This is a genomic window from Mitsuaria chitosanitabida ATCC BAA-476 = NBRC 102408, assembly GCF_001598255.1.
In the GTDB taxonomy this organism is placed as follows: Bacteria; Pseudomonadota; Gammaproteobacteria; order Burkholderiales; family Burkholderiaceae_C; genus Roseateles; species Roseateles chitosanitabidus.
The window spans coordinates 57,247-171,359 of sequence record NZ_BCYP01000006.1 but is presented as its reverse complement, the minus strand read 5'-3'; the positions used below and the strand labels follow the sequence as shown (position 1 = coordinate 171,359).

Sequence of the window (114,113 nt, the reverse complement as noted above, 5' to 3'; positions counted from 1 at the left end):
GGCGGCCCGCTTGACCAGGGATTCGAAGAGATCGCCGACGACGCTCATCGCCGACAGGAAGACCAGCGCCAGGATCGCGACGATTCCCAGGCGCTGGACCAGCACCGTGTACATCGAGGCCGAGTCCACCGCCACGCGCGCGTCGATGACGTGCACCCAGACGAAGCCCAGCACGATCACGCCGACCAGGCCGCCGATGGCACCTTCCCAGCTCTTGCCGGGACTGATCGCCGGGGCCAGCTTGCGGCGGCCGAAGGCCTTGCCGGCGAAGTAGGCGGCGATGTCGGCCATCCAGACCAGGCACATCGCCGACAGCAGGAAATTGATGCCCCGCTGCTTGGCGACGACCAGCGCCAGCCAGGCCGCCCACAGCAGCACCGCGCCGAGCACGAGCCGCAGCGTCCGGTCCAGCCTGGGCCAGCCCGCCACGCCCGCCGCGAGCGCGCGCACGCCGCCGAGCACCCACAGGCCGCCCGCGAGCCACCAGCACCAGGCGGGCACCGCGAAGCCCAGCAGGTACAGCGTGGCCGCGCAGGCCGCCGCGAGCACCGCGCCAAAGCCGATCGCGAAGGCGCCGGGCTTGCCGTTCAGACGCGACCATTCCCAGCCGGCCGCGGCGATCATCGCCAGCGTGAGCAGCGCGAACCACATCGGGTTCGACGCGAACAGCGCGGGCAGCAGGATCGCCAGCAGGACGACCGCGGTGATGACGCGTTGCAGCAGCATCTCAGGCCTCCTGGGGCACGCCGGGAACGTTCACGCCGCCGAAGCGGCGATCGCGGGCGCGGAACGCGGCGATCGCCTCGTCCAGTTGCGCCTCGCCGAACTCCGGCCACAGGCAGTCGGAGAAGACGAACTCGGTGTAAGCCGTCTGCCAGAGCATGAAGTTGCTGATGCGCAGTTCGCCGCCGGTGCGGATGAACAGGTCCGGATCGGGCGCGTAGCTCATCGCCATGAACTCGGACAGCTTGGCTTCCGTCAGTTCATGGGCGGGCACGCCCGCCTCCATCGCCTTGCGGCAGGCCTGGACGATGTCCCAGCGGCCGCCGTAGTTGAACGCGACGTTCAGCGTCAGCTTGCTGTTGTGGGCGGTGGAGCCCTCGGCTTCCGCCCAGGCCGCGCGCAGCTTGTCGGAGACCGCCTCGCGGTCGCCCACGATGCGGATGCGCACGCCCATCGCGCCCATGCGGGCCAGGTAGCGCGACACCGCGGCGAGCACCAGGCCCATCAGGCCGGACACCTCGTCGCTGGGGCGCTTCCAGTTCTCGCTGGAGAAGGCGAAGACGGTCAGGTACTCGATCTCGCGGTCGATGCAGGCCTGCACGACGCGCACCAGCGCGTCCACACCCTGCTTGTGGCCGAAGAAGCGCGGGAGGAACCGCTTCTTGGCCCAGCGGCCATTGCCATCCATGACGATGGCGACATGGCGGGGCACTCCCGCCTTGCTGTCTGCGCTCACGAGGCCGTGCCGCTCAGACGGCCATGATCTCGGCTTCCTTGGCCGAGAGCAGCTTGTCGATCTCGTTGACCACGCGGTCGGTCAGCTTCTGGACTTCGTCCTGGCTGCGGCGCTCGTCGTCCTCGGTGATGACCTTGTCCTTGGCCATCTTCTTCGCCTGTTCGTTGGCGTCGCGACGCAGGTTGCGCACGGCGACCTTCGCGTCCTCGGCGGCGCCTTTGGCCACCTTCACCAGATCACGGCGACGCTCTTCCGACAGGGGGGGCATCGGCACGCGGATCAGGTCGCCCATCGAGGACGGATTCAGGCCCAGGTCCGACTCGCGGATGGCCTTCTCGATCTTCTGGCTCATGCCCTTCTCCCAGGGCTGCACGCTGACCGTGCGCGCGTCCAGCAGCGTGACGTTCGCGACCTGGGAGATGGGGACCATCGAGCCGTAGTAGTCCACGTGCACCTGGTCCAGCAGGCCCGGGTGGGCGCGACCGGTACGGATCTTCTGCAGTTCGTTCTTGAAGGCCTCGATGGACTTGGCCATCTTGGCTTCGACGTTCTTCTTGATGTCGGCGATGCTCATGTTCTTTTCCTCAATCGAAGTCTGGCGACGGGGCGGCTGCTACAACGCGCCGCGACGCTCAGACGTGCACCAGCGTGCCCTCGTCCTCGCCCATCACGACGCGCTTGAGCGCGCCCGGCTTGAAGATCGAGAACACCTTGATCGGGAGCTTCTGGTCGCGGCACAGCGCGAACGCGGTCGCGTCCAGCACCTGCAGGTTCTTGCTGATCGCCTCGTCGAAGCTGATGCGCGCATAGCGCGTGGCGGTCGGATCCTTCTTCGGATCGGCGGTGTAGACGCCGTCGACCTTGGTCGCCTTCAGCACGATCTCGGCGCCGATCTCGGCGCCGCGCAGCGCGGCGGCGGTGTCGGTCGTGAAGAAGGGATTGCCGGTACCGGCGGCGAAGACGACGACCTTGCCCTCTTCCAGGTACTGCAGCGCCTTGGGGCGAACGTAGGGCTCGACGACCTGCTCGATCGCGATGGCGGACATCACGCGGGCGGTCATGCCTTCCTGGCGCATCGTGTCGGCCAGGGCCAGCGAGTTCATCACCGTGGCCAGCATGCCCATGTAGTCCGCGGTCGCGCGGTCCATGCCCACCGAGCCGCCCGCCACGCCGCGGAAGATGTTGCCGCCGCCGATCACGACCGCGACCTCGACACCCAGCTTCGTCACTTCCTGGACTTCCTGCACCATGCGGACGATGGTCGCGCGGTTGATGCCGTAGGAGTCGTCGCCCATCAGGGCTTCGCCGGAGAGCTTGAGCAGGATGCGTTTGTGCGCGGGCATTGTTACCTCGTCAATACAGCCAAAAGAGAGTTGCGCCTGCGAGCGCAGGGCACAAGTGTAAAGGGCGCCAGAGGCGCCCTTTTTGAGTTGCAGAGCTTACTGCTGCTTGCTTGCGGCGGCCACCTGGGCAGCCACTTCGGCGGCGAAGTCGTCCACCTTCTTCTCGATGCCTTCGCCGACCACGTACAGGGTGAAGGACTTCACCGTGGTGGCCTTGTCCTTCAGCATCTGGGCGACGGTCTGCTTGCCATCGGCGGCCTTCACGAAGACCTGGTCCAGCAGCGAGACTTCCTTCAGGAACTTCTGCACCGAGCCTTCGACCATCTTGGCGACGATCTCGGCCGGCTTGCCGGATTCGGCGGCCTTCTCGGTGGCGATCTTGCGTTCCTTCTCGACCAGCTCGGCCGAGACTTCGGCGGACGACAGGGCGGCCGGCTTCATCGCGGCGACGTGCATGGCGACGTCCTTGGCGGCGACATCGTCACCGTCGAACTCGACCACGACGCCGATGCGCGTGCCGTGCAGGTACGAGGCCAGCTTCGCGGCGCCTTCATAGCGCTTGAAGCGGCGGATGGTCATGTTCTCGCCGATCTTGCCGATCAGGCCCTTGCGCACGTCCTCGACCGTCGGGCCGAAGCCTTCCTGCGACAGCGGCAGGGCGGACAGGGCGGCGATGTCGGCGGGGTTGGCATCGACGATCAGGCCGGCCACGGCGTTGACGAAGGCCAGGAAGGCGTCGTTCTTCGAGACGAAGTCGGTCTCGCAGTTGACTTCGACGATGGCGCCGACGTTGCCCTTGACGGCAGCGGCGACGATGCCTTCGGCGGTGACGCGCGAGGCGGCCTTGCCGGCCTTGTTGCCCAGCTTGACGCGCAGGATCTCTTCCGCGCGCTCCATGTCGCCTTCGGCTTCGGTCAGCGCCTTCTTGCACTCCATCATGGGAGCGTCGGTACGGGCGCGCAGCTCGGCGACCATGCTTGCGGTAATTGCTGCCATTTCAATCTCCGTGTGTCGCGATGCCGGAACGCCCCGGCACCGCTGAAATCTGAATCTGATTGGACGAAGGGGGCTGAATCAGCCCCCTTGTCTAAACCCGTCGAGGGTCAGGGCCTGGATCAGGCGCCTTCGTTCACTTCCACGAACTCGTCGCCTTCGGCGGCGACAGCCGCGACGACGTCGTTCGAGGCGTTGGCACGGCCTTCCAGCACGGCGTCGGCGACAGCCTTGGCGTACAGGGCGACAGCCTTGGCCGAGTCGTCGTTACCGGGGATGACGTAGTCGATGCCTTCGGGCGAGTGGTTGGTGTCGACCACGCCGATGACCGGGATGCCCAGCTTCTTGGCTTCGGCGACGGCGATCTTGTGGTAGCCGACGTCGATGACGAACAGCGCGTCCGGCAGGGCAGCCATGTCCTGGATGCCGCCGATGTTCTTCTCGAGCTTGTTGATGTCGCGGGCGAACATCAGGGCTTCCTTCTTGATCGCGGGCTGGGTGCCGGCGTCGATCTGGGCCTGCATGTCCTTCAGCTTCTTCAGCGAGGTCTTGACCGTCTTGAAGTTGGTCAGCGTGCCACCCAGCCAACGCTGGTTCACGCTCGGGACGCCAGCGCGCTCGGCTTCGGCGGCGACGATGTCGCGGGCCTGGCGCTTGGTGCCGACCATCAGGATCGTGCCGCGCTTGGACGACAGCTGACGCACGAACTTCAGGGCTTCCTCGAACGCGGGCAGCGTCTTCTCGAGGTTGATGATGTGGATCTTGTTGCGATGGCCGTAGATATACGGGGCCATCTTGGGGTTCCAGAAGCGGGTTTGGTGACCAAAGTGGACGCCTGCTTCCAGCATCTCGCGCATCGTGACGGACATGAGTAACTCCGAAGGTTGGTTCTAGAATCCGGCGCGAATCGCAACAGCTGCTTGCCGTTGCAACACCTTTGATCGCCGGACTCGCGAATTTGCGAAGTGGGTCAAGCGGACAGACCGCCTGCATCACCCCGCGTTCCCGCCAGACTCCAGCCCCTTTGGCTGGCTTATCCGGCAAAAACCCGACGAGTATAACCCGTTTCCGCATGCCGATCGACCTCATCGAGGCCCTCACCCTGTTGCGCACCGGCCGCCGCGACGCCCGAACCCTGTTGGAAGAGAGCCTGGCCCAGGCCGACGGCCCGGCGTGCGCGCACGTCTTCCTGCGCCGCTTCGACGATGAGGCGCGCGCCGCCGCGCAAGCCAGCGACGCCCTGGCGACCCGCGGCGAGACGCGCCCGCCGCTCGGGGGACTGGCGGTGTCGGTGAAGGATCTGTTCGACGTCGCCGGCCAGCCGACCACGGCCGCCTCGGCCGCGATGGCCGACGCACCGCCCGCCACGCGGGACGCCCCCACCGTCGCGCGACTGCGCGCCGCGGGTGCCGCGCTGATCGGCCACACCCACCTGAGCGAGTTCGCCTTCTCCGGCGTAGGCATCAACCCGCATCACGGCACGCCCCGGAATCCAGTGACACGCGCGATCGACGGCCGGGATCGCATTCCCGGCGGCTCGACGTCCGGCGGCGCGGTCAGCGTCGCGACCGGCGCGGCCTGGGCGGCGCTGGGCTCGGACACGGGCGGCTCGCTGCGCATTCCCGCCGCGCTGCAAGGCCTGGTCGGCTTCAAGAGCACCGCCCGCCTCGTCCCGCTGGACGGGGCGATCCCGCTGTCGCGCTCGCTGGACACGGCCGGCGCGATCACGCGCTCGGTGCGCGATGCCGCGCTGATGCACGAGGTGCTGAGCGGCGCGCCGCTCGCGCTCGCGCATCGCCCCCTCGGCGACTGGCGCTTCGCCGTCACGCCGACCTTCATGCAGGACGAACTCGAGCCCGCGGTCGCGACGGCCTTCGAACGCGCGCTCGCCGCGTTGCGCGCGGCCGGCGCCTCGATCGAGGAACGCGCGCTGCCCGCCCTGCCCCGTGTGGCGGAACTGCAAACCCAGGGCGGCATCACCGCGGCGGAGGCCTGGGCGTGGCACCATGCGCGCCTCGCCGAACGCGGCGACCGCTACGACCCGCGCGTCGCGCTGCGCATCCGCCGCGGCGAAGCCATCACGCCGGCGGCCTATCAGGCCCTGCTCGACGCCCGCGCCCGCTGGATCCACGAGATGACCGCATCGATGCAAGGCATCGATGCCTTCCTCAGCCCGACCGTTCCCCTCCAAGCCCCGGAGATCGCCCCTTTGCTGCACAGCGACGACCTGTTCTTTGCCACCAACGCGCGCCTGCTGCGCAACACCGCCGTCGTGAACCTGCTCGACGGCTGCGCGATCTCGATCCCTTGCGAGCACCCCGGCGAGCTGCCGGTCGGCCTGATGCTGTGGGCGCCCGCGATGCAGGACGCAACGCTGCTTGCCGCGGCCGGCGCGACCGAGGCGGCGCTCGCCCGATCGGCGGGAGCGCGCTGATGCGGGTCGCGATCATCGGAGCCGGCCTGGCCGGCGTGACCTGCGCGTACGAACTCGCCCTGCAGGGCCATGAGGTCCACGTCTTCGAGCGCGACACCAGCGTCGCCACGGGCGCGAGCTTCGCGCCGCCGGGACTGATCGCGCCGGGCCTCATGGCCGCGCGCCCGCAGTGGCCCCTGGCCTGGCGCAACAGGCCGTCGCAGCTGGGATGGAAGCTGGCGCACTGGCGCGCTCGCCGCGCGCGCGGCCAGCAAGCGCTGCCCGAGGCCCTGCACGGCCTGGCGCAGCGCGGCCAGGCCGTGATGGCGGTGTGGCGTCGCGAGCTGCAGATGGACGTCGAGCGCGAGGCCGGCGTGCTGCTGCTGTGGCGCACCGCCAAGGACTACAAGACGGCCGCGACCATCCTGGCGCGACTGCAGGAACGGCAGGTGCCGCACCGCGAGCTCGACGCCGAGGGCTGCCGCGCGCACGAGCCCGGCCTCAACGCCGAATCGCCGCTGCACGGCGGCATCCTGCTGACGCAAGACGAGGCCGCGAACGCGCGCCAGTTCAGCCAGGCGCTCAAGCAGGAAGCACAGCGGCTGGGCGTGCGCTGGAACTTCAACACCGAAGTGCTCCGCATCGAGCCCGGCGCGCAGCCCGCGGTGCATGTCGCCGCCGGCGAGCCGCTGCGCGCGGACGCGGTGATCGTCTGCGCCGGCAAGGGCGCGGCGGCGCTGCTCGCCGCGCAGGGCCTGAAGCTCCCCTGGGGCACGACGCACACCCACACGCTGACCGCGCCACTGCGGCAGCTGGAGGCGCATCCGGATCTCGGTCCGCGCGCGACCGTGATCGACATGAGCCTGGGCGTCAGCCTGACGCGACTGGGCCAGCGCGTGCGAGTGGGCGGCGGCAACGAGCTGGGCGGCTCGTCGACACAACCGGACGGGCAGTCGATGGGCGCGCTGCATCAGGCGGCGCACGACTGGTTCCCCGGTGCGCTGCTCGCGGCAGGCCAGCAGCGCTGGAAGACGGCGCGGCTGATGCTGGCCGACGAGCTGCCGCTGATCGGCGAATCCGGCCTGCCCGGCGTGTGGCTGAACATCGGCCACGGCGAACATGGCTGGACCATGGCCGGCGGCGCCGCGCAGCTGCTGTCGGCGCGACTGGCGAAGAAGGATCCCGGCATCGACGCCGCTCTGCTGGAGCCGGGTCGACTGCGGTGAGCCCAGCGCCGGACCCGGCGCTCCACCCTCAGTGCAGTGATCGCTGAATGCCAAGCGGCGTCCAGCATTCGGCATTCGGCATTCGGCATTCGGCATTCGGCGTCCGGCATTCCGCATCCTGCAAGCTGCAAGCTGTGAGCTGTGAGCTGTGAGCTGTGAGCTGTGAGCTGTGAGCGGCGAGGCCCGAGCGGATAGAGTCGACGGCATGCTGCCGGTACTGCCCCTCACTCACGACTGGTCCCTCCATGACGCGCCTTCGAGCCGGCGCATCGAAGCGGCGGCGCTCGCGCGCCATCCGCCTCACACCCTGATCGAGTGCGCCGGCCTCGCTGTCGCTCGACTGGCGCTCGCGCTGAAGCCATCGGGCAAGGCGGCACTCGTCGTCGCCGGCCCCGGCAACAACGGGGGCGACGGCCTGATCGCCGCCCGCCAACTCGCGGCGCGCGGGTGGTCGGTCGAGATCCTCCTCATCGGCACCGAGCCCGCCACCGGGACCGATGCCGCGCACGCGCTCGCCACGGCGCGCCAAGCCGGGCTTGCGATCCACCGCGGCCTGCCGACGAGGACTCGCCCCGCGGATCTCGTGATCGACGCCCTCCTCGGTCTCGGCGCGAGCCGCGCGCCCGAGGGCGAGTTCGCCGACGCGATCCGGGCCATCAACGAAGGCCGAGGCGCCGGTGCGACCGTCCTCGCCGTCGACCTGCCCAGCGGGCTGGACGTCCGCACGGGTCAGCCACTGGGGACCGACGCGGTCCGGGCCGATCACACGATCACCTTCCTCACCTTGAAGACCGGTCTCTTCACCGGTGAAGGCCGCGCGCTCGCGGGCCGGATCTGGTTCGACGAGCTCGGCGCTCCGGTCGGCGAGAACGGCATCGCCAAGCTCGTCGGCGCCCCGCACATCGGCCTCTGGCAGCGGGCGCACGAGCGCTCCGCCACCAGCCACAAGGGGCGGCACGGCGACGTGGTCGTGCTCGGTGGCGCGCCGACGATGCGCGGCGCGGCCTGGCTCGCGGCAAGCGCCGCGTTGAGCGCCGGCGCAGGCCGCGTCTACGCGGCCCTCCCCGACGACGACGGCCAACCCTGGCCCGCCAGGCCCGAGCTGATGCACTGGGACTTCGCGCGCTGGCATGCACCGAGCGCCGAATGGCGCGAGGTGGTCGCCGTGTGCGGCTGCGGTGGTGGGGCCGCGATCGCGGCCGCACTGTCGACCGTGCTGCACGCGGCCACGCGCGTCGTGCTGGACGCCGATGCGCTGAACCTGATCGCGGGCGACGAGTCGCTCCAGGAAGCGACCCGCAAGCGCGCCGCGCATGGCTGGGAGACCATCCTCACGCCCCACCCGCTGGAGGCCGCCCGGCTGCTGGGCGAAGCCTCGGCCACATCGGTTCAGGCGGACCGCCTCGAGGCCGCGCGGCAACTGGCCGCGCGCTTCCAGGCGACGGTCGTGCTCAAGGGCTCGGGCAGCGTGGTCGCGACGCCGGGCCGTCGCCCCGCGATCAACAGCACCGGATCGTCCGCGCTGGCGACGGCGGGCAGCGGCGACGTCCTCGCCGGATGGATCGGCGGTCTCTGGGCGCAATCACCCGGGATCTCCCCCCATCAGCTGGCCATGACGGCCGTCGCCTGGCACGGCGCCGCCGCCGAAGGGCATGCCGGCCCCCTGCTGGCGGCGGATCTGATCGAGTCGATGAAGGCCCTGCACGCCCCATCGCGCTGACGCGCCCTCTCCTCTCCCCGCCCGAACGGGCGAAGCGCGAATCAAACCGCTGTCGAGTTTTTTGACAGTTTTGTTAACGCGCCCCGTACGACATCTTCACGAGCGCCGCTAAGCCCTTGCCTCCCCTAGAACTAGGGAGTCCTGGCATGTTGTTTGCAAATGTGTCGCCGGTCGCGGCCTTGCCACTCGTCGCGACTCGTGACTGCAAAACGAACAACAGAGAGGGAACCCCATGTTCAAGTCGATCAAAGCCATCGCCACCCTGGCGCTGGTCCTGCTGGCGGGCGCCAGCCAAGCCGCCCCGGTCCTGCTGGGCTCGGTCACCCACAACTACGGCAACGCGGCCGGCCAGTCCAAGGGCGGCTACACCAACAACAGCTGCGTCAAGTCCGGCTACGTGATCGTCAAGGACACCTCGAACGGTTGCGGCAACTCGCGCTTCGCCGACACCTTCGACTTCTCGTCGCTGAACATCGGCACCGTCACCAGCCTGTCGCTGAGCCTGACCTTCGCCGCCACCAACGACGTGACCGCCTTCTTCTTCCCGGAGGACTGGCGCGTGCGCCCGGCCAGCGGCACCACCGGCAGCAACAGCCTGTTCGACATGACGCGCACGGGCAGCGCCATCACCCAGACCTTCACCTTCACCGCCGACAACCTGGACGTGTTCGCCAGCATCGTCAGCAACCGCAACTTCGGCCTGTGGTTCTCGGAGGAGTCGCTCTTCTCGCAGCAGTTCAACCTGCTGTCGGCGACGCTGAACGTCAACGGCGCCGCCCCCGCCCCCGCCGTCGCCGTGCCGGAGCCCACCGCCCTGGCCCTGGCCTCGCTGGCGCTGCTGGCCCTGGGCTTCATCCGCCGTCGCGGCGCGCGCTGAGTCGCGATTGCTGATCGGCCCGCCTCGCCCGAGGCGGCGCCGCAAGGAACAAGGGCCTGGCGACACCGCCAGGCCCTTGTTGCTTATGGGGATCGCGGACCCTTGACCGCGATCGATCCGACCGATTCAGATCCCGCCGATCAGTTGGCCCCGCCGCGCTTGCGACGCGTGGTCTTGGCGGCGGCGCCGGCACTGCTCTTGGCGACGACCGACTTGGCCGGGCCGCGCGCCGTGCGCTTGGCCGCCTTCACGGGATGCGTGTTGGACGACTTGGTCGCGCGAGCCGTCTTGCGACGCTCCGCCTGCAGCACGCGGTCGGCCTGCTCGATGCGCTCCAGCGCATCGACCGCCGTCGGCGCGTCGGGCGTCGGCAGCGGCATGGGTTCGACGGCCGCAGGCGGGGCCGACTTCGCGGCGCTCGCGGCATCGCGGCGAGCCCGCTTGTCGGCGCGCTTGTCGAAGCGCTTGCCGTCACCCCCGTGCTTGTCGCCGAACTTGTCACGATGCGCGCCGCGCAGCAGTCGGGCCTCGTCGCCATCCCGCACCAGGCGGAAATCGATCTTGCGCCCGTCCAGGTCGACACGACTGACCTGCACCTGCACCCGCGCGCCGGTGGCGTAACGGATGCCGGTGCGCTCGCCGCGCAGCTCCTGGCGCACCTCGTCGAAGCGGAAGTACTCGCCGCCCAGTTCGGTGATGTGGATCAGGCCTTCGACGTACATCGCGTCCAGCTGCACGAACAGCCCGAAGCTGGTCACCGCGCTGACGGTGCCGGCGAACTCCTCGCCCAGGTGGTCGCGCATGTAGCGGCACTTGAGCCAGGCCTCGACGTCGCGCGAGGCCTCGTCGGCGCGGCGCTCGTTGGCGCTGCAATGCGCGCCGACGACTTCCCAGCGCTCGGCCTCGGTCGACGCGGAGGCCGCCGTGGGCGCGGCCTTCGCGGCCTGCTTCCCGGGCCGCTTGGGCATCGGGTTGGCGGCCTCCATCTTGTGGGCGTCGAGCGCGTACTTCTTCGCGCCGAGCAGCGCCTTGATCACGCGATGGACCAGGAGGTCCGGGTAGCGCCGGATCGGGCTCGTGAAGTGCGTGTAGGCCTGATACGCGAGACCGAAGTGACCCGAGTTGAAGGGGGTGTAGATCGCCTGCTGCATCGAGCGCAGCAGCATGGTGTGGATCTGCTGCGCGTCGGGCCGGTCCTTGGTCGCCTGCGCGATGGCCTGGAACTCGCCCGGCGTGGGGTCGTCGCTGATCCCCATGCCGATGCCCAGCGCGCGCAGATAGGCCTGCAGCGTGCCGCGCTTCTCGGGCGTCGGGCCCTCGTGGACGCGGAACAGGGACGCATGCTTGCCACCGGCGATGAAGTCGGCCGCGCAGACGTTGGCGGCGAGCATCGCCTCCTCGATCAGACGGTGCGCCTCGTTGCGGGTGCGGGGCACGATCTTCTCGATGCGGCCGTTGTCGTCGCAGACGATCTGGGTCTCGGTCGTCTCGAAGTCGACCGCGCCTCGCTTCGCCCGCTGGGACAGCAGCGCGCGATAGACCTCGTGCAGATGCAGCAGGTGCGGCACCAGCGCCTTGCGCTTGTGCGCCTCCGGGCCATGCGTGTTGCCCAGGATGGCCGCGACCTCGGTGTAGGTGAAGCGGGCATGCGAGTTGATGACGGCCGGATAGAACTGGTACGCGTGGAGCTCGCCCTCCTCCGTGACCAGCATGTCGCAGACCATGGACAGACGATCCTGTTCCGGGTTCAGCGAGCACAGGCCGTTGGAGAGCTTCTCCGGCAGCATCGGGATCACGCGGCGCGGGAAGTAGACCGAGGTCGCACGCTCGTAGGCATCGCGGTCCAGGGGCTCGCCCGGTTTCACGTAATGGCTGACGTCGGCGATCGCGACCAGCAGGCGCCAGCCCTTGAAGGCCGTCTTTCCTCGGCCCTGCTTGTGGGGCTCGCAATAGACCGCATCGTCGAAGTCGCGCGCGTCCTCGCCGTCGATCGTGACCAGCGCGACGTCGCGCAGGTCGATGCGGTTCTTCATGTCCGCCGCGCGGACCCGGTCGGGCAGCTTCGCGGCCTGGGCGAGCGTGTCGGCGCTGAAGGCGTGCGGCACCTCGTACTTGCGGACCGCGATCTCGATCTCCATGCCGGGATCGTCGATCTCGCCGAGCACCTCGGTCACGCGACCGACGGGCTGCGAGTACAGCGACGGGGGTTCGGTCAGCTCGACCGCGACGATCTGGCCCGCGGTCGCATTGGCGATCGCGTTCTTCGGGACCAGGATGTCCTGGCCGTAGCGCTTGTCCTCGGGGGCGACGAGCCAGATGCCCGATTCCAGCAACAGGCGGCCGATGATGGGCTTCTTGCGACGCTCGAGGATCTCGAGGACGCGCCCCTCGGGGCGACCGCGCTTGTCCAGGCGCACGACGCGGACGCGGAGACGATCGCCATGCATGACGGCGTGCATCTCTTGCGAGGACAGGTAGACATCGGGCTGGCCGTCATCGGGCATCAGGAAGCCGTGCCCATCGCGATGACCTTGAACCGTGCCCTCGACTTCGCCCATCAGCGAATTGTTTTGCTGGGGGCTTGCGTTCTTGAAGTTTTTGATAGTAGAATCCTTGTCTTTCCTGAAACGCAAAAGCTTTTTAAAGCGTTTCGAGAAACTGAAGGCTCAAGAATACTTCAAAGTAGCTTGAGCGAGTTTTTCGGAGCGTTGGCTTTTGAACCTTGCCCAGGTGGCGGAATTGGTAGACGCACTAGTTTCAGGTACTAGCGGGTAACTCCGTGGAGGTTCGAGTCCTCTCCTGGGCACCAATTCTGAAAAGCCGGCTTCAAGCCGGCTTTTCTCATTCTGACGCCCAGGAAGTGATGCCCGGTGGACATCACGAGAGGACTCGAATGGTTGGGACCGGGAGGTCCAAACCGGGGTCGCGCTTGCGTGACCGAGTCCTCTCCTGCGATGGCAGCGAGCACCACCTCCCGCGCCAAGAAAAAAGGGCTGACATTCGTCAGCCCTTTCGTTCATCAGATCGCGAACTTCTTCGCCAGCGCGTCGGGGCGCAGCGAGTCGTAGTCCTCGAACGGCTGATGGATCCACGGGCTGGTCTCCAGCATCTCGACGTAGTAATCCGGGGTGTACTCCGAGACGCTCTTCGTCCAGATCACCGCCGAGCGCAGCTCGCTGATCGAGGGCATGCCGCGCAGACGTTCCACCACCGCCTTCAGCGTGACACCCGAATCCGCCAGGTCGTCGACCAGCAGCACGCGGCCGGCCAGCTCGCCCTTGGGCATGGTGATGTACTTGGCGATGTCCAGGCGACCCTGGATCGTGCCGGCCTCGGCGCGGTACGAGCTCGTCGACATGATGCCCAGCGGCTTGTCGAACACGCGCGACAGCACGTCGCCCGGACGCATGCCGCCACGGGCCAGGCACAGGATCTGGTCGAACTGCCAGCCGGAGGCATGCACCTTCAGCGCCAGACGTTCGATCAGCAAGTGATATTCGTCCCAGGACACGTACAGGTGTTTGCCGTCATCGGTCAACATGGGGAGGGCTCCTCAGCGAAATAGGGTCAAGTCGGAATGAAAGCCTGGCGGACGGCTCAGGCCTGGAACGGGTGCTGCAGCAGGATGGTGTGCTCGCGGTCGGGACCGGTCGACACCATCGCGATCGGCGCGCCGATCACTTCCTCGACGCGCTTCAGGTACTTGCGCGCGTTCTCGGGCAGTTGCTCCCAGCGGGTGATGCCGAAGGTCGATTCGGTCCACCCCGGGAAGACTTCGTAGATCGGCTTGCAGGCGGCGATCTCGTCGCCATCCAGCGGCAGGATGTCGATGGTCTTGCCGTCCAGCTCGTAGCCGACGCACATGTTGATCTCGGGCAGACCGTCCAGCACGTCCAGCTTGGTCAGGCACAGGCCGGTGATGCCGTTGATGATGGTCGAACGCTTCAACGCGGCGGCGTCGATCCAGCCGCAACGACGCGCGCGACCGGTGACGGTGCCGCGCTCCTGGCCCACCGTCGACAGGTGGTGGCCGACGGTACCGGGGGTCTCCCAGTCCAGCTCGGTCGGGAACGGGCCCGAACCCACGCGCGTCGCATAGGCCTTCGTGATGCCCAGCATGTAATGGAGCATCTGCGGACCGACGCCCGCGCCCGCGGCGGCGTTGCCGGCGACGCAGTTGCTGGAGGTCACGTAGGGGTAGGTGCCGTGGTCGATGTCCAGCAGCGTGCCCTGCGCGCCTTCGAACAGGATGTTGTCGCCGCGCAGATGCGCCTTGTGCAGCATGTAGCCGACGTCGGCCATCATCGGCTTGATCTGGTCGGCCAGCGACATCGCGTGGTCGAACACCGGCTGGAACTCCAGCGGCTTCGACTTCAGGTAGCCCGACAGCGCCACGTTGTGCAGCTCGATCAGTTCCTTGAGCTTCTTGGCGAAGCGCTCGGGGTGCTTCAGGTCCTGCACGCGCAGCGCGCGGCGGGCGACCTTGTCCTCATAGGCGGGGCCGATGCCCTTGCCGGTCGTGCCGATCTTGCCGGTGCCGCTGCTCTCGCGCAGCGCTTCGCGGGCACGGTCCACCTCGACGTGGAATGGGAGGATCAGCGGGCAGGACTCGCTGATGTACAGGCGCGAGCGCACTTCCACGCCGGCCTTCTCCAGACGCTCGATCTCGGACAGCAGGTGGGTCGGGTCCAGCACCACGCCGTTGCCGATGTAGCAGGCCACGCCGTCGCGCATGATGCCCGACGGGATCAGCTGCAGCGCCGTCTTCACGCCCTTGATGACCAGCGTGTGGCCGGCGTTGTGACCGCCCTGGAAACGCACCACGCCCTGGGCGTGATCGGTCAGCCAGTCCACGACCTTGCCCTTGCCCTCGTCACCCCACTGGGTGCCGACGACCACCACGTTGCGGCCGCGCGCGATCTCACTGCTTTGCATGTTGTTCATCCGATGATTGGGTTGGATTACGGGTGGGTGCCTGAGGCGTCGCTCACAGCGATCGCAGCACCCACTGACCGCCGGACTGAACCAGCTCGCGGTCGCATTCGAACTCGTCGTTCTCTTGTTCGTGGCCCGGCAGGACGCAGACCACGGTTTCACCCTGCTCGCGCAGACGGCGGACCGCCGCGCGCAGATCAGGGTCCTCGCCCCACGGCGCGCGCACCGCGGCCCGCAGGGACGTCGATGGGATCAGCCCCACCAGCGTCTTGAGATCCAGACTGAAGCCGACCGCCGGACGGCGGCGGCCGAAGACGGCGCCGACCTCGTCATAGCGGCCGCCACGCACGACCGCATCGCTGCAGCCCTCGGCGTAGAGCGCGAAGCGTGCGCCGCTGTAGTAGCCGAAGCCAGGCAGGTCCGCCAGGTCCACGCCGATGCGGACGTCCGGATAGGCCGCCGTCAGGTGGTGGATCAGCCATTCCAGATCGTTCAGCGCGGCGCCGACCAGCGGGTTCGCCGGCAGCGCGCGGCGCGCGTCGTCCAGCACCTCGACACCGCCATAGAGCTTGAGCAGCACCTGCAGCGAGGCGACGACCTCGGCCGGCAACTCGCGGGCGAAGGCGGCGACGCCCGCGGCGTCCTTGGCCGCCATCGCGGCGACCAGCGCGCTCAGACGATCCTCGCTCAGCGCGTGATCGCCCAGCACGCCGCGCACCAGACGGGCGTCGCCCAGGTCCAGCACCAGACGCGTCAGGCCGGCACGCTGCATCGCGTCGATGGCCAGCTCCTGCGCTTCCAGGTCGGCTTCCAGGCCGGCGTGGCCGTAGATCTCGACGCCGAACTGCAGCGGCTCGCGCGTCGCGGTCAGGCCTTCGGCGCGGGTGTGCAGCACGGGGCCGCAGTAGCACAGGCGGGTCACGCCAGCGCGATTCAGCAGATGGGCGTCGATGCGGGCGACCTGCGGCGTCGTGTCGGCGCGCAGGCCCAGCGAACGGCCGGACAACTGATCGACGAGCTTGAAGGTCTTGAGATCCAGCGCCTGGCCGGTGCCGGAAAGCAGCGAGTCGAGATGCTCCAGCATGGGGGGCATCACCAGCTCGCAACCATAGGTCCGTGCCATGTCCAGCAACTCGCGGCGCAGTTCTTCGATGCGGCGGGCCTGGGAAGGCAGGACGTCAGCAATGTGCTCGGGCAGCAGCCAAGCAGAGGCCATGACGTTCAGGAGGGGGTTAAAAACGGCATTGTACCGGGGTCGTGACGAACCCCGGCATGCCCGACCCGCACGCGGGGGTCGCGCGGCATGCCCTCACGGCCTGGTTGCCGTGAAAAAACCACGGGACGCCGCTCGTCGCCCCGCCCCGGTCGGCCGCTTCACCCTTCCCCTCCCCGGAGGGCAGGACAAGCCAGCGAGCCGGATGCGAAAGAGCCGCCCGAAGGCGGCTCCTTTCCTCTGGCGCTTACTTGCGCGGCGCCGCCGCGGCGGGGGCGCCCGCACCGGGGCCACCGGTGCGCATCGTGTTGAAGAAGGTGCTGTTGGGGTCCAGGACCATCACGTCGCTCTTGCTCTTGAAGCTGCGCTGGTAGGCATCCAGCGAGCGGTAGAACTGGGCGAACGCGGGGTCGCGGCCGAAGGCTTCGGAATACAGCGCGGAAGCCTTCGCGTCGCCCTCACCCATGATCTTCTGCGCGTCGCGATAAGCCTCGGCAGTGATGATCTCGCTCTGCTTGTCGGCGTCGGCCTTGATCTTCTCGCCCTCGGCGGCACCGGTCGAGCGAAGCTCGTTGGCGACGCGCGCACGCTCCGACTTCATCCGGTTGTAGACCGACTCGGTGATGCTGGACGAGAAGTCCACGCGCTTGACGCGCACGTCGACGATCTCGATGCCGAATTGCTTGGCCTCTTCCTCGAGACGCTTGCGCACGTCCTGCATGACCTTCTCGCGCTCGGTCGCCAGCACGGCGCGCACGGTGCGCTTGGTCACTTCCTCGTTCAGCGCGGCCTGCACGATCGGGCTCAGGCGCGATTCCAGGTTGCGCAGGTTGGTGCCGCTGTTGCGGATGTACTGGCGCGAATCGACGATGCGCCACTTCACCAGCCAATCGATGACCAGGGACTTCTTCTCGGCCGTGAAGATCGGACGCGAGTCGGGACTGTCCAGGGTCTGCACGCGGCGGTCCAGGAAGACCACGTTCTGCAGGGGCGGAGGCAGCTTGAACTTCAGGCCGGGTTCGGTGATCACTTCCTTGATCTCACCCAGCGAATAGACGACCGCGAACTGGCGCTGGTCGACGACGAAGAGCGTCGAGCTGGCGACCATGAACAGGATCAGCAGGCCCAGGACGACGGAGACGATGCGATTCATTGTGGTGGGCTCCTGTCGTTCAACGGCCGTCGCGGTCGCGGCTGCGCATGCTGTCGCGCGAGCGCGGATCGGTGCTCATCGTGCCGGCGGTCGAGGACGCGTCCGGCGCGGTGATCGCGGGCGTCGGCGTCGTCGTGGTGACGGTGCCCGGCGCCTGCTGCTGCATCAGCTTGTCCAGCGGGAGGTACAGCAGGTTGGAGCCGCTGCGCGCGTCGACCATCACCTTCGTGATGCGCGAGTAGACCTGCTGCATCGTGTCGATGTAGAGGCGGTCACGCGTGACCTGAGGGGCCTTCTTGTACTCGTCCAGCACGCTCTTGAAGCGCTGCGCGTCACCGTCGGCGAAGGACACGACGCGGGCACGGTAGGCCTCGGCGTCCTCACGCAGACGGGCGGCCTTGCCCTGGGCGCGCGGGACCACGTCGTTGGCGTAGGCCTCGCCCTCGTTCTTCAGACGCTCGCGGTCCGCGGTCGCGCGGAAGGCGTCGTCGAAGGCGGCCTGCACCTGCTCGGGCGGCTGCACGTTGCCGACGTTGACGTTGACGATCTGGATGCCGGTCTTCAGACGGTCCAGCTGCGCCTGGATGGACTTGGCCAGATCGCTGGCGATCAGGTCGCGCTGCTCGTACAGCACCGAGTCCATGTTGCTGCGGCCGACGATCTCGCGCACCGCCGATTCGGCGGCCTGCGTCACCGCGTCATCGGTGTTGGCGTTCTCGAACAGGTAGTCGCGCGCATCCTTCAGCCGGTACTGCACGGTGAAGCGGATGTCGACGATGTTCTCGTCCTGCGTCAGCATGGACGAGTCGCGCAAGCCCGAGGCCTGGCCCACCGAGCTGCGGCCGACCTCGACCGACTGCAGCTGGGTGAAGGACACGATCTCGTGCGCCTGGAACGGGTACGGGAGGCGGTAGCCGAGGCCCGCGTCCACCGTGCGGCTGTACTTGCCGAAGGACGTGATCACGCCCTGCTGGCCTTCCTGCACGATGAACACGCCGCTGCCCAGCCAGCCCAGCACCACGACGCCGACCACCAGGCCGATGCCGATGCCGGCGCCCTTCATGTCGGGCTGGTAGTTGCCGCCACCGCCGTTGCCGGAGTTGCCGCCATCGTTGTTGCCGCCGCGGCCACCACCGAACAGGCGGGACAGCTTGCGGTTGAAGTCGCGCCAGAGCTCGTCGAGATCCGGGGGGCCTTCGTTGCGGCCGTTGCTCATCCAGAGCCCCACCCGGCGAAGCAGGCCCGTGGCTCCCTGAGGGTCACGTCCACGGCCTGCGATGGACATGCGATCGTCTTGATTCATACGCATCCTGATGAGGAAGTCTTGTTGCAAGTATCGGGCATCGCGAGGGGGTCACCGCACGCTGTCAGCCTGTGCGCCCCTGCGGATGATCCTGGGCCTGTCGTCGATCTTGGGGCAGGTCTTGCCCGTTCAAGTCGGCATCACCGTCGTCCGGCTCAGGCCGCCCCTCACCCGATTTCTCGTCCGAGACGTCATCCGCCGCCTCGTGCGAGCCCTCGGCATCGTCCATGCCCGCGTATTCGGGGACCGGCGCGGCCTGCATGAGCGAGGCGATCATCGCGCGCAGTTCGTCCAGCCCCTCGCCGCCGACCGCGCTGACGAAGATGCGCGGCAGCCGCTGGCCGCCGTGCTCGCCGCCGATGCGCGTGAGCCAGTCCTGCAGCGCGCGCGGGCGCTGGGTCGGCTCGAGCAGGTCGAGCTTGTTGTAGACGAGGATCTGCGGGATGTACTCCGCGCCGATCTCGGCGAGCACGCGCTCGACCTCCTCCATCTGCTCGGTCAGCACCGGGCTGGCCGCGTCGACGACGTGGAGCAGCAGGTCGGCGTCGGCCGCTTCCTGCAGCGTCGCCTTGAAGGCCTCGACCAGCTTGTGCGGAAGGTCCCGGATGAAGCCCACCGTGTCGGACAGCGACACGCTGGTGCCCGCCTCCTCCAGGTAGAGCGAGCGCGTGGTCGTGTCCAGCGTCGCGAAGAGCTGGTTGGCCGCATAGGCCTTGGCCTTGGTCAGCGCGTTGAACAGCGTGCTCTTGCCCGCGTTGGTGTAGCCCACCAGCGAGACGCGGAACACGCCGTTGCGGGCCCGCGCGCGGCGCTGCGTGGCGCGCTGCTTCTGGACCTTCTTGAGCCGTTCCTTGATCGACTTGATGCGGTCGTCGATCATCCGACGGTCCAGCTCGATCTGGCGTTCGCCCGGACCACCGCGCATGCCGATGCCGCCGCTCTGACGTTCCAGATGGCTCCAGCGGCGCACGAGGCGCGTGGCGAGGTATTGCAGCCGCGCGAGCTCGACCTGCAGCTTGCCCTCGAAGCTCTGCGCGCGGGCGGCGAAGATCTCCAGGATCAGCGCCGTGCGGTCGGCCACGGGGACGCCGAGGTGGCGCTCCAGGTTGCGCTGCTGCGCGGGGGAGATGGCCTGGTCGAACAGCACGGTGTGCGCGCCCAGGGCCTGCACCATCAGCTTGATCTCGTCGGCCTTGCCGGAGCCGATGAACAGCGCGGCGTCAGGCGCCTTGCGCCTGGCCACCACGCGGGCGACCGGCGTGTCGCCGGCCGATTCCGCGAGCAGCGCGAGTTCGTCGAGGGTCGGGTCGAAGGGCTCGCCGCGGCCCAGGTCGACACCCACCAGAATGGCGCGCGCCGCCTCGGGGGGCGGCGTCGAATGGGAGGGATCTTGCGTTGTCAAGATTCTGTCGGGGGGCGAGCCGGATCGCGGCCCGCGTCATGCGCCCTGATCATCGCGCGGGCATCGACATCGATGCGCGCGCGAAGAACATCAGTTGGTGGCGTCGTTGGACTCGCCGGGATGGAAGTTCACCGCGCGAGTGGGCACCACCGTGGAGATGGCGTGCTTGTAGACCATCTGCGTGACCGTGTTGCGCAGGAGGACCACATACTGGTCAAAGGACTCGATGTGGCCCTGCAGCTTGATGCCGTTCACCAGGTAGATGCTCACGGGAACATGCTCCTTGCGCAGCTGGTTCAGGAAGGGGTCTTGCAAGAGTTGTCCTTTGTTGCTCACGATATGCTCCGTGTTGTGAGAGAGAGGTGTTGGAACCCCGCACCTTATCACAGCACCGGGTTTCCCCGGGCTGGCCGCGAATCAGGTTTCGGCGAACGGATTCTTGGACGAGCGCAGCTCGATCTTCAGGGGCGTGCCGACCAGCTTGTAGTGATCCCGGATGCGGCCTTCCAGGTAGCGTTTGTAGACGTCGCTCACCCCTTCCAGCGCATTCCCGTGGATCACGACGATCGGCGGATTCATGCCGCCCTGGTGAGCGTAGCGCAGCTTGGGCCGGGAAATCCCCGCCCGCTGCGGCTGCTGATGCTGCACGGCCTCTTGGATCAGGCGCGTCAGCACCGGCGTGGTCATCTTGCGGTAGGCCGACGAGTACGCGTCCGCCAGCGCCTTCCACAGCGGCCCCAGGCCCTGGCGCTTGAGCGCCGAGATCTTGAGGATCGGGGCGAAGCGCAGGAAGGCCAGACGCGTCAGGATCTGGCGCTCGATGGTCTCGCGCTGGTAGCTGTCGATGGCGTCCCACTTGTTGATCGCCACGACCACCGCCCGGCCACTGTCCAGCGCGTAGCCGGCGATGTGGGCGTCCTGGTCGGTCACGCCCTGGGTGGCGTCGATCAGCAGCAGCACCACGTTGGCGTCCGAGATCGCCTGCAGCGTCTTCACGACCGAGAACTTCTCGATCGCCTCGAAGACCTTGCCCTTGCGGCGCAGGCCGGCGGTGTCGATCAGCTTGAACTTCTGGCCGTTGCGCTCGAAGTCGACGCTGATGGCGTCGCGCGTCGTGCCCGGCATGTCGAAGGCGACCAGGCGCTCCTCGCCCAGCCAGGTGTTGATCAGCGTGCTCTTGCCGACGTTGGGACGGCCGGCGACGGCCAGGCGGATCGCGCGCTCGTCGTCGGGGCCCGCGCCCTCGGCGAGCGCCTCGTCCTCCTCCTCGACCGGCGCCTCGAAGCTGTCGAGCACGGCCTCCAGCAGCGAGCGGATGCCCTGCCCGTGCGCGGCCGAGACCGGATGCGGCTCGCCCATGCCCAGTTCATGGAACTCGGCCAGCAGCGGGCTGTCGCTCATGCCCTCGGCCTTGTTCACGGCGACGAAGACGCGCTTGTTGCACTGGCGCAGGTAGCGCCCGATGTCCTGGTCCTGGCCGGCCAGCCCGGTGCGCACGTCCAGCACGAAGATGACGGCGTCCGCCTCGGCCACGGCCTGGCGGGTCTGCTTGGCCATCTCCTTGACGATGCCGGTCGAGCTGTCCGGCTCGAAGCCGCCGGTGTCGATGACGATGAACTCGCGATCGCCCAGGCGACCGTCGCCGTAGTGGCGGTCGCGCGTGAGGCCGGCGAAGTCCGCGACGATGGCGTCGCGGCTCTTCGTCATCCGGTTGAACAGCGTGGACTTGCCCACGTTGGGGCGGCCCACCAGGGCGATCACAGGTTTCATGTCAGTCTTGGCGCAGCGCGAACAGCCGTCCGCCGCGGGTGGCGATCAGCACGGTGTCGCCGAGTTGCACCGGCGGCGCGGCGATGCCCGAGCTGTCGGTGGAGAGTCGTTGAATGGTCTGGCCCTTGTCGCGCGACAGGAAGTGCACATAGCCTTCCGAATCGCCGACGATGACGGACTTGGCCGTCACCAGCGGGGCGCTGAGCTTGCGGTTCTGGAACTGGTCCGCGGTCCAGATCACGTCACCGGTGCGGGTGCCCCAGGCGGTCAGGCGATCGGAACCGTCGCCGCCCACGACCAGCGTCGCGTCGGTGCCCAGGCCCGTGCTGCCGCCGACGTTGCGGCTCCAGATCGAGTTGCCGCGATCGGCGTTGACGCAGGCCACGGCGGACTGGAAGGCGCGGGCGCAGAACACGTCCTTGTCGCGGCCCATCGGGGCGACCAGGTCGGCCAGGCGCTCGACCTCGTTGGTGCCGCGCGGGTTGGACACGGTGGCCTCCCACATCAGCAGGCCACGGTTCGGGTCGATGCCGGCCAGGCGCGGGCCCTGCCCCACCAGCAGCGTGTTCTGGTAGGCGCCGATCACGCCGGCCTGCTGCAGGGTCAGCGGCTCGCCCGGACGGCGCAGTTCCCACAGACGGCGGCCGTCGGCGGCATCGAAGGCCAGCACGGCACGGTCCAGCGTCAGCACGAAGACGCGCTCACCCGCGACGAACGGGGCCGTCACCACCGGGGTCGTCAGCGACTTGCGCCACAGGATCTTGTCGCCCTCGGTGACGACGAGCTCGTTCTCGCGCGTGACGGCGGCGGCGAATCGGCCGTCGCTGCCGACGCCGGCGCTCAGGCCCTTGCCGATCTCGGTGCGCCACAGCGTCGTGCCGTCCTTGGCGGACAGCGCGCTGATGACGCCGTCGGAACCACCGACGACGAAGCGGTCATTGACCGCCGTGATCGACAGCGGGAACTTCACGCTGTCCACGCGCGCTTCCCAGACCACGCGGGCCTGCAGCGACGGGGTGATGTTCTCGAGCGGCGCCGGCTTGGCTTCCTTCGAGCTGTTGAACAGCGAGCAGGCGCTCAGCGCCATCGCCATGCCGCCCAGCGCCAGGGCGCGGACCAGGATTCGGCGGTCGATGCGGGCGGTCATTGCGCGGCTCCCGGGGTGTCTTCCTCGGCGACGGCCACGCCCAGCGTGGCCAGCTTGGCTTCCAGCAGGCGGCGGTAGTCCAGCTGCTTGTACATGCCGTCGTAGGCCTTCTTGAACTGGGTACGCGCCTCGTCGGGCTTGTTCTGCAGCAGGGCCAGGTCGCCGCGACGATCCGCGACGAGCGGGCCGAAGTCGGCGCTCTTCACGGCGTCCAGGGTCTTGGCGGCCTCGGCGTACTGCTTGCCGTCCATCTGCAGCGCCGCCAGGCGCAGGCGAGCCAGGTCGCGGTAGGGGTCGCTGCCGGCGCTGTCGGCCGCCCAGGTCAGCGTGGCGCGGGCCTCGTCGCCCTTGCCCTTGTCCAGCTGCAGCTTGGCGGCCATCAGCGCGGCCTGCGCGGTGTAGCCGGTCGAGGCGAAGTCCGCCTTCAGGGTGTTGAAGATGGTCGTGCCCTTGGCGACGTCGCCGGCCTGCACCGCGCGTTCCAGTTCACCGAACATCGCGCCGGCCTTGGCGGCCTGGTTGCGCTGCCAGTAGTTCCAGCCGGTCCAGCCGGCGTAGCACAGCAGCGCCAGCGTCAGCAGCCAGGTGATCGCATTGCCCCAGCGCTTCCAGAACGCCTTGAGCTGCTCCAGCTGTTCCTGTTCTTCGAGATCGAGATGAGACGCCATGTGCGTGAAACGGTCCGTCGGTTAATGGATCAGGCCGGGGCCGACCTCTCGGTCGGTCCGGCGAAGGCGCGATTATGCGGTGCGCAGGTCGGCCGCCCAGGTTGCCACCGCGTGAAGCGGACGACTCACCTGCTCGCCCTCGCCGCGCAGCGGCTTGACCGCCACCTCGCCGCGAGCCAGCTCGTCGGTGCCGAACACCAGGGCCCAGCGGGCGCCCGAGGCGTCCGCCTTCTTGAATTGCGACTTGAACGAGCCGCCGCCCGCATGCATCTGCACCGCCACACCGGCCGCGCGCAGCGCCTCCAGCGCCGGCATGGCCTGCGGCAGCGCCGCGGCGTCGGGCAGGATGGCGTAGACGTCGGGGGCCGAGGACGGCACGGCCAGGCCCAGCTCGTCGATCAGCAGCAGCAGGCGCTCCACGCCCAGGCCGAAGCCCACGGCCGGTGTCGGCTTGCCGCCGAGCTGCTCGAACAGACCGTCATAGCGGCCGCCGCCGCAGACCGTGCCCTGCGAGCCGAGCTGGTCGGTGACCCATTCGAAGACGGTCAGGTTGTAATAGTCCATGCCGCGCACCAGGCGCGTGTTGACGCGGTACTCGAGACCGGCCGCGTCCAGGATGGCCCGCACGGCATTGAAGTGCGCCAGGCTGGCCTCGCCCAGGAAGTCCATCAGGTGCGGGGCGGCCTCGACCATCGCCTGCATCGCCGGGTTCTTGGTGTCCAGGATGCGCAGCGGATTGGTGTGCAGACGGCGCTTGGCGTCCTCGTCCAACTGGTCCGCGTGCGCCTCGAAATGGGCGATCAACGCGGCGCGGTGGGCGGCGCGCTCATCGGGTTGCCCCAGCGAGTTGATCTCCAGCCGCACGTGCTGGCCGACCACCAGACCCAGTTCCTCCCACAGGCGGCGGACCATCAGGATGATCTCGGCGTCCACGTCCGGACCGGCGAAGCCCAGGGCCTCGACGTCCAGCTGGTTGAACTGGCGGTAGCGGCCCTTCTGCGGGCGCTCGTGGCGGAACATCGGACCCATCGTCCACAGACGCAGCGGGCCGTTGTACAGGGCGTTGTGCTCGACCATCGCGCGCACGATGCCGGCGGTGGCTTCCGGGCGCAGCGTGAGCTGGTCGCCGTTCATGCTGTCGGTGAAGGAGTACATCTCCTTCTCGACGATGTCCGTCACCTCGCCCAGGCCGCGCACGAACAGCGCGGTCGGCTCGACGATGGGGGTCAGCATGTACTGGTAGCCGTAGCGCTGCAGCACGCCGCGCAGCGTGGTCTCGAACCAGCTCCACAGCTGGCTGCTCGGCAGCTTGTCCTTGCGGTCGACGCTCGCCGGGAGGATGTCGTTCATCCCCTTCACGGCCTGGATGTTCTTGCTCATGCGGTGGTGGTGCTCGCGCCGAAGCGCTTCTCGATGTAGTCCTCGACCAGGGCGTGGAACTCCGTGGCGATGTTCTCGCCGCGCAGCGTGAGCGCCTTCTGGCCGTCGATGAAGACAGGGGCCGCCGGGGCTTCGCCGGTGCCGGGCAGGCTGATGCCGATGTCGGCATGCTTGCTCTCGCCGGGGCCGTTGACGATGCAGCCCATCACGGCGACCTTCATGTTTTCGACGCCGGGATACTTGCCGCGCCAGATCGGCATCTGCGCGCGCAGGAAGTCGTCGATCTGCTTGGCCAGTTCCTGGAACGTGGTGCTGGTCGTGCGGCCACAGCCGGGGCAGGCCGTGACGCTGGGGTTGAAGGCGCGCAGACCCAGCGACTGCAGGATCTCCAGCGCGACCACGACTTCCTGCGTGCGCGACTCGCCGGGTTGCGGGGTCAGCGAGACGCGGATCGTGTCGCCGATGCCCTCCTGCAGCAGCACCGACAGCGCCGCGGCCGAGGCCACCGTGCCCTTGGTGCCCATGCCGGCCTCGGTCAGGCCCAGGTGCAGCGCGTAGTCGCAGCGCTTGCTCAGCGCGCGGTAGACCGAGATCAGGTCCTGCACGCCGCTGACCTTGCAGCTGATGATGATGTTGTCCGGGTTCATGCCCAGCTCGCGGGCATAGGACGCCGAGGACAGCGCCGACTGGATCAGCGCCTGGTACATGACCTGCTTGCCGTCCCACGGCGTCGCGCGCCTGGCGTTGTCGTCCATCATCTGGGCGAGCAGCTCCTGGTCCAGGCTGCCCCAGTTCACGCCGATGCGCACGACCTTGTCGTACTGGATCGCGGCCTCGATCATCTGGGCGAACTGGCGGTCCTTCTTGTCGCCCTTGCCGACGTTGCCCGGATTGATCCGGTACTTGGACAGCGCTTGCGCCATGGCCGGATGCTCGGTCAGCAGACGGTGGCCGTTGTAGTGGAAGTCGCCCACCAGCGGCACGTCGATGCCCATGCGGTCGAGCTGCTCGCGGATGTGGGGGACGGCGTCGGCGGCCTCGGGCGTGTTGACCGTGATGCGGACCAGCTCGGAGCCGGCGATCGCCAGTTCCTTGATCTGGATGGCGGTCTCGATGACATCGACGGTGTCGGTGTTGGTCATCGACTGCACGCGCACCGGGGCGTCGCCACCGATGGTGACCACGCGGTCACCCCAGCGCACCTGCGCCTGGCGCGAACGGCGCGCGGCGGGGGCGGCGGCGGAGATCAGGTCCGCGAGGTCGGAGTCGGGGACTCCGGCGGCGAGATCGGGAGAGGCTTGCTTGTCCATCATGCGGCGCTCTTGCGAACTGGCGATAAATAGGGATGCGGCTGTGCGGCGCCGGGGCTGCGCGCTCAGTTCAGCTCGAGACGCGCGACGTTGTCGCGCGACCGGGCGGCGAGGTCCACGGGCTGGCCGCGGAACACCAGTTCCGTGCCCGACACGTTGCCCACGCGCAGCTTGAGCGGCGCGACGCCATTGACGTCGACCTGGTCGCCGGCGCGCATCAGCTTGGAGAGCAGCACCTGGCCCTTGGCGTCGACCACCTCGACCCAGGACTCCGCGCTGGCCTTGACGACCAACGGGGACGAGCCGGGCGGCGGCGCCACCGGGGCGGTCGCGGCGGGCGTCGCCGGGGCGGTCGGTGCCGGCGCGGCGGCGGTGTTCGTGGCCGTCGGCGAGACGATCGACGGCGAGGTCGCGGCGGGCGCGCCGCCCACCGGGGTCGTCGCCACGGTCGTCGTCGGGGCCGGCAGCGTCGTCGCGCTGGCGGCTGGCGCGGTGGTCAAGGGGGCCTCGGATGCGGCGGCCAGCGGGACCTCGGTCGTCGTGGCGGGCGCCTCGGCGGTCGAGGTCGTGTCGGTCGTGCCCGGCGCCGTCGCGGCGGCGGTGTCCGTGCCGCGCAGGCGCTGCGTCAGTTGCTCGACCCAGGTCGAAGGGACGGCGTAGACGGCGATCGCCGCCACCAGCAGCGCGCCCGCGCCCAGCACCACGGGGCGCTTGAGCAGCTCGGTCGACAGCATCGGGTCCTGGCTCATCGCCCGCTCGCGGAAGGGCTGGTTCAGGCCCGGCGTGACGCGGTCCAGCGAGGCCTCGGCGCCCGCGCTCGGCAGCATCTTGAGCACCGGTTCGGCCTCGATCTTCAGCACCCGGCACATCGAGCGCGCCAGCGCGCGCGCGAAGGTCGCGTCGGGCAGATCCTGATAGCGATCGGACTCCAGCGCCTCCAGCTTGGATTGCGGCACCTTGAGCGTCGCGGCCAGCGCGGCGATGTGCAGGCCGCGGGCCTCGCGCGCGCGGCGCAGCGCGGCACCGGCCGTGGCCGCCGCGGAAGCAGCCGGTGCGGCTGCGGTGGTCGCCTCGTCGGCCGCCGTCGGAGTCATGCGATGTCCCTCATTCATCGAATCGACCACTGTTCAAGGCTTGCGTCTCGGTCGCCTGCGGGTACTTGCGCCGCAGCTGCTGAGCGAGATCGTCCATGTTGGACATGTTGCCCATGCGGCGCTCGATGCGCAGTTCCAGCCAGAGGCTCGACGCGTTCGCCTGCTCCACATTCGCGTTGACGCGACGCGCATAGAAGCGCGCGCGCTCGTATTCGCCCTGGCGGTACAGCACCTCGCCCAGGTTGAGCGCCACGGTCGGATTGCCCGGGTCGAGCTCGAAGGCCTTGGACAGGTGGCTCTGCGCCGGGATCAGCCGTCCCTCGCGCGCCTCGCAGGCGCCCCAGGCCAGCCAGGTTCGGGCGGGGGTGCGGTAGGTCGGGATGGCCAGCGCGGTCTCGAACTGCTGGTAGGCGTCGGCCCAGCGCTGACGCTGGCACAGGAACCAGCCGTAGTTGTGCAGCGTGTCGGCGTTGCGCGGATCGCGGGCGATCAGCTGCTTGAAGCCGTCCTCGGCCAGCGCGTACTCGCCCATGGCCGCGAAGATCAGGCTGCGCAGGTTGATCGCCTCCGGCATGTCCGGCTTGGCGGCCAGCGCCTGCTTGACCTCGTCCAGCGCGGTCTCGTACTGACCGCGGCCGAAGTAGCCGCCGGCCAGTTCCAGACGCACGGCGGCGCGCCGGTCGTTGTCGGTCTGGTCACTGGCGGTGCGCGGCTGCTGCGGGTTGCCGGGGTTCGCGCAGCCCGCCAGCATCGCGGCGATCAACAACGCGGCGGCAAGGGGCCGGGAGGAACGACGCGGTACAGCAACGACGGGCGACGGAACGGTCATGGACGTGGGCCTGGGTTGGGGGTCGGAACTGGCGACTGCGCCGGTTCGGTGGAACCGGTCGATGCGGCGCCGCGCTGTACCACCACGGGCGCGCGCACCATGCGCAGATGGACCCGCGTCCGATCCTGCACCTCGCCGGCGAGCTGTCCGCAGGCGGCGTCGATGTCGTCGCCGCGCGTCTTGCGCACGGTGGTGACGATACCGGCCTGGATCAGCAGGTCGGCGAAGGCCTTGACGCGTTCGTTCGAACTGCGTTTCAGGCCCGACGCGGGGAAGGGATTGAACGGGATCAGGTTGATCTTGCAGGGGACCTTGCCCTTGAGCAGCGCGATCAGCTCGCGGGCCTGCTCGGGGCTGTCGTTCACCTGGTCGAGCATGCAGTACTCGAAGGTGATGAAGTCGCGGGGCGCCTTCTCCAGATAGCGGTTGCAGCTCTCGAGCAGCTCGGCGATCGGGTACTTGCGGTTGAGCGGGACCAGTTGGTCGCGCAGCGGATCGGTGGGCGCGTGCAGCGACACGGCCAGCGCCACGGGGACGTCCTCGCGCAGGCGGTCGATCATCGGGACCACGCCCGAGGTCGAGACCGTCACGCGGCGGCGCGACATGCCGTAGCCGTGGTCGTCCAGCATCATGCGCAGGGCCGGCACCAGCGCGCCGTAGTTCTGCAGCGGCTCGCCCATGCCCATCATCACGACGTTGGAGATGATGCGCTCGTCCTTGTTGAGGCGCTGGCGCAGCGAGTGCTCGGCATACCAGAGCTGGGCGATGATTTCCCAGGTCTCCAGGTTGCGGCTGAAGCCTTGATGGCCGGTCGAGCAGAAGCGGCAACCCACGGCGCAACCGGCCTGGCTGGAGATGCACAGCGTGGCCCGGTCGTCCTCGGGGATGTAGACCGCCTCGACGGCGTTGCCCTGCCCGACGTCGAACAACCACTTGATGGTGCCGTCGGCAGAGACATGTTCGGAGATCACCGGCAGCGCGGTGATGTGGGCGCGCCCGGCCAGTTTGTCGCGCAGCGACTTGGCCAGATCGGACATCGCGCTGAAGTCCGACGCGCCCTTCTGATGGATCCAGCGGAACAGCTGTGTCGCGCGGAAGCGCTTCTCCCCCAGCTGCTCGCAGTACGCGGCCAGGCCTTGCAGATCGAATCCGAGCAGGTTGACCGCGTCCATCTTGCGTTCCTCTTTGTCTAGGGCCTCGTGGCCCCAGGGGTCAGAGGCATTGCCCAGCTTAGCGGGCGTTGATTTCCAGGCCGGAGAAGAAGAAGGCCACTTCCACGGCGGCGGTCTCGGGAGCGTCCGAGCCGTGCACGGCGTTGGCGTCGATGCTGTCGGCGAAGTCGGCGCGGATGGTGCCCTTCTCGGCCTTCTTCGGATCGGTGGCGCCCATCAGGTCGCGGTTCTTCAGGATGGCGCCTTCGCCTTCCAGGACCTGGATCTGGACCGGGCCGGAGATCATGAACGACACCAGGTCGTTGAAGAACGGACGGGCCTTGTGCACGGCGTAGAAGGCTTCGGCTTCGGCGCGCGACAGCTGCTTCTGCTTCGAGGCGATGATCTTCAGGCCGGCGCCTTCAAAGCGCGAGTAGATCTGGCCGATGACGTTCTTGGCCACGGCATCGGGCTTGATGATGGAGAGGGTGCGTTCGACGGCCATGTTTATTCCTTGAAAATCTTGGGCTTGGCAAAGCCCGGCATTGTACTGCGTGAAGTCAAGCCCCCGATGACATCTCGTTGTCAACCGGGGCCACCCGGATCATTCGGATACAAGGTCCCGCATCGCGAAAGTCCGGATCCTGCGTTCAGCTCGGGCGCCTCACGAGGCGCCCGGCGTTCTCAGCGACGGCCGCGGCCGCCACCACCACCGCCGCCACCCTGTCCACCACCGCCGCCGCCGCGACGGCCGCCGCGGTTGCCCCGGTTGATGAAGGCGTCGGCGCCGATGTAGCCCATGGAGGTCTTCATCGGGTCCGGCTGGCGCTCGCCGCCCGGGCCGCGCTTGTTGCCGCCGCCCTGGTTCTGGTTGTGGCTCGGGTCGCTGCCGCCACGGCCGAAGCCCTGCGGAATGCGCTTGCTGCCGGTGGCGAAGCGACGGTCGAAGGTCTGCTCCAGCGGATTGATGTGCTTCGGGATGAAGTCGTCATCATCGTCGTCGCGGCGACGATCGCGTTCACGATCCTGCTGCTGACGCGGCTGATGCTGTTGCTGCTGAACGCGCTGGTCGTTGCGCTCCTGGCGGTCGCCACGGTCGTTACGGTCGCCGCGAGCGGGACGCTCGTTGCGGTCACCACGCTCCGGACGGTCACCGTGCTCGAAACGCTCACCGCGCTGCTCGTTGCGCGACGGTTCCGGACGGCTCGGACGCGGGCCGCCGCTGTTGCCGCGACGGCGCTGCTTGTCGCGCTCGTTGCGGTTGTTGCGGTCGGCGCGCTGCTCACGCGGCTCGTTGCCGGCCAGCTGACGGATGACGCGGACGTCCGCGTCGCCCAGTTCGATGTAGACGCCACGGCGCAGGCCTCGCGGCAGCACGACGGTGCCGTAGCGGATGCGGATCAGGCGGCTGACGGCCAGGCCGACGGTCTCGAACAGCTTGCGGACCTCGCGGTTGCGGCCTTCGGTGATGACGACGCGGTACCAGCGGTTCACGCCTTCGCCGCCGCCGTCCACGATGCTCTTGAAGCTCGCCTGCTGGCCTTCGACGTCGACGCCGGTCAGCAGCTTGTCCTTCTGCTCCTTGCTCAGCGAACCCAGGACGCGGACCGCGTACTCGCGCTCCACGCCGAAGCGCGGATGCATCAGCTGGTTGGCCAGTTCGCCGGAGTTGGTGAACAGCAGCAGACCTTCGGTATTCAGGTCCAGACGGCCCACCGACTGCCACTTGCCCTGAGGCAGGCGCGGCAAGTTGCGGAACACCGTCGGACGACCTTCCGGATCATTGAAGGTCACGACCTCGCCGACGGGCTTGTGATAAGCCAGGATGCGCGGCGCCACCGGGGCGATGCGGACCTTGATCGGCTTGCCGGCCACCGCCACGCGGTCGCCGTAGGAGATACGCTGACCGACATGGGCGACCTCACCGTTCACAGTGATCTGACCCTTGGCGATCATGTCCTCGATGTCGCGGCGCGAGCCGACGCCGGCCTGGGCCAGCACCTTCTGCAGCTTCGGCGCATCGGCATCGGGGGCGAGCACGCGCTTGGCGGGCTGATCGGACGCCTCGGCATCCTCCTCGGCCACGTCCTCGTCGGCGCCGTCGGCCGCGTCGATCGTGGCGGCGGCCTCGCCATCCACATCGGCGTCGAATTCGCCGGAGATCAGCGCGTCGAAGCGCTCCTGCGCGTCGGCCTGCAGCTGGGCGTCATCACCCTGAGCGCCATCGGACTCGCCCGACGGCTGGCGAGCCTGCTGGCCCTGCTGACCTTGCTGATCCGCCTGACCCTCACGCGGCTCGCGGCCGTCGCGGCCCCGGCGGCGGCGATTGCGACCGCGACCTTCGCGCTCGCCTTCGGCGGCGCCGTCGCCCTCGCCCATCGCAGGACCGGCCTCGGCGGGCGCCTCATGGGCGACCAGCTCGCCGACAGCCTCGGCCACCGGCGACACCGGCGCGGGCGAGACCTCGACCTGGGCGACCGGCAGGTGCGCGGCAGCGTCGGTCGGCGCGGCATCCGCGTCGGCGGCCTTGGCGCGCGTGGTGCGGCGCTTGGGCTTGGCCGGCGCCTCCGCGGCGTCGGCCGGAGCCTCGGCGGCCTCCACCGGCGCCTCGGCGGCGGCCGTCTTGCGGCGCGCGCGCGGCTTGGGCGCGGCCTCGGCCGGCGCCTCCGCGGAGGCCTCGGTCACGGGCTCGGCCGCCGCGGCGGCCTTGCGGGTGCGCTTGGGCTTGGCGGGTGCCTCGGACGGAGCGTCGGGCGCGGAAGCCGTCAGCGTGTCGGGCTTGGAATCGTCGATATCGTTGGAATTCATGTGTCGGCTTGCACCTTGTCAGCGGTGGACACGGCCCCTTCCCGGGGCGCTTATGTGGACTCGGGGTTGACAGCCCCAGCCTGTGGTTCGTTGCCCGGCTCGCGCTTGGCGGCCGGCTTGTCGGTCTCACGATCGCTGCCGTCGTCGGCATCGATCACGGTGTCGTCGGTCGCGGCATGCGCGGCCTGGGTGCCGGTTACTGTTCCGGCGCCCTCGGGGGCGCTGGACTCGGTACCGGCAGCGGCGTCTCCTTCGGACTCGGCCTCAGTGGCGGCCGCGTCGGGTCGTGCAGCCTCGTCGGCGGCAGCGATCGTCACGCCCGAACCGACGGTCTCGTCCTCGGCGCCAGATTCGTCGTTCGCTTCGGCATCCTGCCTCACCGGCAGATCGGATGCCTGGACGTCCGCGACCACCTCGGCCGGCGCTTCCACCCCCTCCGTCGTCGCGACGCCCTCGGTCGTCGTCGGCTCGACCTCGACCACCACGTCGCCCGGAGGTTCGTCCAGCAGCGAGGCCTGGAGCGCGCCCGGGATCTGGGTCGGATCGCCGCCCTGGATCAGTGCCGGCAGTTGTTCCAGCGAATGCAGCCCCAGGTCGTCCAGGAACTGCTTCGTCGTCGCGAACAGCGCCGGCCGGCCCGGTGCCTCGCGATGCCCGATGACCTCAATCCAGTTGCGGTCCTCGAGCTGCTTGATGATGGGCGTCGCCACCACCACGCCGCGGATGTCCTCGATGTCACCCCGGGTCACCGGTTGACGGTAGGCGATGATCGCCAGCGTCTCCAGCACCGCCCGCGAATACTTGGGCGGCTTCTCCGGATTGAGCCGATCGAGCTGCTCGCGCATCTCCGGCCGGCTCTGGAAGCGCCAGCCCGAGGACAGCGCCACCAGTTCGATCCCGCGCCCTTCCCACTCCCGCAGCAGCTCGTCGAGCAGCGACCGCAGGCTGTCCGCGTTGACCTCGTCCGCGAACAGCGCCCGCATGTCGCGCAGCGTCAGCGGCGCCTGGGCGCACAGCAAGGCGGTCTCCAGGACCCGCTTGGCCTCCTGCGTGTTCATGGGCTCAGCTCATGAAGCCGGCCTCGGGGCCGGTCAAATCGGTGTGTGTCGCCATGTCGAGCCGGCGGCGGCAACGGGCCGCGCCGAACGGATTCGATCTGCTTGCTTGGAGCGTTCGGTGCCGCCGGCGGCCGCGTCGCGCGGGCCCTGCCGGAGGGACGGGAGCCGCGGACGGTCGACGACACGGACCTCGGCTCGAGGCGCTGCGCGCGGGATCTGGACTGCTCCCCCGACGCGTCTTCGCGCAAAACTGGGTCGCATTGTAGCGCGACCGGCGACCGTCTCCTCAGAAGGCCGGATCGGGCAAACCCGCGACGCCCCAACCCGCCGCCAGCTCGGCCGGCAACGGGGCCTCGAAACGCACCGGCGCGCCAGTGATCGGATGCTCGAACGACAGCCTCGCCGCATGCAAGGCCTGGCGAGGAACGCCCAACGCCTCGGCGCCGCCGTAGAGCGCGTCCGACACCAGCGGATGCCCGCGATGCGCGGCGTGGACGCGGATCTGGTGGGTCCGCCCCGAGTGCAGGACGCAGTGCAGCGCCGTCACGGTGCGGACCAGGTCGCGCGCGTCCTGCCACTGCCCCTCGGCCAGCTTGTAGAAGTCGGTCCGGGCCGGCTTGCCGCCGCCCACCACCGCCATCCGGGTGCGCGACTGCGGGTCGCGGCCGATGGGCGCGTCGACTGTCCATTCGTCGGGCGTTCGGCCGTGCGCCAGGGCCAGGTACTCCCGATGGACCTCGCGTGCCGCGATCAGGCGCACCAGCGCCGTCACCGCCGGCAAGGTCTTGCCGACCACCATCAGGCCCGAGGTGTCCTTGTCCAGCCGGTGCACGATGCCCGCGCGCGGCAGGGTCGCGGCGGCCGCGTGGTGCGCGAGCAAGCCGTTCATCAGCGTGCCCGACCAATTGCCCGCCGCGGGATGGACCACCAGGCCGGCGGGCTTGTTCACCACCAGCAGATGGTCATCCTCGAACACGATGTCCAGATCCAGCGGCTCGGGCCGGAAGGCGAGCGCCTCCTCGGTGGGCACCAGCTCGATGACCAGACGCTGCCCGAGCTTCGGCTTGCGGGAGGCATGGGTCGCGACCTGGCCGTCCAGCGTCACGCAGCCGCGCTCGATCAGGCCCTGCAGGTGGCTGCGCGAGAACTCGGGCGCCAGCTGCACCAGCCACTTGTCCAGACGCAGGGCGATCTCGCCGGGCCCGGCCTCGGCCTCGCGGCGCTCGGGCGCGTCGCCGCCGACGTCCTGGGCGTCCTCGCCGGGCAGTTCGCCCGAGGGCTCGCCGGGGTCCCCCTGGCTACCCGGGTAAAGCCCGTCTTCGGGCACCGGGGTGGGGCTGACCTGAACCATATAATCGCCGCTCCAATTTCTGATGCGGGCCGCTGTCGCGCGAGCCCTGTGGACCATGATCGAGACTTGGGTGTTGCGCCGCCGGACCGGCCTGTCGGCTGAAGCTTCGCGTGAAGCGTCCGGATCCTGGCGCTCCGCTTGGCGTGCCGTGGCGCTGAGCGCCGCGTCGGCCGCGGTGCTGGGACTGGCGGCCTGTTCGTCCGCTCCCAAGGACGACCCGAATTCCCAGGCCAACCTGGAGAAATTGTACGCAGAGGCCAAGGAGGACATGCTCTCCGGCTCGTACGACCGGGCGATCAAGTCGCTGGAACGCATCGAGGGCCGCGCCGCGGGCACGACGCTGGGCCAGCAGGCGCAGCTGGACCTGGCCTGGGCCAACTACAAGAGCGGCGAGCGCGTGCAGGCCGTGACGGTGCTGGACCGCTTCATCAAGCTCAACCCGTCCAGCCCGGCGCTGGACTATGCGCTGTACATGAAGGGCCTGGTCAACTTCAACGACGACCTGGGTCTGTTCGGCCGCATCGCCCGCCAGGACATCAGCGAGCGCGACCAGCAGGCCGCGCGCGACTCGATGCAGGCGTTCAAGCAGCTGGTGGAGCAGTTCCCCGAGTCGAAGTACTCGGACGACGCCCGCATCCGCATCGACTACATCACCAACAGCCTGGCCGCCTACGAAGTGCATGTGGCGCGCTACTACTACAACCGTGGCGCCTATCTGGCCGCGGCGAACCGCGCGCAGTCCGCGCTTCTGGAGTTCCAGCATGCGCCGGCCCTGGAGGAAGCGCTGTTCCTGATGACGCAGAGCTACGACAAGCTGGGCATGGAACAGCTGCGCGACGACTCGCGTCGCGTGCTTGCCGCGAGCTTCCCGGACAGCTCGTATTTGACGACGGGCAAGGCCAAGCCCAAAGACCGCGCCTGGTGGCAAATCTGGTGAATCTGGTGCGCGGAGAGCTCGCCAGACGTCGTTGATCGGGGCCTTGCATAGCGCTGCTATGCGGCGGCCCCTCTCGCCTAGTCTGGCAAGCTCTCCGCACACCAGATTTCATCGACGGAAGAATCTCGGAGCCCGCCTTGTGCGGGCTTTTTCATGGGCGGTCGACGGGGGGGCTCAGGCGTCGTGCGCCGTCTTGAGCTCGGTGAGCCACGCGTGCGCGGTGGCTTCGTCGGGCACCTGGGTCATCGGGGGCAGCGCCTCGCGCAGGCGCTTGCCGTAGTGCGAGCCGGCAAGGCGCGGGTCGCAGACGACCAGCAGGCCGCGGTCGCTCTCGGTGCGGATCAGACGACCGGCGCCTTGCTTCAGCGCGATCGCGGCCTCGGCGACGAAGTACTCCATGAAGGGATTGCGGCCCTCGGACTCCAGCCGCGCGACGCGCGCCTCGACCAGCGGGTCGTTCGGCGGCGGGAAGGGCAGCTTGTCGATGACCACGCATTGCAGCGCGTCACCCGGCACGTCGATGCCCTCCCAGAAGCTGGCCGATCCGACCAGCACCGAGGCCGGCTGCTCGACGAACTGCTGCAGCAGCTGCCGCTTGGGCATCGAGCCCTGCACCAGCACCTCGATGCGGTGCCCACCCTCCTCGAAGCGTTGACGCAGCACGTCGGAAACGACCTGCAGCTGGCGCAGCGTCGTCGTCAGGATGAAGGTCCGGCCACCCAGCTTGGCCGCGAGGCGCGCGCCCAGCCAGCCGACCGACTCGCCATGGTCGGGCTCCGAGGGCTTGGGGAAATGCTTGGGCACGTACAGGCGCGCATGCGCCGGGTAGTCGAAGGGACTGCCGACGCGCAGGGTGCGCGCGTCGCCGAGACCGGCGGGCTCGGTGAACCAGCCCAGGTCCTCGCCCTCCCCCAGCGTCGCCGAGGTGAACACCCAGGCCTTGGGCGTGCTGGCACGCGCCTCCTGCATGGCCTCGCGGATGTCGAGCGGCGATTCGATCAGCCGCACCTGGTGCGTGCCGACATCGACCCAGCGCACCGCGCCGGCATCGGGATCCCGCGCGAACAGCAGCGCGGACTTGTAGAGCTCGACGGCGCGCTCGTGCAGCCGGGCCAGGTCGGGGCCGACCTCCATCACGGTGGCGAGCGCGTCGACCGCCAGCTCCAGCGCCTGCGCGACCTGGCCGAGTGCCGCGTCGAAATCGGTCCTGCCGGCGCATTCGTTCCAGCGCAGCTTGAGCACACCGCGCAGGTCGCGGCCACCGGCGCAGGCCAGCCGCAAGGTGCGCGCGCCGCGCTCGACGCCGCCAGCTACCTCCTGCCACTCCTGCATGCCGCGGGCGTGCGCCAGCCCTTGCGCGAGCAGGTCTCGCGCGAAGTCGAACATCTGCGCGCTGCCCAGGGTCCGGCCGAGGAAGTTCAGGCCAGCCTCGGGCAGTTGATGCGCCTCGTCGAAGATCGCGACCTCGACGCTGGGCAGCAGTTCGGCGACGCCGCTGTCCCGCAGCACCAGATCGGCGAAGAACAGATGGTGGTTGACGACGACCAGATCCGCCTCCATCGCCTCGCGCCGCGCCTTGACGACGTGGCATTCGCGATAGCTCGGGCAGTCGGTGCCCAGGCAGTTGTCGCGGGTCGAGCTGACGATCGGGATGATGGGCGAGCGCTCGTCCAGGCCGTCGATCTCGGAGAAATCGCCGGTGTGCGTGCCCATGGCCCAGCGCTCGATGCGCGCGAGTTGCGCGACGGCGCGGCGATCGGGCAGCTCGGCGCTGTGGCGGGCCTGCTCCAGGCGATGCAGGCACAGGTAGCTCCCCCGCCCCTTCAGCAGCGCCGCGCGCAGCGGCAGCGAGAAGGTGTCCAGCAGGCGCGGCAGGTCGCGCATGAAGAGCTGGTCCTGCAGGCTCTTGGTCGCGGTGCTGATCAGGGTCCGGCCACCCGCCAGCAAGGCGGGCACGAGGTAGGCGAAGGTCTTGCCGACGCCGGTGCCGGCCTCGACGACCAGCGTGTCGCGGCCGGCGATCGCCTGGGCGACGGCCAGCGCCATGCGCTGCTGGGGCTCTCTCGGCGCATAGCCGGGGTCATGGCGGGACAACGGACCGCCGGTGTCGAAGGCGGCGACGACGGATTGCTCGAGCTCGCCGGGACGCAGCGCCTCGGCCGCGGCGCGGGCGCGCGAGGCGGCCAGCGGCGATGCGGACGCGCCCTCGGCACCGTCGGGCGCCGCCCAGGGCGCGTCGGCCATCAGCGACGCGGCGTCGTCCGCCTCGTCGGCGTCCTCGACGAGGACGCCGGTCGGGTCATCGACGGCGGCGCCATCGCGGCCATCGACGCGGGAGGCATCGGGAACAGGGGCGGTGGCGTCGGGGTCGAGGGAAGGGTCGCGATCAGGCCGGCTCATCGGGGTCGCTGGCCCGCTCCAGCCGCGCGATCTCGTCGCGCAGGGCCAGGCGCTGCTTCTTGAGGCGGCGCAGCGTCAGGTCGTCGCTGGCCTGGTCGGTGACCGGCACGGCGAGCGCGTCGATGCGGCCATCCAACTCGGCATGCGCGATGCGCAATTCGATCAGACGCCGGGCTGGAGAGTGAAGTTGTTCATCCATGGATGGGGAACCACTCGACCGGGAGGCCGAGCCGCGCGATTATAGTTTTGGGATGAGTCGCAACACCCCGGCCTTTCGCCTGAGCGCCGCCACCGGCATCCATCGTGGCGATCGCCTGTACCAGCAGGACCAGGTCCAGATCATCGCCCACCCGCGTCAGAGCGGCTGCGTGCTCGGCATCGTCGCCGACGGCATGGGCGGCAAGAGCGGCGGACGCAAGGCCGCCGACCAGGTCATCCTGACGGCCCAGCAGCTGTTCGAGCGCTTCGTCCCCGGCGAGGAGGACGAGGCCGAGCTGCTGCGGCAGATCGTCTCCGAGGCCCACTTGATGATCCGCCTGACGGCGATCTCCGCCGAGGAGGAGCCCCACAGCACGCTCGCGGCCTATCTGCTGACCTCGGACCGCCGCTGCTTCTGGATCCACACCGGGGACTCGCGGCTGTACCACTTTCGCGGCCCCAACATGGTCGGCCGCTCGCTGGACCAGTCCTACGTGCAGCGCCTGGTCGACGAAGGCCAGATCACCGAGGACGAGGCCCTGGTCCATCCGCAGTCCAACCTGCTGACCGCCTGCCTGGGCACGGTGCAGGAGCCCACCCCGGTGGAATCCGTCATCGACCAGGTCGAGCACGGCGACAGCCTGATGGCCTGCAGCGACGGCCTGTGGCACTACTTCACCGCGGCCGAGCTGGGCACGGTGATGCACAGCCTGCCGCCGCGCGACGGCGCCGAGCTGCTGGTGAACAAGGCGCGTCAGCGCGCCAAGGGCTCGGGCGACAACCTGTCGATCGCGATCGTGCGGCTCGACCACATCGACTGAATCCACGGACCGGGAGACGCGGGGCCAGGTCTTGCCCCCCTCCCCTCCCGAATGACGAACGCCGGTCCTCGAGACCGGTGTTTGCGTTTGGGGGCGCGCGACGGACGCGCGGGCGGTCAGCGCTTGGGCAGCGACTGGATGTCGGAGGCGGAAGGCGTGGGCAGATGGACCGGCGCCGGCTTCGGCGTCTTCAGGCCGCCGGGCGACACCGCGGAGGCGGCCGAGGCCTGCTTCTCGGCGCGCTTGAGCTGCACCTCGTGTGCCTTGCGCTGGCGGTCGGAGGCCTCCTTGCGGCGATCGGCGGCGGCCTCGCGGCGCTTGGCGGCTTCGGCCTGGGCCGCGGCCTCCTGCTGGGCCTGACGCCGTTGATGCAGCTCGGGGTTCGCGCGGGGGGTGTGGGAGGCCGGCTGCTGGGGCACGGTCACCGGCTGCTCGGCGGCGCGCACCGACTCGGTCTTGCGCCGAGCCTCGTCGGCGGCGGCCTCGCGCTCCTTCTCCTCCACCCGCTCGCGGGCGGCGGCCCCCTTGCGCAGGCGCTCCTCGGCATTCACCTGGTGCTCGGCACGATCCAGCGGACGCAGCAGGCGGATGCGCTCGTCGCGGGCGTCTTCCAGGCAGCTGGTGACGACGAAGCGCTGACGGCACTCCTTCACCTTGTCGGCGTAGTCCTTCTCGACCCGGGCGCGGGCGGCGTCCAGCTCCTTCTTCGACATCCCCGGGGCGGCGTCGCTCGCCGCCGACTCATCGGCCGCACGGGCCGGGCCGGAAGCGCAGGTCAGGGTCGCGCACAGCGCCAGGGGAGCGAGAACGAAAACGGAGCGGTTCATGCCCGCGATCATCGCATCCGTCGGACATGACTTTGGGGACAGCCCGACCGGATGTTCCCTGATCCTGATGATTCCGGCGAGCCGGCGCCGGGCTCACGTCAAGGACGTGTCAACGTCGCGGCGCTCGAGCTCCAGGTACTCCTTGGACTGCATCTCCTGCAGGCGGGACACCGTGCGAGGGAACTCGTGCGCGAGCGGCCCCTCGGTGTAGAGCTGCTCGGCCGGCACCGCCGCCGAGATGATCAGCTTGCAGCGGCGGTCGTAGAGCACGTCCACCAGCAGCGTGAAGCGGCGCGCCTCGCTGGCCAGCTTGGGCGGCATGGCCGGCACGTTGGACAGGATCACCGTGTGGAACTGGGTGGCCAGCTCCAGGTAGTCGTTCTGGGAACGCGGCCCGCCGCACAGCACCGAGAAGTCGAACCAGACCACGCCGCCGGCGCGACGGCGCGAGCGGATCTCGCGATGCTCGATGTGCAGCACCGGATCCTCGTCACGGGCCTCGGCCAGGGAATCGAACGCCTCGGTCAGCGCCTGCTCGGTGCCCTCGTTCAACGGCGTGTGATACAGCTCGACGTGCTCCAGCGAGCGCTGGCGATAGTCCGTGCCGTTGTCGACGTTGATGACCTCGAGGTTGGCCTTGAGCAGCTCGATCGCCGGCAGGATGCGGTCACGGTGCAGCCCGTTGGGATACAGCCCGTCGGGATGGAAGTTGGACGTGGTCACGATGGACACGCGGTTCCGGAACATCGCGTCCAGCAGGCGGTGCAGGATCATCGCGTCGGTGACGTCGGCGACGTGGAACTCGTCGAAGCAGATCAGCCGGAAGCGGCGCGCGATGCGCTTGCCCAGTTCCTCCAGCGGATCCTGGATGCCCTTGAGCTCCTGCAATTCGCGGTGCACCTCGCGCATGAACTCGTGGAAGTGCAGCCGGGTCTTGCGTGTCAGCGGCACGGCCTGGAAGAAGCAGTCCATCAGGAAGCTCTTGCCGCGACCCACGCCGCCGAACATGTAGACGCCGCGCGGCAGTGGCGGCCGCACCAGGAACTTGGTGACCGCGTTGGACCGACGCGCCTTGTAGTCGGCCCACTCGTCCTGGCAGCGCTGCAGCGCGGCGACGGCGCGCAGCTGCGCCGGGTCGGCCTGGTAGCCGCGTTCGGCCAGGGTCTGCTGATAGAGCTCGGTGACGGAAGTCATTCCACGGATCGCAGGTCGGGGCGGCGCCGGACAGCCGACGCCGCATCAAGAAAAAAAGGGGCGACTCGTCGCCGCCCCTTTGCTGTGCGCTTGCCGCGCGCTTCGAGCCCTCAGGCTCAGAAGTTCAGCGTGCGCTTGTCGACGGCCAGGGCCGCTTCCTTGGTCGCCTCGCTCAGCGAGGGGTGCGCATGGCAGATGCGGGCGATGTCCTCGGCCGAGGCCTTGAACTCCATCGCCACCACGGCTTCGGAGATCAGCTCCGAGGCCATCGGGCCGATGATGTGCACGCCCAGGATCTCGTCGGTCTTGGCGTCGGCCAGGAACTTGACGAAGCCGGTCGTGTCGCCCAGCGCGCGCGCGCGGCCGTTGGCCAGGAACGGGAACTGACCGGCCTTGTACGCCACGCCGTCCGCCTTGAGCTGCTGCTCGGTGCGGCCGACCCAGGCGATCTCGGGGCTGGTGTAGATGACCCAGGGGATGGTGTTGAAGTTGACGTGGCCGTGCTGGCCGGCGATGCGCTCGGCCACCGCGACGCCCTCTTCTTCCGCCTTGTGGGCCAGCATCGGGCCGCGCACGACGTCACCCACCGCCCAGACGTTGGGCAGGTTGGTCTTGCACTCGTCGTCGACGACGATGGCGCCGCGCTCGTCCAGCTTCAGGCCGACGGCTTCCGGGTTCAGGCCGATGGTGTTGGCGACGCGGCCGATCGAGACGATCAGCTTGTCCACCGCCAGGGTCTGCTCGGCGCCCTTCGCGTCCGTGTACTTCACGGTCACGCCGGACTTGCCGTTCTCGACGCTGGAGAGCTTCACGCCCAGCTCGATGTTCAGGCCCTGCTTCTTGAAGACCTTGGCGGCTTCCTTGGCGACGGACTCGTCGGCGGCGCCCAGGAACGCGGGCAGCGCTTCCAGGATCGTCACTTCCGCGCCCAGACGACGCCACACCGAGCCCATTTCCAGGCCGATGACGCCGGAGCCGATCACGCCCAGCTTCTTGGGAACGGCCGGGATGCGCAGCGCGCCGTCGTTCGACAGGATGTTGGTCTCGTCGAACGGGGCACCCGGCAGCTGACGGGCGTTGGAGCCGGTGGCGACGATCACGTGCTTGGCGGTGATGGTCTCCTCGGCGGCGCCGGCGACCTTCAGCTCGTAGCCGCCGTCCTTCGCCGCCACGAACGAGCCGCGGCCATGGAAGAACGTGACCTTGTTCTTCTTGAACAGGTACAGGATGCCGTCGTTGTTCTGCTTCACGACGGTGTCCTTGCGACCGACCATCTTGGCGATGTCGATCTTCAGGTCGTTCATCGAGATGCCGTGGTCGGCGAAGCCGTGGCCGGCATGCTCGAAGTGCTCGCTGGACTGCAGCAGGGCCTTGGACGGGATGCAGCCGACGTTGGTGCAGGTGCCGCCAGGAGCGGGACCGCCCTTGTCGTTCTTCCACTCGTCGATGCAGGCCGTGTTGAAGCCCAGCTGGGCCGCGCGGATCGCCGCGATGTAGCCGCCGGGGCCGCCGCCGATGACGACGACGTCGAATTGCTTGCTCATCAAAATCTCCAATCTCATTCAACGCTCTGTCGGAGCGTAGCGAGCGGGGTCAGGGCTAGGCGCGGGTGCCGAGCCACCGGAACGTAGCAGCGCTACGTGAGGATGGCGAGGCGGGCCCCGCAACGACGCCCTGGCGCCGCGCAGTAGCTCCGACTTAGATGTCGAACAGGAGGCGCGACGGGTCTTCGAGCGCATCCTTCATCGCGACCAGGCCCAGCACGGCTTCACGACCGTCGATGATGCGGTGGTCATAGGACATCGCCAGGTAGTTGATCGGACGGATCACGATCTGGCCGTTCTCGACGACGGCGCGGTCCTTGGTCGCGTGCACGCCCAGGATGGCCGATTGCGGCGGGTTGATGATCGGGGTCGACAGCATGGAGCCGAAGGTGCCGCCGTTGGAGATGGAGAAGGTGCCGCCGGTCATCTCTTCGATGCCCAGCTTGCCTTCCTGGGCCTTCTTGCCGAACTCGGCGATCTTCTTCTCGATGTCGGCGAAGCTCATCTGGTCCGCATTGCGCAGGATGGGCACCACCAGGCCGCGCGGCGAGCCGACGGCGATACCGATGTCGAAGTAGCCGTGGTAGACGATGTCGTTGCCGTCGACCGAGGCGTTCAGCACCGGGTACTTCTTCAGCGCGTGGACCGCGGCCTTGACGAAGAAGCTCATGAAGCCCAGCTTGGTGCCGTGCTCCTTGGTGAAGCTGTCCTGGAACTTCTTGCGCAGCTCCATGACCGGGGCCATGTTCACTTCGTTGAAGGTGGTCAGGATGGCGTTGGTCGACTGCGATTGCAGCAGGCGCTCGGCGATGCGGGCGCGCAGGCGGCTCATCGGGACGCGCTGCTCCGGGCGGTCGCCCAGGTTGGCGGCGGTCGGAGCGGCCACGGCCGGCAGCGGCTTGGCGGCGGGAGCCGTCGGCGCGGCCACGGGCGCGGGGATCGCGACCTTGGCGCCACCTTCGATCGCGCCCAGGACGTCGCCCTTGGTCACGCGGCCATCCTTGCCCGTACCGGCGACGGAGCCGGCGGGCAGGTTGTTGTCGGCCATGATCTTGGCGGCGGCCGGCATCGCGACGCCGGCCTTGCTGTCCGACGAGGCGGCAGCGGCGGCGGGCGCGGCGGCAGCGGCGGCCGGTGCCGGCGCGGCGGCGGCAGGCGCGGCGGCGCCGGCCTTGCCTTCGCTGTCGATCTTGGCGATGACCTGATCCGAGGTGACCGTGCCGCCGTCGGCGACGACCAGCTCGGCCAGCACGCCGGCGGACGGGGCCGGCACTTCCAGCACGACCTTGTCGGTCTCGATCTCGATCAGGATTTCATCGATCGCCACGGCTTCGCCGGGCTTCTTCTTCCACGTGAGCAGGGTCGCTTCCGCGACCGATTCGGACAGCTGGGGGACTTTGACTTCAACGATTGCCATGATGTTTGTTCTCTCGGTTTTTCAGTAAACCGGAGCCTTGCGCCTGCCGGTCGCCGGGGAGCTTGTTGTGCCCGTCCCCGGCGCCGGTGTCATTGCGGCGCGCGGCGTCCGCAATGACTCACTTGGTCAGCACGAAACCCTTGAGCTTGCCGAAGGCCTGCTCCAGCAGCGCCTTCTGCTGCTCCTGGTGCAGGTGCGCATAGCCCACGGCCGGCGAGGCCGAGGCCGGGCGGCCGGCGTAGCCGAGCTTCTGGCCGTCGGCCATGTTCTCGTGGATGTAATGCTGGACGAAGAACCAGGCGCCCTGGTTCTGCGGCTCGTCCTGGCACCACACGATCTCGGCGAGGTTCGGGTACTTCTTGAGCTCGGCGGCGAAAGCCTTGTGCGGGAACGGGTACAGCTGTTCCACGCGGACGATCGCGACGTCCTTCTTGTCGCCGCGGGCCTTCATCAGGTCGTAGGCGACCTTGCCCGAGCAGGCGATCACGCGCTTGACCTTGCTGGCGTCGATCTCGGCGTTCACTTCGCCGATCACGGTGCGGAACTCGCCCTTGGTGAACTCGCTCACCGGGGAGGTGGCGTCCTTGGCGCGCAGCAGCGACTTGGGGGTCAGGATGACCAGCGGCTTGCGGAACATGCGCAGCATCTGGCGACGCAGCAGATGGAAGATCTGCGACGCGCTCGTCGGCTGGACGATCTGCATGTTGTTGTCGGCGGCCAGCTGCATGAAGCGCTCCAGGCGGGCCGAGCTGTGCTCGGGGCCCTGGCCTTCGTAGCCGTGCGGCAGCATCATCGTCAGGCCGTTGGCACGGCCCCACTTCACTTCGCCCGAGGCGATGAACTGGTCGATGACGACCTGCGCGCCGTTCACGAAGTCGCCGAACTGCGCTTCCCAGATGGTCAGCGTGTGCGGGTCGGCGGCGGCGTAGCCGTACTCGAAGCCCAGCACCGCCTCTTCCGACAGGATCGAGTCGATCACGACGAAGGGGGCCTGGCCTTCCGCGACGTTCTGCAGCGGGATGTAGGTGCCGACGTCGAAGCGCTCGCGGTTCTGGTCGTGCAGCACGGCGTGGCGGTGCGTGAACGTGCCACGGCCGCAGTCCTCGCCGGACAGGCGCACCGGGTAGCCCGAGGCCACCAGCGACGCGAAGGCCATGTGCTCGCCCATGCCCCAGTCGACGTTGATGTCGCCGCGACCCATGGCCGCGCGGTCGGCGATGACCTTCTCCACCAGCGTGTGGGCCTTGAAGTCGGCCGGCAGCGTCGTGACCTTCTCGGCCAGGCGCTTCCACTCGGCCACCGGCAGCGCGGTGTCGCAGCTGTCGGTCCACTTCTTGCCGAGGAACGGGGTCCAGTCGGTAGCGTACTTGCTCTTGAAGTTGGTCAGCACCGGATCGACGGTGTGACGGCCCTCGTCCATGGCGGCGCGGAAGGCCTTGACCATGCCGTCCGGACCTTCGGCGTCCAGGACGCCCTGGGCCACCAGCTTGTCGCCGTACAGGCGGCGGGTGCCGGGGTGCTTGGCGATGGTCTTGTACATCAGCGGCTGCGTCAGCGCGGGCGTGTCCTGCTCGTTGTGGCCCAGCTTGCGGAAGCAGACGATGTCGACGACGACGTCCTTCTTGAACTGCTGACGGTACTCCAGGGCCAGTTGGGTGCACAGCACCACGGCTTCCGGATCGTCGCCGTTCACGTGCAGCACCGGGGCCTCGATCATCTTGACGACGTCGGAGCAGTACAGCGTCGAGCGGGTGTCGCGCGGGTCGCTGGTGGTGAAGCCGATCTGGTTGTTGATGACGATGTGGACCGTGCCGCCGGTGTAGTAACCGCGCGTCTGGGCCAGCGCCAGCGTTTCCATCACGACGCCCTGGCCGGCGAAGGCCGCGTCGCCGTGCACCAGCACGGGCAGCACCTGCTCGCCGGTCTTGTCGCCGCGGCGGTCCATGCGGGCCTTGACCGAGCCCTCGACCACCGGGTTCACGATTTCCAGGTGGGAGGGGTTGAAGGCCAGGCTCAGGTGGACGGGGCCGCCAGGGGTGGACACGTCGCTGGAGAAGCCCTGGTGGTACTTGACGTCACCGGAGGGCAGGTCTTCGGGCGCGGTGTGGTCGAACTCGGCGAACAGATCCTTGGGCATCTTGCCCAGGGTGTTGACCAGCACGTTCAGGCGGCCGCGGTGGGCCATGCCGATCACGATCTCCTGCACGCCCTTGACGCCGGCGCACTTGACCAGCTCGTCCATCGAGACGATGAAGCTTTCGCCGCCTTCCAGCGAGAAACGCTTCTGGCCGACGTACTTCGTGTGCAGGTAGCGCTCCAGGCCTTCGGCGGCCGTCAGGCGCTCCAGGATCTGCTGCTTCTTCTCGGCCGTGTAGGTCGGCTTGCTGCGGATCGCCTCCAGGCGCTCCTGCCACCAGCGCTTCTCGGTCGGCTCGGTGACGTGCATGAACTCGGCGCCGACGGAGCCGCAGTAGGTGTCACGCAGGGCCTGCACGATCTCGCGCAGGGTCATGCGCTCGGCCTTGGTGAAATAGGTGTTGGTCGCGCTGAAGGTGCGATCCATGTCGGTCTCGGTCAGACCGTAGGACGCGGGGTCCAGTTCCAGGATCTTCGGGCGCTCGGTCCGCTTGAGCGGATCCAGGTCGGCCCATCGCGAGCCCAGCGTGCGATACGCGGCGATCAGCGACTGGACATGCACCTGCTTGCCGGCCACTTCGAGCTCGGCGGAGGAGACCTGGTTGTTGAAGGCGTTGGCCTTGGCGCGCTGCGCGAAGGACTCGATCACCGGGGCGTGGGCAACGTCGCGCTTGTCGCTGCCGTCCACCGCGGGGACGTGCTGCAGCGCGTCGAAGTAGGCGCGCCAGTTGTCGGGCACGGCGCCCGGGTTGTCGAGGTACTGCTCGTACATCTCCTCGACGTAGGGAGCATTGCCCCCGAACAGATAGGAGTTCGAGCTGTATTGCTGCATCATCTTTCGCTCACCTCTGCCCTGGCTTCCAGGGCTATCGGCTGGTTAACAAACCTTCCGCGACACGGCTTGACCGGTTGGCGGATTGCGACCCGCCTTTGCTGTTGCCAGAAAAGGGGACGGGAAGGACCTGTAGTCACAAGCGCCGCACTGTAGCACCAGGCCGGAAAGGGCGCTGTTGTGGGTTCGCACGATTTTTGGGCAGGGTGTCCATGATGTCGATCAAGCGAACACCCGTCCACGGCATCCAAACGTTTGCGGGTCACTGGCTCAAAGCAGTAGACTGCCGGCCGGCGGTACCGCCCCGAGATTGAATGGCGGGCTGCGAGGGACAAGGAGATCCCCATGCAAGTTCGAGTCGTCGACTACCAGGCCGCGGACGCGGCCGAGCAATTCACCCGTTCCCTGCACGAGACCGGTTTCGGCGTGCTGGTGAACCACCCGCTCCCGCAGGAACTGGTCGAGAAGATCTACGCCGACTGGCTCGGCTACTTCAACGGGACCGAGAAGCACGAGCTGGCGTTCTCCAAGGAGACGCAGGACGGCTACTTCTCGACGGAGATCTCGGAGACCGCCAAGGGTCACACGCAGAAGGACATCAAGGAGTACTTCCACATCTATCCGTGGGGCCGGATCCCGGCGTCGCTGAAGGATGACGCGATGCGCTACTACCGCATCGCCAACGACCTGGCGGCCGAGCTGCTGTCCTGGGTCGAGAAGCACACCCCGGCCGAGATCGCGAAGAACTACCGCGAGCCGCTGTCCAACATGATCCAGGACAGCCGCCTGACCCTGCTGCGCGTGCTGCGCTATCCGCCCCTGACGGGGAACGAGCCGGCCGGCTCGCTGCGCGCCGCGGCGCACGGCGACATCAACCTGCTGACCATCCTGCCGGCGGCCAACGAGCCCGGCCTGCAGGTGCAGGCGCAGGACGGCCAGTGGGTGGACGTGCCCGGCGACTTCGGCATGCTGATCATCAACATCGGCGACATGCTGCAGGAAGCCTCGCAAGGCTATTACCCGTCGACGCAGCACCGCGTGGTCAACCCCACCGGCGAAGGCGCGACCAAGAGCCGGGTGTCGCTGCCGCTGTTCCTGCATCCGCGCGAGGACGTCGTCCTCTCGGACCGCTACACCGCCCACGAGTACCTGGAAGAGCGTCTGCGCGAGCTGGGCGTCAAGACCTGACCCTGCTCGTCATTTCACCGCCGCCGGCCTGAATCCGGCGCGGACCGACGACCTTCGGGCCATGCGCGGCTACAGTGGCGCATGGCCCGATCTCATTCCGGCGGCCCATCCGGGAACGTCCCCAGGGACGTCATCTGGATCCACGCGGAAGCCCCCTCCAAACCCGCGCTCGGCGCGCCCTGCAACGGCTGCGGCGTCTGCTGCCTGGCCGAGCCCTGCCCGCTGGGCATGGTGGTGAGCCTCAAGCGCCACGGCGCCTGCCGGGCGCTGGTCTGGTCCGACGAGCACCGCCAGTACCGCTGCGGCATGCTGGTGCATCCGACGCGCTATGTGGGCTTGCGCACTTTGCGGCCCGATGGGCTGCTCAACCGCCTGATCCGCCGCTACGCGCGCCGCATGATCGCCGCCGGCATCGGCTGCGACGCCGACATCGAGCCGCAGACCGGGGAGCGGGCCGCGCCGTCGTCTCCCTCCCCCGCCGCGCCGCCTCCGGAGAAGCGCTAAGCAATGCCCGACCCTCGCCGGTCTAGCATGGGCTTCGCATCGCCTGATCAAGGCTTCAACGGAGTCATGCCCATGTCCCGCTCCACGAGAGGTTCCCGGTTCTCCCCTGCCCGTCCGATCACGCGCCTGGCGCTGTCGGCGGCCCTGGCCTTCGGCGCCGTCGCCGCCGCGCACGCGGTGCCCTTGCGATGGGCGGCGCAGAACGACGTGCTCACGCTGGATCCGCATTCGCAGGACCACACGACCACCAGCGCCATCCTCCAGCACGCCTACGAAGGCCTGACCCGCTACAGCGAGCGCTGGGAGATCGAACCCTGCCTCGCGACCAAGTGGACGCAGACGACGCCGACCAGCTGGCGCTTCGAGTTGCGCAAGGGCGTGAAGTTCCATGACGGCTCGCCCTTCACCGCCGACGACGTGGTGTTCAGTTTCGGCCGCATCCGCCAGCCGCAGGGCACGATGCAGATCTACGTCACCGGGATCAAGGAGATCAAGAAGGTCGACGACTACACCGTCGACCTGATCCTGGATTCGCCGCAGCCCATCCTGCTGCGCAACCTGGTCGACTTCCGGATCATGAGCAAGACCTGGTCCGAAAAGAACAAGGCGACGCAGATGGCCGATTACAAGGCCAAGGACGAGAACTTCGCCAGCCGCCACGCCGCCGGCACGGGCCCCTACGAGATCACCTCGTGGCAGCCGGACCAGAAGGTCTCGATGGTGATCAACAAGGCCTGGTGGGACAAGAACAAGGGCAACGTGACCGAGGTCAGCTACATCCCGATCAAGTCGGATCCGACGCGCGTCGCGGCGCTGACCTCGGGCGACGTGGACCTGCTCACCGACGTGCCCACCCAGGACGTCGGCGCGCTCAAGGCCGACGCCAAGCTCAAGTCGATCGACGGCCCCGAGACCCGCACCATCTTTTTCGCGATGGACCTGGGCAGCGACGAGCTGCGCGGCTCATCGGTCAAGGGCAAGAACCCGTTCAAGGACGTCCGCGTGCGCGAGGCGCTGAACATCGCCATCGACCGCGAGGCGATCAAGCGCAGCATCATGCGCGGCCTGTCGGTGCCCGCCGCGATCATGGTGCCGCCGGGGGTGAACGGCTACTCGACCGAGCTCGACAAGGTCCACGCGCCCGACCTCGCCAAGGCCAAGAAGCTGCTGGTCGAGGCCGGCTATCCGAACGGCTTCGAGATCCCGCTGAACTGCCCCAACAACCGCTACGTCAACGACGAGAAGATCTGCCTGGCGGTGGTCTCGATGTGGAGCCGCATCGGCATCACCGCGCGGCTGACGGCGCAGCCGATGTCGCAGCACAGCCAGCTGTTCCAGCGCTTCGAGGCGCCGCTGTACATGCTGGGCTGGGGCGTGTCGACGATGGACGCGCTGTACTCGCTGCAGGCGCTGGCCCGCACCCGCAGCGGCGGCGCGGACGGCAGCTTCAACTTCTCCAAGGTCAGCGACCCGGAGCTGGACAAGCTGATCGACGCCGCCAAGAGCGAGATGGACCTGGCCAAGCGCGACGCGATCCTGCACGACGCGCTGGTCCGGGTGCGCGACCAGTACCTGTTCATCCCGCTGCACCACCAGGTCCGCCCCTGGGCGATGCGCGCGAACGTGCAGACCCTGCATCGCTCCAACGACCGGCCCGAAGCGCGCTTCACGACCCTCAAGTGATCGGAGGCGGGCGACGCGTGATCCCGCGATCACGCGTTCTCCTCATTTCCTTGCGCGCCTGACGAGTTTCCCGGCGCCGTCCGAGGGCAATCCCCGAGGCCGGCCCGGGTCACACGCGGGGCGCGCGCGGCTAGCATCCCGGCGACTTCACGTGTTCTTAACGAACGTTGCCAGAGGAGCATCCGCTCATGTCGAGGACGATTCCGGGATCCCTGCGATCCACCCTGCTGTGCGCCGCGCTCGCGGCCGCGGCGCTGACCACCGCCCTGCCCGCCCAGTCCGCCACGCTCAAGTGGGCCGCGCAGAACGACGTGCTGACGCTGGATCCGCATTCGCAGAACCACAGCACCACCAACGCCATCGCGCAGCACGCCTACGAGGGCCTGACCCGCTACGACAAGACCTACCAGGTCGAGCCCGCGCTCGCGACCAAATGGACCCAGACGGGCCCGACCACCTGGCGCTTCGAGCTGCGCAAGGGCGTGAAGTTCCATGACGGCTCGCCGTTCACCGCGGACGATGTGGTGTTCTCCTTCCACCGCATCAAGCAGCCGGTGGGGACCATGCACCCGTTCGTGGCGGGCGTGGCCGACATCAAGAAGGTCGACGCCCACACGGTGGACGTGATCCTGGCGGCGCCCAACCCCATCCTGCTGCGCCAGTTCGTCGACTTCCGGATCATGAGCAAGACCTGGGCGGAGAAGAACAAGGCGATCAACCTGCCGGACTTCAAGGCCAAGGAAGAGACCTACGCGACGCGCAACGCCAACGGCACGGGCCCGTACCGCATCACCGGGTGGCAGCCCGACCAGCGCATCACCATGGTCCAGAACAAGGACTGGTGGGACGCGAGGAACGCGACCAACGTGGACGAGCTGATCTACACCCCGATCAAGTCGGACCCGACGCGGGTCGCGGCGCTGCTGTCGGGCGACGTGGACCTGCTGTCGGACATCCCGACGCAGGACGTCGCGCGGCTGAAGGCCGATGCGAAGCTGACGGTGCTGGAGGGCAGCGAGACGCGCACCATCTTCCTGGGCATGGACCAGGGCAGCGAGCAGCTCAAGGGCAGCAACGTCACGGGCAAGAACCCGTTCAAGGACAAGCGCGTGCGCGAGGCGCTGTCGGTCGCCATCGACCGCGAGGCGATCAAGCGCGCGACGATGCGCGGGCTGTCGGTGCCCGCCGGGATCATGGTCGCGCCGGGCGTGAACGGGAACGCGCCGGACATCGACGTCCCGACCAAGGCCGACCCCGAGCGCGCCCGCAAGCTGCTGGCGGAGGCTGGTTATCCGAACGGCTTCGAAGTCCCGCTGAATTGCCCCAACAACCGCTACGTCAACGACGAGGAGATCTGTCTGGCGGTGGTCTCGATGTGGAGCAAGGTGGGCGTGAAGGCGCGCCTGCAGGCGGAGTCCTTCAGCACCTTCAGCCCCAAGCTGCAGGCCTTCGAGTACCCGTTGTTCCTGTATGGCTGGGGCGTGCCGACCTATGACGCGCTGTACACGCTGCAGTCGCTGGCGCGCACGCGCCAGGGCGGCGCGGACGGCAGCGGCAACTACTTCCGCCTCAGCGACGCGAAGCTGGATCAGATCATCGACGCGGCCAAGGTCGAGGGCGACGTGGCCAAGCGCAACGCGCTGCTGAAGGAAGGTCTGGTGCGGGTACGCGACGAGGTGTTCTTCATCCCGCTGCACCACCAGGTGCGGCCCTGGGCGATGAAGAAGGCGGTGCAGACCCAGCACCGTTCGGACGACCGGCCGGAGGCGCGGTTCACGACGGTGAAGTGACGCGCGCACCCGGCGCCACCGGCGCCGGGTGCGCCGCGGCGTCCTGTCGGCGCCAATGGAAAGGCCACCTCACGGTGGCCTTTCTCGTTCAGCGGTGGCGCCCTGCGCGGCACCGGGGTACCGGCGCGACGAACCCGGCTGGCAGGCTCACGCCAGCGACAGACGACGGCGTGCCGCCTCGTACTCGCGGCCGAAGCGCGCGACCAGATCGCCGGCCGGCAGCACCTCGCGGATCGCGCCGATGCCCTGACCGCTGCCCCACACGTCCTTCCACGCCTTGGCGCCATTGCCGCCGAAGTTCATCTTGGACGGATCGCTCTCGGGCAGGTTCTCCGGGTCCAGACCCGACTTCACGATCGAGCCCTTCAGGTAGTTGCCGTGCACGCCCGTGAACAGGTTGCTGTACACGATGTCGTCGCTGTTGCTCTCGACGATCATCTGCTTGTACTCCTCCTGCGCGCGCGCCTCCTCGGTGGCGATGAAGGCCGAGCCGATGTACGCGAGGTCCGCGCCCATCGCCTGCGCCGCCAGGATCGCGTCGCCGCTGGCCATCGAGCCCGACAGCGCCAGCGGACCCTGGAACCACTCGCGGATCTCCTGGATCAGCGCGAACGGGCTCTTCACGCCCGCATGGCCGCCCGCGCCCGCCGCGACGGCGATCAGGCCGTCGGCGCCCTTCTCGATCGCCTTCCTCGCGAACTTGTTGTTGATGACGTCGTGCATCACGATGCCGCCCCAGGCGTGCACCGCGGCGTTCACGTCCTCGCGCGCGCCCAGCGAGGTGATCACGATGGGCACCTTGTACTTGGCGCACAGCGCCATGTCGTGATCGAGCCGGTCATTGCTCTTGTGCACGATCTGGTTGATCGCGAACGGAGCGGCCGGCGCCTCGGGATGCGCGCGGTCGTGCGCCGCCAGCGTCTCGGTGATCTCGGCCAGCCACTCTTCCAGCAGCTCGGCCGGACGGGCATTCAGCGCGGGCATCGAGCCGACGATGCCGGCCTTGCATTGCGCGATCACCAGCTTGGGATTGCTGATGATGAACAGCGGCGAGCCGATCACCGGCAGGCGCAGCTTGTCGAACAACGGGGGAAGTGCCACCTCGAGGTCTCCTCTGGTCAATGTCGTCGGATGATCGCCCCGCCGCGCCGGATCAGGCGTCGCGCGCGGGACGCGTCTTGCTCGTCGATTCCGCGCGACTCGGCGAGGGCCGAACCGCTCCGGAGCGTCGATTCAGTCGGCCCCGTCCCGCGTCAGAACGCGTCGACGGGAAGTGCCATCACGCTGTCGGCGCCGTTCACCACGGCGTCGCGCAGCGACTGGCAGCGCGGCAGGAGGTGCTCGGCGTAGAAGCGCGCGGTCGTGATCTTGGCGTCCATGAACGCGACGTCCTCGCCAGCGGCCTTGAGCTCCTGCGCCGCCAGCAGCGAGCGCGCCAGCTGCCAGCCCGCCAGCAGATTGCCGCCCAGCATCAGATACGGGACCGAGCCGGCGAAGGCCGCGTTCGGCTTGGCCTTGCCGTGCGCCGCGACGAAGTCGACGACCTCGACGAAGGCCGCGCGCGCCGCCGCCAGACCCGCGCGCACCGCCTGGGCATCGGCGCTGCCGCTCGCGGCCAGCGCGCCTTCGGTCTCCTCGATCTGCGCCGCGACGCCACGCGCGAAGGCGCCGCCGTCGCGCACGGTCTTGCGGCCCACCAGGTCGTTCGCCTGGATGGCCGTCGTGCCTTCATAGATGGGGAGGATGCGCGCGTCGCGGTAGTACTGCGCCGCGCCGGTCTCCTCGATGAAGCCCATGCCGCCGTGCACCTGCACGCCCAGCGAGGTCACCTCCAGGCTCATCTCGGTGCTGTAGCCCTTGACGAACGGGACCATGAATTCGTAGAAGGCCTGGGCCTCCTTGCGGGTCGCGTCATCGGCGTGGTGATGCGCGATGTCGTAGGCCGCGGCGGCGTCGATGGCCATCGCGCGGCAGCCCTCGACCAGCGCGCGCTGCGTCATCAGCATGCGGCGCACGTCGGGGTGATGGATGATCGCGGCCGCCTCCTTGGACGACCCGTCCACCGGGCGCGACTGCACGCGGTCCTTCGCGTACTCGACCGCCTTCTGATAGGCGCGGTCCGCCACCGCGATGCCCTGCACGCCGACGCCGAAGCGGGCCGCGTTCATCATGATGAACATGTACTCCAGGCCGCGGTTCTCCTCGCCGATCAGCGTGCCGATGGCGCCGCCGTGATCGCCGAACTGCAGCACCGCCGTCGGGCTGGCCTTGATGCCGAGCTTGTGCTCGATGGACACGCAGTGCGCGTCGTTGCGCGCGCCCAGCGAGCCGTCCTCGTTGACCAGGAACTTGGGCACCAGGAACAGGCTGATGCCCTTCACGCCCTCGGGAGCGCCCGGGACCCGCGCCAGCACCAGGTGGACGATGTTGTCCGCCATGTCGTGCTCGCCCCAGGTGATGAAGATCTTGGTGCCGAAGACCTTGTAGGTGCCGTCACCCTGCGGCTCGGCGCGCGAGCGCACCATCGCCAGATCCGAACCCGCCTGCGGCTCGGTCAGGTTCATCGTGCCGGTCCATTCGCCCGACAGCAGCTTGGGAATGAAGCGCTGCTTCTGCTCGTCGCTGCCCGCGACCAGCAGCGCCTCGACCGCGCCGTCGGTCAGCAGCGGGCACAGCGCGAAGCTGACGTTGGCCGCCTGGACCATCTCCGCGCAGGCCGTGCCGATGGTCTTGGGCAGGCCCTGGCCGCCGAAGTCCTCCGGATGCTGCAGCCCCTGCCAGCCGCCCTCGGCGTACTGCTTGAAGGCCTCCTTGAAACCCGGCGTGGCGAAGACCTGGCCGTCCTTCCAGTACGACGGATTCCGATCCCCCTCGACGTTCAGCGGCGCGATCACGTCCTCGTTCAGCTTGGCCGCTTCCTCGAGCACCGCCTGCGCGGTGTCCAGGCCGTGGTCGGCGAAAGCGGGAATCTGCTCCGACAGCGTCTGCAGGCCGGCCAGGGCCTGCATGTCGAAGAGCATGTCCTTGATCGGGGCGCGGTAAGTCATGGGGATCTCCGGATAAAAAAAGGGCGCCGCGCGTCGTCTGCGGGCGCCCTCGTGCGTGTGGCGGCAGGTCCGCCGTCGGCGATGCCGATCGAGCCGAAGGCCCGATCAGAGCGCCTTCACGAGTTCAGGAACGGCGGTGAACAGGTCGGCTTCCAGGCCGTAATCCGCCACCGAGAAGATCGGCGCTTCCGGATCCTTGTTGATCGCGACGATCACCTTGGAGTCCTTCATGCCGGCCAGATGCTGGATCGCGCCGGAGATGCCGGCGGCGATGTAGAGCTGCGGCGCGACGATCTTGCCGGTCTGACCGACCTGCCAGTCGTTGGGCGCGTAGCCCGCGTCCACCGCGGCGCGCGAGGCGCCCAGCGCGGCGCCCAGCTTGTCGGCCAGCGGCGTCAGCACTTCATTGAACTTGTCGCTGCTGCCCAGCGCGCGGCCACCGGACACGATGATCTTGGCGGCGGTCAGCTCGGGGCGGTCGCTCTTCGTGACCTCGCGGCCGACGAAGCTGCTCTTGCCGCTGTCGGCCACGGCCGTCAGCGATTCGACGGCGGCGCTGCCACCTTCGGGAGCGGAGTCGAAACCGGTCGTGCGCACGGTCACGACCTTGATCGCGTCGGTCGACTGCACGGTGGCGATGGCGTTACCGGCGTAGATCGGGCGCTCGAAGGTGTCGGCCGAGATCACCTTGGTGATGTCGCTCAGCTGACCGACGTCCAGCAGCGCGGCGACGCGCGGGGCGACGTTCTTGCCCGCGGCGGTGGCCGGGAACAGGAGGTGCGAGTAGTCCTTGGCGATGGCGATCACCTGGGCGGCGACGTTCTCGGCCAGGCCGTCGGCGAACTGCGCGCCGTCGGCGTGCAGCACCTTGGCGACGCCCGCGATCTTGGCGGCCGACGCGGCGGCGGCGCCGGCGTTCGAGCCGACGACGAGCACGTGCACATCGCCGCCGATGGCGACGCCGGCGGTGACGGTGTGGTGGGTGGCGCCCTTCAGGGAGGCGTTGTCGTGTTCAGCGATGACGAGGGTGGTCATGTCTTATCTCCGAATCTTGTTCTGGGGCTCAGATGACCTTGGCCTCGGTCTTCAGCTTCGTGACCAGCGTGGCCACGTCCGGCACCTTGATGCCGGCGCTGCGCTTCGGGGGCTCGGCCACCGACAGCGTCTTGATGCGCGGGTTCACGTCGACACCGAGATCCGCGGGCTTGACCACGTCGAGCTGCTTCTTCTTGGCCTTCATGATGTTGGGCAGCGTGACGTAGCGCGGCTCGTTCAGGCGCAGGTCGGTCGTCACGACCGCCGGCAGCGTCAGCGACACGGTCTCCAGACCGCCGTCGACTTCACGCGTCACGTTGACCTTGCCGTCGGCGACTTCGACCTTGGAGGCGAAGGTGCCTTGCGGCAGGCCGGTCAGCGCGGCCAGCATCTGGCCGGTCTGGTTGCAATCGTCGTCGATGGCCTGCTTGCCCAGGATCACCAACTGCGGCTGTTCCTTGTCGACCAGCGCCTTGAGCAGCTTGGCCACGGCCAGCGGCTGCAGTTCGGCGTCGGTCTCGACCAGGATGGCGCGGTCGGCGCCGATGGCCATGGCGGTGCGCAGGGTTTCCTGGCACTGCGTGACGCCGCAGGACACGGCGATCACCTCGGTCACCACGCCCTTTTCCTTCAGGCGAACGGCTTCCTCGACGGCGATCTCATCGAAGGGGTTCATCGACATCTTCACGTTGGCGATGTCGACGCCCGAGCCATCGCTCTTGACGCGCACCTTGACGTTGTAATCGACGACACGTTTGACGGGGACCAATACCTTCATCGAAGCACTCCAAGCGGATTGACGTTAACGTTAATTCGATTCTATGGGAGGCCTGAGCCAGTCCCGTGTCTCCCAGCCGTCATGCGCCCTCGCTGTGGGCGGGGCCTCTGGCCGTCGGCTCGAAAATAAAACGAACGATCGTTCTATTCTATACACGTGACCGGCGCTGCCAAGCGGGTTCGGACCCGGCATCAGGGAATCTTCTAGACTGCGCTCTCGACGACGCCGACCGGCGTTCGCCCAAGCTTCTTCTCTGATGACGATCCCGAGTCCCTTCGCCGCTCCAGATTCCTCGCGTGTCCCCTGCATCGGGGTCTTCGATTCCGGTGTCGGCGGGCTGACCGTCATGCGGGCGCTGCGGGAGCAACTGCCCGACGTGCCCCTGCACTACCTCGCGGACACCGCGCATGCCCCTTACGGTGATCGCAGCAGCGACTACATCGTCGAGCGCAGCGTGAAGGTGGCCGAGCACCTGCGCGCCGTCGGCGCCCGCATGGCGGTGGTGGCCTGCAACACGGCGACGGCGCATGCCGTCCTGGCGATGCGCGAGCGCTGGCCCGAATGGCCGGTCGTGGGGATCGAGCCCGGCGTGAAGCCCGCGGTCGCGGCGACGCGCAACGGTCGCATCGGTGTCATGGCGACGACGGCGACGATCGCGAGTCGTCGATACGAACAGCTCGTCGCCGCGCACGCGGCCGAGGTGACGCTGATCAGCCAGCCCTGCCCCGGCCTGGTCACGCTGATCGAGCGCGGCGATCTGCGCAGCCCGGAGCTCGACGCGCTGATCCAGCGTTTCTGCGCGCCGATGCGCGAGGCACTGGTCGACACGGTGCTGCTGGGCTGCACGCACTACCCGCTGATCCGCGACCGCATCCAGGCCGCACTGGGCGATGGCGTGCGGTTGCTCGACATCGAGGACGCGGTCGCGCGTCAGGCCAAGCGCGTGTGGGAGACGCTGGGCATCGCGCCGGTCCATGACGCGGGGATCGTGCTCGAGAGCACCGGCGATCCGGCACCGCTGCAGCATCTCGCGCGCGAAGCGCTGGGCTGGCGCGACGTCGTGGCCACGCGCATCCCCGCCTGATCCTCAGACCAGCGCGCGTGCCAGACCGCGCGTCATGTCGACGCGCTTGAGCAGCCAGTAGCCCAGCACGAAGAACACGCCGGTGGCGAGGATCGCCAGACGGTGGTTGCCCGCCGTGAGCGCGGTGACCGCGCCATAGGTCAACGGACCGATGATCGCCGCCAGACGCGTGGCGAAGGTCCACAGGCCGAAGAACTCGGCGAGGCGGTCATGTGGCGCCAGCGCGCCCGCGAGCGCGCGACCGCAGGATTGGCTCGATCCCATGCACAAGCCCGCGATGAAGGCGGCGATCCAGAACAGCCAGGCGGAGGTCGCGATGAAGGCCAGCACGGTCATCAGCATCCAGCCGACCAGCGTGACGGCGAGCGCCGGCTGGTGGCCGATGCGGTCTTCGTAGTAGCCGAAAAGGAAGGCGCCGACGGCGGAAGCGATGTTCACGAGAAACACCAGCGTCATCGTCTGCGACTGACTGAATCCGAGCGCCTGCTCGGCATAGACGGCCGCCAGCGCGATGACCACGGCGATCCCGGCCTGGTAGCTGGTACCGCAGGCGAGCAGCCGCAGGAAGTCCGGATAGGCGCGCGCGCGCCGCCACGAGATCCACAGCTGTGACAGCCCCGACCCCATGCGGGCGGCGCGACGGGTGGCGCAAGGATCGGAGCGCTCGCGCAACAGCAGGAAGGTCGGAATCGCGGCCAGCAGATAGAAGGCCGCGGTGATCAGCATCGTGATCGGGACGAAGACCTCGGCCGACTGCCCTCGGGACTGCGCGGCCAGCACATAACCCAGGCACAGTCCGAGCGCCAGCATCCCGCCGAGATAGCCGAAAGCCCATCCCCAGCCGGAGACGCGGCCGAGCGCGTCACGCCGGGCGAGCTCGGGCAGGAAAGCGGCGATCAGCGATTCGCCATAAGAGAAGAAGACATTGGAGAGCACCACCGCGGCGGCAGCCCACCACAGCTGGCCCGGCCCGAAGCAGGCGAGCGCCGCGGTGGTCAGCACGCAGCCCAGCGTGCAGATTCCGAGCAGCTTGCGCTTGGCGCCATGCGCGTCGGCCCAGGCCCCGAGACCCGGCATGGTGACCATCACGAGGAAGCTGGAGAACGCCACCAGCACGGTCCACAGCAGCGTCGAGGACGGCTGCCCCTTCGCGATCACGCCGACGAAATAGGCGTTGTAGACAGCGGTCAGGACGACGGTGGTGTAGCCGGAGTTGGCGAAGTCGTACATCGACCAGCCGAAGACTTCGCGTTTGCGAACGCCCGGATTCAAGAGTTCCTGCGCGAACAAGGCCATGCGGTTCGGTGGGGTCGGTCGCCTCTGAGGGAGCGACGACTGTACCGCAGCGGGAAGTCACGTCTGGCGACGCCGGATGGTGCCTGGAACGGGACTCGAACCCGTACGCCTTTCTAGGGCGGCGGATTTTAAGTCCGCTGTGTCTACCGATTTCACCATCCAGGCCGGATGCTCCGCGAGGGAGCTGTCGCGTCACCTTGGAGTGAGCGAGTCGCGCATTATCGGGCGCGTCGACCAAGAAAAAAGGGAAGCCGAACGGCTTCCCTTTTTGAAGATTTGGAGCGGGAAACGAGGCTCGAACTCGCGACCTCAACCTTGGCAAGGTTGCGCTCTACCAACTGAGCTATTCCCGCATCGCAGGACAATTGAATGCAATGGCATCCAACTACCCTTTGGTAATGTTGGAGCGGGAAACGAGGCTCGAACTCGCGACCTCAACCTTGGCAAGGTTGCGCTCTACCAACTGAGCTATTCCCGCAATGTCCATTCTTTGGAGGCGCGATCCGGAGTCGAACCGGACTGACCGGATTTGCAATCCGGGGCATAACCGCTTTGCTATCGCGCCCCAGAACCCTGGACGGGATTCTGTAGAAACCGGATTTGGTTGTCCGATTCCGATAAAAAATGGAAGCCGGAGCTTCCATCCTTTGAATGCCTGGAGCGGGAAACGAGGCTCGAACTCGCGACCTCAACCTTGGCAAGGTTGCGCTCTACCAACTGAGCTATTCCCGCATGGTCTTCAACGCACTGCCTGCTTCGCTCCACTTGGCGTCTCTTGCGATTCGCTTCGTCTTGCAGCACCGTTTGCGCTGAAGCCGAGAGTATAGAACGGTTTTTGAGGGTCACACAAGAGTTCGGCGCATTCTTTCTGAAGATCGCCCAAACGTGCCTCGCCGTCATCGGCCCGGAATGAACAACGGCGCCCGAAGGCGCCGTTGTCATGGGGCTCGCGAACGAGCGCCGTTCAGTGCTTCAGCGAGTCACCGCCCGCTTCGGGCTTGGCCTCGGCCACCTTCTCGGCGGGAGCGACCGCGGCTGCGGCCACTTCCTCTTCCGGCAGCGCTTGCGGGTAGGACTCCAGCGCCACTTCGAGCACGCGGTCGATCCAGCGGACCGGCACGATCTCGAGCTGGTCCTTCACGTTCTCGGGAATGTCCTGAAGGTCCTTCACGTTCTCTTCCGGAATCATCACCGTCTTGATGCCGCCACGGTGCGCCGCCAGGAGCTTCTCCTTCAGGCCGCCGATCGCGGTCACCTCGCCACGCAGCGTGATCTCGCCGGTCATCGCCACATCGGCACGGACCGGAATGCCGGTCAGCGCCGACACGAAGGCCGTCGTCATCGCGGCACCCGCACTCGGACCGTCCTTGGGCGTCGCGCCGTCGGGCAGGTGGACGTGGATGTCGCGCTTCTCGAACGCCTCATCCTTGATGCCCAGTCGGCGAGCCCGCGAACGCACCACGGTGCGCGCCGCCTCGACCGATTCCTTCATCACGTCGCCCAGCGAGCCGGTGCGGATGATGTTGCCCTTGCCCGGCATCACCGTGGCTTCGATGGTCAGCAGATCGCCGCCCACCTCGGTCCACGCGAGACCGACCACCTGGCCGACCTGGTTGGTCTTCTCGGCACGACCGAAGTCGTACTTGCGAACGCCCAAGAACTCGTTCAGGTTGTCCTCGTCCACCACCACCTTGCCGGTGTAGGTCTTGAGCTGCAGACCCTTCACCACCTTGCGGCAGATCTTGGAGATCTCGCGCTCCAGCGAACGCACGCCGGCCTCGCGGGTGTAGTAGCGGATCACGCCACGGATCGCGCCCTCGGTGACCTCGAGCTCCTCGTCCTTCACGCCGTTGTTGCCGCGTTGCTTGGGCAACAGATAGCGCTGGGCGATGTTGACCTTCTCGTCTTCCGTGTAACCCGACAGGCGGATCACTTCCATCCGGTCCAGCAGCGCGGGAGGGATGTTCAGCGAGTTGGACGTCGCCACGAACATCACGTCGCTCAGGTCGTAGTCGACCTCGATGTAATGGTCGGCGAAGGTGTGGTTCTGCTCGGGGTCCAGCACTTCCAGCAGCGCCGACGACGGATCGCCACGGAAGTCCATGCCCAGCTTGTCGATCTCGTCCAGCAGGAACAGCGGATTGCGCGTGCCGACCTTGCTCAGGCTCTGCAGCACCTTGCCCGGCATCGAGCCGATGTAGGTGCGGCGGTGACCGCGGATCTCGGCCTCGTCGCGCACGCCGCCCAGCGCCATGCGGACGAACTTGCGACCCGTGGCGCGCGCCACCGACTGACCCAGCGAGGTCTTGCCCACGCCCGGAGGTCCGACCAGGCAAAGGATGGGCGCCTTCACCTTGTCGACGCGCTGCTGCACCGCGAGGTACTCGAGGATGCGTTCCTTGACCTTGTCCAGCCCGTAGTGGTCCTCGTTCAGGACCGCCTCGGCATTGGCCAGGTCGTGCTTGATCTTGGTCTTCTTGGACCAGGGCAGGTTGACCAGCGTGTCGATGTAGTTGCGCACCACCGTGGCTTCGGCGGACATCGGCGACATCAGCTTGAGCTTCTTCAGCTCGGCCTCGGCCTTCTTGCGCGCTTCCTTGGGCATGCGAGCAGCCTGGATCTTCTTCTCCAGCTCCTCCATGTCCGCGCCGTCCTCGCCGTCGCCGAGCTCCTTCTGGATGGCCTTGACCTGCTCGTTCAGGTAGTACTCGCGCTGCGACTTCTCCATCTGGCGCTTGACGCGACCACGGATGCGCTTCTCGACCTGCAGGATGTCGACCTCATGCTCGAGCAGGTCCAGCAGCTTCTCCAGCCGCTTGCCGACTTCGGACAGGTCCAGCACCGACTGCTTGGCGTCGAGCTTCAGCGGCAGGTGCGCGGCGATCGTGTCGCCCAGGCGGCCCGCGTCGTCGATGCCGGCGATGGACGTGAGGATCTCCGGCGGGATCTTCTTGTTCAGCTTGACGTACTGGTCGAACTGCTGCGTCACCGCGCGACGCAGCGCCTCGACCTCCGGCTGGTCGTCGGCTTCGGGGGGGATGGGCATCACCTCGGCGGTGAAATGCTCCTCGCCGTCCTCGATCGTGCGGGTGGTGGCGCGCTGCAGGCCCTCGACCAGCACCTTCACGGTGCCGTCGGGCAGCTTCAGCATCTGCAGGATGCTGGAGACGCAACCCATCTCGAACATGTCGTCGGGCTTGGGCTCGTCCTTGCCGGCCGCCTTCTGCGCGACCAGCATGATCTGACGACCCGACTCCATCGCCGCTTCCAGGGCCTTGATGGACTTGGGACGGCCGACGAACAGGGGGATCACCATGTGCGGGAACACGACCACGTCGCGCAGCGGCAGCAGCGGCAGCGTGATGGGTTCCGCGGGGAGGATCGGATGACCGGACATGAAAACCTCTCTTTCTCAGACCCATCTCGGGTCCGAGGTGCCAATTACAAGGTGCCGTTCAATAGCCTGAACCGGTAGGACGGTCAGGCGCTGGCCTTGGCTTCGCGGTAGACGAGCAACGGTTTGGAGTCCTCGTCGATGTTGTGTTCGTCCAGCACCACCTTGGCCACGCCGTCCAGCGAGGGCAACTCGAACATCGTGTCGATCAGGGCGTGCTCGACGATCGAGCGCAGGCCGCGGGCGCCGGTCTTGCGGGCCAGTGCCTTGCGCGCGACGGCGTTCAGCGCGGACGGACGCACTTCCAGTTCCACGCCGTCCATCGAGAACAGCTGCTGATACTGCTTGACCAGCGCGTTGCGCGGCTCGGTCAGGATCTGCACCAGCGCGTCTTCAGTCAGCTCGCCCAGCGTCGCGATGACGGGCAGGCGGCCGACCAGTTCCGGGATCAGGCCGAACTTGATCAGATCGCCCGGCTCCACCTCGCGGAACAGCTCCCCGACCTTCTTCTCGCTCTTGCTCTTGACCGAGGCGCCGAAGCCGATGCCCGACTTCTCGGACCGGTTCTGGATGACCTTCTCGAGGCCGTCGAACGCGCCGCCGCAGATGAACAGGATGTTGGTGGTGTCGATCTGCAGGAAGTCCTGGTTCGGATGCTTGCGGCCGCCCTGCGGGGGGACCGACGCCATCGTGCCTTCGACCAGCTTCAGCAGTGCCTGCTGCACGCCCTCGCCCGACACGTCGCGCGTGATGGACGGGTTGTCGGCCTTGCGGCTGATCTTGTCGATCTCGTCGATGTAGACGATGCCGCGCTGGGCGCGCTCGACGTCGTAGTTGCAGTTCTGGAGCAGCTTCTGGATGATGTTCTCGACGTCCTCGCCGACATAGCCGGCTTCGGTCAGCGTGGTCGCGTCGGCGATCACGAAGGGGACATTGAGCACCCGCGCCAGCGTCTGCGCCAGCAGGGTCTTGCCCGAGCCGGTCGGCCCGATCAGCAGGATGTTGCTCTTGGACAGCTCGACGCCGTCCTTGGTGTCGGCCGCGTGGCGCAGCCGCTTGTAATGGTTGTAGACCGCGACGGACAGCGTGCGCTTGGCCACGTCCTGGCCGATGACGTACTGGTCCAGCGTCGTCTTGATCTCGCTGGGCACCGGCAGGTCCGACTTGCTCGCGCGCGCGCCGCCGGGCGTCTCCGCCGGGACCTCGTCACGGATGATGTCGTTGCACAGCTCGATGCACTCGTCGCAGATGAACACCGACGGGCCAGCGATCAGCTTCTTGACCTCGTGCTGGCTCTTGCCGCAGAAGCTGCAGTACAGGACTTTTTCGCTGGAGTTGCCTTTTTTCTCGGCCATGGGAGTGCTGCTGGGGCTGCTGGAGTTGCTGCGGGGAATACAGGCAAGTGCCTGCATTGATGATAGTTCAATTGCCGGCACCACCCTTGAGGGGATAAAAGCCCCTAAGAGTGGTCAGTTGGTGCCGTCAAAGGGCGGTCAGTTGTCGCTGTCCGCTCGCGGTTCCATCCGCGGACGTCGAGCCCGGCTCACTGGGCTCCGGACATCGACACGGATGGCGGGACCATCGAGGCAGCGAGGAGGCCGGCGGCGTCGAGGACGCCCGCCCGACCCTCCCCTGCCCGGACGATCAGGGGCGCTTCTCGATGACCTGATCGATCAGACCGTAGGTCGCCGATTCGGCCGCCGACATGAAGTAATCGCGCTCGGTGTCGGCCTGGATCTTCTCCAGGCTCTGGCCGGTGCGCTCGGCGAGGATGCGGTTCAGCTGCTCGCGAGTCTTGAGGATCTCGCGGGCATGGATCTCGATGTCCGTGGCCTGACCCTGGGCGCCGCCCAGCGGCTGGTGGATCATGATCTTGGAGTTCGGGAGCGCGAAGCGCTTGCCCTTCTCGCCGGCGGCCAGCAGGAAGGCGCCCATCGAGGCGGCCATGCCCATGCACAGCGTCGAGACCTGCGGCTTGATGAACTGCATCGTGTCGTAGATCGACATGCCCGCCGAGACGCTGCCGCCCGGCGAGTTGATGTACAGCGAGATCTCCTTGTCGGGGTTCTCGCTCTCCAGGAACAGCAGCTGCGCCACGACCAGGTTGGCCACCGCGTCGTTGACCGGGCCGACCAGGAAGACGATGCGCTCGCGCAGCAGGCGGCTGTAGATGTCGTAGGCGCGCTCGCCGCGGCCCGACTGTTCGATGACGATGGGCACCATGCCCAGGTTGCTAGTTTCCAGAGCGCTCATGAAATCCTCTGTGGTGGGTTCGCGTCACGGCTCATTATGTCGTGCGCTCCAATGCCCTTGTCGCCCGCGCATCGAGACCGCGCGGGGAAAGAAAAAGGCGCCGGCCTTGCGGCCCGGCGCCTCACGTGGCGATCGCGGTTCAGTCTTTCAAGAGATGGAAGACCCGGAGTGCGCGAGCGTCAGCCTTGGATCGCAGGTCGGCGATCAGGCGCCGGCCATCAGTTCGTCGAAGGGCAGCGACTTGTCGGTGACCTTGGCCTTGCCCAGGATGAAGTCGGTGACGTTGTTCTCGATCACGACGGCTTCGACCTCGGCCATGCGCTCGCGGTCCGACAGGTACCAGCGCACGACTTCCGCCGGCTTCTCGTAGCTCTGCGAGATCTCTTCGATGTGGGCCTGCAGCTGCTCGGGCTTGGCTTGCAGGTTGTTCGAACGGACCAGCTCGGCCACGACCAGGCCCAGGCGCACGCGCTTCTCGGCTTGATCCTTGAACAGCTCGGCGGGGATCGGGGCCTTGTCGGCGTCCTTGATGCCGCGCTTCTTCAGGTCCTCGCGGGCGTTGGCGACCATGCGCTCGGCTTCGCCTTCGATCAGGGCGTTGGGAACGTCCAGCTCGGCCTTGCCGACCAGCGCGTCCATCGCGGCGCCCTTGTTCTTGGCCAGGACGCGGAACTTCACTTCACGCTCGAGGTTCTTCTTGATGTCGGCGCGCAGGGCTTCGACGGTGCCGTCCTTGATGCCCAGGGCCTTGGCGAAGGCCTCGTTCACTTCGGGCAGGTGCTGGGCCTCGATCTTCTTGACGGTGACCAGGAAGTCGGCTTCCTTGCCGGCGACGTCCTTGCCGTGATAGTCCTCGGGGAAGGCCAGCGGGAAGGTCTTGGACTCGCCCGCCTTCATGCCGCGCACGGCCTTCTCGAAGGCTTCGAGCATCTGGCCTTCGCCCAGCAGGAACTGGAAGCCGTCGGCCTTGCCGCCGGCGAAGGGTTCGCCGTCGATCTTGCCTTCGAAGTCGATGGACACGCGGTCGCCGTCGGCGGCCACGTCCGCCGCGCCGCGCTGGGCGAACGAGCGGCGCTGCTTGCGCAGGATCTCGACGGTCTTGTCGATGGCTTCTTCCGTCACGTCGGCGGCGATGCGCTCGACCTCGGCGCCGGCCAGGTCGGCGATCTTGACTTCGGGATAGACCTCGAAGGTCGCGTCGAAGGCCAGCTGGCCGTCAGCGGCGCCGTCCTTCTGCTCGATGCGGGGCATGCCGGCGACGCGCAGCTTGGCTTCGTTGGCGGCGGAGGTGAAGGCCTCGCCCAGCTTGTCGTTCACGACTTCGTACTGCACCGAGGCGCCGTAGCGCTGGGCGACGAAGGACATGGGCACCTTGCCCGGGCGGAAGCCGTCGGCCTTGACGGTGCGGGCCAGCTTCTTCAGGCGGGACTCGACTTCGGTGTTGATGTCGTCGGCCGCCAGCGTGAGCGTGATGCGGCGTTCCAGCTTTTCGAGAGTTTCGACGGTGACAGCCATAGTGGACTCGGAATCGGTTGAGAGTGTGGTGCGCGGGGCCGGACTCGAACCGGCACGCCCGTGAAGGCGTCAGGACCTAAACCTGGTGCGTCTACCAATTTCGCCACCCGCGCCGGGTGAACTGGGAACGTCTCGGCCGGCTGCAGCGCAGCGGACGCGGCGTTCCCTTGGTAATTCAGAGTTGCGGACCGCCCCGGAGGGCAAAGTCCCGCGATCCGGGAAACCGGCGATTGTAGCCAAGGAATGAGGGGTTTCTCCGACCCCTCGCGGGCGGGAGAAACCCCTGCCGGTTCAGTCCGGTTTCGCCGCGGGAACGGGCCGGCTCAGTGCGCCGCGGGCGCGACGCCGGCGTGCTTGTCGCGGTCGACGCGGAACCAGGCCGCGTACATCGCCGGCAGCGCCAGCAGCGTGAGCACGGTGGCCACGATCAGGCCGCCCATGATGGCCACGGCCATCGGGCCCCAGAACACGCTGCGCGACAGGGGCACCATCGCCAGCACCGCCGCCGCCGCGGTCAGCGCGATCGGCCGCAGCCGGCGCACCGCCGACTCGACGATGGCCTGCGCGGCCGGCACGCCGCGCGAGCGGTCCTGCTCGATCTGGTCGATCAGGATCACCGAGTTGCGCTGGATCATCCCCAGCAGCGCGATCACGCCCAGCAGCGCGACGAAGCCGAACGGCCGGTTCAGGATCAGCAGCGCCGCCGACACGCCCGCGATGCCGAGGAAGCCGGTCAGGAAGGCCAGCATCGCCCGCGAGAAGCTGTGCAGCTGCAGCATCAGCAGCGTGAAGGTCACGAACAGCATGATCGGCACGCCGGCCGCGATCGAGCCGGTGCCCTTGCTGCTCTCCTCCACCGCGCCGGCGATGGTGATCGAGTAGCCCGGCGGCATCTCCTTGGCCATGGCGTCGAGCTTGGGCCAGACCTGGTTGGTCACTGTCGCGCCCTGCAGGCCTTCGATGACGTCGCCCTGCACCGTGATCGTGAACTGGCGGTTCTCGCGGTGCATGCGGCCGGGTTCCCAGGTGAACTGCGGCTTGGCGATCTGCGTGAGCGGCACCGAGCGGCCCGAGGCCGTCGGCACGTAGGCGTTGGCCAGTTCGGACAGGGTGTCGCGCTCGGTCACGGGCTGGCGCAGCACGATGTCGATCAGGCGGTCGGCCTCGCGGTACTGCGACACCGGCGCACCCGACACGAGGATGCGCGCCGCCTGGGCGATGCTCTGGCTGGTGACCCCCAGCGCGCGCGCCTTGTCCTGGTCGACCTGCAGGCGAAGGACCTTGATCGCCTCGTTCCAGTCGTCGTTCACGCCAAGCATGTTGGGGTTGGCGCGCATCATCTCCTTGGCGCGGTCGGCGTACAGGCGCAGTTGCGCCGGATCGTCGCCGGAGATGCGGAACTGCACCGGATACGGCACCGGCGGCCCGTTGGGCAGCAGCTTCACGCGCCCGCGCACTTCGGCGAACTCCTCCGCCAGGATCTTGGGGAGCTTGCGGCGCAGGGTCTCGCGGTCGGCCGGGGTCTTGGGCAGGAGGATGGCCTGGCTGACGTTGGTGTTGGGCAGGATCTGGTCCAGCGGCAGATAGAAGCGCGGCACGCCGGATCCGACCCAGGTGGCGATGCTGCCCACCAGCGGCTCCTTGGCCATGCGGGCCTCGAAGCGCTTGGCGACCTCATTGCTCTGGCTGATCGTCGAGCCCTCGGGCAGCCACAGGTCGACCAGGATCTCCGGGCGGCTCGAGTCCGGGAAGAACTGCTGCTGCACCTTGCCCATGCCGGCCAGGCCCAGCACGAACACGAGGATCGTCAGGCCGATGGTCTTCCAGCGGTGATAGACGCACCACGCGACCCAGCGGCGGAACCGGTTGTAGAACGGCGTGTCGAAGACCTCGTGGGCCTCGCCCTCGTGGCCGGCGCGCGTCTTGAGCAGCAGCGCGCCCAGATACGGGACGAAGTAGACCGACACCACCCAGGAGATCACCAGCGCCGCCGCCGTCACCGCGAAGATGGCGAAGGTGTACTCGCCGACGGTGGACTTGGCCAGGCCGATGGGCAGGAAGCCCACCGCGGTGATCAAGGTGCCGGTCAGCATCGGCTTGGCGGTCACGTCGTAGGCGTACGTGGCCGCGTGCATCTTGTCGTAGCCCTCCTCGAGCTTTCGCACCATCATCTCCACCGCGATGATCGCGTCGTCGACGAGCAAGCCCAGCGCGATGATCAGCGAGCCCAGCGAGATCTTGTGCAGCCCCACGCCCGCGTAGAGCATCACCACGAAGGTGATCGCCAGCACCAGCGGAATGGTGATGCCCACCACCAGGCCCGGCCACACGTCGATGCGCAGCGGCTTGAAGTGCAGGCCCAGGGCGATGAAGCTCACGCCCAGCACCACGACCACGGCCTCGATCAGCACGTGCACGAACTCGCCCACCGAGGTCTTCACCGCCGAGGGCTGGTCCTGGATCTGCTGCAGCGTGATGCCGGCGGGCAGCTGCTGCTGCAGGCGCTTGACCGTGGTCTGCAGCACCTTGCCCAGCGCGATGATGTCGCCGCCCTTGCCCATGGACACGCCCAGCGCCACGACCTGCTTGCCGTTGTAGCGGACCATGGTGGTGGCGGGATCGACGTAGCCGCGGGTCACCTTGGCGATGTCGCCCAGACGCAGGCTGCTGGCCGCGCCGGTGGCGGTGTTGACGCCGCGGATCGGGAAGTCGCTCAGCGCCTGGACCGAGTTGATCTGGCCCTCGACACGGATCTGCACGTTGGCGCTGCCGGCGTCCATCACGCCGGCGCTCTCCACCGCGTTCTGCGCGTTGAGCTGCGAGATCACCTGGTTGAAGTCCAGGCCCAGCTCGGCCAGCCGCTTCTGCGAGATCTCGACGAAGAGCTTCTCCGCCTGCACGCCGAAGAGGTCGACCTTGGCCACGTCGGGCACGCGCAGCAGCTCGGAACGCACCGCCTCGGCCTGCTGGCGCAGGTCCTCGAGCGAGAAGCCCCCGTCGCTGGACAGCGCGAAGATCGAGCCGTAGACGTCACCGAACTCGTCGTTGAAGAACGGCCCCAGCACGCCTTGCGGCAGCGTGGCCTTGAGGTCGCCGATCTTCTTGCGGACCGTGTACCAGAGCTGCGGCACCTCGCCTGGCGAGGTGTTGTCCTTGACCTGGAAGATGGTCAGCGATTCTCCGGGCTTGGTGTAGCTGCGGATCTTGTCGGCGTGCGGCACCTCCTGCAGGGTGCGTTCGATCTTGTCGGTGACCTGCTCGGCCATCTGCTGCGGCGTGGCGCCCGGCCAGTAGGCCTGCACGACCATGGCGCGGAAGGTGAACGGGGGATCCTCGTCCTGGCCCAGCTGGAAGTAGGCGGCGAAGCCCAGCACCATCAGCACCACCATCAGGTAGCGCGTCAGCGGGGCGTGCTCCAGCGCCCAGCGCGAGAGGTTGAAACCGGCGCGGCTCGGGTTGCTCATCGATGGCTCCCGGCGCTCAGCGTTGGGCAGAGGCCTGCGGCGCGGGCGCGGCGGGCTCGGTCGGCGCGCCCGGCGGACGGAAACGCTTGACCTTCTGACCCGGCGTCAGCACATGGCCGCCCGCGGTCACGACTTCCATGCCGGAGGCCAGGCCTTGCACGATCAGCTCGTTGCCCTCGGCGCCGACGACGGTCACCGGCTTGGGGCTCACCGTCATCGTCTTGCCGTCCAGCAGCAGCACGGCGCTCTTGCCCTGCGATTCCATCACCGCGCTCAGCGGCAGCTTGATCGCGTTGTCGGCCGGCGTCCCCGTCAGGATCACGGTCGCGGTCTGGCCCAGATGGACGGTCTGGTCCTTGAGCTCGGCCTTGACCAGGAAGGTGCGCGTCACCGGATCGGCGGCGGCGGCCAGCTCGCGCAGCTTGATCGGCTGCGGCTCGGCCTTGGCGTCGGTCCAGAGCTTGACCTTCAGGCCGTCGGGACGGGCCGCGGCGGCGCGCACCAGCGCGACCTGGTCCTCGGAGACGGAGAAGACGACATCGCGCGGGCCGTCGTTGGCCACGCGCAGCACCGGCGTGCCGGCGGCCACGACCATGCCGGGCTCGGCGTCGATGCCGGTCACCACGCCGGCGACGTCCGCGACCAGCGTCGAATACTGCGCCTGGTTGCGCTGCACGTCGGACTGGGCGCGCGCCTGGTCGAACTGCGCCTGCGCGGCCTTGAAGGCGGCGTCGCGGCGGTCGAGTTCGGCCGCGCTGATGAAGCCCTGGCGGTGCAGGTCGATGTAGCGCTTGTAATCAGCGCCCAGTTGGTCGCGGTTGACCCGGGCGGCCAGCACGCCGGCCTTGGCGGCCTCCTGCGCGAGGACCAGGTCCGAGCTGTCCAGGCGCGCCAGCGCCTGGCCCGGCTTGACCACCGAGCCCAGGTCCACGCGGCGCTCCAGGATCTTGCCGGCGACGCGGAAGGACAGGCGGGACTCGATGCGGGCGCGGACCTCGGCGGCGAACTCGCGCTGCAGGCCGGCCGATTGCGGCGTCAGCACCAGCGTGCGCACATAGCGCTCGGGTTCAGGGGGCGCTTCCTGCTTGCCGCAGGCGGCCAACACAAGCAGCGACGTCGCCGACGCCGCCGCCAGCAGGGCGCGGCGCCATCCGCTCGCGGCGGAATGAGCGGACCAGGACACGAGAGACCGTTGGGGCATGAACCACCTCGACAAGAGCAGGCACCCGGACGCCGGGCACCGAAGTAACTGACTGACCGGTCAGTAATGTATTCAGCGGGTCCGAACGTGTCAAACCGACGGCGTACGGTTCACCGGGGGTACTGCGTGATGGACGGATCGGGACGAGGCCCGGGCTCGGACCGAGGCGCCGGCCGGGCGAACGGTGCGCCGGGCGGCGGCGCGCGCACGGGTCCCGACTTCGACGGACCGGTGTCGCGCTCAGCGGACAATGCCGGCCGTGAGCATAGAGCACTACGAAAACTTTCCTGTGGCTTCCTGGCTGAGCCCGCCGGCGCTACGTCCCCCGATCGTGGCGATCTACCACTTCGCGCGGACCGCCGACGACCTGGCCGACGAAGGCGACGCCGACGCCGCCCGGCGCCTGCGCGACCTGGCCGACTACCGCGCCGACCTGCGCGCCGCGGCCGCGGGTCGCCCGACCTCCCCGCGCTGGGCGTCCGTGTTCGGGCCGCTGGCCCGGGCGATCGACGCGCACCGGCTGCCGCTCCCGCTGCTCGAGGACCTGCTGGACGCGTTCGAGCAGGACCTGGTCAAGACCGATTACGCGACGCGCGAGGAGCTGCTCGACTACTGCCGCCGCTCGGCCAATCCGGTGGGTCGGCTGCTGCTGCATCTCTATGGCATCGACGACGTGGCGTCGCTGCGACGCTCGGATGCGATCTGCTCGGCGCTGCAGCTGATCAATTTCTGGCAGGACATGAGCGTGGACGGTCCCCGTGGCCGAATCTACGCCCCCGAGGCGGACCGCCGCCGGCACGGCGTCGAGGGCCCGGATCTGCTGGCCTTGCGCGACAGCCCGGCCGCTCGCGCGCTGATCGCCGAGCTGGCCGGATGGGCCCGCGCGCTGATGGCCGACGGCGCCCCCTTGATCCACCGCATCCCCGGCCGTGCCGGCTGGGAGCTGCGACTGGTGGTACAAGGCGGCCTTCGCATCCTCGACAAGCTCGACGCGATGCGACACGCCGCCCTGCTGCGACGGCCGACGCTGGGCGCGATCGACGCGCCCGCGCTGCTGTGGCGGGCGCTGACCATGACCACCCGCCGCGAGGGGACGGCGCGATGAGCACCAAGACCGACAAGACCACCGACGCCACGTCCAGCGCCTCGACGCCGGAGCAGTACGTGCAGCAGAAGGCCGCCGCGAGCGGCTCCAGCTTCTATTACGCCTTCCTCTTCCTGCCTCCTCCCCGGCGGGCGGCGATCACGGCGTTCTACGCCTTCTGCCGCGAGGTCGACGACGTGGTGGACGAGGTGTCCGATCCCGGCGTGGCCGCGACCAAGCTGGCCTGGTGGCGCAAGGAGGTCATGAGCGCCTTCAACGGCCAGCCCTCGCACCCCGCGATGAAGGCGCTGATGCCGCACGTGGCCGAGTACGACATCCGCGTCGAGCACCTGCTCGCCGTGATCGACGGCTGCCAGATGGACCTGGACCAGACCCGCTACCTGGACTTCGCCGGCCTGCAGCGCTATTGCCACCTGGTGGCGGGCGTGGTCGGCGAGGTGGCGTCGGGCATCTTCGGCCGCACCGATCCGCGCACCGTCGAGTACGCCCACAAGCTGGGCCAGGCGATGCAGCTGACCAACATCATCCGGGATGTCGGCGACGATGCGCGCCGCGGCCGCATCTACCTGCCGGTGAGCGAGCTGCAGCGCTTCGACGTGAAGGCCAACGAGATCCTCAAGCGCGACGCGCCCTGGGGCTACAGCGATCGCTTCACGGCGCTGATGAAGTTCCAGGCCGAGCGGGCGCACCGGCTCTACGACGAGGCCTTCGCGCTGCTGCCCGAGGCCGACCGCAAGACGCAGAAGCCGGGCCTCATGATGGCCAACATCTACCGCACGCTGCTGCGGGAGATCGAGGCGGAGCAGTTCCAGGTACTGCAGCAGCGCATCTCGCTGACGCCGCTGCGCAAGCTCTGGATCGCGATGAAGACGAACTGGCGCGGACGCTGAGCGCCGTGAGCACGCGGCTGGCGATCATCGGCGGCGGCTGGGCGGGCCTCGCCGCGGCGGTGGAAGCCGCATCGCTCGGCGCGGCGGTCACGCTGTTCGAGATGGCCCCGACACTGGGTGGGCGAGCCCGCAGCCTGGACGGCGGTCAGCCGACCGCCGACCGCAGGGCCGATGGCGCCGCGAGCGCCGCGACCCAGGCCGCGACCGGATCCGGCCTCCCCGCGACGTCCGCGGGACCGGTTCTCGACAACGGCCAGCATATCCTGATCGGCGCCTACACCGAGTCCCTCGCGCTGATGCGGCGCGTGGGTGTCGATCCCGAGGCGGCCCTGCGCCGCATGCCGCTTCGCCTGCGCTATCCGGAGCGCGAGACGCTGACGCTGCCGCCCGGTCCGCCGACGCTGGCCTTCCTGCGCGGCGTGCTGGGCTGCGCGGCCTGGTCCCTGGGCGACCGGTTGCGCTTCCTCGCGGCGAGCAGCGCCTGGACGCTGCGCGGCTTCCGCTGCGACCCGCGCCTGACGGTGGCCGAGCTGTGCGCCGGACTCCCCCGCGCGGTCCGCGACGACCTGATCGACCCGCTCTGCGTGGCGGCGCTCAACACGCCGGCGATGCAGGCGAGCGCGCAGGTCTTCCTGCGCGTGCTGAAGGACGCGCTCTTCAGCGGTCCGGGCAGCGCGGACCTGCTGCTGCCGCGACAGGGCCTGAGCGCCCTGCTTCCGGAACCCGCGCGGACCTGGCTGCTCGGACGCGGCGCCCGCCTCCACACACGCCGCGTGCAGCGCATCGAGGCCGACGGCCGCGGCTGGTCCGTCGATGGCGAAACCTTCGACGAGGCCATCGTGGCCTGCAGCTCGGTCGAGGCGGCCCGCCTGACCCGAGATCTCGCGCCGCGTTGGAGCGCGGTCACTGGCGCCTTCGAGTTCCAGCCCATCGTGACCCTCTATCTGGAGAGCGCCGGCTCGGCGCTGCCGGCGCCGATGGTCGCGCTGCGCGAGTCGGCGACCGAGCCGGCGCAGTTCGCCTTCGATCTCGGCCAACTGGGTCACCCCCCGGGCCTCTTCAGCCTGGTGGTCAGCGGTGCCGCGCCGTGGGTCGCGCGCGGCCTGGACGTCACCGGCGAGGCGGCGCTGGCGCAGGCCAGGCGGCACTTCGTCTGGAAGACCGAGCCGCGCATCGTCCGCGTCCTCAGCGAGAAGCGCGCCACCTTCGCCTGCACGCCCGGACTTGCACGGCCGGACGCGGTGATCGCTCCTGGCCTCCAGGCCGCCGGCGACTACCTCGCGGGTCCCTATCCGGCCACTTTGGAAGGCGCCGTGCGCAGCGGACTGGCCGCCGCGCGTTCCGCCATGCGGCAGACGCGGTCGCCCGCGCCCTATTGAAGGGCGTTTCGCGGCATCGACAACGCAAAAACCACTGGCCGTGCCCTCGTTGAGGAGCAAATGCGACAGGTAGAGCCTCCACTCGGTTTCGCCATGCAAAACCCGAGAGAAATCCATCACAATCGTCCGCCATGAAGTCCAAGGAGCTGCAGACCCCCGCCATCCAGGTCCTCGAGCGCACCTTCGCGCTGCTGGACGTCCTGGCCCAGCATCAGGATCCCGTGTCGCTGAAGGTGATCAGCGAGACCACCGGCCTGCACCCGTCCACCGCCCACCGCATCCTCAACGACCTGGCCCTGGGCCGCTTCGTCGACCGACCCGAGGCCGGCAGCTACCGGCTGGGCATGCGCCTGCTGGAACTGGGCAATCTGGTGAAGGCCCGCCTGGACGTGCGCGAGGCCGCCATCGGCCCCATGCGGGAGCTGCACAAGCTCACCCACCAACCGGTCAACCTCTCGGTCCGCCAAGGCGACGAGATCGTCTACATCGAGCGGACCTACAGCGAGCGCAGCGGCATGCAGGTCGTGCGCGCGGTCGGTGGCCGGGCCCCCTTGCATCTGACCTCGGTCGGAAAGCTCTTCCTGGCGAGCGACGACCCCCAGCGCGTGCGCGCCTATGCGACGCGGACGGGCCTCTCCGGCCACACGCGGAACAGCCTCACCGACGTCGCGCACCTGGAGCGCGAAATGGCGCTCGTGCGGCAGCGCGGCGTGGCACGGGACGATGAGGAGCTGGAACTCGGCGTGCGTTGCATGGCCGCCGGCATCTACGACGACCAGGGCAAGCTGGTGGCGGGACTCTCGATCTCGGCGCCCGCCGATCGGCTCGAGGAAGGCTGGCTGCCACGCCTCAAGGAAACCGCCACGCGGATCTCGGCGGCCCTCGGATTCCGGGGCTGAACGCCTCGGCCCGCGCCACCGCGGGCTTCCAGACTCGGCGAGCGGAAACGACAACGGGCCCGAAGGCCCGTTCTCATTGGGGGAGCGCCGGGGCGCTCGCGTCGGCGCTTACTTGGCGACGATCGCCGGCGTGACGGCCGTGGCCGTGGCCAGCGGCGACGTGGCACCGGTCAGCCACTTGCGCACGCGTTCGGCGTCGCCGATCCGGGAGTACTTCCCGGCCGAATCCAGGAACACCATGATCAGCTTGCGACCGGCGAGCTGCGCCTGCATCACCAGGCATTGACCCGCCTCGTTGATGAAGCCGGTCTTCTGCAGACCGATGTCCCAGTCGCCCTTGCGGACCAGGCCGTTGGTCGTGCCGAAACGCACCATGCGGCGTCCGAGCTCGACGGTGTACTCGGGCGAGGTCGACAGCTCGCGCAGCAGCGGGAAGCTGTGCGCCACCTTCACCAGCTTGGCCAGGTCGCTGGCGCTGGACTGGTTGCGGCTGGACAGACCGGTCGGCTCGACGTAGTGGGTGTCGTTCATGCCCAGCAGGTGGGCCTTGGCGTTCATGGCGGCGACGAAGGCCTCCAGACCGCCCGGGTAGTTGCGGCCCAGCGCGTGCGCGGCCCGGTTCTCCGAGGACATCAGCGCCAGGTGCAGCAGCTCGCCGCGGGTCAGCGTGGTGCCGACGGCCAGGCGCGAACCGGTGAACTTCTCGGTGTCCTTGTCGTCGTCGGAGATGGTCAGCTTCTCGTCCATCGACTGGTTGGCCTCGACCACCAGCAGCGCCGTCATCAGCTTCGTGATCGACGCGATGGGGAGCACCGCGGACGGATTCTTCGAGAAGAGGACTTCGTTCGTGTCCTGGTCGACCACGTAAGCGACGCTCGACTTCAGATCCAGCGGATCCTCGGTGTCGTGCAGGCCGTACATCTGGCCGAACGAGGGTTTGGCCGGCACCACTTCACGCACCGCGGCGCGCGCCGCCACCTTGCGGGGCGAGCGCGGGGCCGGCTTGGCCTTGCGTGCGGTGGATTTGGCTTTCGCCTTGGTGTTGGAGGACGACGCGGTGGCCGCCTGCGCGGCTTGCACCGGCGCAAGACTGGCGGTCAAACCCGTCAGCAACATGACGCCGCTGAGCGCGGCACCAGACAGCAATGTCGCAATGGTCTTCAATCCAGTCCCCAGGTCAGTGGGCGCGAGTGTAGGGGATCACGGAAAGACCGGCAAGATCAAGGACTTGGCTCACTCTCTTAAAGTGGGCCGATCCGTGCATCCGATACGGTCCAGCGACCTTTGTCGGACACCCTGTCAACCTTGCGCCGCCACCCGCTCCGTCTTGCTCCGCAGCTTGTTCAGTGCGCTCAAATATGCTTTGGCCGAGGCGACGACGATATCGGGATCTGCCCCCACGCCGTTCACCACGCGACCGGCATGCTGCAGGCGCACCGTGACTTCACCCTGCGATTCTGTGCTTCCGCCGGTGATCGCGCTGACCGAATACAGCAGCATTTCGGCCCCACTTTGGACCTTGCTCTCGATGGCCTTGAGCACCGCGTCGACCGGGCCGTTGCCGTCGCTCTGCGTGCGATGTTCGTCCTCGCCGGCCGCGAACACGACCTGCGCCTGAGGCCGCTCGCCCATTTCGGAGCGCTGTGCCAGCGCCACCAGCCGGAAGTGGTCCGGCTCCTGGGCAACGGATTCATCCATCACCAGGGCGATGATGTCCTCGTCGAAGATCTCGGCCTTGCGGTCGGCCAGGTCCTTGAAGCGGATGAAGGCGGCGTTGATCTCGGCCTCGGACTCGAGCTGAATGCCCAGCTCCTGAAGCCGCTGCTTGAAGGCGTTGCGGCCTGAGAGCTTGCCCAGCACGATCTTGTTGGCGCTCCAGCCCACGTCCTCGGCCCGCATGATCTCGTAGGTGTCACGGGCCTTCAGCACGCCGTCCTGGTGGATGCCGGACGCATGGGCGAACGCGTTGGCCCCCACCACCGCCTTGTTGGGCTGGACCACGAAGCCGGTCGTCTGCGAGACCATCTTGGACGCCGGCACGATCTGCGACGGGTCCACGCGCACGTCCAGGCCGAAGTAGTCGCGGCGGGTCTTCACCGCCATCACGACCTCCTCGAGCGAGCAGTTGCCGGCGCGCTCGCCCAGGCCGTTGATCGTGCACTCGATCTGGCGGGCGCCGCCGATCTTCACGCCGGCCAGCGAGTTGGCCACCGCCATGCCCAGGTCGTTGTGGCAGTGCACGCTCCAGATCGCCTGATCCGAGTTGGGCACCCGCTCGCGCAGCGTCTTGATGAAGTGGCCGTAGAGCTCCGGCACCGCGTAGCCGACGGTGTCCGGGATGTTGAGGGTGCGGGCGCCCTCGCGGATCACCGCCTCGACGACGCGCGCCAGGAACTCCGGGTCGGAGCGGTAGCCGTCCTCGGGCGAGAACTCGATGTCGTCGGTCAGATTGCGGGCGAAGCGCACCGCCTGGATAGCCTGCTCCAGCACCTGTTCACGACTCATGCGCAGCTTCTTCTCCATGTGGAGCTCGCTGGTGGCGATGAAGGTGTGGATGCGCGAGCGCGCCGCGCCCTTGAGCGCCTCGGCCGCGCGCGCGATGTCGCGATCATTGGCGCGCGCCAGCGAGCAGACGGTGCTGTCCTTGATCGCGTCGGCGATGGCGCGCACCGCCTCGAAGTCGCCCTGGCTGGAGGCCGCGAAGCCCGCCTCGATCACGTCCACCTTCAAGCGCTCCAGCTGCCGCGCGATGCGCAGCTTCTCGTCCTTGGTCATGGACGCGCCGGGCGATTGCTCACCATCGCGCAGGGTGGTGTCGAAGATGATCAGCTGGTCGGACATGAGGGGCTTCCTTGCGGTGACGGGCCGGGACTTCGACGCCGCATCGACATGAAGCGATGCGGCGCGGACGAGGCCCCGTGACGGGCGATGGTCGAGTGTAGGTCGCCGATCAGGCGGCGACGCGGTCGGCGAGCTTGAGCACGCCGCGCTGCGCCGCGCGGCGCAGGCCCGACACGATCGCCTTCAGCGAGGCCGACGCGATGTTGCCGTCCATGCCGACGCCGAAGAGCGTGGCCTCGCCCACGCGCAGCTCCAGGTAGGCCACCGCTTGCGCGTCGGCGCCGCTGCCCAGCGCGTGCTCGTGATAGTCCAGCACGCGGACCTGCGTCTTGAGCAGCTTGTTCAGGCCCTCGACGAAGGCGTCGATCGGGCCCTTGCCCGAGCCGTCGATGCGGACCATGCGCACGCACAGGTCGGCCTGCGTCTGCACGCGGGTCTGACCGTCCTCGGCGGTATCGATCTGCGGCGCCATCGCGGGGGCCTGCTTGACGCCGTACTCGCGGTCGAAGATCTGCCAGATGTCGGCCGCGCCCAGCTCCTTGCCGGTCGTGTCCATCACGCCCTGCACGATCTGGCTGAACTCGATCTGCAGGCGGCGCGGCAGCTCGATGCCGTACTCGGCCTCGAGCAGGTAGGAGATGCCGCCCTTGCCCGACTGGCTGTTGACGCGGATCACCGCCTCGTAGCTGCGGCCCAGGTCCTTGGGGTCGACCGGCAGATAGGGGATCTCCCAGATGTCGCCGTCCTTGCGCGCGGCGAAGGCCTTCTTGATCGCGTCCTGGTGCGAGCCCGAGAACGAGGTGTAGACCAGCTCGCCCACATACGGATGGCGCGGGTGCACCGGGATCTGGTTGCAATGCTCGACGCAGCGGCGGATCTCGTCGATGTCGGAGAAGTCCAGCTCGGGGTGCACGCCCTGCGTGTAGAGATTCAACGCGACGTTGACCAGGTCCAGGTTGCCGGTGCGCTCGCCGTTGCCGAACAGGCAGCCCTCGACGCGATCGGCGCCGGCCATCAGCGCGAGCTCGGCGGCGGCCGTGCCGGTGCCGCGGTCGTTGTGCGGATGGACCGAGAGGACCACGCTGTCGCGGCGCTCGATGTGGCGGCCCATCCACTCGATCATGTCGGCGTAGATGTTGGGCGTGGAATGCTCGACCGTGGTCGGCAGGTTGATGATGATCTGGCGCTCCGGCGTCGCGCCCCAGGCGGCGGTAACGGCGTCGACGACGCGCTTGGAGAAGCTCAGCTCGGTGCCCGAGAACATCTCCGGTGAGTACTCGAAGCGGAAGTCCGTGCCGGTCTCAGCGGCCTGGCGATCGGCCATCTCGCGGATCATCGCCGTGTGCGTCACGGCCAGGTCGACGATCTCGTCCTCGCTCATGTTCAGCACGACGCGGCGCATCACCGGCGCGACCGCGTTGTAGAGATGCACGATCACGCGCTTGGCGCCGATCAGCGATTCGAAGGTCCGCTCGATCAGCGGCTGGCGCGCCTGCGTCAGCACCTGGATCGTGACGTCGTCGGGGATGTGCCCCCCCTCGATCAGCTGGCGCACGAAGTCGAAGTCGGTCTGCGACGCGGACGGGAAGCCGACCTCGATCTCCTTGAAGCCGATCTTCACCAGCATCTGGAACATGCGCAGCTTGCGCTCCGCGTCCATCGGCTCGATCAGGGCCTGGTTGCCGTCACGCAGGTCGGTGCTCAGCCACAGCGGCGCCTTCGTGATCTGCGCGTCGGGCCAGGTGCGGTCCGAGAGGGCGATGGGGGCGAAGGCGCGGTACTTGGTCTGCGGTTGCTTGAGCATGGGAGCGTTCCTGGTGGATTCAGGGGCGCAACTCGCAGACTCCAAATGGAAAAACGGCCCGCTGCGAGTTGCAATCGGGCCGTTGGATCTGGATGAACGTCGTGTGTCTGACGGACGTGCGCAAATCAGCGAACCCGAAGGTCGCCTAGTAGTAGCAGCGCGGTGGCGGTCAGAAACGTCATGGGGACTGAATATAAAAGGCCGCCGCGCCGCGCGTCAACGCCGATGGGCGAAACGCCGCGCGCTCAGCGTTCGCTATCGGTGAAGGCCCGCTTCATCGGGCTCGTCGGTGGACATGGCGATCACGCTGGCCGGCTTGCCCTTGGCGCGGCGCACCGCGTAGACGACGTAACCCGACAGGCCGTAGGCACAGAACACGCCGAACAGCACCCGCGGCGGATCGATGTTGATCGCGGCGATGGCCAGCATGATCACCACCAGCACGATGAACGGGACCGATCGTTTGAAGGTGATGTCCTTGAAGCTGTAGAACGGCGCGTTGGTCACCATGGTCAGACCAGCGTAGAGCGTGAAGCCGAAGGCCAGCCAGGCCAGTTGCGGATCACGATGGATGTCCTTGTAGCCGGCGCTGTCCAGCGCCCAGATCAGGCTCATCACCAGCGCGGCGGCGGCCGGGCTCGGCACGCCCTGGAAGAAGCGGCGGTCGACCACGGCGATGTTGGTGTTGAAGCGCGCCAGCCGCAGCGCCGCGCCCGCGACGTAGACGAAGGCCGCGAACCAGCCCCATTTGCCCAGCCCCTGCAGCGCCCAGGAGTACATGATCAGCGCTGGCGCCGCACCGAAGGAGACCATGTCCGACAGCGAGTCCATCTGCTCGCCGAAGGTGCTCTGGGTGTTGGTCATGCGGGCGACGCGCCCGTCCAGGCTGTCCAGCACCATGGCCGCGAAGATGCCGTAGACGGATTGCTCGAAGCGGCCGCTGATGCCCATCACCACGGCGTAGAAGCCGCTGAACAGCGCGGCCAGCGTGAAGAGGTTGGGCAGCAAATAGATGCCCTTGTGGCGCGGGCGCTGCGGGGCGTCGAGGACATCGGTCTCGTCCTCGTCGAGCAGGTCGGCGTTCTTGTTCGGGGTCGAATTCATGGGGCGGGAGGATACCTTAGGCCCTCGACGAAAAAGGCCGCGCGGGTCACCCCGCGCGGCCTTTCGAGGACGATGTCCGTCGATCAGTTCTTGGACTTGTCGACCAGCTTGTTGGCCTTGATCCAGGGCATCATGTTGCGCAGTTGCTCGCCGACCTGCTCGATCGGGTGCTCGGCGGTCAGGCGACGGCGGCTGATCAGCGTCGGGGCGCCGGCCTTGTTCTCCAGGATGAAGGACTTGGCGTACTCGCCGGTCTGGATGTCCTTCAGGCACTGACGCATGGCGTCCTTGGTCGCCTCGGTCACGACGCGCGGGCCCGTCACGTACTCGCCGTACTCCGCGTTGTTGGAGATCGAGTAGTTCATGTTGCCGATGCCGCCTTCATAGATCAGGTCGACGATCAGCTTCAGCTCGTGCAGGCACTCGAAGTAGGCCATCTCGGGCGCGTAACCGGCTTCGGTCAGCGTCTCGAAGCCCGCCTTGATCAGCTCGACGGCGCCGCCGCACAGCACGGCCTGCTCGCCGAACAGGTCGGTCTCGGTCTCTTCGCGGAACGAGGTCTGGATGATGCCGGCCTTGCCGCCGCCGTTGGCGGAGGCGTAGCTCAGGGCCAGGTCACGCGCCTTGCCGGTCTTGTCGGCGTAGACGGCGATCAGGTGGGGCACGCCGCCACCCTGGCGATAGGTGTTGCGCACGGTGTGGCCCGGAGCCTTCGGGGCGACCATCCACACGTCCAGGTCCTCGCGCGGCTGCACTTGACCGTAATGGACATTGAAGCCGTGGGCGAAGGCCAGCGAGGCGCCCGCCTTGATGTTGGGCTCGACTTCCTTCTTGTAGACGTCGGCGATCTGCTCGTCGGGCAGCAGGATCATGACCACGTCGGCGGCCTTCACCGCCTCGGCGATCTCGGCGACCTTCAGGCCGGCGCCTTCGGCCTTGGCCCAGGACGCGCCGCCGCGGCGCAGACCCACGGTGACCTTCACGCCGCTGTCGTTCAGGTTCTGGGCATGGGCATGGCCTTGCGAGCCGTAGCCGATGATGGTGACGTTCTTGCCCTTGATGAGGCTGAGGTCGGCGTCCTTGTCGTAGTACACGTTCATGATGGTCTCTCCGGGGAAAACAGTGCCGTTGGCAGTGGGGTTGGGTGACGGACCTTCGCTGCGGGATGCGGGGCGGCGGTCCGGTGTGCGGTGAATCGGTGAAGCCTGGAAGCGGTCGCGGCGCGGGATCGGGTCGGCGGTCAGACGCGCAGGATGCGCTCGCCGCGGCCGATGCCGCTGGTGCCGGTGCGGACCGTCTCGAGGATGGCACCGCGGTCGATCGCGTCGATGAAGGCGTCGAGCTTGCCGGCATCACCGGTGAGCTCGATGGTGTAGGTCTTCTCGGTGACGTCGATCACGTGGCCGCGGAAGATGTCGGCGGTGCGCTTGAGCTCCTCGCGCTCCTTGCCGACGGCGCGGACCTTGATGAGCATGAGCTCGCGCTCGATGTAGCGGCCCTCGGTCAGGTCCACGACCTTGACCACCTCGATCAGCCGGTTCAGGTGCTTGGTGATCTGCTCGATCACGTCGTCGCTGCCGCTGGTCACGATGGTCATGCGCGACAGCGAGGCGTCCTCGGTCGGCGCCACGGTCAGGCTCTCGATGTTGTAGCCCCGGGCGGAGAACAGGGCCACGACGCGCGACAGCGCACCCGGCTCGTTCTCGATGAGCAAAGCGATGATGTGTTTCATGAAGTCTCGTCCTTCGCGCTCTTCAGACCGCCGGCGGTAACCGGACGGCCCTTGGCCACGCTCTTCGATCGATGGAAATGGGCCGGATCGCTCCGAGCGCCTCGGGCCTTCCGCCGCCGGTCACGTCGCGCGCGGTAACGCGCGTCGCGCCTGGCGGCTTCCAGCCGTCGGCCTGCTCAGAGGTCCTCGGACCCCAGCAGCATTTCCGAGATGCCCTTGCCCGCCTGGACCATGGGCCAGACGTTCTCGGTCGGATCGGTGCGCACGTCCAGGAACACGGTGCGGTCCTTCAGACGCATCGCCTCGCGCAGCGCGGGCTCCACGTCCGAGGGCTTCTCCACCAGCAGGCCCACGTGGCCGTAGGCCTCGGCCAGCTTGACGAAGTCCGGCAGCGCATCCATGTAGCTGTGCGAGTAGCGCTTGCCGTAATCCAGCTCCTGCCACTGCCGCACCATGCCCAGGTAGCGGTTGTTCAACGAGACCACCTTCACAGGCGTCTTGTACTGCTGGCAGGTGGACAGCTCCTGGATGTTCATCTGGATGCTGCCCTCGCCGGTGACGCAGAACACGTCCGCGTCCGGCTTGGCCAGCTTGATGCCCATCGCGTAGGGCAGGCCCACGCCCATCGTGCCCAGGCCGCCGGAGTTGATCCAGCGACGCGGCTCGTCGAAGCGCAGGAATTGCGCGGCCCACATCTGATGCTGGCCGACGTCCGATGTGAAGTAGGCGTCGCGGCCGCGGGTCAGGTTCCAGAGGGTCTCCAGCACGAACTGCGGCTTGATGACCTCATTGGACTGCTTGTAGGCCAGGCAGTCGCGCTTGCGCCAGTCGTTGATCTGGCTCCACCAGGCGTTGATCGAGTCTGCGTCAGGCCGGGCCTGCGCTTCCTTGATCTGGGCGATCAGCTCCTGCAGCACGTCCTTCACGTCGCCCACGATCGGGATGTCCACGCGCACGCGCTTGGAGATCGACGAGGGGTCGATGTCGATGTGGATGATCTTGCGATCCACCGACGAGAAGTGCTTGGGGTTGCCGATCACCCGGTCGTCGAAGCGCGCGCCCACGGCCAGCAGCACGTCGCAGTGCTGCATGGTCATGTTGGCCTCGTAGGTGCCGTGCATGCCCAGCATGCCCAGGAAGCGCGGATCGGTGCCGGGCATCGCGCCCAGACCCATCAGCGTGTTGGTGCAGGGGTAGCCGAGCAGGTCGACCAGCTGGCGCAGCTCGGCCGTGGCCTCGCCCAGGATGACGCCGCCGCCGGTGTAGATGTAGGGACGCTTGGCGCCCATCAGCAGTTGGACCGCCTTGCGGATCTGGCCGCTGTGGCCCTTCTTCACCGGGTTGTAGGAGCGCATTTCCACGCGTTCCGGATACTGGAACGCGGTGCGATTGAGCGAGACGTCCTTCGGAATGTCGACGACGACCGGGCCGGGGCGGCCGGTGCGCGCGATGTGGAAGGCTTTCTTCAGCGTGCTCGCGAGGTCGCGCACATCCTTGACCAGGAAGTTGTGCTTGACGATCGGGCGGGTGATGCCGACGGTGTCGCACTCCTGGAAAGCATCCAGGCCGATCGCCGGCGTGGGGACCTGACCCGTGATGATGACCATCGGGATCGAGTCCATGTAGGCGGTCGCGATGCCGGTGATGGCATTCGTGACGCCGGGACCCGAGGTCACCAGCGCGACGCCGACTTCGCCGGTCGCGCGGGCATAGCCGTCGGCCGCGTGCACGGCGGCTTGCTCATGACGGACCAGCACATGCTGAATAGCGTCCTGCTTGTAGAGCGCGTCGTAGATGTAGAGGACGGCACCGCCTGGATAGCCCCAGAGGAACTTCACGCCTTCGGCCTGAAGACTCTGAACCAGGATTTCGGAGCCATTCAGTTCCTGACCGGAACTGACGGAATGGGGGTGCGGTTGTGAGCGAGCTTCCGTGATCGCTGCACGTTTGATGTCCGCGGCAGACATGTCCATATGTCGAACCTCTGAGAATTTCTCTGACGAAAAACCATCGGTGCTTCTCCTCTCGCCCTTGTGAGGCGGACTTGAAACGTCGCGTCAAAAACAGGGGCGCCCCGGTTGGGCGGCCTACTTGAGACTTAAAAACTGCGGTGTGCGAGCGGCCGATTATGCACGCAAACCCGGATCGGTCCCGAACTGCGATGGCTATTTGTAGCGCGAGTGCGATAATCCGCGCCGTTTTGCCTGCTCGACCGCCCTTCGCGGCGCCGCCCTTTGGCCACCGACAAAGAACTCAACGACTTTCTCAAGACCGTCGACCGGCGCGCCTTCAAACGCACGGTCTACATGGTGCGAGACGAGGATGCCGCACTGGACATCGTCCAGGACGCCATGATCCGCCTGGCCGAGAAGTACTTCGACCGCCCGGCGGCCGAACTGCCGATGCTGTTCCAGCGCATCCTGTCCAACGCCACGATGGACCATTTCCGTCGGCAGAAGGTGCGCAATGCGCTCTTCAGCAACCTGTCGGATTTCGAAGGCGGCGAGCCCGGCGAGGACTTCGACCTGCTGGAGATGCTGGAGACGCAGGAAGGATCCATGGGCGCGCAGTCGGCCGCGGAAGAGGTGTCGCGCGTTCAGACACTTGAAATGATCGAAGAAGAGGTTGCCGCGCTGCCCGCACGTCAACGCGAAGCCTTTTTGCTGCGTTACTGGGAAGAACTCGACGTCGCGGAGACGGCAGCGGTCATGGGTTGCTCGGAGGGCAGTGTGAAGACACATTGCTCCCGCGCAGTGCATGCGCTGGCGAAAACGCTCAAAGCCAAGGGAATCACGCTATGAACAAGAACACGCCAGGAAGCACGCCGCGCCAGGAACTGGACGCGCGCGTGACCCGATTCGGCTTGCGCGTGGCCGCCGGCTTGGCCGAGCGCAGCGAAGATCTCTCTGGCGACATCCAGGAACGTCTGCGCTTCGCACGTGAGCAAGCACTCGCAAAGGCTATGGTGGCACGGGCCGCGGCGCCCGCCCAGACCGCCTCGTCGGTCCGCGAGGTCGGCGGCGGCACGCTGGCCTTGGGCGGCGGCGAGAAGACTCCGCGCTGGCTCAAGGCCGCGGCGATCCTCCCGCTGCTGCTGTTGCTGGGCGGCCTGCTGCTGATCCAGCACAGCCAGTGGTACGAGCAGATCCGCAGCGCGGCCGAACTGGACACCGAGATGCTGTCCAAGCCGCTGCCGCCGGCCGCCTACAGCGATCCGGGCTTCCGCGAGTATCTGAACGAGAACCCGAACGACCCCAACAGCGCCGACGACAACAAGAAGTCCGACGAAGCCAAACAGTGAGCCGGCGCGTGGTCCGACTGCCTTCCGTTTCCCGTCAATCCTCTTCCGCCCCCGGCCCGTTGCGCCGCCTGACGCTGGCAATCGCCGGCTCGGCACTGGCGCTCGGGTCGTTTGCCGTCCAGGCCGACGACGCCGCCTCGGCGCCCGCACTGGCACCGGTCGAGACGGCCATCCCCATTCCCGTGCCCTTGGCGCCGGCCGCTTCCGTGGCGCAGCGCGCCTCCGCGCCGGCCCGCACGCCCGCCCTCACCGGCCCGACGCCGCTGAGCCTGGGCCAGAACTGGGCCTCCCTGACCTCGTCGCAGCGCGAGGCGCTCGCCCCGCTGTCCAAGGAGTGGGACCAACTCGACGGCGCCCGCAAGGGCAAGTGGCTGGAGATCGCCAACCGCTATTCGACACTGCCGCCCGAGCACCAGCAGCGCCTGCGCGAACGCATGGTGGAGTGGGCCCGCATGTCGCCCGTCGAGCGCCAGAAGGCGCGCATCGGCTACCAGCACGCCAGCGAGCTCCGCGGCTCCGAGCAGCAGTCCAAGCTGCAGGAGAAGTGGGAAGCCTATCAGGCGCTCTCGCCCGAGAAGCGCCAGCGTCTGGCGGAGCGCGCCGCTGAAAAGGCATCCGAGCGCCGCGAGCTGCCTGTCTCCAACTTGGCCAAGGCACCCATCCAGCGCGCCCCGCTGGCGGTGACGTCCTCGGGCCCGACCGTCGTGCAGGCCCGCCCCGGCGCGACCACGGTGCTGCTGAACCAGCGCGCCGAGCCCGCCCTGCCCGCCGCCTCCGGCGCCCCGGGTCGCCCGCTGCGCACACCGCGGGAAGCCCGACTCGATCCCCACACGCTGCTCCCGCAACGCGACGTCGCCGGCCGCTAAACTGCCGCGATGACCTCCGCACCGTTTGCCGCGAGCGATGTCCCGCCGGCCCTGATGCGCCGCATGGCGTCCTTCCTCTATGAAGGGGTCGTGCTGTTCGGCGTCGTCTTCGTGGCCGGCTGGCTGTACAGCACGCTGACCCAGCAGCGCCACGCGCTCAACGGCCACCAAGGCCTGCAGGCCTTCCTGTTCATGGTGCTGGGGATCTACTTCATCTGGTTCTGGTCGCGCGGCGGCCAGACGGTCGCGATGCGGGCCTGGCACCTGCGCGTCGTCGACCAGCAGGGGCGCCCTCTGACCCAGATGCGGGCCCTCGGCCGTTACCTGGCCTCCTGGCTGTGGTTCCTGCCGGCGCTGGCCAGCATCCACCTGCTCGACGTCGACCACAGCTCGCTGGTGATCTTCGGCGCGCTGTTCGGCGGCGTGCTGGCCTATCTGCTGCTGGCACGGCTGCATCCGCAACGCCAGTTCCTGCATGACGTGATCTGCGGCACCCGCCTGATCACGCAGCGACCGCCCGCGCGCGCCGCCAAGCCCGGCTCGACGCCGGTCGACTCCTGACTCCCCCTCTTTCTCTCCGACGATGAGCAACCCCCACAAGGGCCGCACCGGCCTGGACCGCATCCTGCATGCCGCCGGCTATTCCTGGGACGGCCTGCTGGCCGCCTACCGCGGCGAGAGCGCCTTCCGCCAGGAGATCTGGCTGACGATCATCGGCGCGCCGCTGGCCTTCTGGCTGGGCAAGGACTGGGTGCAGGTGGCGCTGCTGCTCGGCACGCTGATCCTGGTGTTGATCGTGGAGCTGCTGAACTCCGCCATCGAGGCCGCCATCGACCGCGTCTCCTTCGAGCTGCACGAGCTCAGCAAGCGCGCCAAGGACATCGCCAGCGCGGCGGTGCTGCTGGCACTGCTGCTCGCGGCGGGGGTGTGGGGCGCGGCCGTCTGGCAGCACCTGAACTGAAATCGAGCAGCCCCTCATCGCCCCAAAAGACAAGGGCGGGACGCCACTGGCGCCCCGCCCTTTCCATTTGGCGAACCGTGTGTTTCGCGCGTCAGACGGCGGCTTCGTCCTGCTCGCCGGTGCGGATGCGGATGACCTGCTCGACCGGGGTGACGAAGATCTTGCCGTCGCCGATCTTGCCGGTCTTGGCGGCCTTGAGGATGGCGTCGATGCAGCGCTCGACCTCGTCATCCTTGACCACGACCTCGACCTTCACCTTGGGCAGGAAGTCGACGACGTACTCGGCGCCGCGATACAGCTCGGTATGGCCCTTCTGGCGGCCGAAGCCCTTCACTTCGGTGACCGTCAGGCCGGAGGCGCCGACTTCGGCCAGGGCCTCGCGGACTTCGTCGAGCTTGAACGGTTTGATGATGGCGGTGATCTGTTTCATCGCGAGGCTCCGGGCGAGAGAGTGGGGATGGGGACTGGCGGTGATTTAAGCACGGATGCCGCGGATCAGTCCGGAATCCGGTCCAGATCCGCCAGCCACACCGCCGGCTCCGAATCGCTCGGCGCGCGCCAGTCCCCGCGGGGCGACAGCGACCCGCCGCTGCCCACCTTGGGCGCGTTGGGCACGCAGCTGCGCTTGAACTGGCTCCCCCGGAAGAAGCGCGACACGAAGATGCGCAGCACCCGCTTGATCTCGGCCAGCGGGTACTCGTTGCGTTGCACGTGCTCGCCATCCGGCCACTCGCCGCGCTCGCGATCACCCCAGGCGTGACGCGCCAGGAAGGCGATCTTGGCCGGCGCGTAGCCGTGGCGGATCGTGTAGAACAGGTTGAAGTCCTGCAACTCGTAGCGGCCGATGTGGGCCTCGGTGCTCTGCAGCGCCTTCGCGGCATCCTTGCCGCCCTGGGCCTGGGCGTCCTGCGGGACCAGCTCCGGGCTGATCTCGGTGGCCAGGATGTCCAGCAGCACCTCGCTGCCGCCGTGCGCATCCTCGCCGAGCTGCTTCGTCTCCGCGACCCAGCGCACCAGGTACTGGATCAGCGTCTTGGGCACCGAGGCGTTCACGTTGTAGTGCGACATGTGGTCGCCGACACCGTAGGTGCACCAGCCCAGCGCGAGCTCGCTGAGATCGCCCGTGCCCAGCACCAGCGCGCCCAGGTGGTTGGCCAGGCGGAACAGATGGCTGGTGCGCTCGCCGGCCTGCACGTTCTCGAAGGTCACGTCGTAGACGGGCTTCCCGTCGGCGTACGGATGGCCGAGGTCCTTGAGCATCTGCTCGCAGCTGGGGCGGATGTCGATCTCGCGCGCTTCGCAACCGATGGCGCGCATCAGGCGCAGGGCCTGGTCGCGCGTCCGGGTGCTGGTGGCGAAGCCCGGCATCGTGAAGCCCAGGATGTTGGTGCGCGGCAGGCCCATCTGGTCCATCGCCCGCGCCGCGACCAGCAACGCATGGGTCGAATCCAGGCCGCCCGACACCCCCACCACCAGCTTGTGGATGCCGCTCGAGACCAACCGCTGCACCAGCGCCTGGACCTGGATGTGGAAGACCTCGTTGCAGCGTTCGTCGCGACGGACGCGATCGGCGGGCACGTAGGGGAAGCGTTCGACGCGACGGCGCAGCGCCAGCGGCTGCGCGCGATCGATGCCGAGCTCGAACTCGACCGTGCGGAACGCCTTGAGCAGCGGTGCATGGTGCCGCACCGAGTCGCCGAAGCTGGTCTGCCGCATGCGCTCCCGCGAGAGGCGCTCCAGGTCCACGTCGGCCGACACCAGCTGCGAGCGGCGCTGGAAGCGTTCGCTCTCGGCCAGGAAGCTGCCGTTCTCGTAGACCAGGGCCTGGCCGTCCCAGGCCAGGTCGGTGCTGGATTCGCCCGCGCCGGCGGAGCTGTAGACATAGGCCGCCAGGCAGCGCGCCGACTGTTGGCCGACCAACTGGTGGCGGTAGCCCGCCTTGCCGATGGTGACGTTGGAAGCCGACAGGTTGATCAGCACCGTCGCGCCGGCCAGGGCCGCGTAGGACGAGGGCGGGATCGGCGTCCACACGTCCTCGCAGATCTCGACGTGCAGACGCAGCAGCGGCATGTCCGCGGCCGCGATCACCAGCCGGGTGCCGAAGGGCACGCGCTGGCCCAGCAGCGTGATCTCGTCGGAGAACGCCTCGTCGGCGGCGTTGAACTGGCGAGCTTCGTAGAACTCGCCGTAGTTGGGCAGATAGGTCTTGGGCAGAACGGCGAGCACGCGGCCACGCTGGAACACGACGGCGCAGTTGAACAGCCGATGCTCGATGCGCAGCGGCAGCCCCACCACAGCCACCGTCGGCAGGTCGCGCGAGACGGTCAGCAGATGCGCCAACGCGGTCTCGCAGGCGTCGAGCAGCGCGCGCTGATGGAAGAGGTCGTCGCTGGTGTAGGCGGCCAGACCCAGTTCGGGGAACGCCACGACCGCGGCGCCGTCGGCGGCCGCCTCGCGCAGCAGCTGCGCGGTCTGCTCGCCGTTGAAGACGGGATCCGCGACCCGACACAGCGGCACGCCGACGGCGATGCGCGCGAAGTCATGGGCATACAGGTTGTCGAAGGAAGGCGCGGGAGGAGAAATCGTCGTCGCTTGCATGGCGCGCATCCTGCCATCAAAGCGAGGGGTTTGGGCTTGACCCTAAGATCGACCGCGCATGACTCCCCCGCGCATGACCGCCCGCTCTCCCTCCCCCACATCCGCATCGGCCGCCGACGTCGAATCCATCGATGCCGCCGTCCCGCTGATCCGCGTCGACGACGACCCCGCCGCGCTGCCGCGCGACGCCTGGAACGCGCTGCTGGCGCGTGCGCCCTTGCCCTCGCCCTTCATGCGCCACGAGTACCTGGTGGCGATGCACGCGTCGGGCTCCGCGGTGGCGAAGAAGGGTTGGCAGGCGCAGTTCCTCAGCGTGTGGGAGGGCGACGAGCTGATCGCCGCCTGCCCCGCGTATCTCAAGGGGCACTCGTACGGGGAATACGTCTTCGACTGGGCCTGGGCGGAGGCCTACGACCGGCACGGGCTGGCCTACTACCCCAAGCTGCTGGTCGCGGTGCCGTTCACGCCGGTGCCGGGCAGCCGGCTGCTGGCGCGCGACGACGCGGCGCGCGACTGGCTGGTGAAGGGTCTGCGCGCGCTGGCGACGAAGGCGGAACTCTCGTCCGTGCATGTGCTCTTCGGCGATGCGCGGGACCAGCGCGCGCTCACCGGCGACGGCTGGCTGGCGCGCCAGCAGGTGCAATTCCACTGGACGGGCGACGGCGTGCCGCGCCGCTTCACGGATTACCTGCAATCGCTGCAGCGCGAGAAGCGCAAGAAGATCCAGCAGGAGCAGCGCAAGGTCGCGGAGGCCGGCCTGCGCTTCGAGCCGCTGCGCGGCGCGGCGATCACGCCCGAGGACTGGGATTTCTTCTACGAGTGCTACACCCGCACTTACCTCGCGCACCGCAACAAGCCCTACCTGACGCGCGAGTTCTTCGCCCGCATGGCCGCGGACCTGCCCGGGCAATGGCTGATGTTCCTCGCCCGCGACGAGCAGGGCGACCGCGTGGCCGCGTCGCTGGTGGCGATCGACGAGACGCAGCGGGCGGCCTACGGCCGCTACTGGGGTTCGGTGCGCTACATCCCCAACCTGCACTTCGACGCCTGCTACTACCAGCCGCTGGCCTGGTGCCTGGAGCACGGCTGGCTGCGCTTCGAGGGCGGCGCGCAGGGCGAGCACAAGATGGCGCGCGGGCTGATGCCGGTGGCCACCCATTCGGCGCACTGGCTGGCGCATCCCCAGTTCCGGGAGGCGGTGGCGGATTTCCTCGAGCGCGAGGGCCAGGCCATGGACGAGTACATCGACGAGCTGGAGCGGCATCAGCCCTTCAAGTCGGCGCCGGAGCTCGAGCGGGAGTGAGCGTCGCGAAGGCCGCGGAGCAGGAGCGCCGCGCGGGCGCCGGCAAAGAAAAAGCGCCCCTCGGGGCGCTTCGTCGTTCGGGCTCGGACCGGGCGATGCCGCCGGTCACGCGCCGCCTCAGGCCTGCTGGGCCTTGGCGTAGTTGGCCAGGCCGTCGGTGATTTCCTTCTTGGCGGCTTCCGGGCCTTCCCAGCCCTTGACCTTCACCCACTTGCCGGCTTCCAGATCCTTGTAGTGCTCGAAGAAATGCTGGATGGCCTTCAGGCGCATCTGGTTGATGTCCTCGGGCTTGGTCCAGTGCTCGTAGATCGGGAGGATCTTGGTGGTCGGGACGGCCAGCAGCTTGGCGTCGCCGCCCGCTTCGTCGTCCATCTGCAGCACGCCGATGGCGCGGCAAGTCACCACCACGCCCGGGGTCAGCGGGAAGGGCGTGATCACCAGCACGTCCACCGGGTCACCGTCGTCGGCCAGCGTCTGCGGGATGTAGCCGTAGTTGCACGGGTAGTGCATCGCCGTCGTCATGAAGCGATCGACGAACAGGGCGCCGCTTTCCTTGTCGACCTCGTACTTGATCGGGTCGGCGTTCATCGGGATCTCGATGACGACGTTGAACTGCTCGGGCGCCTTCGCGCCGGGGGTGACTTTATGCAGGCTCATGATGGTGGACAGCGAAGTGATCCCGGAAACAACTCCGGGAAAACCGCGATTCTAGAGGGTCCGCTGAATCGGGCCTGACGAGCGGCACGCCTCGGGCACCGGCCCCTCCTGGCCGATCTTCCCCCCTCAGGTCGTCAGGCTGTGCGTCGGCCGCTGGCCGGCCAACGCCTGCGCGAGGCTCTCCAGCACCATCTCGCCCATCGCCTCGCGCGTCTCCTCGGTCGCGCTGGCGCGGTGGGCCTGCAGGACGACGTTGTCGAAGTCCAGCAGCGCGGGTGTCACGTTCGGCTCGTCCGCGAAGACGTCCAGGCCCGCGCCCGCGATGCGCTTGTCCTGCAAGGCCTTCACCAGGTCCGCCTCCTTGACCAGGCGCCCCCGCGCGACGTTGACCAGGAACCCGCGTGGCCCGAGCGCCTCCAGCACCGGCGCGTCGATCAGATCGCGCGCCTTGTCGGCCGCGGCGCAGACGATCAGCGCGTCGCTGTCGCGGGCGAGTCGCAGCAGGTCGGCCTCGAAGGCCCACGGCACCTCCGCGATCTCCTTCAGGTCGGTGTAGCGCACCGGGCAGCCGAAGGCCTCGACGCGTTGCGCGACGGCGCGCCCCACCCGGCCCAGACCCACGATGCCCACGCGCATTCCGCTCACGCGGCGCGCCAGCGGCAGCGCGCTCGGCTGCGGAAACCTGGGCCACAGCCCGCCGCGCACGAAGCGGTCGACCGCGCCGATGTGGCGGCAAGTCGCCAGCAGCAGCGCCAGGGCCATGTCCGCGACGTCCTCGGTCAGCGCGCCGAAGGTGCCGGTCACGGGGAGCCGGCGCTCGCGCGCATAGGCGATGTCGACGGCGTCGGTGCCCACGCCGTTCACCGCGACCACCTCGAGCGCCGGCAGCCGCTCCATCATCGCGCGCGTGATGCCGGTGTGACCGCCGGTGATCACGCCGCGCATCAGCGCGCCGTGCTCGGCCACATAGGCCTCGGGGTCCGCCTGCTCGAACAGGCGATGCATCGTGTAGCGCTCGTTGAGCTTCACGTTGATCGACGGCACCAGGATGGGATTGAGCTGCAGGACGTGGGGTTTCATGGGGCATCTACCTCTCTATTTCGGGACGGTCGCCGGGCGGGCTCCGGAGGCGATCCGGAGCTCGCCGCGACGGAGCGGACGGGATCGGTTCGGGCGGGGTCGAGGGGACGGGGCGCGGCTGGCGCCACGGCTCACTCCGGCTGGATGCCGGCGGTCTTGATCACCTCGCCCCAGCGCTTGTATTCGGCGGCCTGGAAGGCGGCGAGCTCGGCCGGGGTGGAGGTGAAGGGCTCCATGCCGTTCTGCTCGACGAAACGGCGCACCGCCGGCGCGGTCATGGCCTTCTGCATCAGCGCGTTCAGGCGCTCGACGACCGGCGCGGGCGTGCCGGCCGGCAGGTAGACCGCGTTCCAGTAGCTGATCTCGTAACCCGGCAGGCCGGCCTCGGAGATCGTCGGCAGGTCCGGCACCAGCGGCGACCGCTTGGGACTGCTCACGCCCAGCGCCTTGAGCTTGCCGGCCTTGACCTGCGGCAGGCTGGTGGTCAGGTCCACGATCATCAGGTCGATCTGGCCGCCGACCAGATCGACGATGGCCTGCGGGTTGGCCTTGTAGGGCACGTAGGTCAGCTGCGTTCGGGTCATCTGCTGGAACAGCTCCGACGCCACCCGCGCCGAGGAGCTGCCCGCGCCGAAGGTCAGTTGCTGCTTCTTCGCCGCGGCGGCCAGCTCGGTGACGTTGCGCGCCGGGATGCGCGGATTCGTGACCAGCAGCAGATAGCCCTTGACCAGGGCACCCACCGGCGCGAAGTCCTTCACCGGGTCGTAGCCCAGCTTGCGGAACAGATGCGGATTGGCCGCCTGCGTGGTGTTGGTCGTGATGAACACGGTGTAGCCGTCGGCCGGCGCGCGCGCCGCGGCCTGCGCGGCGATGCCGCCGCTGGCGCCCGCCTTGTTGTCGACAATCACGGGGATCCGGGTCTCGGTCGTGATCTCCTGGCCGATCGCGCGCGCCAGGCCGTCGGTCGTGCTGCCGGCGCTGGTGCCGACGATGATCGTGATCGGGCGCGAGGGGTACGGTCCCGAGGCCGGGCCCGCCTGCGGGCCCAGCGCGAAGACGGCGGGCGTCGCGAGGCCCGCGGCGAGCGCGGCGGCGAGGACCAGTGATCGGCGGGCGGCATTGCCGGCGGTTCGGCGGGCGGATCGACGGACGAGGGTCATGCGGTTGTCTCCGGGTTGGGGCATGAGGTCGGCGGACTCGCGGCGCCTCCTTGGCGGGCACCGTCGATGGGCGTGAGGTCATGCTCCCAGCGGCTCCTGAGCCGGTCAATATTGATCATCAAGATCAATATCCGTCGCGCAACGCCCGCGATCAGGCCGATCGACTCCGACCTTCCCCGGATGGACGCGCGTCATGTTGATCCATACATTGACGACCCGACGGCGTCCTCCCCGGCGCCGGAAGCGGGCATGGCGCGGCGGACACCGCGACCACGACACCCCGCGGGACAAAGGAGACGGCATGGCCGCCTGGATGACGCTGGACGAGGTGAAGCAGACGCTGGGCGTGCGCCAGCAGACGGTCTATGCGTACGTGAGCCGCGGCCGCATCGGCGTGAGCCCCGATCCCGAGGACTCGCGCCGCAGCCTCTATCGCGCGGAGGACGTGTCCGCGCTGGTGCGCCGCAAGGAGACGGGCCGCACCCGCGAGACCCTGGCCACCACCACGCTCTTCGGCGCCGAGCCCAGCATCCCGACGTCCATCGCCACCTTCGCCGGCGGCCGGCCCTACTACCGCGGCGTGGACGTGGTCGAGCTGTCGGCGACCGCGACGCTGGAAGAGGCGGCGCGCCTGCTCTGGAACATGGCGGACACGCCGGCCTTCGCGCCGCAAGCACCGCTGGACATCGTGTCCACGCTGCCCGCCGGCCGCATCCGCGCCTTCACCGAGTTCGCCGCGTTGACCGCCACGGGGCACTCGACGCGCGGCCGCGTGCCGCGCGTGCTGCACGGCGAGGCCGCCGCGCTGGTGGGCCGCATCGGGTGCGCCTTCGGTGCCTCGCCCGACAGCGACGCGCCGCTGCACGAGCGGCTCGCGCGCGGCTGGGGCCAGTCGCGCACCTTCGCCGCCCTTCTGCGCAGGACGCTGGTGCTGCTGGCGGATCACGAGATCACCAGCTCCGCCTTCTCCGCGCGCATCACCGCGTCGACCGGGGCGTCGCTGCCCGCCTGTCTGCTCGCGGGACTGACGACTTTCTCCGGCCCGCTGCACGGCGACGCGTCGGGCCGCGTGCGCGCGCTGTTCGACGAAGTCGAGCGCGACGGCGCCGATGCGGTCATCGACCGCTACCTGTCGTCGGCGATGCCGCTGCCCGGGTTCGGGCATCACATCTATCCGGACGGCGATCCGCGCGCCGCGTCGCTGATGGCGGACTTCAGGCCGCCCGCCGCGATCGGGCGTCTGATCGAGCGCGTGGTCGCGCTCACCGGACAGTTGCCGACCATGGACGTAGCGCTGGCGACGCTGGCCGCGCGCTACAGGCTGCCGGCCGACGCGGCCTTCGCCATGTTCGCCACCGCGCGCAGCGTGGGGCTGCTCGCGCATGGGATGGAGCAGCTCGGCGTGGACTCGATCATCCGGCCGCGAGGCCGATACACCGGACCGAGCGCCGCGCAGGCGCCGGATCCGCGCAAGGCGAAGCGCAGGACGCGCTGAGGCTCGGCGGTAAAGCGTGCCACCGGGGCATGCCACGCTCCCACCCTCACCCCCGCCCTCTCCCGCCCCGCGGGAGAGGGGGCCACTCGCGTCAAGGCCACGTGAATCACGCTTTTTCAGCACCTCTCCCGCTGACGAAGAGCGCTCTGTCCGGCTCCCTCTCCCGCTGGCGGAGAGCGCTCTGTATGGCCCCCTCTCCCGCTGGCGGAGAGCGCTCTGTATGGCCCCCTCTCCCGCGAGCGGGAGAGGGCTGGGGTGAGGGTCTTCGCCCCGGGGCCAGTTCTTGCCGCCCCTCCCCGCAAGCCCTGGCCCCATCGGGCCCGTCCCCTGGATCCGCTGGTAAACGCTCATGCCATGCGGTATCGCCGGGCTTAGCATCGTCCGACGGACTGTTGCTGTCGCGCGCGCAGGACCGGCGCCGCGGTGCCAGGCCGTCACTTCTGAAAGATGGCGGTCAGCGATAGGAGACAAATCTATGTCGACGAGTTTGGCGCTGTATTTCGCGCTTGCCTGCGGCGTCGCCGCGGTGCTTTACGGCTTCATCCAGCGCAGCTGGATCCTCAGCCAGGATGCCGGCAACCCTCGCATGCAGGAGATCGCGGGCGCGATCCAGCAAGGCGCGGCGGCCTATCTGGCCCGGCAGTACCGCACCATCGCCGTCGCCGGCGTGGTCCTGGCGATCCTGATCGCCGTGTTCCTCAAATGGCAGACGGCCGCCGGCTTCGTCGTCGGCGCGGTGCTCTCGGGCGCCTGCGGCTTCATCGGCATGAACGTGTCGGTGCGCGCCAACGTGCGCACCGCGCAGGCCGCCACCCAGGGCATGGCCCCGGCGCTCAACGTCGCGTTCAAGGGCGGCGCCATCACCGGCATGCTGGTCGTCGGCCTGGGCCTGCTGGGCGTGGGCCTGTTCTTCATGTGGGTCAGCGACAGCGGCGCCAAGGTCGACAGCGAGACCCTCAAGCCGCTGCTGGGCCTGGCCTTCGGCTCCTCGCTGATCTCGATCTTCGCGCGGCTGGGCGGCGGCATCTTCACCAAGGGCGCCGACGTCGGCGCCGACCTGGTGGGCAAGGTCGAGGCCGGCATCCCCGAGGACGATCCCCGCAACCCCGCGGTGATCGCCGACAACGTGGGCGACAACGTCGGCGACTGCGCCGGCATGGCGGCCGACCTGTTCGAGACCTACGCGGTCACGCTGATCGCCACGATGGCGCTGGGCGCGCTGACCTTCGGCGGCATGTCCGTCGCGGCGCTGATCTACCCGCTGGTGCTGGGCGGCGCCTCCATCATCGCGTCCATCATCGGCTGCAGCTTCGTCAAGGCCAGCCCCGGCATGAAGAACGTGATGCCGGCGCTCTACAAGGGCCTGGTCGTCGCGGGTGTGCTGTCGGCGATCGCGTTCTGGTTCATCACCCGCGCGCTGTTCCCGCAGGACCTGACGCTGCCCGGCGGCGACGTGATCGGCGCCAGCCAGCTGTTCTTCGCCTGCCTGGTCGGCCTGGCACTGACCGCCGGCATGGTGTGGATCACCGAGTACTACACCGGCACCGACTACAAGCCCGTGCAGCACGTGGCGCAGGCCTCCACCACCGGCCACGGCACCAACATCATCGCGGGCCTGGGCGTGTCCATGCGCTCCACCGCCTGGCCGGTGCTGTTCGTCTGCATCGCGATCCTGGTCGCGTTCAAGCTGGCGGGTCTCTACGGGATCGCCATCGCGGCGACGGCGATGCTGAGCATGGCCGGCATCGTCGTGGCGCTGGACGCCTACGGCCCGATCACCGACAACGCCGGCGGCATCGCCGAGATGGCCGACCTGCCCGAGTCGGTGCGCGACATCACCGATCCGCTGGACGCCGTCGGCAACACGACCAAGGCCGTGACCAAGGGCTACGCGATCGGCTCGGCCGGCCTGGCCGCGCTGGTGCTCTTCGCCGACTACACGCACGCGCTGGAGTCGCGCGGGCTGAGCGTGAGCTTCGACCTGAGCAACCACATGGTGATCGTCGGGCTGTTCATCGGCGGCCTCATCCCCTACCTCTTCGGCGCGATGGCGATGGAGGCGGTGGGACGCGCGGCGGGCTCGGTGGTCGAGGAAGTGCGCCGCCAGTTCCGCGACATCAAGGGGATCATGGAAGGCACGGGCAAGCCCGAGTACGGCCGCGCGGTGGACATGCTGACCGCGGCGGCGATCAAGGAAATGATCGTGCCCTCGCTGCTGCCGGTGGTCGTCCCCATCGTGGTGGGGCTGGCGCTCGGACCGGCCGCGCTGGGCGGGCTGCTGATGGGCACCATCGTGACGGGGCTGTTCGTGGCGATCTCGATGTGCACCGGCGGCGGCGCCTGGGACAACGCCAAGAAGTACATCGAGGACGGCCACCACGGCGGCAAGGGCAGCGACGCGCACAAGGCGGCCGTCACCGGCGACACGGTCGGCGATCCCTACAAGGACACGGCCGGCCCGGCAGTGAATCCGCTGATCAAGATCATCAACATCGTCGCCCTGCTGATCGTGCCGCTGCTGCCGGCGACGGGTCTCACCGGCGCCGCGTCCGGCGCCCACAACCCGCCGGCCGTCACGGCGCCGGCGCCCGAGGCCTCGACCGCGGCGGGCATGCCCGACGTCGTCGCCAGCGGCCCGACCGAGGGCGCCAGCGCGCCGGTCGACGCCGCGAGCGCGGCCTCGCGGTGAGCCCTGGGCGCCGCCCGATCCGGGCGATCTCCGGACGCCGCTTCCGGGGACGTCCGCCCCCGGGTCGCGGGGGTGGCGCCTCCCCTGGGGACGCCCTGGGAAAACGCTGAGAAAAACAGCCCGGAGACGGGCTGTTTCCGCTTTGAAGGGTCATGGTCGAAAGGCAGAATCGGCGCACGGGGCAGGACCCCGTTCAGGACCGTCCACAAGACCGTCCCAAGCACCTTCCAAGACCGTTTCGCAGGGACCCGATTCGACATGATCAGCCAGGCCATCACGCCGAGAGAACTGGACCGCCGCCGCGAGCAGCTGGTCGATCTCCAGCGCTATCTGGCCGATCAGGAACGGGAGTACGCCGAGCTGCGCCGACGCGTCCAGGGCTTCATCGACCGGTATGTCGCGACGCTGGGCCCGCTGTACATGGAGCTGGACGCGCTCGAGTCCCAGCTCTACTGCGCGATGCGCTATCTGCACGAGGCGCTGGCCCGCAACGGCCTGGACACGCGCGGTCCGGATTCGCCCAAGGCGACGGCCATGCCCCAGCTGCTGGTGCTGCCGGCGGGCGCCCCGCTCCCGCCCGAACCCGAAGGCGGCCTGATCCAGGTCGGCCCGCCCCCGCTGAAGACGCTCTATCGCCGCGCCGCCAAGCGCCTGCATCCGGACCTCGCGCCCGACGACGCCGAGCGCGGCCGCCGCGAACGCAAGATGGCCGAGGTCAACGAGGCCTATGCGACCTCGGACCGCGCCCGGCTGGAATCGCTGCTGCTCGCGGCCGGTGAAAGCATGGTCAAGGTGCGTGGCGGCGACGCCGACGCGGTCATGGAATGGCTGCGTTCGACCGAGCGCGCGGTGCAGGGCCGCCTGCGCGTGGTCCAGGCCCACATCGCGCTGCTGACCAATCACCAGATGCATGCGCTGGGCGAGTCCGTCGAGCGCGCCGAGAAGAAGGGGCTCGACCCGCTGGGCATCATGGCCAACCGCCTGCGCGCCCAGATCACCGAGCGCCGCCAGGAGCTCTACATCGGGCAGCGGCTGCAGCCCGAGTCCAGCCTGACCGAGGCCTTCCTGCGCCAGCGCGAGCAGCGCCTGGGCGGCGGCCTCAGCGCCGCCCGCGCGCCTTAGGCTCCCGGACCGGGAGCGCCGCGGCCCAGGCCGCGATTTCCGGCCCCAGCGCGTCGACGGCGGCCGCCGTCGCCTTCACCGCGCCTTCCGCGTTCGCGCCCGATGGCTCCGTCCGATCGAAGGCGCGTTGTGTGCCGTCGTCGGCCGTCGCGGTCACGCGCACCTGCACCTCGCTGCGCGTCGCGCCGCTGAAGTTCTGCAGGGTCTCCTCGAGCTCCAGGGTCACCGCGACCGCCGGTTGCTGATCACCGCCCGCCACCAGCGGCGCGCGCAGGTACTGCTGCCGCAGCCGCGTCGCCACCAGCACCGGCAGCGGTGCCGCCCAGCGCGCGTCGCGATAGACGCGGCGCGCATAGGGATCCGAATCAGTGAGCCGGTAGGCGATGCCGGTCCCTTGCAGCATCTCGGAGGCGCCCACCGATTGCAGGTCCACGCGCCGCGCCAGCGGCGTCTGCGCCGGCCAGGCGGTCGCCGGACCGAGGTCCATCTGCGTCGGCGCCGGCGCGCGGCTGCCGCAGGCGCTCAGCGCCGCGAGCGTCAATGCCAGGCCGCCCAGGGTCAGCGCGCGGCGGACGCCGTCGGTGCCGCCCGTGCGAGGGAGTCGGATCATGTCGTTCATTTCTTCGCTCCCGCGTCGAAGCCGGATTCGCCGGGGCCGGGCTCGCCGGGTGTCGGTCCGAGGATCAGGCTCTGCGGCTGATCGCCGATGCGCTGGGCCGCGCGCTCCAGCGCGCGCGCCGCCTGCGACAGGTCGTCCAGCACCGCCCGCTGACGCGGCTTGTCCGTGCTGCCGACCAGCGAGGTCTCCAGCCGCCGCAGCGTGCGCTGCAGCTGCGCCGCCGCGTCGCCCAGCTCGTCGATGGCCGCGGCCTTGCCCTTGTACTCGTCGACCAGCGCCCCGCCCTGCCGGGCCAGCGTGTCCACGTTGCCCAGCGTCTGCCGGCCCGCGACCACCAGGCCATCGGTGTTCTTCACCAGCGAGGGAAGCGCCTGCGCCGTGGGCTTGAGCTCGCGCACCAGCTCGTTGAGCCCGGCCGAGGCCTCGTGCAGTTGCGCCAGCGTCTCGCTGAGCTGCTGCTGGTTGCTGTCGCTGAGCACCTTCTGGATGCGGTCCATGGTCGCCAGCGCGCTCGCGGCCAGCTTGGGGCCGGCGTCCTGCAGCTGGTCCAGGAAGCCCGGCGCCAGGGGGATGCGGCGCGTCTCCAGCACGCTGAGCTTGGGGTCGACCGGATCCTTGCCGTCGTCCAGGTCGATGAAGGACAGGCCGGTGATGCCCTGGTAGCCGAGCTTGGCCTGCGTGCCGGGGGCGATCGGGGCCTCGGCGTCCACGTCGATGTCGACCAGGATCTGGCGCGGCTGCTCCGGATCGAAACGGATCTTGCCGACCTTGCCGATCTGCACGCCGCGCAGCTTCACCGGCGCCTTCACGTTCAGGCCCGGCACGCCGGAGCGCGAGACCACGGTGAAGGACTGCGTGGCGCCGCGGTCGTCGCGGAACCACACGATCACCAGCACCAGCGCGGCGCCCAGTAACAGCACGAACAGGCCGGTGGCCAATGCATGAGCCTTGTTTTCCATGTGCTTGCCCGAGGCCCTTTCTTTCTTGTGTCCAGCCCGTCAAGCGGGCAGCGCGTCCTGATGATGCAGGGCGTCGCGGTAGTCGCGCAGGTTGTCCCCGGCGCAGCGCTGCGTGTGGCCGAGGAAGAAGTTGCGGATGAAGGGATGCGACTGGTTGACGACCTGCTCCAGCGGCCCGTGCGCCACCAGATGCTGGTCGGCCAGCACCGCCACGCGATCGACGATCGCGAACAGCGTGTCCACGTCGTGCGTGACCATGACCACCGTCAGCGCCATCTCGCGCTTGAGGCTTTCGATCAGCTGCACGAAGCGCTTGGAGCTGGCGGGGTCCAGGCCGGCCGTGGGCTCGTCCAGGAACAGCAACTGCGGATCCAGGATCAGCGCCCGCGCCAGCGACACCCGCTTGATCATCCCGCCCGAGAGCTCGGCCGGCATCTTGATGCCGTCCTCCGGCTTCAGGCCGACCTGCTGCAGCTTGGTCATGACCAGCTCGGCGATCAGGTCCTTGGGCAGGCTCTTGAGCTCGCGCAGCGGCAGCGCGATGTTGTCGAACACGCTCAGCGCCGAGAACAGCGCGCCCTGCTGGAACAGCACGCCCCAGCGGTGCCGCACCTGCGCCAGGTCGCGCGCCTCGCACTTGCCCAGCACATGGCCGAAGACGCGGATCTCGCCCTCGCTGGGCCGCTCCAGTCCCAGCATCAGCCGCAGCAGCGTGGTCTTGCCGCTGCCCGAGCCGCCGATGATGCCCAGCACCTCGCCGGCCGTGACCTCCAGGCTCAGGTCCTTGTGGATGCGCACGCCGCCGAGCACGGTGCCCACGTGAAGCACCTCGATCACCGGGTCGCCGGGCCGGACGTTCAGCGCCTGGGCCAGGTCGGCCGAGGCGGATTCGATGCAGTCGTCGCTCATTGCTTCAACCCCACGTCGGAGAACATCACCGCGAAGATCGCGTCCACGATGATGACCACGGTGATCGACGCCACCACCGAGGAGGTGGTGCCGGTCCCCAGGCTTTCGCTGTTGGGCTTGATCCTCAGCCCGAAGTGGCAGGCCACGAAGGCGATCATGAGCCCGAACACCGCCGACTTGGACAGCCCCAGCCACAGGTTGGCCACCGGCACGGCGGCGGGCAGGCCCTGCAGGAACTGGATGTAGTCCAGGCCCAGCGTGGCGCGCGCCGCGATCATGCCGCCGACCAGCACCATCGAGCTGGTCCAGGTCATCACCAGCGGCAGGGACAGCGACAGCGCCACCATCTTGGGGAGCACCAGCCGGATGGTGTGGGAGATGCCCATCACCGACAGCGCGTCGAGTTCCTGCGTCACCCGCATCACGCCCAGCTGCGCGGTCATCGCCGAGCCGCTGCGCCCCGCCACCAGGATGGCGGCCAGCAGCGGACCCAGCTCGCGCCAGACGCTGATGCCCAGGATGTTGATCACGTAGATGTCGGCGCCGTAGCTCTGCAGCTGCTTGGCGGTCAGGTAGGACAGCGTGATGCCCACCAGCACGCCCACCAGCGCGGTGATGCCCAGCGCCTGCGCGCCGCTGCGGTAGATGTGGGCGGAGATGTCCTTCCAGGAGATCAGCGCCGGATGGCGCGCCAGCGTGCCCAGGTCGCGGACGACCTGACCGAGCAGGGCCGTGGCGTCCAGCAGGTGGCTGGCCAGGTTCAGCAGGCCCTGGCCGAACTGGCGCACGTTCTGCGCGCGGGGAGGACGGGCGGGCTTGCCCTGCTTGCTGCCCAGGCGCGCGAACAGCGCCTGGAACATGTCGGCCAGCGGCGCCGGCGGCCAGCGCAGCTGATCGGGTTGGCGGCGGCCCCAGGCCTGCCAGAGCAGCAGCGCGCCGGTCGGGTCGAGCCGGCTGACGGCGCTCAGGTCCCAGGCCACGTCGTTCTTGGGCATCTCGCCCAGTTCGCCGCGCAGCGCCTCGACGCGCTCGCGCAGCGCCAGCAAGGTCCAGTCGCCTTCCAGACGCGCCTGCACGCGCCCGCCCTCGCCCGCCTCGCGCACCAGGCGCGGCGTGGCATTCCCGGCAGCGGGCGGCGGCGCGTCGCGGTCTTCGATGTGAGCGTCCATTGGGGTCAGAGCATAGCCGCGTGGCGCCCTCGCGGCGACCGTCCGGGGATCGACATCGCCCACGCGGAAGGGGCTTGATCGACTCTCCCGAATGGGCAAGGAGCGCGGGCGCGGGGCACCCCGGGCAGGATTCAGTCCCGGCGTCGTGTCCCGCCCGCGGGCGGGAGTCCGGCGCGCCTCGGACCGTTCAGGCCAGGCGTTGCCGGAGCCGCTCCAGATAGGTGCGACTGCACGGCAGCCGGCTGCCGTCGCGCAGGCGCAGGTGGGCGTCGCCCGCCTCGGTGGGCTCGATGGCCTCGATCAGCCTCAGACGCACCAGGTAGCTGCGGTGGACGCGGACGAACTCCCGGGGATCGATGCGCTGCTCGAAGGCGCCCAGGCTGCTGCGCAGCGGGTAGTCGTGCTGCTGGCGATGCAGGTTGACGTAATTGCCGCAGGCCTGGATCCACTCGATCTCGTCCATCGGCAACAGGAACTCCTTGCCCAGCTTCTTGACCAGCAGGCGCTCGGGGCGGGGAAGCGAGGGCGGCGCGGGCGCCGGGTCCGGCTCGCGCGCGGGCTCCGCCTCCGCGGCGGACGCGAGCGAGGTGGGCATCGGCAACGACGGCGGCGATGTCTGCCGCACGAGGCTCGGGCTCGGGCTCGGGTCGAGGTTGGGGTTACGGTTCGAACCCACGGCCGGACTCGGCAGCGACGCCGGCGCGGCGCCTGGTGCTTCCGCGAGCAGGCTGGCCTCGCCCTGCCAGCGCCAGACCAGCAGCCGGTAGGCGCCGACCACCGTCAGGATGAAGGCGTAGCTGCGCAGGTCCTTGAGCGCCTCGTAGAAGAACTCGACCGGCCAGTCGCCGAAATCGTAATGCGCGCCCTGCGTCGCGTAGGCCACCTTGCGCAGCCCCACCATGCCGAGCACGTGGACCACGCTGGTGATCAGGGCGAACAGCAGATGCCAGGGCAAGTGCCGCTTCAACCGGCCCCAGCGCAGCGGCTTGGTGTCGGCGGCCCGGACCAGCCACGGCAGGATCGCGATCCACAGGAAGGCGCTGGAGAACTCCCAGACCGCCGGCTCCCAGGCCTCGACATGAAGACCGGCGCGCGCGAGGTCCATCCGCGCGATGACGGTGTTCACCGCCGCCGAGCCCAGCAGGAAGCTCATCCAGCCCGCCCGCTCGATCCATCGACGCCGCCTCAGATAGAGCGCCAGCCACTTGTCCTCTGCCATGGCGGCGGAGTGTAGGGGCGACTCGCCCGCCCGGGACGTCACGGGCCGCCTTCAGGGACGACGCGCGGCCCCTGGGACGGGGCGGGTCGTCACTGCTTGGGGGCGGCTCGTCACATTCCGGCCCCGCGCTCGCCGGCCGCGCCGATGCTGCCACGCCATGGACACCACCCTTCCCTCCTCCTCGCCCGCGGCCCGGACCGGCGCGAGCCTGCCGGCGCCCGCCGCCGGCACGAACGCCGCGATCGGCCGCCCCGCCTCCCGGCTCACCGAGCTCGACTGGCTGCGCGTGATCGCCTTCGGCCTGCTGATCCTCTACCACTCGGGCATGTTCTACGTGAGCTGGGACTGGCATGTGAAGTCGCCACGGCTCATCCCGACGCTCGAGGGCTGGATGCTCTGGCTGAACCCATGGCGCATGTCGCTGCTGTTCGTCATCTCCGGCGCGGCGACGGCGCTGATGCTCGGACGGCCCCCCGCGCGCGACGGTACCGAGGCGCCGAATGCCCCGGTCGGCGCCGGCCTCGGCCGCCTCCTCGCCACCCGCAGCCGCCGCCTGCTGCTGCCGCTGGTGTTCGGCATGGCCGTGGTGGTCCCCCCGCAGTCCTATCTGGAGGTGGTGGAGAAGCTCCACTACGCCGGCAGCTACCTGGACTTCCTGAAGCTCTACTTCCAGGCCTATCACGGCTTCTGCCGCGGCGACGACTGCCTGACCCTGCCGACCTGGAATCACCTCTGGTTCCTGCCCTACCTGTGGGCCTACACGGCGGTCGTGCTGCTGGCCTGCCTGGCCTCGCGGCGCTGGATGACGCATCCGGGCTGGGGTCAGGTCGTGCGCGGCGGGCGTCTGCTGTGGGTGCCTTGGTTGCTGTTCGCGATCGCGCGCCAGCATCTGCTGGACCGCTTCCCCACCACGCATGACCTGACCCACGACTGGTACCAGCACGCGGTCTACGGCGCGATGTTCGTGCTGGGGGTCGTGCTCTTCGGCTCCCGCGAGGACCGGCATGGCGCCTGGGAGGCGGCTCGGCGGTGGCGCTGGGTCGCGCTGGTCGGCTTCATCGTCGTGCAACTGCTGTCGCAGGGTCTGACCGCCGGCTGGCAGGCCGCGCACGGGGAGCACTTCTCCGACTGGTTCCTGATGGCCATGCGCGCGCTGAACGCGGGCAAGCAATGGCTGCCCATCGTGGCCGCGCTGGGCTGGGGCCGGCAGCTGCTGGCGGATCGGGATTCGGCGCTGCTGCGCTGGCTGACGGTCGCGGTGTTCCCGTTCTACATCGTTCACCAGACCGCGACGGTGATCGCCGGGCATCTGCTCGCGCCGCTGCAGCTCCCGCTGGCGGTGGAGGCGACCGCGCTGGTGGCGATCACGGCGACGGCCTGCCTGATCGGCGCGGGACTCGCGACGCGCCTGCCACTGCTGCGACCGTGGATGGGACTCGGACCTTTGAAGACCGCCAGGCCGAAGCCGTCGCCGACAGCGGTCGCGACCGCCCCCGGAACCTGAGCGCGGAAGCGGCATCGACAAACGAAAAAGCCCGGCACCTTGCGGTACCGGGCTTCTCGATTCTTCTTATTAATGGTCGGGGTGGCGGGATTCGAACTCGCGACCCCTTGCACCCCATGCAAGTGCGCTACCAGGCTGCGCTACACCCCGACGAAGCCTCAGATTCTATACGCATCTGAGTGCGTCATGCAAGCAAACTCTCGCGAATTGCCAACAATTCTTCTCTGACCTGTTCCAGGGTCAGTTTCTCGAGCGAGACGCTGGTGTGCGCCGCGCCGTCCGACATGTCCGACGCGAGCGCGCGCATGGACTCGCGCTGCGCGCGGCCGGCCTCGATCTGCGCGGACGCGAGCGCCTCCGCGCGGAACTCCTGCGCGTTGGCCGAGCTCGCGTGCGACGACGTGTCGATCAGTTGATTGCGTGCCCCGCTGATCGTGAAGCCCTGGTCGTAGAGCAGATCGCGGATGCGCCGGATGAGCAGCACCTCGTGGTGCTGGTAATAGCGGCGGTTGCCCCGGCGCTTCATCGGCTTGAGCTGCGTGAACTCCTGCTCCCAGTAGCGCAGCACGTAGGGCTTCACACCGCAAAGCTCGCTGACCTCACCGATGGTGAAGTAGCGCTTGGCGGGGATGGCGGGCAGCGCGATGTCCATGGGAATCAGGAGCTCCGGCGGCTGAGACAGGGGTCAGACTCTACTCGAAGTCCCCGCCCGTCGGCGTGTTGCCTTGGACGGCTTCTTTCAATTTGTGACTCGCGTGGAACGTGACGACGTTGCGGGCCTTGATGGGGATCGCCTCGCCGGTGCGCGGGTTGCGTCCGGGACGCGGCGCCTTGCGGCGGATGTTGAAGTTGCCGAAGCCCGACAGCTTCACCTCGCGACCGCTGGAGAGGCTGTCGTGAATGATGTCGAAGAAGGCCTCGACCATGTCCTTGGACTCGCGCTTGTTCAGGCCGAGCTTGTCGAACAGCAGTTCGGCCAGCTCGGCCTTGGTCAGCGTCGGGGTCTCCAGGCTGCCGAGCAGCACTCGGGCCTGCTCCTTCAGATCGTCATCGCTCATTCGTGCTCTCCCTCCTCAGCCGCGCAGTCGCGCGCCCAGGCGTTCGCCCAGCTGCGCCACCACCTTCGCCACCGCCTGCTCGATGCGTTCGTCGGTCAGGGTGTTCTCGTCGTCCAGCAGCTCCAGGCGCACGGCCAGGCTGCGCTCGCCCGCCTTCAGCTCGGCGGTGGGCTGGGCCGGCTTGAAGACGTCGAACAGACGGGCGGAGCGTACCAGGGCTTCCCCACTCGATTCGATCGCCTGCATGAGGGAGGCGTGCGTGACCTGCTCGCCCACGATCAGGGCCAGGTCGCGCTGCACCGCCTGCAGTCGCGCCACGCCCTTGCCCTGCGGCAGCGTGCGCGCCAGCGCCGCGTCCAGCGCGACTTCGAACAGCACGGGGGCCGACGGCAGGTCGTAGCCTTGGCGCCACTTCGGGTGCAGCTCGCCGACCACGCCGATCTCGACACCATCCAGCAGCACGCGGGCGCTGCGACCCGGATGCAGGGCCGGGTGTTGCGCGGCCTCGAAGCTCAGCGGCAAAGGCGCGAACAGCGCTTCCAGGTCGCCCTTCACGTCGTAGAAGTCGACGGCGCGGTCCTTCAGCGCCCATTGCTGCTGCTCGGCCGGGCCCCAGGCCAGACCGGCCAGCCGCATCGGCTGGGCAATGCCGGCGATGGTGGTGTCGCTTTCCTGCACCGACGCGTCGCGCAGGAAGACGCGGCCGATCTCGAAGACACGCACCCGCGGCGCCTTGCGCGACAGGTTGTTGCGCAAGACCTGGACCAGCGAGCCCATCAGCGAGGTCCGCATCACCGCCAGCGGTGCGGCGATCGGGTTCAGCAGCTGGATCGGATTCGCGTTGCCGGCGAGTTCCTGCTCCCAGCGCGCCTCGACGAAGCTGAAGTTGATGGTCTCGAAGTAGCCCTGAGCGGCCATCGCGTGGCGCAGCGCGTGCGTCGCGCGGCGCGACTCGGTGCGCACCTTGCCGACCACCGGCGCCAGCGGGGGCGTGCCCGGCAGCTTGGGATAGCCCAGCACGCGGATGACTTCCTCGATCAGGTCTTCCTCGATCTGGAGGTCGAAGCGGAAGGACGGGGGCGTCACCGTGATCACGCCCGGCGCGGACGTGAACGACAGACCCAGGCGCTGGAACACGCTCTCGCAATCGGCCTGCGTCACCGGCATGCCGATGATCTTGGCGGCGCGGTCGACGCGCAGCGCGACCGGCTTGCGCTCGGGCAGCTGCGTGGTCTGGTCGTCCATCGGGCCGGCTTCGCCGCCACAGATCTGCTGGATCAGCGCGGTGATGCGCTCGATGTGTTCGACGGTGCCGGCAGGATCGACGCCGCGCTCGAAGCGGTGACCCGCGTCGGTCGAGAAGTTGAAGCGGCGCGAACGCCCCATCACTGCCTTCGGCCACCAGAACGCGGCCTCGACATAGATGTTCCGGGTGTCGTCGGACACGGCCGTGGCGTCGCCGCCCATGATGCCGGCCAGCGATTCGACCTGCTCGCGATCGGCGATCACGCCGACCTGCTCGTCGATCTCGATGGTGTTGCCGTTCAGCAGCTTGAGCTGCTCGCCGGGCTTGCCCCAGCGCACGATCAGCTCGCCGTGGATCTTGTCCAGGTCGAAGATGTGGGACGGGCGGCCCAGCTCGAACATCACGTAGTTGGAGATGTCCACCAGCGGCGAGACCGAACGCTGACCGCAGCGGGCCAGACGGTCGACCATCCACTGCGGGGTCTTGGCCTTGGTGTCGACGTTGCGGATCACGCGGCCCGAGAAGCGGCCGCACAGATCGGCGGCTTCAATGCGCACCGGCAGCTTGGCATCGTTGGCGACGGCGGCGGCGGCGATCTCCGGCGCGATCAGCGGTGCGCCGGTCAGCGCGGAGACTTCGCGCGCGATGCCGTAGACGCTCAGCGCGTGCGCCAGATTCGGCGTGAGCTTCAGCGTGAACAGCGTGTCGTCCAGATTCAGATGCTCGCGGATGTTCTGGCCGATGGGCGCGTCCGCGGCCAGCTCCAGCAGACCGCCGTGGTCCTCGGCCAGCTTCAGCTCGCGGGCCGAGCACAGCATGCCGAAGCTCTCGACGCCGCGCAGCTTGCCCTTGCCGATCTTGAAGGGCTTGCCGTCCTCGCCGGGGGGCAGCTCGGCGCCGATGGTCGCCAGCGGGACGCGGATGCCGACGCGCGCATTCGGCGCGCCGCAGACGATCTGCAGCAGCTCGGGGCCGCCGGCGTTGACCTTGCACACGCGCAGGCGGTCCGCGTCGGGATGCTGCACGGCCTCGACGATCTCGGCCACGACGATGCCGTGGAACGGCGGCGCGACCGGGCGCAGCTCTTCCACTTCCAGGCCGGACATGGTCAGCAGTTCGGCCAGTTCTTGCGTGTTCAGCGCGGGATTGCAGAAGGCCCGCAGCCAGCTCTCAGGGAATTGCATGTGGTTCTCTCTTGCTCTCTAGGCGACGACCGTACGGGCTTACTTGAACTGCGACAGGAAGCGCAGGTCGCCGTCGAAGAACAGGCGCAGGTCGTTGACGCCGTAGCGCAGCATGGCCAGGCGGTCGATGCCCGAGCCGAAGGCGAAGCCGATGTAGCGCTCGGGATCGAGGCCCATGTTGCGGATCACCTGCGGATGCACCTGACCCGAGCCCGACACCTCCAGCCAGCGGCCCTTGAGCGGACCGGAGCCGAACATCATGTCGATCTCGGCGCTGGGCTCGGTGAAGGGGAAGTAGCTCGGGCGGAAGCGGATCTCCATGTCCGTCGTCTCGAAGAACTGCTGCATGAAGTTCACGTAGACGGACTTGAGGTCCTTGAAGCTGATGTTCTCGCCGACCCACAGGCCTTCGACCTGGTGGAACATGGGCGAGTGCGTGGCGTCGCTGTCGACGCGGTAAGTGCGGCCGGGCGCGATGACGCGGATCTCCGGCATCGGCTGGCCGGCGTCGATCAGCGCGCGGTGCTTCTTGACGTGCTGCACCGCGTAGCGGATCTGCATCGGGCTGGTGTGGGTGCGCAAGACATGACCCCCTTCGATGTAGAAGGTGTCGTGCATCGAGCGCGCCGGATGATCCTCGGGGGTGTTCAGCGCGGTGAAATTGAACCAGTCGTTCTCGATCTCGGGGCCGTCGGCCACGTCGAAACCCATCGAGCCAAAGATCGCCTCGATGCGCTCCATCGCGCGCGTGATCGGGTGCAGACCGCCGGTGCCACGCTGGCGGCCGGGCAGCGTGACGTCCAGCGCCTCGGCCTTGAGCTGCTTCTCGAGCTCGGCGTCCGCCAGCGCCTGACGGCGCGCGGTCAGCGCGGCTTCGATGCCTTGCTTGAGCTGGTTGATCTGCGCGCCGCGGGTCTTCTTTTCCTCGACAGACAGCGCGGCCATGCCCTTCATCAGCTCGGTGACCTGGCCGGTCTTGCCCAGAAATCGGGCCTTGGCGTTCTCCAGGTCAGCGGGAGTCGTGGCGGCGGCGAAATCGCCGGTGGCCTGTTGCAGCAATTGATCGAGGTCGTTCATCGCGGGGCGACTGGAAGTCGTTGGCGGAAATCGAAGGCGGGCTGGCCGATGGCGAACATCGCACCAGCGCACCGGAATGAAAAAAGGCCGAACACCAAGGTGTCGGCCTTTGAAAAGCGGCCGCTCCGACGAAGCGGAGCAGCCGGCCCGCGCGCGGGAGAGCACCCGCACGTGGACCTTGGCTATCAAGCCAGAGCGGCCTTCACCTTGGCGAAGATGCTGGCAAAGCCAGCAGGATCGTTGACGGCGAGATCGGCCAGGACCTTGCGGTCGATGTCGATCTGGGCCTTCTTCAGGCCGGCCACGAACTTGCTGTAGCTCAGACCCAGGCCACGGCTTGCCGCGTTGATACGGGCAATCCACAGCTGGCGGAACACGCGCTTCTTGGCACGGCGGTCACGGTAGGCGTACTGGCCCGCCTTCATCACCGCCTGCTTGGCGATGCGGAAGACGTTCTTGCGACGACCACGGAAGCCCTTGGCCAGAGCCAGGACCTTCTTGTGACGAGCACGTGCGGTTACACCACGTTTGACGCGAGGCATGTTGTATCTCCTTGTCTACAGCTGGATTACAGACCAGCGGAGGGCAGCATCGCGGCGATGTGGCCCATGTTGGTCTCATGCACGGTCGTGGCGCCACGCAGGTGGCGCTTGTTCTTCGTGGTCTTCTTGGTCAGGATGTGGCGCTTGAACGCCTGACCGCGCTTGACGGTGCCACCCGGACGAACGCGAAAACGCTTTTTCGCGCTGCTCTTGGTCTTCATCTTGGGCATGACTGCTCCTTCTATGTGCGTCCCTCCAGGCGACCACGGGAACCGCGGTACTTGATGGCCTGCAGGAGACTAATAAGCCCGCCGACGACCAGATCGGCGGGCTGAACTTGTCGGCCCTCCTCGCGGAGCGCCGGGACCCCGGAGGGTCAGGTGCGCTTCTTCGGTGCCAGCACCATGATCATCTGGCGACCCTCGAGCTTGGGCATGTGCTCGACCACGGCCACGTCGGACAGCTCGTCGCGGATGCGTTCCAGCATGCGCATGCCGATGTCCTGGTGGGTGATCTCGCGGCCGCGATAGCGAAGCGTGACCTTGCCCTTGTCGCCGTCCTCCGCGATGAAGCGGCGCAGATTGCGCATCTTGATCTGGTAGTCGCCCTCGTCCGTACCCGGACGGAACTTGACTTCCTTGACCTCGATGACTTTCTGCTTGGACTTGGCTTCCGCCGCGCGCTTCTGCTCCTGGTACTTGAACTTGCCGTAGTCCATCAGGCGGCACACGGGCGGCACTGCGGTGGCGGCAATTTCAACCAGATCGACGTCCAACTCACCGGCCATCCGGAGCGCTTCCTGGATCGATACGATGCCGATGGGCTCGTTCTCGGGGCCATTCAGACGGACTTCGGGAGCCATGATTTCGCGATTCAGGCGGTGCTTGCGCTCCGGAATCGCACGACGGTCAGCAAAAGTAGCGATGGTGGTTACCTCTCGACGGGCCTTGGCAGGGGTCCGAAGTGATCAATACAACGCAAAAAGCGCCCGACTCAGGCCTTGTCCGCGATGGCTGAAGACAGCTTCGAAACGAAGTCCTCCAGCGACATCACGCCCAGATCCTGGTTGCCTCGGGCGCGCACTGCAACCGCGCCGTTCGCCTTTTCCTTGTCGCCGACGACAAGGATGAACGGCACTTTCTGCAGCGAATGCTCGCGGATTTTATACGTGATCTTCTCATTGCGCAAATCTGCCTGGACCCTAAGCCCTTGTTTTTGCAGCGATTTCACAATGTCGGAAACGTAGTCCGCCTGGGCGTCCGTGATATTCGCGACAACGACCTGCGTCGGCGCCAGCCAAACGGGCAGCGCGCCGGCGTGCTGCTCGATCAGGATGCCGATGAAACGCTCGAGCGAACCCACGATCGCGCGGTGCAGCATGACGGGCGTCTTGCGCTCGCCATCCTCGCCGACGTACTCGGCACCGAGCCGGCCCGGCATCGAGAAATCGACCTGCATCGTGCCGCACTGCCACTGGCGGCCGATGGCGTCCTTGAGCGTGTACTCGATCTTCGGGCCGTAGAAGGCACCGTCGCCCGGGGCGATGATGAAGTCCACGCCCGAGGCGCGCAGCGACTCCATCAGCGCGAACTCGGCCTTGTCCCAGACCTCGTCGGAACCGATGCGGGCATCGGGACGCGTCGCGACCTTGTAGATGATGTTGTCGAAGCCGAAGTCCTTGTAGACCTTCTGCAGCAGCGCCGTGTAGGCGACGCACTCGGCCAGGATCTGGTCTTCCGTGCAGAAGATGTGGCCGTCGTCCTGCGTGAAGCCGCGCACGCGCATGATGCCGTGCAGGCCGCCCGTGGGCTCGTTGCGATGGCACTGGCCGAACTCGCCGAAGCGCAGCGGCAGGTCGCGGTAGCTCTTGATGCCATGCTTGAAGATCAGGATGTGACCGGGACAGTTCATCGGCTTGAGCGCGTAATCACGCTTCTCCGACTCCGTCGTGAACATGTTGTCGCGGTACTTGTCCCAGTGGCCCGTGGCTTCCCACAGCGTCTTGTCGAGCAGCTGCGGACCCTTGACCTCCTGATAGCCGTTGTCGCGGTACACGCGGCGCATGTACTGCTCGACCTCCTGCCACACCGTCCAGCCCTTGGGGTGCCAGAACACCACACCGGGCGCGTGCTCGTCGATGTGGAACAGCTCCAGGTCCTTGCCCAGCTTGCGGTGGTCGCGCTTCTCGGCCTCTTCCAGCATGCGCAGGTAGTTGGCCAGGTCGTCCTTCGTCGCCCAGGCCGTGCCGTAAATGCGCTGCAGCTGCTCGTTGCGGTGATCGCCGCGCCAGTAGGCGCCGGCCACCTTCATCAGCTTGAAGAACTTCAGCTTGCCCGTCGATGGCACGTGCGGGCCGCGGCACAGGTCCGTGAAGCCGCCCTCGGCGTACAGCGACACCGCCTGATCCGCCGGGATGCTCTCGATGATCTCGGCCTTGTAGGCCTCGCCGATGCCCTTGAAGTACTGGACCGCCTCGTCGCGCGGCAGCACCGAGCGCGTC

94 protein-coding genes and 8 tRNA genes (2 of these 102 only partly in view) are annotated in these 114,113 nt (G+C 68.4%); 26 read left to right on the top strand and 76 right to left on the bottom strand.

The genetic code is table 11. The annotated features are described in order from the left end of the window. The 6 genes from MCHT01_RS03705 to rpsB all read right to left on the bottom strand — a co-directional run. A protein-coding gene (locus MCHT01_RS03705; protein ID WP_067062501.1) for a phosphatidate cytidylyltransferase crosses the window boundary here: on the bottom strand, positions 1-726 show its 5' portion. The gene continues 108 nt to the left of window position 1, outside the view; the window shows 726 of its 834 coding nt (coding positions 1-726); its start codon is at positions 724-726; the stop codon falls past the left edge of the window. A 1-nt stretch (position 727) separates the two neighbouring features. Beyond that, positions 728-1,459, bottom strand: a complete 732-nt coding sequence (gene uppS, locus MCHT01_RS03700; RefSeq protein WP_259375132.1) for a polyprenyl diphosphate synthase — start codon at positions 1,457-1,459, stop codon at positions 728-730. Positions 1,460-1,472: 13 nt separating this feature from the next. Beyond that, positions 1,473-2,033 carry a ribosome recycling factor gene (frr, locus tag MCHT01_RS03695; RefSeq protein WP_067062496.1) on the bottom strand — a complete coding sequence of 187 codons (561 nt, stop codon included), beginning with the start codon at positions 2,031-2,033 and terminating at the stop codon, positions 1,473-1,475. 58 nt (positions 2,034-2,091) lie between these two features. Next, complete coding sequence (pyrH, locus tag MCHT01_RS03690; protein WP_067062494.1) at positions 2,092-2,802, bottom strand: UMP kinase; 711 nt, start codon at positions 2,800-2,802, stop codon at positions 2,092-2,094. 96 nt (positions 2,803-2,898) lie between these two features. Further along, positions 2,899-3,798: a translation elongation factor Ts gene (gene tsf / locus MCHT01_RS03685; protein WP_067062492.1), complete on the bottom strand. Its 900-nt coding sequence runs from the start codon at positions 3,796-3,798 to the stop codon at positions 2,899-2,901. 119 nt (positions 3,799-3,917) lie between these two features. Beyond that, a complete protein-coding gene (rpsB, locus tag MCHT01_RS03680; protein ID WP_067062490.1) occupies positions 3,918-4,664 on the bottom strand; it encodes a 30S ribosomal protein S2 in 747 nt (248 codons plus the stop codon). Between the two features lie 203 nt (positions 4,665-4,867). Between rpsB and MCHT01_RS03675 the strand changes: the two genes are divergently transcribed. From MCHT01_RS03675 to MCHT01_RS27100, 4 genes are all read left to right on the top strand, one after another. Continuing rightward, positions 4,868-6,229, top strand: a complete 1,362-nt coding sequence (locus tag MCHT01_RS03675; RefSeq protein ID WP_067062489.1) for an amidase — start codon at positions 4,868-4,870, stop codon at positions 6,227-6,229. After that, complete coding sequence (locus tag MCHT01_RS03670) at positions 6,229-7,434, top strand: FAD-dependent oxidoreductase (protein WP_067062487.1); 1,206 nt, start codon at positions 6,229-6,231, stop codon at positions 7,432-7,434. Before MCHT01_RS03675 ends, MCHT01_RS03670 begins: the two co-directional genes overlap by 1 nt. 169 nt (positions 7,435-7,603) lie before the next feature. Next, positions 7,604-9,154: an NAD(P)H-hydrate dehydratase gene (locus MCHT01_RS03665; RefSeq protein ID WP_245643146.1), complete on the top strand. Its 1,551-nt coding sequence runs from the start codon at positions 7,604-7,606 to the stop codon at positions 9,152-9,154. A 232-nt stretch (positions 9,155-9,386) separates the two neighbouring features. Beyond that, positions 9,387-10,031 carry a PEP-CTERM sorting domain-containing protein gene (locus MCHT01_RS27100; RefSeq protein ID WP_067062483.1) on the top strand — a complete coding sequence of 215 codons (645 nt, stop codon included), beginning with the start codon at positions 9,387-9,389 and terminating at the stop codon, positions 10,029-10,031. A gap of 140 nt (positions 10,032-10,171) precedes the next feature. Here MCHT01_RS27100 and rnr read toward each other — a convergent pair whose 3' ends face one another. Continuing rightward, the gene (gene rnr, locus MCHT01_RS03655) at positions 10,172-12,634 is read right to left on the bottom strand and encodes a ribonuclease R (protein ID WP_245643160.1); all 2,463 of its coding nucleotides are present in this window, start codon (positions 12,632-12,634) and stop codon (positions 10,172-10,174) included. A 121-nt stretch (positions 12,635-12,755) separates the two neighbouring features. On the opposite strand from rnr, the gene MCHT01_RS03650 reads away from it, so the two are divergent. Continuing rightward, positions 12,756-12,840 (top strand) — tRNA-Leu (locus MCHT01_RS03650). A gap of 210 nt (positions 12,841-13,050) precedes the next feature. On the opposite strand, the gene MCHT01_RS03645 is transcribed toward MCHT01_RS03650, so the two are convergent. The 19 genes from MCHT01_RS03645 to MCHT01_RS03555 form a co-directional block, all read right to left on the bottom strand. Continuing rightward, positions 13,051-13,572 (bottom strand): phosphoribosyltransferase, encoded by a 522-nt coding sequence (locus tag MCHT01_RS03645; RefSeq protein ID WP_067062480.1) that lies wholly within the window; start codon positions 13,570-13,572, stop codon positions 13,051-13,053. 56 nt (positions 13,573-13,628) lie between these two features. Further along, entirely contained in the window at positions 13,629-14,966 is a 1,338-nt protein-coding gene (locus tag MCHT01_RS03640; protein WP_067063060.1) for an adenylosuccinate synthase, read from the bottom strand. Between the two features lie 52 nt (positions 14,967-15,018). Next, positions 15,019-16,182 (bottom strand): ATP phosphoribosyltransferase regulatory subunit, encoded by a 1,164-nt coding sequence (locus MCHT01_RS03635; protein ID WP_067062476.1) that lies wholly within the window; start codon positions 16,180-16,182, stop codon positions 15,019-15,021. A 244-nt stretch (positions 16,183-16,426) separates the two neighbouring features. Beyond that, a complete protein-coding gene (gene hflC / locus MCHT01_RS03630) occupies positions 16,427-17,332 on the bottom strand; it encodes a protease modulator HflC (RefSeq protein ID WP_067062473.1) in 906 nt (301 codons plus the stop codon). Positions 17,333-17,351: 19 nt separating this feature from the next. After that, positions 17,352-18,548: an FtsH protease activity modulator HflK gene (gene hflK, locus MCHT01_RS03625; RefSeq protein WP_067062470.1), complete on the bottom strand. Its 1,197-nt coding sequence runs from the start codon at positions 18,546-18,548 to the stop codon at positions 17,352-17,354. Between the two features lie 151 nt (positions 18,549-18,699). After that, on the bottom strand, positions 18,700-20,037 hold the full coding sequence (gene hflX / locus MCHT01_RS03620) for a GTPase HflX (protein WP_084451769.1): 1,338 nt from the start codon (positions 20,035-20,037) through the stop codon (positions 18,700-18,702). A 90-nt stretch (positions 20,038-20,127) separates the two neighbouring features. Beyond that, on the bottom strand, positions 20,128-20,373 hold the full coding sequence (gene hfq / locus MCHT01_RS03615; RefSeq protein ID WP_067062468.1) for an RNA chaperone Hfq: 246 nt from the start codon (positions 20,371-20,373) through the stop codon (positions 20,128-20,130). 81 nt (positions 20,374-20,454) lie between these two features. Beyond that, positions 20,455-21,807, bottom strand: a complete 1,353-nt coding sequence (der, locus tag MCHT01_RS03610) for a ribosome biogenesis GTPase Der (protein WP_067062465.1) — start codon at positions 21,805-21,807, stop codon at positions 20,455-20,457. A 1-nt stretch (position 21,808) separates the two neighbouring features. Next, the gene (gene bamB / locus MCHT01_RS03605) at positions 21,809-22,954 is read right to left on the bottom strand and encodes an outer membrane protein assembly factor BamB (protein ID WP_067062463.1); all 1,146 of its coding nucleotides are present in this window, start codon (positions 22,952-22,954) and stop codon (positions 21,809-21,811) included. Then, positions 22,951-23,622, bottom strand: a complete 672-nt coding sequence (locus MCHT01_RS03600) for a YfgM family protein (RefSeq protein ID WP_067062460.1) — start codon at positions 23,620-23,622, stop codon at positions 22,951-22,953. The genes bamB and MCHT01_RS03600 overlap by 4 nt, the downstream gene beginning before the upstream one ends. 72 nt (positions 23,623-23,694) lie before the next feature. Further along, positions 23,695-25,002, bottom strand: coding sequence for a histidine--tRNA ligase (gene hisS / locus MCHT01_RS03595; RefSeq protein ID WP_067062456.1), 1,308 nt, complete (start codon positions 25,000-25,002; stop codon positions 23,695-23,697). Next, positions 24,999-26,315 (bottom strand): flavodoxin-dependent (E)-4-hydroxy-3-methylbut-2-enyl-diphosphate synthase, encoded by a 1,317-nt coding sequence (ispG, locus tag MCHT01_RS03590; protein WP_420541787.1) that lies wholly within the window; start codon positions 26,313-26,315, stop codon positions 24,999-25,001. The genes hisS and ispG overlap by 4 nt, the downstream gene beginning before the upstream one ends. A gap of 62 nt (positions 26,316-26,377) precedes the next feature. Further along, entirely contained in the window at positions 26,378-27,406 is a 1,029-nt protein-coding gene (locus MCHT01_RS03585; protein ID WP_067062454.1) for a helix-turn-helix domain-containing protein, read from the bottom strand. A 10-nt stretch (positions 27,407-27,416) separates the two neighbouring features. Next, positions 27,417-28,235: a type IV pilus biogenesis/stability protein PilW gene (gene pilW, locus MCHT01_RS03580; RefSeq protein ID WP_067062452.1), complete on the bottom strand. Its 819-nt coding sequence runs from the start codon at positions 28,233-28,235 to the stop codon at positions 27,417-27,419. Beyond that, the gene (gene rlmN, locus MCHT01_RS03575) at positions 28,232-29,407 is read right to left on the bottom strand and encodes a dual-specificity RNA methyltransferase RlmN (RefSeq protein ID WP_067062450.1); all 1,176 of its coding nucleotides are present in this window, start codon (positions 29,405-29,407) and stop codon (positions 28,232-28,234) included. The genes pilW and rlmN overlap by 4 nt, the downstream gene beginning before the upstream one ends. 58 nt (positions 29,408-29,465) lie before the next feature. Further along, on the bottom strand, positions 29,466-29,891 hold the full coding sequence (ndk, locus tag MCHT01_RS03570; RefSeq protein WP_067062449.1) for a nucleoside-diphosphate kinase: 426 nt from the start codon (positions 29,889-29,891) through the stop codon (positions 29,466-29,468). A gap of 179 nt (positions 29,892-30,070) precedes the next feature. Further along, complete coding sequence (locus MCHT01_RS03565) at positions 30,071-32,194, bottom strand: pseudouridine synthase (protein ID WP_084451763.1); 2,124 nt, start codon at positions 32,192-32,194, stop codon at positions 30,071-30,073. Positions 32,195-32,244: 50 nt separating this feature from the next. Then, positions 32,245-33,252: an SMC-Scp complex subunit ScpB gene (gene scpB / locus MCHT01_RS25405; RefSeq protein ID WP_084451761.1), complete on the bottom strand. Its 1,008-nt coding sequence runs from the start codon at positions 33,250-33,252 to the stop codon at positions 32,245-32,247. A 286-nt stretch (positions 33,253-33,538) separates the two neighbouring features. Then, entirely contained in the window at positions 33,539-34,603 is a 1,065-nt protein-coding gene (locus MCHT01_RS03555; protein ID WP_067062446.1) for an RluA family pseudouridine synthase, read from the bottom strand. Between the two features lie 148 nt (positions 34,604-34,751). On the opposite strand from MCHT01_RS03555, the gene MCHT01_RS03550 reads away from it, so the two are divergent. Beyond that, positions 34,752-35,540: an outer membrane protein assembly factor BamD gene (locus tag MCHT01_RS03550; protein ID WP_067062445.1), complete on the top strand. Its 789-nt coding sequence runs from the start codon at positions 34,752-34,754 to the stop codon at positions 35,538-35,540. Between the two features lie 174 nt (positions 35,541-35,714). Here the strand turns inward: MCHT01_RS03550 and yoaA are convergent, their stop codons facing one another. Both yoaA and MCHT01_RS03540 read right to left on the bottom strand, forming a co-directional pair. Next, entirely contained in the window at positions 35,715-37,940 is a 2,226-nt protein-coding gene (yoaA, locus tag MCHT01_RS03545) for a DNA repair helicase YoaA (RefSeq protein WP_245643145.1), read from the bottom strand. Then, complete coding sequence (locus MCHT01_RS03540; RefSeq protein ID WP_067062441.1) at positions 37,927-38,139, bottom strand: YdcH family protein; 213 nt, start codon at positions 38,137-38,139, stop codon at positions 37,927-37,929. Before MCHT01_RS03540 ends, yoaA begins: the two co-directional genes overlap by 14 nt. A gap of 52 nt (positions 38,140-38,191) precedes the next feature. On the opposite strand from MCHT01_RS03540, the gene MCHT01_RS03535 reads away from it, so the two are divergent. Then, the gene (locus tag MCHT01_RS03535; RefSeq protein WP_067062439.1) at positions 38,192-38,959 is read left to right on the top strand and encodes a PP2C family protein-serine/threonine phosphatase; all 768 of its coding nucleotides are present in this window, start codon (positions 38,192-38,194) and stop codon (positions 38,957-38,959) included. 116 nt (positions 38,960-39,075) lie between these two features. Here MCHT01_RS03535 and MCHT01_RS03530 read toward each other — a convergent pair whose 3' ends face one another. From MCHT01_RS03530 to MCHT01_RS03510, 5 genes are all read right to left on the bottom strand, one after another. After that, positions 39,076-39,786, bottom strand: coding sequence for a hypothetical protein (locus tag MCHT01_RS03530; protein ID WP_148661362.1), 711 nt, complete (start codon positions 39,784-39,786; stop codon positions 39,076-39,078). Between the two features lie 93 nt (positions 39,787-39,879). Beyond that, entirely contained in the window at positions 39,880-40,980 is a 1,101-nt protein-coding gene (zapE, locus tag MCHT01_RS03525) for a cell division protein ZapE (RefSeq protein WP_067062435.1), read from the bottom strand. A gap of 116 nt (positions 40,981-41,096) precedes the next feature. Further along, complete coding sequence (lpdA, locus tag MCHT01_RS03520; protein WP_067062434.1) at positions 41,097-42,524, bottom strand: dihydrolipoyl dehydrogenase; 1,428 nt, start codon at positions 42,522-42,524, stop codon at positions 41,097-41,099. Positions 42,525-42,678: 154 nt separating this feature from the next. Continuing rightward, a complete protein-coding gene (gene odhB, locus MCHT01_RS03515) occupies positions 42,679-43,941 on the bottom strand; it encodes a 2-oxoglutarate dehydrogenase complex dihydrolipoyllysine-residue succinyltransferase (protein WP_067062432.1) in 1,263 nt (420 codons plus the stop codon). A gap of 118 nt (positions 43,942-44,059) precedes the next feature. Next, positions 44,060-46,912: a 2-oxoglutarate dehydrogenase E1 component gene (locus tag MCHT01_RS03510; protein ID WP_067062429.1), complete on the bottom strand. Its 2,853-nt coding sequence runs from the start codon at positions 46,910-46,912 to the stop codon at positions 44,060-44,062. A gap of 342 nt (positions 46,913-47,254) precedes the next feature. Between MCHT01_RS03510 and MCHT01_RS03505 the strand changes: the two genes are divergently transcribed. The 4 genes from MCHT01_RS03505 (at position 47,255) to MCHT01_RS03490 (ending at position 52,074) form a co-directional block, all read left to right on the top strand. Then, positions 47,255-48,097, top strand: a complete 843-nt coding sequence (locus MCHT01_RS03505; protein ID WP_067062426.1) for a 2OG-Fe(II) oxygenase family protein — start codon at positions 47,255-47,257, stop codon at positions 48,095-48,097. Between the two features lie 81 nt (positions 48,098-48,178). After that, the gene (locus MCHT01_RS03500; protein ID WP_067062423.1) at positions 48,179-48,601 is read left to right on the top strand and encodes a hypothetical protein; all 423 of its coding nucleotides are present in this window, start codon (positions 48,179-48,181) and stop codon (positions 48,599-48,601) included. A 72-nt stretch (positions 48,602-48,673) separates the two neighbouring features. Beyond that, on the top strand, positions 48,674-50,284 hold the full coding sequence (locus MCHT01_RS03495; protein ID WP_084451851.1) for an ABC transporter substrate-binding protein: 1,611 nt from the start codon (positions 48,674-48,676) through the stop codon (positions 50,282-50,284). A gap of 188 nt (positions 50,285-50,472) precedes the next feature. Next, positions 50,473-52,074: an ABC transporter substrate-binding protein gene (locus MCHT01_RS03490; RefSeq protein WP_148661361.1), complete on the top strand. Its 1,602-nt coding sequence runs from the start codon at positions 50,473-50,475 to the stop codon at positions 52,072-52,074. Positions 52,075-52,221: 147 nt separating this feature from the next. Here the strand turns inward: MCHT01_RS03490 and MCHT01_RS03485 are convergent, their stop codons facing one another. The 4 genes from MCHT01_RS03485 to MCHT01_RS03470 form a co-directional block, all read right to left on the bottom strand. Further along, positions 52,222-53,175, bottom strand: a complete 954-nt coding sequence (locus tag MCHT01_RS03485; RefSeq protein WP_067062420.1) for an NAD(P)H-dependent flavin oxidoreductase — start codon at positions 53,173-53,175, stop codon at positions 52,222-52,224. 152 nt (positions 53,176-53,327) lie between these two features. Beyond that, positions 53,328-55,121 carry an acyl-CoA dehydrogenase gene (locus tag MCHT01_RS03480; RefSeq protein WP_067062417.1) on the bottom strand — a complete coding sequence of 598 codons (1,794 nt, stop codon included), beginning with the start codon at positions 55,119-55,121 and terminating at the stop codon, positions 53,328-53,330. Between the two features lie 105 nt (positions 55,122-55,226). Next, a complete protein-coding gene (locus MCHT01_RS03475) occupies positions 55,227-56,156 on the bottom strand; it encodes an electron transfer flavoprotein subunit alpha/FixB family protein (protein ID WP_067062414.1) in 930 nt (309 codons plus the stop codon). A gap of 28 nt (positions 56,157-56,184) precedes the next feature. Beyond that, positions 56,185-56,934, bottom strand: a complete 750-nt coding sequence (locus tag MCHT01_RS03470) for an electron transfer flavoprotein subunit beta/FixA family protein (protein WP_067062412.1) — start codon at positions 56,932-56,934, stop codon at positions 56,185-56,187. Positions 56,935-57,190: 256 nt separating this feature from the next. Between MCHT01_RS03470 and murI the strand changes: the two genes are divergently transcribed. Further along, positions 57,191-58,018, top strand: a complete 828-nt coding sequence (gene murI, locus MCHT01_RS03465) for a glutamate racemase (RefSeq protein WP_067062409.1) — start codon at positions 57,191-57,193, stop codon at positions 58,016-58,018. A 3-nt stretch (positions 58,019-58,021) separates the two neighbouring features. Here the strand turns inward: murI and MCHT01_RS03460 are convergent, their stop codons facing one another. The 13 genes from MCHT01_RS03460 to MCHT01_RS03400 all read right to left on the bottom strand — a co-directional run bounded on the left by MCHT01_RS03460 (position 58,022) and on the right by MCHT01_RS03400 (position 71,141). Next, complete coding sequence (locus tag MCHT01_RS03460; protein WP_067062405.1) at positions 58,022-59,314, bottom strand: MFS transporter; 1,293 nt, start codon at positions 59,312-59,314, stop codon at positions 58,022-58,024. Positions 59,315-59,391: 77 nt separating this feature from the next. Next, positions 59,392-59,479 (bottom strand) — tRNA-Leu (locus MCHT01_RS03455). 112 nt (positions 59,480-59,591) lie between these two features. Next, positions 59,592-59,667, bottom strand: a tRNA-Gly gene (locus MCHT01_RS03450). Between the two features lie 49 nt (positions 59,668-59,716). Beyond that, positions 59,717-59,792, bottom strand: a tRNA-Gly gene (locus MCHT01_RS03445). Positions 59,793-59,805: 13 nt separating this feature from the next. Then, positions 59,806-59,879, bottom strand: a tRNA-Cys gene (locus tag MCHT01_RS03440). Between the two features lie 91 nt (positions 59,880-59,970). Then, positions 59,971-60,046, bottom strand: a tRNA-Gly gene (locus MCHT01_RS03435). A gap of 232 nt (positions 60,047-60,278) precedes the next feature. After that, entirely contained in the window at positions 60,279-62,711 is a 2,433-nt protein-coding gene (lon, locus tag MCHT01_RS03430; protein WP_067062403.1) for an endopeptidase La, read from the bottom strand. Between the two features lie 83 nt (positions 62,712-62,794). Beyond that, positions 62,795-64,063 carry an ATP-dependent Clp protease ATP-binding subunit ClpX gene (gene clpX / locus MCHT01_RS03425; RefSeq protein ID WP_067062401.1) on the bottom strand — a complete coding sequence of 423 codons (1,269 nt, stop codon included), beginning with the start codon at positions 64,061-64,063 and terminating at the stop codon, positions 62,795-62,797. 289 nt (positions 64,064-64,352) lie between these two features. Further along, positions 64,353-64,961: an ATP-dependent Clp endopeptidase proteolytic subunit ClpP gene (gene clpP / locus MCHT01_RS03420; RefSeq protein ID WP_067062399.1), complete on the bottom strand. Its 609-nt coding sequence runs from the start codon at positions 64,959-64,961 to the stop codon at positions 64,353-64,355. Between the two features lie 204 nt (positions 64,962-65,165). After that, the gene (tig, locus tag MCHT01_RS03415; protein WP_067062398.1) at positions 65,166-66,476 is read right to left on the bottom strand and encodes a trigger factor; all 1,311 of its coding nucleotides are present in this window, start codon (positions 66,474-66,476) and stop codon (positions 65,166-65,168) included. A gap of 26 nt (positions 66,477-66,502) precedes the next feature. Next, a tRNA-Leu gene (locus MCHT01_RS03410) sits at positions 66,503-66,589 on the bottom strand. A gap of 210 nt (positions 66,590-66,799) precedes the next feature. Further along, positions 66,800-69,940, bottom strand: coding sequence for an efflux RND transporter permease subunit (locus MCHT01_RS03405; RefSeq protein ID WP_067062396.1), 3,141 nt, complete (start codon positions 69,938-69,940; stop codon positions 66,800-66,802). A 16-nt stretch (positions 69,941-69,956) separates the two neighbouring features. Further along, positions 69,957-71,141 carry an efflux RND transporter periplasmic adaptor subunit gene (locus tag MCHT01_RS03400; protein WP_084451757.1) on the bottom strand — a complete coding sequence of 395 codons (1,185 nt, stop codon included), beginning with the start codon at positions 71,139-71,141 and terminating at the stop codon, positions 69,957-69,959. Between the two features lie 250 nt (positions 71,142-71,391). On the opposite strand from MCHT01_RS03400, the gene hpnC reads away from it, so the two are divergent. The 4 genes from hpnC to MCHT01_RS03380 all read left to right on the top strand — a co-directional run bounded on the left by hpnC (position 71,392) and on the right by MCHT01_RS03380 (position 75,414). Further along, positions 71,392-72,246 (top strand): squalene synthase HpnC, encoded by an 855-nt coding sequence (hpnC, locus tag MCHT01_RS03395; RefSeq protein ID WP_067062393.1) that lies wholly within the window; start codon positions 71,392-71,394, stop codon positions 72,244-72,246. Further along, positions 72,243-73,136 (top strand): presqualene diphosphate synthase HpnD, encoded by an 894-nt coding sequence (gene hpnD / locus MCHT01_RS03390; RefSeq protein WP_067062390.1) that lies wholly within the window; start codon positions 72,243-72,245, stop codon positions 73,134-73,136. The genes hpnC and hpnD overlap by 4 nt, the downstream gene beginning before the upstream one ends. A 5-nt stretch (positions 73,137-73,141) precedes the next feature. Next, entirely contained in the window at positions 73,142-74,515 is a 1,374-nt protein-coding gene (hpnE, locus tag MCHT01_RS03385; protein WP_148661360.1) for a hydroxysqualene dehydroxylase HpnE, read from the top strand. A 131-nt stretch (positions 74,516-74,646) separates the two neighbouring features. Next, positions 74,647-75,414 (top strand): IclR family transcriptional regulator, encoded by a 768-nt coding sequence (locus MCHT01_RS03380; RefSeq protein WP_067062389.1) that lies wholly within the window; start codon positions 74,647-74,649, stop codon positions 75,412-75,414. 108 nt (positions 75,415-75,522) lie between these two features. Here MCHT01_RS03380 and pbpG read toward each other — a convergent pair whose 3' ends face one another. From pbpG to MCHT01_RS03345, 7 genes are all read right to left on the bottom strand, one after another. Continuing rightward, the gene (gene pbpG / locus MCHT01_RS03375) at positions 75,523-76,530 is read right to left on the bottom strand and encodes a D-alanyl-D-alanine endopeptidase (RefSeq protein ID WP_084451849.1); all 1,008 of its coding nucleotides are present in this window, start codon (positions 76,528-76,530) and stop codon (positions 75,523-75,525) included. 183 nt (positions 76,531-76,713) lie between these two features. Next, positions 76,714-78,255 carry a 2-isopropylmalate synthase gene (locus tag MCHT01_RS03370; protein ID WP_067062384.1) on the bottom strand — a complete coding sequence of 514 codons (1,542 nt, stop codon included), beginning with the start codon at positions 78,253-78,255 and terminating at the stop codon, positions 76,714-76,716. Between the two features lie 109 nt (positions 78,256-78,364). After that, the gene (gene leuA / locus MCHT01_RS03365; RefSeq protein ID WP_067062381.1) at positions 78,365-80,059 is read right to left on the bottom strand and encodes a 2-isopropylmalate synthase; all 1,695 of its coding nucleotides are present in this window, start codon (positions 80,057-80,059) and stop codon (positions 78,365-78,367) included. Positions 80,060-80,314: 255 nt separating this feature from the next. Continuing rightward, complete coding sequence (pssA, locus tag MCHT01_RS03360; RefSeq protein WP_067062379.1) at positions 80,315-81,163, bottom strand: CDP-diacylglycerol--serine O-phosphatidyltransferase; 849 nt, start codon at positions 81,161-81,163, stop codon at positions 80,315-80,317. Between the two features lie 83 nt (positions 81,164-81,246). Further along, positions 81,247-82,263, bottom strand: a complete 1,017-nt coding sequence (gene ilvC, locus MCHT01_RS03355) for a ketol-acid reductoisomerase (RefSeq protein ID WP_067062377.1) — start codon at positions 82,261-82,263, stop codon at positions 81,247-81,249. Between the two features lie 140 nt (positions 82,264-82,403). After that, positions 82,404-82,895, bottom strand: a complete 492-nt coding sequence (ilvN, locus tag MCHT01_RS03350) for an acetolactate synthase small subunit (protein ID WP_067062374.1) — start codon at positions 82,893-82,895, stop codon at positions 82,404-82,406. A 176-nt stretch (positions 82,896-83,071) separates the two neighbouring features. Beyond that, a complete protein-coding gene (locus MCHT01_RS03345) occupies positions 83,072-84,868 on the bottom strand; it encodes an acetolactate synthase 3 catalytic subunit (RefSeq protein ID WP_067062371.1) in 1,797 nt (598 codons plus the stop codon). A gap of 261 nt (positions 84,869-85,129) precedes the next feature. Between MCHT01_RS03345 and MCHT01_RS03340 the strand changes: the two genes are divergently transcribed. From MCHT01_RS03340 to MCHT01_RS03320, 5 genes are read left to right on the top strand one after another with little or no spacing between them, the layout of a single operon-like run. After that, a complete protein-coding gene (locus MCHT01_RS03340; RefSeq protein ID WP_067062370.1) occupies positions 85,130-85,696 on the top strand; it encodes an RNA polymerase sigma factor in 567 nt (188 codons plus the stop codon). Beyond that, positions 85,693-86,196, top strand: a complete 504-nt coding sequence (locus tag MCHT01_RS03335; protein ID WP_084451755.1) for a DUF3619 family protein — start codon at positions 85,693-85,695, stop codon at positions 86,194-86,196. The genes MCHT01_RS03340 and MCHT01_RS03335 overlap by 4 nt, the downstream gene beginning before the upstream one ends. 8 nt (positions 86,197-86,204) lie before the next feature. Then, a complete protein-coding gene (locus MCHT01_RS03330) occupies positions 86,205-87,062 on the top strand; it encodes a DUF3106 domain-containing protein (protein WP_169806090.1) in 858 nt (285 codons plus the stop codon). 9 nt (positions 87,063-87,071) lie between these two features. Then, positions 87,072-87,623 carry an RDD family protein gene (locus MCHT01_RS03325; protein ID WP_067062366.1) on the top strand — a complete coding sequence of 184 codons (552 nt, stop codon included), beginning with the start codon at positions 87,072-87,074 and terminating at the stop codon, positions 87,621-87,623. A 22-nt stretch (positions 87,624-87,645) separates the two neighbouring features. Continuing rightward, positions 87,646-88,023 (top strand): diacylglycerol kinase, encoded by a 378-nt coding sequence (locus tag MCHT01_RS03320; protein WP_067062359.1) that lies wholly within the window; start codon positions 87,646-87,648, stop codon positions 88,021-88,023. Positions 88,024-88,114: 91 nt separating this feature from the next. Here the strand turns inward: MCHT01_RS03320 and MCHT01_RS03315 are convergent, their stop codons facing one another. Continuing rightward, positions 88,115-88,453, bottom strand: a complete 339-nt coding sequence (locus MCHT01_RS03315; protein ID WP_067062357.1) for a P-II family nitrogen regulator — start codon at positions 88,451-88,453, stop codon at positions 88,115-88,117. A gap of 65 nt (positions 88,454-88,518) precedes the next feature. Beyond that, positions 88,519-90,621 (bottom strand): NAD(+) synthase, encoded by a 2,103-nt coding sequence (locus MCHT01_RS03310; protein ID WP_067062354.1) that lies wholly within the window; start codon positions 90,619-90,621, stop codon positions 88,519-88,521. A 73-nt stretch (positions 90,622-90,694) separates the two neighbouring features. Here MCHT01_RS03310 and MCHT01_RS03305 point away from each other — a divergent pair, with 73 nt between their 5' ends. Further along, positions 90,695-91,924: a GNAT family N-acetyltransferase gene (locus MCHT01_RS03305; RefSeq protein ID WP_084451751.1), complete on the top strand. Its 1,230-nt coding sequence runs from the start codon at positions 90,695-90,697 to the stop codon at positions 91,922-91,924. 117 nt (positions 91,925-92,041) lie between these two features. On the opposite strand, the gene ppa is transcribed toward MCHT01_RS03305, so the two are convergent. The 3 genes from ppa to MCHT01_RS03290 all read right to left on the bottom strand — a co-directional run bounded on the left by ppa (position 92,042) and on the right by MCHT01_RS03290 (position 94,821). Continuing rightward, the gene (gene ppa, locus MCHT01_RS03300) at positions 92,042-92,581 is read right to left on the bottom strand and encodes an inorganic diphosphatase (RefSeq protein WP_067062352.1); all 540 of its coding nucleotides are present in this window, start codon (positions 92,579-92,581) and stop codon (positions 92,042-92,044) included. Between the two features lie 126 nt (positions 92,582-92,707). Further along, positions 92,708-93,661: a 2-hydroxyacid dehydrogenase gene (locus tag MCHT01_RS03295; RefSeq protein ID WP_067062345.1), complete on the bottom strand. Its 954-nt coding sequence runs from the start codon at positions 93,659-93,661 to the stop codon at positions 92,708-92,710. A gap of 131 nt (positions 93,662-93,792) precedes the next feature. Then, positions 93,793-94,821 (bottom strand): Bug family tripartite tricarboxylate transporter substrate binding protein, encoded by a 1,029-nt coding sequence (locus MCHT01_RS03290; RefSeq protein ID WP_067062343.1) that lies wholly within the window; start codon positions 94,819-94,821, stop codon positions 93,793-93,795. A gap of 301 nt (positions 94,822-95,122) precedes the next feature. Here MCHT01_RS03290 and MCHT01_RS03285 point away from each other — a divergent pair, with 301 nt between their 5' ends. The 3 genes from MCHT01_RS03285 (at position 95,123) to MCHT01_RS03275 (ending at position 100,127) form a co-directional block, all read left to right on the top strand. After that, complete coding sequence (locus tag MCHT01_RS03285) at positions 95,123-96,316, top strand: citrate/2-methylcitrate synthase (protein ID WP_067062338.1); 1,194 nt, start codon at positions 95,123-95,125, stop codon at positions 96,314-96,316. A 475-nt stretch (positions 96,317-96,791) separates the two neighbouring features. Further along, positions 96,792-99,005 carry a sodium-translocating pyrophosphatase gene (locus tag MCHT01_RS03280; protein ID WP_067062336.1) on the top strand — a complete coding sequence of 738 codons (2,214 nt, stop codon included), beginning with the start codon at positions 96,792-96,794 and terminating at the stop codon, positions 99,003-99,005. A gap of 258 nt (positions 99,006-99,263) precedes the next feature. Continuing rightward, the gene (locus MCHT01_RS03275; RefSeq protein WP_067062334.1) at positions 99,264-100,127 is read left to right on the top strand and encodes a J domain-containing protein; all 864 of its coding nucleotides are present in this window, start codon (positions 99,264-99,266) and stop codon (positions 100,125-100,127) included. Here MCHT01_RS03275 and MCHT01_RS03270 read toward each other — a convergent pair. The 5 genes from MCHT01_RS03270 to MCHT01_RS03250 all read right to left on the bottom strand — a co-directional run bounded on the left by MCHT01_RS03270 (position 100,105) and on the right by MCHT01_RS03250 (position 105,002). Beyond that, positions 100,105-100,737: an ABC-type transport auxiliary lipoprotein family protein gene (locus MCHT01_RS03270; RefSeq protein ID WP_169806089.1), complete on the bottom strand. Its 633-nt coding sequence runs from the start codon at positions 100,735-100,737 to the stop codon at positions 100,105-100,107. The two genes, MCHT01_RS03275 and MCHT01_RS03270, sit on opposite strands and share 23 nt — an antisense overlap. 5 nt (positions 100,738-100,742) lie before the next feature. Continuing rightward, a complete protein-coding gene (locus MCHT01_RS03265; protein WP_084451749.1) occupies positions 100,743-101,705 on the bottom strand; it encodes an MlaD family protein in 963 nt (320 codons plus the stop codon). A 39-nt stretch (positions 101,706-101,744) separates the two neighbouring features. After that, positions 101,745-102,614 (bottom strand): ABC transporter ATP-binding protein, encoded by an 870-nt coding sequence (locus tag MCHT01_RS03260; protein WP_067062329.1) that lies wholly within the window; start codon positions 102,612-102,614, stop codon positions 101,745-101,747. Next, a complete protein-coding gene (locus MCHT01_RS03255) occupies positions 102,611-103,783 on the bottom strand; it encodes an ABC transporter permease (protein WP_067062327.1) in 1,173 nt (390 codons plus the stop codon). Before MCHT01_RS03255 ends, MCHT01_RS03260 begins: the two co-directional genes overlap by 4 nt. 187 nt (positions 103,784-103,970) lie before the next feature. Further along, positions 103,971-105,002, bottom strand: coding sequence for a LytTR family DNA-binding domain-containing protein (locus tag MCHT01_RS03250; protein ID WP_067062324.1), 1,032 nt, complete (start codon positions 105,000-105,002; stop codon positions 103,971-103,973). Positions 105,003-105,159: 157 nt separating this feature from the next. On the opposite strand from MCHT01_RS03250, the gene MCHT01_RS03245 reads away from it, so the two are divergent. Beyond that, positions 105,160-106,506 (top strand): acyltransferase family protein, encoded by a 1,347-nt coding sequence (locus MCHT01_RS03245; RefSeq protein WP_067062321.1) that lies wholly within the window; start codon positions 105,160-105,162, stop codon positions 106,504-106,506. 73 nt (positions 106,507-106,579) lie between these two features. On the opposite strand, the gene MCHT01_RS03240 is transcribed toward MCHT01_RS03245, so the two are convergent. The 9 genes from MCHT01_RS03240 to thrS form a co-directional block, all read right to left on the bottom strand. Beyond that, positions 106,580-106,656 (bottom strand) — tRNA-Pro (locus tag MCHT01_RS03240). Positions 106,657-106,690: 34 nt separating this feature from the next. Beyond that, a complete protein-coding gene (locus MCHT01_RS03235; RefSeq protein ID WP_067062318.1) occupies positions 106,691-107,158 on the bottom strand; it encodes a MerR family transcriptional regulator in 468 nt (155 codons plus the stop codon). Positions 107,159-107,198: 40 nt separating this feature from the next. After that, positions 107,199-107,564 carry an integration host factor subunit alpha gene (locus MCHT01_RS03230; RefSeq protein ID WP_067062315.1) on the bottom strand — a complete coding sequence of 122 codons (366 nt, stop codon included), beginning with the start codon at positions 107,562-107,564 and terminating at the stop codon, positions 107,199-107,201. 15 nt (positions 107,565-107,579) lie between these two features. Further along, positions 107,580-109,994, bottom strand: coding sequence for a phenylalanine--tRNA ligase subunit beta (gene pheT, locus MCHT01_RS03225; RefSeq protein WP_067062308.1), 2,415 nt, complete (start codon positions 109,992-109,994; stop codon positions 107,580-107,582). 39 nt (positions 109,995-110,033) lie between these two features. After that, positions 110,034-111,071, bottom strand: coding sequence for a phenylalanine--tRNA ligase subunit alpha (gene pheS / locus MCHT01_RS03220; RefSeq protein ID WP_067062294.1), 1,038 nt, complete (start codon positions 111,069-111,071; stop codon positions 110,034-110,036). 185 nt (positions 111,072-111,256) lie between these two features. Continuing rightward, the gene (gene rplT / locus MCHT01_RS03215) at positions 111,257-111,613 is read right to left on the bottom strand and encodes a 50S ribosomal protein L20 (protein ID WP_058934277.1); all 357 of its coding nucleotides are present in this window, start codon (positions 111,611-111,613) and stop codon (positions 111,257-111,259) included. A 26-nt stretch (positions 111,614-111,639) separates the two neighbouring features. Further along, positions 111,640-111,843 carry a 50S ribosomal protein L35 gene (gene rpmI, locus MCHT01_RS03210; RefSeq protein ID WP_067062292.1) on the bottom strand — a complete coding sequence of 68 codons (204 nt, stop codon included), beginning with the start codon at positions 111,841-111,843 and terminating at the stop codon, positions 111,640-111,642. Between the two features lie 146 nt (positions 111,844-111,989). After that, the gene (infC, locus tag MCHT01_RS03205) at positions 111,990-112,538 is read right to left on the bottom strand and encodes a translation initiation factor IF-3 (RefSeq protein ID WP_084451747.1); all 549 of its coding nucleotides are present in this window, start codon (positions 112,536-112,538) and stop codon (positions 111,990-111,992) included. A 68-nt stretch (positions 112,539-112,606) separates the two neighbouring features. Beyond that, positions 112,607-114,113, bottom strand: partial view of a threonine--tRNA ligase gene (gene thrS / locus MCHT01_RS03200; RefSeq protein ID WP_067062283.1) — the 3' portion only. It continues 419 nt past the right edge of the window; only the last 1,507 of its 1,926 coding nucleotides appear in the window; the start codon falls outside the window, past its right edge; its stop codon occupies positions 112,607-112,609.

Excerpts from the sequence above, each read along its gene's own strand:
- frr (WP_067062496.1), bottom strand. The coding sequence starts at position 2,033 with ATGAGCATCGCCGACATCAAGAAGAACGTCGAAGCCAAGATGGCCAAG.
- pyrH (WP_067062494.1), bottom strand. The coding sequence starts at position 2,802 with ATGCCCGCGCACAAACGCATCCTGCTCAAGCTCTCCGGCGAAGCCCTG.
- tsf (WP_067062492.1), bottom strand. The coding sequence starts at position 3,798 with ATGGCAGCAATTACCGCAAGCATGGTCGCCGAGCTGCGCGCCCGTACC.
- rpsB (WP_067062490.1), bottom strand. The coding sequence starts at position 4,664 with ATGTCCGTCACGATGCGCGAGATGCTGGAAGCAGGCGTCCACTTTGGT.
- MCHT01_RS03675 (WP_067062489.1), top strand. The coding sequence starts at position 4,868 with ATGCCGATCGACCTCATCGAGGCCCTCACCCTGTTGCGCACCGGCCGC.
- MCHT01_RS03670 (WP_067062487.1), top strand. The coding sequence starts at position 6,229 with ATGCGGGTCGCGATCATCGGAGCCGGCCTGGCCGGCGTGACCTGCGCG.
- MCHT01_RS27100 (WP_067062483.1), top strand. The coding sequence starts at position 9,387 with ATGTTCAAGTCGATCAAAGCCATCGCCACCCTGGCGCTGGTCCTGCTG.
- MCHT01_RS03645 (WP_067062480.1), bottom strand. The coding sequence starts at position 13,572 with ATGTTGACCGATGACGGCAAACACCTGTACGTGTCCTGGGACGAATAT.
- MCHT01_RS03640 (WP_067063060.1), bottom strand. The coding sequence starts at position 14,966 with ATGCAAAGCAGTGAGATCGCGCGCGGCCGCAACGTGGTGGTCGTCGGC.
- MCHT01_RS03635 (WP_067062476.1), bottom strand. The coding sequence starts at position 16,182 with ATGGCCTCTGCTTGGCTGCTGCCCGAGCACATTGCTGACGTCCTGCCT.
- hflC (WP_067062473.1), bottom strand. The coding sequence starts at position 17,332 with ATGAATCGCATCGTCTCCGTCGTCCTGGGCCTGCTGATCCTGTTCATG.
- hflK (WP_067062470.1), bottom strand. The coding sequence starts at position 18,548 with ATGAGCAACGGCCGCAACGAAGGCCCCCCGGATCTCGACGAGCTCTGG.
- der (WP_067062465.1), bottom strand. The coding sequence starts at position 21,807 with ATGAAACCTGTGATCGCCCTGGTGGGCCGCCCCAACGTGGGCAAGTCC.
- bamB (WP_067062463.1), bottom strand. The coding sequence starts at position 22,954 with ATGACCGCCCGCATCGACCGCCGAATCCTGGTCCGCGCCCTGGCGCTG.
- MCHT01_RS03600 (WP_067062460.1), bottom strand. The coding sequence starts at position 23,622 with ATGGCGTCTCATCTCGATCTCGAAGAACAGGAACAGCTGGAGCAGCTC.
- hisS (WP_067062456.1), bottom strand. The coding sequence starts at position 25,002 with ATGAGCAAGAACATCCAGGCCGTGAAGGGGATGAACGACATCCTCCCG.
- ispG (WP_420541787.1), bottom strand. The coding sequence starts at position 26,315 with ATGATGGACAAGCAAGCCTCTCCCGATCTCGCCGCCGGAGTCCCCGAC.
- MCHT01_RS03585 (WP_067062454.1), bottom strand. The coding sequence starts at position 27,406 with ATGACTCCGACGGCGGCCGACGAGGCGACCACCGCAGCCGCACCGGCT.
- pilW (WP_067062452.1), bottom strand. The coding sequence starts at position 28,235 with ATGACCGTTCCGTCGCCCGTCGTTGCTGTACCGCGTCGTTCCTCCCGG.
- rlmN (WP_067062450.1), bottom strand. The coding sequence starts at position 29,407 with ATGGACGCGGTCAACCTGCTCGGATTCGATCTGCAAGGCCTGGCCGCG.
- ndk (WP_067062449.1), bottom strand. The coding sequence starts at position 29,891 with ATGGCCGTCGAACGCACCCTCTCCATCATCAAGCCCGATGCCGTGGCC.
- MCHT01_RS03565 (WP_084451763.1), bottom strand. The coding sequence starts at position 32,194 with ATGAATTCCAACGATATCGACGATTCCAAGCCCGACACGCTGACGGCT.
- scpB (WP_084451761.1), bottom strand. The coding sequence starts at position 33,252 with ATGAACACGCAGGAGGCCAAGCGGGTCCTGGAGACCGCCTTGCTGTGC.
- MCHT01_RS03555 (WP_067062446.1), bottom strand. The coding sequence starts at position 34,603 with ATGGTTCAGGTCAGCCCCACCCCGGTGCCCGAAGACGGGCTTTACCCG.
- yoaA (WP_245643145.1), bottom strand. The coding sequence starts at position 37,940 with ATGAGCCGGCCTGATCGCGACCCTTCCCTCGACCCCGACGCCACCGCC.
- MCHT01_RS03540 (WP_067062441.1), bottom strand. The coding sequence starts at position 38,139 with ATGGATGAACAACTTCACTCTCCAGCCCGGCGTCTGATCGAATTGCGC.
- MCHT01_RS03535 (WP_067062439.1), top strand. The coding sequence starts at position 38,192 with ATGAGTCGCAACACCCCGGCCTTTCGCCTGAGCGCCGCCACCGGCATC.
- MCHT01_RS03530 (WP_148661362.1), bottom strand. The coding sequence starts at position 39,786 with ATGAACCGCTCCGTTTTCGTTCTCGCTCCCCTGGCGCTGTGCGCGACC.
- zapE (WP_067062435.1), bottom strand. The coding sequence starts at position 40,980 with ATGACTTCCGTCACCGAGCTCTATCAGCAGACCCTGGCCGAACGCGGC.
- lpdA (WP_067062434.1), bottom strand. The coding sequence starts at position 42,524 with ATGAGCAAGCAATTCGACGTCGTCGTCATCGGCGGCGGCCCCGGCGGC.
- odhB (WP_067062432.1), bottom strand. The coding sequence starts at position 43,941 with ATGGCAATCGTTGAAGTCAAAGTCCCCCAGCTGTCCGAATCGGTCGCG.
- MCHT01_RS03510 (WP_067062429.1), bottom strand. The coding sequence starts at position 46,912 with ATGATGCAGCAATACAGCTCGAACTCCTATCTGTTCGGGGGCAATGCT.
- MCHT01_RS03505 (WP_067062426.1), top strand. The coding sequence starts at position 47,255 with ATGCAAGTTCGAGTCGTCGACTACCAGGCCGCGGACGCGGCCGAGCAA.
- MCHT01_RS03500 (WP_067062423.1), top strand. The coding sequence starts at position 48,179 with ATGGCCCGATCTCATTCCGGCGGCCCATCCGGGAACGTCCCCAGGGAC.
- MCHT01_RS03495 (WP_084451851.1), top strand. The coding sequence starts at position 48,674 with ATGTCCCGCTCCACGAGAGGTTCCCGGTTCTCCCCTGCCCGTCCGATC.
- MCHT01_RS03490 (WP_148661361.1), top strand. The coding sequence starts at position 50,473 with ATGTCGAGGACGATTCCGGGATCCCTGCGATCCACCCTGCTGTGCGCC.
- MCHT01_RS03480 (WP_067062417.1), bottom strand. The coding sequence starts at position 55,121 with ATGACTTACCGCGCCCCGATCAAGGACATGCTCTTCGACATGCAGGCC.
- MCHT01_RS03475 (WP_067062414.1), bottom strand. The coding sequence starts at position 56,156 with ATGACCACCCTCGTCATCGCTGAACACGACAACGCCTCCCTGAAGGGC.
- MCHT01_RS03470 (WP_067062412.1), bottom strand. The coding sequence starts at position 56,934 with ATGAAGGTATTGGTCCCCGTCAAACGTGTCGTCGATTACAACGTCAAG.
- murI (WP_067062409.1), top strand. The coding sequence starts at position 57,191 with ATGACGATCCCGAGTCCCTTCGCCGCTCCAGATTCCTCGCGTGTCCCC.
- MCHT01_RS03460 (WP_067062405.1), bottom strand. The coding sequence starts at position 59,314 with ATGGCCTTGTTCGCGCAGGAACTCTTGAATCCGGGCGTTCGCAAACGC.
- lon (WP_067062403.1), bottom strand. The coding sequence starts at position 62,711 with ATGTCCGGTCATCCGATCCTCCCCGCGGAACCCATCACGCTGCCGCTG.
- clpX (WP_067062401.1), bottom strand. The coding sequence starts at position 64,063 with ATGGCCGAGAAAAAAGGCAACTCCAGCGAAAAAGTCCTGTACTGCAGC.
- clpP (WP_067062399.1), bottom strand. The coding sequence starts at position 64,961 with ATGAGCGCTCTGGAAACTAGCAACCTGGGCATGGTGCCCATCGTCATC.
- tig (WP_067062398.1), bottom strand. The coding sequence starts at position 66,476 with ATGGCTGTCACCGTCGAAACTCTCGAAAAGCTGGAACGCCGCATCACG.
- MCHT01_RS03405 (WP_067062396.1), bottom strand. The coding sequence starts at position 69,940 with ATGAGCAACCCGAGCCGCGCCGGTTTCAACCTCTCGCGCTGGGCGCTG.
- MCHT01_RS03400 (WP_084451757.1), bottom strand. The coding sequence starts at position 71,141 with ATGCCCCAACGGTCTCTCGTGTCCTGGTCCGCTCATTCCGCCGCGAGC.
- hpnC (WP_067062393.1), top strand. The coding sequence starts at position 71,392 with ATGCCGGCCGTGAGCATAGAGCACTACGAAAACTTTCCTGTGGCTTCC.
- hpnD (WP_067062390.1), top strand. The coding sequence starts at position 72,243 with ATGAGCACCAAGACCGACAAGACCACCGACGCCACGTCCAGCGCCTCG.
- MCHT01_RS03380 (WP_067062389.1), top strand. The coding sequence starts at position 74,647 with ATGAAGTCCAAGGAGCTGCAGACCCCCGCCATCCAGGTCCTCGAGCGC.
- pbpG (WP_084451849.1), bottom strand. The coding sequence starts at position 76,530 with ATGTTGCTGACGGGTTTGACCGCCAGTCTTGCGCCGGTGCAAGCCGCG.
- MCHT01_RS03370 (WP_067062384.1), bottom strand. The coding sequence starts at position 78,255 with ATGTCCGACCAGCTGATCATCTTCGACACCACCCTGCGCGATGGTGAG.
- leuA (WP_067062381.1), bottom strand. The coding sequence starts at position 80,059 with ATGCTCAAGCAACCGCAGACCAAGTACCGCGCCTTCGCCCCCATCGCC.
- pssA (WP_067062379.1), bottom strand. The coding sequence starts at position 81,163 with ATGAATTCGACCCCGAACAAGAACGCCGACCTGCTCGACGAGGACGAG.
- ilvC (WP_067062377.1), bottom strand. The coding sequence starts at position 82,263 with ATGAACGTGTACTACGACAAGGACGCCGACCTCAGCCTCATCAAGGGC.
- ilvN (WP_067062374.1), bottom strand. The coding sequence starts at position 82,895 with ATGAAACACATCATCGCTTTGCTCATCGAGAACGAGCCGGGTGCGCTG.
- MCHT01_RS03345 (WP_067062371.1), bottom strand. The coding sequence starts at position 84,868 with ATGGACATGTCTGCCGCGGACATCAAACGTGCAGCGATCACGGAAGCT.
- MCHT01_RS03335 (WP_084451755.1), top strand. The coding sequence starts at position 85,693 with ATGAACAAGAACACGCCAGGAAGCACGCCGCGCCAGGAACTGGACGCG.
- MCHT01_RS03325 (WP_067062366.1), top strand. The coding sequence starts at position 87,072 with ATGACCTCCGCACCGTTTGCCGCGAGCGATGTCCCGCCGGCCCTGATG.
- MCHT01_RS03320 (WP_067062359.1), top strand. The coding sequence starts at position 87,646 with ATGAGCAACCCCCACAAGGGCCGCACCGGCCTGGACCGCATCCTGCAT.
- MCHT01_RS03315 (WP_067062357.1), bottom strand. The coding sequence starts at position 88,453 with ATGAAACAGATCACCGCCATCATCAAACCGTTCAAGCTCGACGAAGTC.
- MCHT01_RS03310 (WP_067062354.1), bottom strand. The coding sequence starts at position 90,621 with ATGCAAGCGACGACGATTTCTCCTCCCGCGCCTTCCTTCGACAACCTG.
- MCHT01_RS03305 (WP_084451751.1), top strand. The coding sequence starts at position 90,695 with ATGACCGCCCGCTCTCCCTCCCCCACATCCGCATCGGCCGCCGACGTC.
- ppa (WP_067062352.1), bottom strand. The coding sequence starts at position 92,581 with ATGAGCCTGCATAAAGTCACCCCCGGCGCGAAGGCGCCCGAGCAGTTC.
- MCHT01_RS03295 (WP_067062345.1), bottom strand. The coding sequence starts at position 93,661 with ATGAAACCCCACGTCCTGCAGCTCAATCCCATCCTGGTGCCGTCGATC.
- MCHT01_RS03290 (WP_067062343.1), bottom strand. The coding sequence starts at position 94,821 with ATGACCCTCGTCCGTCGATCCGCCCGCCGAACCGCCGGCAATGCCGCC.
- MCHT01_RS03285 (WP_067062338.1), top strand. The coding sequence starts at position 95,123 with ATGGCCGCCTGGATGACGCTGGACGAGGTGAAGCAGACGCTGGGCGTG.
- MCHT01_RS03280 (WP_067062336.1), top strand. The coding sequence starts at position 96,792 with ATGTCGACGAGTTTGGCGCTGTATTTCGCGCTTGCCTGCGGCGTCGCC.
- MCHT01_RS03275 (WP_067062334.1), top strand. The coding sequence starts at position 99,264 with ATGATCAGCCAGGCCATCACGCCGAGAGAACTGGACCGCCGCCGCGAG.
- MCHT01_RS03270 (WP_169806089.1), bottom strand. The coding sequence starts at position 100,737 with ATGATCCGACTCCCTCGCACGGGCGGCACCGACGGCGTCCGCCGCGCG.
- MCHT01_RS03265 (WP_084451749.1), bottom strand. The coding sequence starts at position 101,705 with ATGGAAAACAAGGCTCATGCATTGGCCACCGGCCTGTTCGTGCTGTTA.
- MCHT01_RS03260 (WP_067062329.1), bottom strand. The coding sequence starts at position 102,614 with ATGAGCGACGACTGCATCGAATCCGCCTCGGCCGACCTGGCCCAGGCG.
- MCHT01_RS03255 (WP_067062327.1), bottom strand. The coding sequence starts at position 103,783 with ATGGACGCTCACATCGAAGACCGCGACGCGCCGCCGCCCGCTGCCGGG.
- MCHT01_RS03250 (WP_067062324.1), bottom strand. The coding sequence starts at position 105,002 with ATGGCAGAGGACAAGTGGCTGGCGCTCTATCTGAGGCGGCGTCGATGG.
- MCHT01_RS03245 (WP_067062321.1), top strand. The coding sequence starts at position 105,160 with ATGGACACCACCCTTCCCTCCTCCTCGCCCGCGGCCCGGACCGGCGCG.
- MCHT01_RS03235 (WP_067062318.1), bottom strand. The coding sequence starts at position 107,158 with ATGGACATCGCGCTGCCCGCCATCCCCGCCAAGCGCTACTTCACCATC.
- MCHT01_RS03230 (WP_067062315.1), bottom strand. The coding sequence starts at position 107,564 with ATGAGCGATGACGATCTGAAGGAGCAGGCCCGAGTGCTGCTCGGCAGC.
- pheT (WP_067062308.1), bottom strand. The coding sequence starts at position 109,994 with ATGCAATTCCCTGAGAGCTGGCTGCGGGCCTTCTGCAATCCCGCGCTG.
- pheS (WP_067062294.1), bottom strand. The coding sequence starts at position 111,071 with ATGAACGACCTCGATCAATTGCTGCAACAGGCCACCGGCGATTTCGCC.
- rplT (WP_058934277.1), bottom strand. The coding sequence starts at position 111,613 with ATGCCTCGCGTCAAACGTGGTGTAACCGCACGTGCTCGTCACAAGAAG.
- rpmI (WP_067062292.1), bottom strand. The coding sequence starts at position 111,843 with ATGCCCAAGATGAAGACCAAGAGCAGCGCGAAAAAGCGTTTTCGCGTT.